The organism is Haloferax sp. Q22 (genome assembly GCF_001482285.1).
In the GTDB taxonomy this organism is placed as follows: Archaea; Halobacteriota; Halobacteria; order Halobacteriales; family Haloferacaceae; genus Haloferax.
In genome coordinates, this window is record NZ_LOEP01000014.1 from 56,065 (window position 1) to 171,407 (window position 115,343).

Annotated in this window: 87 protein-coding genes and 3 pseudogenes (2 of these 90 only partly in view); 47 read left to right on the forward strand and 43 right to left on the reverse strand. The window is 65.5% G+C overall.

Going from position 1 to position 115,343, the window contains the following annotated elements; genetic code table 11:
* A protein-coding gene (locus AM590_RS04640) for a glycosyltransferase family 4 protein (RefSeq protein WP_058826450.1) crosses the window boundary here: on the forward strand, positions 1-281 show its end. Its footprint begins 778 nt before the window's first position; only the last 281 of its 1,059 coding nucleotides appear in the window; its start codon lies off the left edge, out of view; it ends in the stop codon at positions 279-281.
* Positions 282-401: 120 nt separating this feature from the next.
* On the forward strand, positions 402-1,316 hold the full coding sequence (locus tag AM590_RS04645) for a DUF106 domain-containing protein (protein ID WP_058826451.1): 915 nt from the start codon (positions 402-404) through the stop codon (positions 1,314-1,316).
* A gap of 129 nt (positions 1,317-1,445) precedes the next feature.
* Here the strand turns inward: AM590_RS04645 and AM590_RS04650 are convergent, their stop codons facing one another.
* Positions 1,446-3,296 carry an asparagine synthase-related protein gene (locus tag AM590_RS04650; RefSeq protein ID WP_058826452.1) on the reverse strand — a complete coding sequence of 617 codons (1,851 nt, stop codon included), beginning with the start codon at positions 3,294-3,296 and terminating at the stop codon, positions 1,446-1,448.
* Positions 3,297-3,597: 301 nt separating this feature from the next.
* Between AM590_RS04650 and AM590_RS04655 the strand changes: the two genes are divergently transcribed.
* From AM590_RS04655 to AM590_RS04665, 3 genes are all read left to right on the forward strand, one after another.
* Complete coding sequence (locus AM590_RS04655; RefSeq protein WP_058826453.1) at positions 3,598-5,400, forward strand: hypothetical protein; 1,803 nt, start codon at positions 3,598-3,600, stop codon at positions 5,398-5,400.
* Between the two features lie 318 nt (positions 5,401-5,718).
* Positions 5,719-7,239, forward strand: coding sequence for a lipopolysaccharide biosynthesis protein (locus AM590_RS04660; RefSeq protein ID WP_058826454.1), 1,521 nt, complete (start codon positions 5,719-5,721; stop codon positions 7,237-7,239).
* Between the two features lie 455 nt (positions 7,240-7,694).
* Complete coding sequence (locus tag AM590_RS04665) at positions 7,695-10,415, forward strand: hypothetical protein (protein WP_058826455.1); 2,721 nt, start codon at positions 7,695-7,697, stop codon at positions 10,413-10,415.
* A gap of 177 nt (positions 10,416-10,592) precedes the next feature.
* Here the strand turns inward: AM590_RS04665 and AM590_RS04670 are convergent, their stop codons facing one another.
* The 3 genes from AM590_RS04670 to AM590_RS04680 all read right to left on the reverse strand — a co-directional run bounded on the left by AM590_RS04670 (position 10,593) and on the right by AM590_RS04680 (position 14,428).
* Entirely contained in the window at positions 10,593-11,576 is a 984-nt protein-coding gene (locus AM590_RS04670; RefSeq protein WP_058826456.1) for a DUF1616 domain-containing protein, read from the reverse strand.
* A gap of 136 nt (positions 11,577-11,712) precedes the next feature.
* Complete coding sequence (locus tag AM590_RS04675) at positions 11,713-12,849, reverse strand: glycosyltransferase family 2 protein (protein WP_058826457.1); 1,137 nt, start codon at positions 12,847-12,849, stop codon at positions 11,713-11,715.
* Between the two features lie 322 nt (positions 12,850-13,171).
* The gene (locus AM590_RS04680; RefSeq protein WP_058826525.1) at positions 13,172-14,428 is read right to left on the reverse strand and encodes a polysaccharide deacetylase family protein; all 1,257 of its coding nucleotides are present in this window, start codon (positions 14,426-14,428) and stop codon (positions 13,172-13,174) included.
* Between the two features lie 397 nt (positions 14,429-14,825).
* Here AM590_RS04680 and AM590_RS04685 point away from each other — a divergent pair, with 397 nt between their 5' ends.
* The 4 genes from AM590_RS04685 (at position 14,826) to AM590_RS04700 (ending at position 17,736) form a co-directional block, all read left to right on the forward strand.
* The gene (locus AM590_RS04685; protein WP_058826458.1) at positions 14,826-16,256 is read left to right on the forward strand and encodes a twin-arginine translocation signal domain-containing protein; all 1,431 of its coding nucleotides are present in this window, start codon (positions 14,826-14,828) and stop codon (positions 16,254-16,256) included.
* 141 nt (positions 16,257-16,397) lie between these two features.
* Entirely contained in the window at positions 16,398-16,673 is a 276-nt protein-coding gene (locus AM590_RS04690; RefSeq protein WP_042666593.1) for a hypothetical protein, read from the forward strand.
* Positions 16,670-17,101, forward strand: a complete 432-nt coding sequence (locus AM590_RS04695) for a type II toxin-antitoxin system VapC family toxin (RefSeq protein ID WP_058826459.1) — start codon at positions 16,670-16,672, stop codon at positions 17,099-17,101. The genes AM590_RS04690 and AM590_RS04695 overlap by 4 nt, the downstream gene beginning before the upstream one ends.
* A 191-nt stretch (positions 17,102-17,292) precedes the next feature.
* The gene (locus AM590_RS04700; RefSeq protein ID WP_058826526.1) at positions 17,293-17,736 is read left to right on the forward strand and encodes a hypothetical protein; all 444 of its coding nucleotides are present in this window, start codon (positions 17,293-17,295) and stop codon (positions 17,734-17,736) included.
* Between the two features lie 30 nt (positions 17,737-17,766).
* Here AM590_RS04700 and AM590_RS04705 read toward each other — a convergent pair whose 3' ends face one another.
* A complete protein-coding gene (locus AM590_RS04705) occupies positions 17,767-19,065 on the reverse strand; it encodes a carboxylate--amine ligase (protein WP_058826460.1) in 1,299 nt (432 codons plus the stop codon).
* Positions 19,066-19,341: 276 nt separating this feature from the next.
* Positions 19,342-19,581 (reverse strand): hypothetical protein, encoded by a 240-nt coding sequence (locus tag AM590_RS04710; protein WP_004978002.1) that lies wholly within the window; start codon positions 19,579-19,581, stop codon positions 19,342-19,344.
* Positions 19,582-19,774: 193 nt separating this feature from the next.
* Here AM590_RS04710 and AM590_RS04715 point away from each other — a divergent pair, with 193 nt between their 5' ends.
* A complete protein-coding gene (locus AM590_RS04715) occupies positions 19,775-20,386 on the forward strand; it encodes a hypothetical protein (protein WP_058826461.1) in 612 nt (203 codons plus the stop codon).
* A 58-nt stretch (positions 20,387-20,444) separates the two neighbouring features.
* Positions 20,445-21,149, forward strand: coding sequence for a hypothetical protein (locus AM590_RS04720; protein ID WP_058826462.1), 705 nt, complete (start codon positions 20,445-20,447; stop codon positions 21,147-21,149).
* A 55-nt stretch (positions 21,150-21,204) separates the two neighbouring features.
* On the opposite strand, the gene AM590_RS04725 is transcribed toward AM590_RS04720, so the two are convergent.
* From AM590_RS04725 to AM590_RS04750, 6 genes are all read right to left on the reverse strand, one after another.
* Positions 21,205-22,989, reverse strand: a complete 1,785-nt coding sequence (locus AM590_RS04725; RefSeq protein WP_058826463.1) for an archaea-specific SMC-related protein — start codon at positions 22,987-22,989, stop codon at positions 21,205-21,207.
* Positions 22,986-23,774 (reverse strand): rod-determining factor RdfA, encoded by a 789-nt coding sequence (gene rdfA, locus AM590_RS04730; RefSeq protein ID WP_058826464.1) that lies wholly within the window; start codon positions 23,772-23,774, stop codon positions 22,986-22,988. The genes AM590_RS04725 and rdfA overlap by 4 nt, the downstream gene beginning before the upstream one ends.
* A 68-nt stretch (positions 23,775-23,842) precedes the next feature.
* Complete coding sequence (locus tag AM590_RS04735) at positions 23,843-24,565, reverse strand: V-type ATP synthase subunit D (protein WP_058826465.1); 723 nt, start codon at positions 24,563-24,565, stop codon at positions 23,843-23,845.
* A 146-nt stretch (positions 24,566-24,711) separates the two neighbouring features.
* Positions 24,712-27,141, reverse strand: coding sequence for an amino acid permease (locus AM590_RS04740; protein ID WP_058826466.1), 2,430 nt, complete (start codon positions 27,139-27,141; stop codon positions 24,712-24,714).
* A gap of 123 nt (positions 27,142-27,264) precedes the next feature.
* Positions 27,265-28,731: a preprotein translocase subunit SecY gene (gene secY, locus AM590_RS04745; protein ID WP_058826527.1), complete on the reverse strand. Its 1,467-nt coding sequence runs from the start codon at positions 28,729-28,731 to the stop codon at positions 27,265-27,267.
* Positions 28,732-28,892: 161 nt separating this feature from the next.
* Positions 28,893-29,612 (reverse strand): hypothetical protein, encoded by a 720-nt coding sequence (locus tag AM590_RS04750; RefSeq protein WP_058826467.1) that lies wholly within the window; start codon positions 29,610-29,612, stop codon positions 28,893-28,895.
* A gap of 302 nt (positions 29,613-29,914) precedes the next feature.
* Between AM590_RS04750 and AM590_RS04755 the strand changes: the two genes are divergently transcribed.
* Positions 29,915-30,280, forward strand: a complete 366-nt coding sequence (locus tag AM590_RS04755) for a hypothetical protein (RefSeq protein WP_253805858.1) — start codon at positions 29,915-29,917, stop codon at positions 30,278-30,280.
* An 88-nt stretch (positions 30,281-30,368) separates the two neighbouring features.
* Entirely contained in the window at positions 30,369-32,318 is a 1,950-nt protein-coding gene (locus AM590_RS04760) for a chloride channel protein (protein WP_253805860.1), read from the forward strand.
* 14 nt (positions 32,319-32,332) lie between these two features.
* Here AM590_RS04760 and AM590_RS04765 read toward each other — a convergent pair whose 3' ends face one another.
* A complete protein-coding gene (locus tag AM590_RS04765; protein ID WP_058826470.1) occupies positions 32,333-32,761 on the reverse strand; it encodes a hypothetical protein in 429 nt (142 codons plus the stop codon).
* Positions 32,762-32,866: 105 nt separating this feature from the next.
* Positions 32,867-33,784 carry a DUF106 domain-containing protein gene (locus AM590_RS04770; RefSeq protein ID WP_058826471.1) on the reverse strand — a complete coding sequence of 306 codons (918 nt, stop codon included), beginning with the start codon at positions 33,782-33,784 and terminating at the stop codon, positions 32,867-32,869.
* A 241-nt stretch (positions 33,785-34,025) separates the two neighbouring features.
* On the opposite strand from AM590_RS04770, the gene AM590_RS04775 reads away from it, so the two are divergent.
* On the forward strand, positions 34,026-34,766 hold the full coding sequence (locus AM590_RS04775) for a helix-turn-helix domain-containing protein (protein WP_058826472.1): 741 nt from the start codon (positions 34,026-34,028) through the stop codon (positions 34,764-34,766).
* A 268-nt stretch (positions 34,767-35,034) separates the two neighbouring features.
* Here AM590_RS04775 and AM590_RS19775 read toward each other — a convergent pair whose 3' ends face one another.
* Complete coding sequence (locus tag AM590_RS19775; RefSeq protein WP_253805862.1) at positions 35,035-35,262, reverse strand: hypothetical protein; 228 nt, start codon at positions 35,260-35,262, stop codon at positions 35,035-35,037.
* A gap of 360 nt (positions 35,263-35,622) precedes the next feature.
* Between AM590_RS19775 and AM590_RS04780 the strand changes: the two genes are divergently transcribed.
* Genes AM590_RS04780 through AM590_RS04790 form a run of 3 tightly spaced genes read left to right on the forward strand, consistent with a single transcriptional unit; the run spans position 35,623 to position 38,481 of the window.
* Positions 35,623-37,089 carry a sodium-dependent transporter gene (locus AM590_RS04780; protein WP_082677666.1) on the forward strand — a complete coding sequence of 489 codons (1,467 nt, stop codon included), beginning with the start codon at positions 35,623-35,625 and terminating at the stop codon, positions 37,087-37,089.
* Position 37,090: 1 nt separating this feature from the next.
* Positions 37,091-37,414, forward strand: coding sequence for a hypothetical protein (locus tag AM590_RS04785; RefSeq protein WP_058826473.1), 324 nt, complete (start codon positions 37,091-37,093; stop codon positions 37,412-37,414).
* Positions 37,411-38,481 (forward strand): proline racemase family protein, encoded by a 1,071-nt coding sequence (locus AM590_RS04790; protein ID WP_058826474.1) that lies wholly within the window; start codon positions 37,411-37,413, stop codon positions 38,479-38,481. Before AM590_RS04785 ends, AM590_RS04790 begins: the two co-directional genes overlap by 4 nt.
* Positions 38,482-38,507: 26 nt before the next feature.
* Here AM590_RS04790 and AM590_RS04795 read toward each other — a convergent pair whose 3' ends face one another.
* Together AM590_RS04795 and AM590_RS04800 are read right to left on the reverse strand one after the other, a co-directional pair.
* Positions 38,508-39,974 carry an MATE family efflux transporter gene (locus AM590_RS04795; protein ID WP_058826475.1) on the reverse strand — a complete coding sequence of 489 codons (1,467 nt, stop codon included), beginning with the start codon at positions 39,972-39,974 and terminating at the stop codon, positions 38,508-38,510.
* Positions 39,971-40,561: a TetR/AcrR family transcriptional regulator gene (locus AM590_RS04800; protein ID WP_082677667.1), complete on the reverse strand. Its 591-nt coding sequence runs from the start codon at positions 40,559-40,561 to the stop codon at positions 39,971-39,973. Before AM590_RS04800 ends, AM590_RS04795 begins: the two co-directional genes overlap by 4 nt.
* 148 nt (positions 40,562-40,709) lie before the next feature.
* Here AM590_RS04800 and AM590_RS04805 point away from each other — a divergent pair, with 148 nt between their 5' ends.
* A complete protein-coding gene (locus tag AM590_RS04805; protein ID WP_058826530.1) occupies positions 40,710-42,728 on the forward strand; it encodes a histidine kinase N-terminal 7TM domain-containing protein in 2,019 nt (672 codons plus the stop codon).
* A gap of 47 nt (positions 42,729-42,775) precedes the next feature.
* On the opposite strand, the gene AM590_RS04810 is transcribed toward AM590_RS04805, so the two are convergent.
* Complete coding sequence (locus AM590_RS04810) at positions 42,776-43,939, reverse strand: pyridoxal phosphate-dependent aminotransferase (RefSeq protein WP_058826476.1); 1,164 nt, start codon at positions 43,937-43,939, stop codon at positions 42,776-42,778.
* 144 nt (positions 43,940-44,083) lie between these two features.
* Between AM590_RS04810 and acs (AM590_RS04815) the strand changes: the two genes are divergently transcribed.
* The 7 genes from acs (AM590_RS04815) (at position 44,084) to AM590_RS04845 (ending at position 53,017) form a co-directional block, all read left to right on the forward strand.
* Positions 44,084-46,000, forward strand: a complete 1,917-nt coding sequence (acs, locus tag AM590_RS04815) for an acetate--CoA ligase (protein ID WP_082677671.1) — start codon at positions 44,084-44,086, stop codon at positions 45,998-46,000.
* 143 nt (positions 46,001-46,143) lie between these two features.
* On the forward strand, positions 46,144-47,910 hold the full coding sequence (locus tag AM590_RS04820; RefSeq protein ID WP_058826478.1) for a bacterio-opsin activator domain-containing protein: 1,767 nt from the start codon (positions 46,144-46,146) through the stop codon (positions 47,908-47,910).
* A gap of 198 nt (positions 47,911-48,108) precedes the next feature.
* Complete coding sequence (gene acs / locus AM590_RS04825) at positions 48,109-50,103, forward strand: acetate--CoA ligase (protein ID WP_058826479.1); 1,995 nt, start codon at positions 48,109-48,111, stop codon at positions 50,101-50,103.
* A gap of 54 nt (positions 50,104-50,157) precedes the next feature.
* Positions 50,158-50,595: a DUF4212 domain-containing protein gene (locus tag AM590_RS04830; RefSeq protein WP_042662659.1), complete on the forward strand. Its 438-nt coding sequence runs from the start codon at positions 50,158-50,160 to the stop codon at positions 50,593-50,595.
* Complete coding sequence (locus AM590_RS04835; RefSeq protein WP_058826480.1) at positions 50,592-52,241, forward strand: VC_2705 family sodium/solute symporter; 1,650 nt, start codon at positions 50,592-50,594, stop codon at positions 52,239-52,241. The genes AM590_RS04830 and AM590_RS04835 overlap by 4 nt, the downstream gene beginning before the upstream one ends.
* Positions 52,242-52,244: 3 nt before the next feature.
* Positions 52,245-52,733, forward strand: coding sequence for a universal stress protein (locus AM590_RS04840; RefSeq protein ID WP_042662660.1), 489 nt, complete (start codon positions 52,245-52,247; stop codon positions 52,731-52,733).
* A 68-nt stretch (positions 52,734-52,801) separates the two neighbouring features.
* Positions 52,802-53,017 carry a hypothetical protein gene (locus tag AM590_RS04845; protein ID WP_058826481.1) on the forward strand — a complete coding sequence of 72 codons (216 nt, stop codon included), beginning with the start codon at positions 52,802-52,804 and terminating at the stop codon, positions 53,015-53,017.
* A gap of 72 nt (positions 53,018-53,089) precedes the next feature.
* Here the strand turns inward: AM590_RS04845 and AM590_RS04850 are convergent, their stop codons facing one another.
* Both AM590_RS04850 and AM590_RS04855 read right to left on the reverse strand, forming a co-directional pair.
* A complete protein-coding gene (locus AM590_RS04850; protein ID WP_058826482.1) occupies positions 53,090-53,533 on the reverse strand; it encodes a DUF5518 domain-containing protein in 444 nt (147 codons plus the stop codon).
* Between the two features lie 70 nt (positions 53,534-53,603).
* Complete coding sequence (locus AM590_RS04855; protein ID WP_058826483.1) at positions 53,604-57,737, reverse strand: PKD domain-containing protein; 4,134 nt, start codon at positions 57,735-57,737, stop codon at positions 53,604-53,606.
* Between the two features lie 478 nt (positions 57,738-58,215).
* Between AM590_RS04855 and AM590_RS04860 the strand changes: the two genes are divergently transcribed.
* Positions 58,216-60,801 (forward strand): PD-(D/E)XK nuclease family protein, encoded by a 2,586-nt coding sequence (locus AM590_RS04860; RefSeq protein WP_058826484.1) that lies wholly within the window; start codon positions 58,216-58,218, stop codon positions 60,799-60,801.
* The gene (locus AM590_RS04865) at positions 60,798-63,641 is read left to right on the forward strand and encodes an exodeoxyribonuclease V subunit beta (protein ID WP_058826485.1); all 2,844 of its coding nucleotides are present in this window, start codon (positions 60,798-60,800) and stop codon (positions 63,639-63,641) included. Before AM590_RS04860 ends, AM590_RS04865 begins: the two co-directional genes overlap by 4 nt.
* 23 nt (positions 63,642-63,664) lie before the next feature.
* On the opposite strand, the gene AM590_RS04870 is transcribed toward AM590_RS04865, so the two are convergent.
* The 5 genes and pseudogenes from AM590_RS04870 to AM590_RS04880 all read right to left on the reverse strand — a co-directional run bounded on the left by AM590_RS04870 (position 63,665) and on the right by AM590_RS04880 (position 69,631).
* Positions 63,665-65,338 carry an MFS transporter gene (locus AM590_RS04870; RefSeq protein ID WP_058826486.1) on the reverse strand — a complete coding sequence of 558 codons (1,674 nt, stop codon included), beginning with the start codon at positions 65,336-65,338 and terminating at the stop codon, positions 63,665-63,667.
* A gap of 477 nt (positions 65,339-65,815) precedes the next feature.
* Positions 65,816-65,926, reverse strand: a pseudogene (locus tag AM590_RS20395) (IS6 family transposase); the annotation flags it as partial.
* A gap of 538 nt (positions 65,927-66,464) precedes the next feature.
* Positions 66,465-66,641, reverse strand: a pseudogene (locus AM590_RS21230) (CopG family ribbon-helix-helix protein); the annotation flags it as partial.
* A gap of 167 nt (positions 66,642-66,808) precedes the next feature.
* The gene (locus tag AM590_RS04875) at positions 66,809-67,783 is read right to left on the reverse strand and encodes an ABC transporter substrate-binding protein (RefSeq protein WP_058826531.1); all 975 of its coding nucleotides are present in this window, start codon (positions 67,781-67,783) and stop codon (positions 66,809-66,811) included.
* A 597-nt stretch (positions 67,784-68,380) separates the two neighbouring features.
* Positions 68,381-69,631, reverse strand: coding sequence for a tyrosine-type recombinase/integrase (locus tag AM590_RS04880; RefSeq protein WP_058826487.1), 1,251 nt, complete (start codon positions 69,629-69,631; stop codon positions 68,381-68,383).
* 207 nt (positions 69,632-69,838) lie between these two features.
* On the opposite strand from AM590_RS04880, the pseudogene AM590_RS04885 reads away from it, so the two are divergent.
* Together AM590_RS04885 and AM590_RS04890 are read left to right on the forward strand one after the other, a co-directional pair.
* A pseudogene (locus AM590_RS04885) lies at positions 69,839-71,309 on the forward strand (APC family permease).
* Positions 71,302-72,078: a universal stress protein gene (locus tag AM590_RS04890; protein WP_058826488.1), complete on the forward strand. Its 777-nt coding sequence runs from the start codon at positions 71,302-71,304 to the stop codon at positions 72,076-72,078. The pseudogene AM590_RS04885 and the gene AM590_RS04890 overlap by 8 nt, the downstream one beginning before the upstream one ends.
* An 851-nt stretch (positions 72,079-72,929) precedes the next feature.
* Here the strand turns inward: AM590_RS04890 and AM590_RS04895 are convergent.
* Positions 72,930-73,745, reverse strand: a complete 816-nt coding sequence (locus tag AM590_RS04895) for an IclR family transcriptional regulator (protein ID WP_004043255.1) — start codon at positions 73,743-73,745, stop codon at positions 72,930-72,932.
* Between the two features lie 401 nt (positions 73,746-74,146).
* Complete coding sequence (locus tag AM590_RS04900; protein WP_058826489.1) at positions 74,147-75,394, reverse strand: Zn-dependent hydrolase; 1,248 nt, start codon at positions 75,392-75,394, stop codon at positions 74,147-74,149.
* Between the two features lie 404 nt (positions 75,395-75,798).
* Between AM590_RS04900 and AM590_RS04905 the strand changes: the two genes are divergently transcribed.
* The 4 genes from AM590_RS04905 to AM590_RS04920 are packed head-to-tail and all read left to right on the forward strand — an operon-like array spanning position 75,799 to position 81,496.
* On the forward strand, positions 75,799-77,472 hold the full coding sequence (locus AM590_RS04905; RefSeq protein ID WP_058826490.1) for an ABC transporter substrate-binding protein: 1,674 nt from the start codon (positions 75,799-75,801) through the stop codon (positions 77,470-77,472).
* A gap of 15 nt (positions 77,473-77,487) precedes the next feature.
* Entirely contained in the window at positions 77,488-78,447 is a 960-nt protein-coding gene (locus AM590_RS04910; protein ID WP_004977946.1) for an ABC transporter permease, read from the forward strand.
* Complete coding sequence (locus tag AM590_RS04915) at positions 78,447-79,346, forward strand: ABC transporter permease (protein ID WP_058826491.1); 900 nt, start codon at positions 78,447-78,449, stop codon at positions 79,344-79,346. The genes AM590_RS04910 and AM590_RS04915 overlap by 1 nt, the downstream gene beginning before the upstream one ends.
* Entirely contained in the window at positions 79,343-81,496 is a 2,154-nt protein-coding gene (locus AM590_RS04920; RefSeq protein WP_058826492.1) for an ABC transporter ATP-binding protein, read from the forward strand. The genes AM590_RS04915 and AM590_RS04920 overlap by 4 nt, the downstream gene beginning before the upstream one ends.
* A 45-nt stretch (positions 81,497-81,541) precedes the next feature.
* Here AM590_RS04920 and AM590_RS04925 read toward each other — a convergent pair whose 3' ends face one another.
* Positions 81,542-82,231, reverse strand: coding sequence for a DUF1028 domain-containing protein (locus AM590_RS04925; protein ID WP_058826532.1), 690 nt, complete (start codon positions 82,229-82,231; stop codon positions 81,542-81,544).
* Between the two features lie 405 nt (positions 82,232-82,636).
* Here AM590_RS04925 and AM590_RS04930 point away from each other — a divergent pair, with 405 nt between their 5' ends.
* On the forward strand, positions 82,637-82,831 hold the full coding sequence (locus AM590_RS04930; RefSeq protein ID WP_058566131.1) for a hypothetical protein: 195 nt from the start codon (positions 82,637-82,639) through the stop codon (positions 82,829-82,831).
* A gap of 32 nt (positions 82,832-82,863) precedes the next feature.
* Here the strand turns inward: AM590_RS04930 and AM590_RS04935 are convergent, their stop codons facing one another.
* The 4 genes from AM590_RS04935 to AM590_RS04950 form a co-directional block, all read right to left on the reverse strand.
* Complete coding sequence (locus AM590_RS04935) at positions 82,864-83,460, reverse strand: SprT-like domain-containing protein (RefSeq protein ID WP_058826493.1); 597 nt, start codon at positions 83,458-83,460, stop codon at positions 82,864-82,866.
* Between the two features lie 146 nt (positions 83,461-83,606).
* Complete coding sequence (locus tag AM590_RS04940) at positions 83,607-84,941, reverse strand: phosphoglucosamine mutase (protein WP_082677669.1); 1,335 nt, start codon at positions 84,939-84,941, stop codon at positions 83,607-83,609.
* 49 nt (positions 84,942-84,990) lie between these two features.
* Positions 84,991-86,727: a glycosyltransferase family 39 protein gene (locus AM590_RS04945; RefSeq protein WP_058826494.1), complete on the reverse strand. Its 1,737-nt coding sequence runs from the start codon at positions 86,725-86,727 to the stop codon at positions 84,991-84,993.
* 10 nt (positions 86,728-86,737) lie between these two features.
* Positions 86,738-88,090, reverse strand: a complete 1,353-nt coding sequence (locus AM590_RS04950; RefSeq protein WP_058826495.1) for an aryl-sulfate sulfotransferase — start codon at positions 88,088-88,090, stop codon at positions 86,738-86,740.
* Between the two features lie 139 nt (positions 88,091-88,229).
* Here AM590_RS04950 and AM590_RS04955 point away from each other — a divergent pair, with 139 nt between their 5' ends.
* The 5 genes from AM590_RS04955 to AM590_RS21090 all read left to right on the forward strand — a co-directional run bounded on the left by AM590_RS04955 (position 88,230) and on the right by AM590_RS21090 (position 94,043).
* A complete protein-coding gene (locus AM590_RS04955) occupies positions 88,230-89,696 on the forward strand; it encodes a hypothetical protein (RefSeq protein WP_058826496.1) in 1,467 nt (488 codons plus the stop codon).
* A 61-nt stretch (positions 89,697-89,757) separates the two neighbouring features.
* Positions 89,758-91,638, forward strand: coding sequence for an ABC transporter substrate-binding protein (locus tag AM590_RS04960; RefSeq protein WP_253805868.1), 1,881 nt, complete (start codon positions 89,758-89,760; stop codon positions 91,636-91,638).
* A complete protein-coding gene (locus AM590_RS04965; protein ID WP_058826498.1) occupies positions 91,635-92,468 on the forward strand; it encodes a phosphatase PAP2 family protein in 834 nt (277 codons plus the stop codon). Before AM590_RS04960 ends, AM590_RS04965 begins: the two co-directional genes overlap by 4 nt.
* Positions 92,469-92,515: 47 nt before the next feature.
* Positions 92,516-93,184: a helix-turn-helix domain-containing protein gene (locus tag AM590_RS04970; RefSeq protein WP_058826499.1), complete on the forward strand. Its 669-nt coding sequence runs from the start codon at positions 92,516-92,518 to the stop codon at positions 93,182-93,184.
* 379 nt (positions 93,185-93,563) lie between these two features.
* Positions 93,564-94,043, forward strand: a complete 480-nt coding sequence (locus AM590_RS21090; protein WP_253244127.1) for a hypothetical protein — start codon at positions 93,564-93,566, stop codon at positions 94,041-94,043.
* Positions 94,044-94,244: 201 nt separating this feature from the next.
* On the opposite strand, the gene AM590_RS20405 is transcribed toward AM590_RS21090, so the two are convergent.
* Together AM590_RS20405 and AM590_RS04980 are read right to left on the reverse strand one after the other, a co-directional pair.
* Positions 94,245-94,382, reverse strand: a complete 138-nt coding sequence (locus AM590_RS20405) for a hypothetical protein (protein ID WP_172795758.1) — start codon at positions 94,380-94,382, stop codon at positions 94,245-94,247.
* A gap of 292 nt (positions 94,383-94,674) precedes the next feature.
* Entirely contained in the window at positions 94,675-95,283 is a 609-nt protein-coding gene (locus AM590_RS04980) for a hypothetical protein (RefSeq protein ID WP_058826500.1), read from the reverse strand.
* 249 nt (positions 95,284-95,532) lie between these two features.
* Between AM590_RS04980 and AM590_RS04985 the strand changes: the two genes are divergently transcribed.
* From AM590_RS04985 to AM590_RS05000, 4 genes are all read left to right on the forward strand, one after another.
* Positions 95,533-96,675, forward strand: coding sequence for a DegT/DnrJ/EryC1/StrS aminotransferase family protein (locus tag AM590_RS04985; protein ID WP_058826501.1), 1,143 nt, complete (start codon positions 95,533-95,535; stop codon positions 96,673-96,675).
* Positions 96,668-97,657, forward strand: coding sequence for a Gfo/Idh/MocA family protein (locus AM590_RS04990; protein WP_058826502.1), 990 nt, complete (start codon positions 96,668-96,670; stop codon positions 97,655-97,657). The genes AM590_RS04985 and AM590_RS04990 overlap by 8 nt, the downstream gene beginning before the upstream one ends.
* Positions 97,658-97,919: 262 nt before the next feature.
* Positions 97,920-98,522 carry a hypothetical protein gene (locus tag AM590_RS04995; protein WP_058826503.1) on the forward strand — a complete coding sequence of 201 codons (603 nt, stop codon included), beginning with the start codon at positions 97,920-97,922 and terminating at the stop codon, positions 98,520-98,522.
* A 323-nt stretch (positions 98,523-98,845) separates the two neighbouring features.
* Entirely contained in the window at positions 98,846-100,150 is a 1,305-nt protein-coding gene (locus AM590_RS05000) for a helix-turn-helix domain-containing protein (protein ID WP_058826504.1), read from the forward strand.
* A gap of 34 nt (positions 100,151-100,184) precedes the next feature.
* On the opposite strand, the gene AM590_RS05005 is transcribed toward AM590_RS05000, so the two are convergent.
* Positions 100,185-101,099 (reverse strand): glycosyltransferase family 2 protein, encoded by a 915-nt coding sequence (locus AM590_RS05005; protein ID WP_058826505.1) that lies wholly within the window; start codon positions 101,097-101,099, stop codon positions 100,185-100,187.
* Positions 101,100-101,214: 115 nt separating this feature from the next.
* Between AM590_RS05005 and AM590_RS05010 the strand changes: the two genes are divergently transcribed.
* Positions 101,215-102,183, forward strand: a complete 969-nt coding sequence (locus AM590_RS05010; protein ID WP_058826506.1) for a MoxR family ATPase — start codon at positions 101,215-101,217, stop codon at positions 102,181-102,183.
* Here the strand turns inward: AM590_RS05010 and AM590_RS05015 are convergent.
* The 4 genes from AM590_RS05015 to AM590_RS05030 are packed head-to-tail and all read right to left on the reverse strand — an operon-like array spanning position 102,161 to position 105,505.
* Entirely contained in the window at positions 102,161-102,844 is a 684-nt protein-coding gene (locus AM590_RS05015) for a hypothetical protein (RefSeq protein ID WP_058826507.1), read from the reverse strand. The genes AM590_RS05010 and AM590_RS05015 overlap by 23 nt on opposite strands.
* Positions 102,841-104,103 (reverse strand): DUF58 domain-containing protein, encoded by a 1,263-nt coding sequence (locus AM590_RS05020; RefSeq protein ID WP_058826508.1) that lies wholly within the window; start codon positions 104,101-104,103, stop codon positions 102,841-102,843. Before AM590_RS05020 ends, AM590_RS05015 begins: the two co-directional genes overlap by 4 nt.
* On the reverse strand, positions 104,100-104,681 hold the full coding sequence (locus AM590_RS05025; RefSeq protein ID WP_058826509.1) for a hypothetical protein: 582 nt from the start codon (positions 104,679-104,681) through the stop codon (positions 104,100-104,102). The genes AM590_RS05020 and AM590_RS05025 overlap by 4 nt, the downstream gene beginning before the upstream one ends.
* On the reverse strand, positions 104,678-105,505 hold the full coding sequence (locus AM590_RS05030) for a DUF4129 domain-containing protein (RefSeq protein WP_058826510.1): 828 nt from the start codon (positions 105,503-105,505) through the stop codon (positions 104,678-104,680). Before AM590_RS05030 ends, AM590_RS05025 begins: the two co-directional genes overlap by 4 nt.
* 201 nt (positions 105,506-105,706) lie before the next feature.
* Here AM590_RS05030 and AM590_RS05035 point away from each other — a divergent pair, with 201 nt between their 5' ends.
* The gene (locus AM590_RS05035; RefSeq protein WP_253805870.1) at positions 105,707-106,669 is read left to right on the forward strand and encodes a hypothetical protein; all 963 of its coding nucleotides are present in this window, start codon (positions 105,707-105,709) and stop codon (positions 106,667-106,669) included.
* Positions 106,670-106,799: 130 nt separating this feature from the next.
* Positions 106,800-109,355, forward strand: coding sequence for an oligosaccharide flippase family protein (locus AM590_RS05040; protein ID WP_172795759.1), 2,556 nt, complete (start codon positions 106,800-106,802; stop codon positions 109,353-109,355).
* Between the two features lie 102 nt (positions 109,356-109,457).
* On the opposite strand, the gene AM590_RS05045 is transcribed toward AM590_RS05040, so the two are convergent.
* The 3 genes from AM590_RS05045 to AM590_RS05055 form a co-directional block, all read right to left on the reverse strand.
* Entirely contained in the window at positions 109,458-110,681 is a 1,224-nt protein-coding gene (locus AM590_RS05045; protein ID WP_058826512.1) for a glycosyltransferase, read from the reverse strand.
* Positions 110,682-110,741: 60 nt separating this feature from the next.
* A complete protein-coding gene (locus tag AM590_RS05050) occupies positions 110,742-112,370 on the reverse strand; it encodes a right-handed parallel beta-helix repeat-containing protein (RefSeq protein WP_058826513.1) in 1,629 nt (542 codons plus the stop codon).
* A gap of 105 nt (positions 112,371-112,475) precedes the next feature.
* On the reverse strand, positions 112,476-113,507 hold the full coding sequence (locus AM590_RS05055) for a glycosyltransferase family 2 protein (protein ID WP_058826514.1): 1,032 nt from the start codon (positions 113,505-113,507) through the stop codon (positions 112,476-112,478).
* Between the two features lie 163 nt (positions 113,508-113,670).
* Here AM590_RS05055 and AM590_RS05060 point away from each other — a divergent pair, with 163 nt between their 5' ends.
* Complete coding sequence (locus AM590_RS05060) at positions 113,671-114,342, forward strand: helix-turn-helix domain-containing protein (RefSeq protein ID WP_082677670.1); 672 nt, start codon at positions 113,671-113,673, stop codon at positions 114,340-114,342.
* A 61-nt stretch (positions 114,343-114,403) separates the two neighbouring features.
* On the opposite strand, the gene AM590_RS05065 is transcribed toward AM590_RS05060, so the two are convergent.
* On the reverse strand, positions 114,404-115,343 hold the 3' portion of the coding sequence (locus AM590_RS05065) for a twin-arginine translocation signal domain-containing protein (RefSeq protein WP_042664365.1). The gene runs 572 nt beyond the window's last position; only the last 940 of its 1,512 coding nucleotides appear in the window; its start codon lies beyond the right edge, outside the window; it ends in the stop codon at positions 114,404-114,406.

Below are 115,343 nucleotides of genomic sequence, written 5' to 3' on the forward strand. Positions count from 1 at the left end.
ACGCGGAGGGGCTTCCCATCGCCATGCTCGAAGGCATGGCCGGCGGCAACGCCATCGTGACCACGCCCGTCGGGAGCATCCCCGAGGTCATCACCGACGACCGCGGGATTCTCGTCGCGCCCGGCGACGCCGAGGAGCTGGCGCGGGCGCTCGCGCGACTCGTCTCCAACCCCGAGGAGGCCGTTCGCATGGGCCGGACGAACCGGGCGGTCATCGAGGAGCGCTACTCGTGGCAGTCGAACGCGGACGAGCTGGTGGCGATGTACGCCGACGCGGCGTAGCGTCGGGGCCAGTCTTTCTTTTCTCCGAAGCCCCCGCGGAGACGGCGCTCTTCTCGATGTTCGTTTTGGCGGCCGTCAACGGAGTCAGGTTTTTAATGTTAACTCATCTACAGTTACTGGATGGACGACACTGCACTCGACTCGTTGGTGCGGGACGACGTCGGTGGTCGGGCGCTCGCGAGCGTCCTCGCGCACGCAGAGCGCGGCGATGGAACTGTCACGTACGACGCTGTGAGCGATGCCGTCGACGCTGAGACGTGGGGTCGGCTGCTCAGGACTGGCGTGCTCGTGCCCGCCGACGACGTGTTCGTCGTCGACGACCCGCCAGCCGTTCGGGACGCACTCGCCGACGCGGGTATCGAGGTCGGCGCCGCGACCACTCAGCCCGCTCCGACGACTGACGAATCGGTGTGGAGACCGGTCGACAAACTCGCCGGAGCGGGCGCAATCACCCTCGTGGCCGGCTATCAGGTGCCAGCCATCAAAGCGGCGATTGTCGGTCCGATGGACCTCGTCCTCGGGCCGCTCGCCGGGGTGCTTCCGTTCCCGCTGCTCGTCGTCGTTCTCGCGACGGCGGTTGCGCTCGTCTCGACGGGCTTCCGTCGCCGGTTCCTCGACGAGGACGGAATGGACGCACAGAGAGAGCAGATGCAACGGATTCGAGAAAAACTCAGTACCGCGAAGCAGCGCGGGGACGATGCCGCCGTGGAACGTCTCACCGAGCGTCAGCAGGAGCTGATGCGAGATCAACTCGGGACGATGAAAAACAACCTCCGGCCGATCGTGTGGTCGATGCTCATCACGGTGCCCGTCTTCCTCTGGCTGTCGTGGTTCGTGATGAACCCCGCAGGAGCCATCGTCACGGCCGCACCGGTGATTCCGATAGCCGACCGCATCATCTGGAGCGCGCGGTTAGTCGGACCGATGCAAGTTTGGATGGTGTGGTACTTCGTGAGTTCACTCGCCTCCAACCTGTTAGTCAAGCGAACAGCTCGCCGGCTGTTCGACCAGAACACCGCCCAGACCCCCGCGTGAGGAACGCGGTCGGTGGTCTCCAGCACGCGTCGCGTCGTCCGCCTCCTGTCGTTCTGACGCGCTCCGTGTAACCGATAGTCCGACCGAAAAAAGAAAGCGTGCAAAGCGTGCTGAGTGGCTCGTCCGGCCTCAGTCGGCCGGTTGCGGCGCGTCTTCGGCTTCCGTCGCGCTCGCGGCACCCTCAGCGACGCCGCGGCCTTCGCGGTCGATGTACTTGCGGACCCAGAGTTCGCCGGTGATGATGCCGGAGATGGCGCTCATGTGCTCGGCCTCGCCCGTGAGCTCCTCGCGCTGGAGGCGACGAATCTCGTCGGCGTCGAAGTACGGGCGCTCGCAGGCGGAGTCGAGCAGGTCGTCGATGCGCTCGCGGAGCGCGCGGTTCGTCCGGTACCAGTCGCCGATGGTCGAGCGGCCGCCGTAGGTGTGCACGTCGCCGACGAGGCGCTCGCGGATGCGGTCGACGGAGGTGCCGACGACGAAGCCGGCGGCGTGTTGCCACATCGGGCGCGCCGGCGGGACCTTCGTCCGCTCGTAGGGGATGTCCGCGAGTCGGCTGTCGAGGCGGCGGACCAGTTCGACCTTCGGGTAGGCCGTCCCCGCGGGAATCTTCCCGTTGGTGAACGGAACCGAGCCGACGCGGTGCGAGAGGGGCATCTGGGTCACGGCCCGGAGGAACTCGGTGTCGCTGAAGGGGACCCGCGTGCCGGCCTGGCTCTCGGCGATGGGGTTGCTGGCGAAGTCGCACCGCGGGAAGTAGTTGCGGTAGTAGCAGTCCATCGCGGTGCTGTAGAGGTCCGGCTGGTCGCTCTTGCGCACCTCCTCGCGGTAGGTCGTCATCGGGTCGAATTCCGTCCGCAGGAGCCGCCGGGCATCGTCCACGTCGATGCGGTGCTTCGCGCGGTAGAGCGCCGCTTCGGGGGATTTACTTCCCTCGACGGCGGCCCGACCGATGCCGTCGCCCATCATCCCGCCCTGCCCGCAGCCCTCGATGAGCACGTCGGGCATGTCCTCGATGTTGAACACGTTCGCGAGGTTGACGAACGTCGAGAGGCCGACCATCCCGCTGGTCAGCTGGACCGATTTGTCGAGCGAGTCGACGAGCGCGTCCGATTCGACCGGGACGCGCCTGTTTTCGAGGCCGAGCACCTTGGAGACCTTCGCGGCGAGTTCGAGGTTACTCCCGTTCGCGGGGTTCGAGTCGTAGGTGTAGGTTGTGAGGTCGTGGTAGCGGCTGAGTTCGCCCGCCATCGAGCGACTGTCGAGGCCGCCGGAGAGCCACAAGCCGATATCGCCGTCTATCGTGTCGGCCATGTCGGCGATGACGTCCTGATAGGCCTCGGTGAGGTCGTCGAGGTAGGAGTCGTCGGCGCTCTGTTCGAACGTGTGGTGCCAGTACGACTCGATTTCGGGGCTCGCGCCGGCCCGGTAGTCGAGGACGGACCCCGAGGGGAGGAACTTCACGCCCTGCACGAGCGTCTTATCGCCCCAGACGTGCCCGATCATGAGCAGGTCGCTGATGGCGCGCTCGTCGACCTGCGGGTCGTCGAGGAGGGTCGTCAGCGCGCCGACCTCGGTCCCGAAGGCGAACGGCTCGCCCGCGACGTAGAAGCACTGTCGCGTCCCGAGTTTGTCGCTGGCGAGCACGACGCGTTCGTCGTCGCCGTCGACGCCGACGACGAGGAACGAGCCGTCGAGTTCGGGGAGGAGCGCGTGCGGGTCCTCGAACAGTCGGGCGAACAGCCCGTCGGCGTCGAGGTCGAGTTCGTCGAGGTTCGTCACCGCGCCGTATATCGCTCCCACGCGCGAGCCGTCCTCCCAGACGGTACAGCCCTTGGGGTCTCTCGCGCCGTGGTGGAGGACCGAGACACCGAAGCGGCCGGTCGACCGCGTCGCCGACTCGTACCAGTCTTCGTGGTGGAGTTCGGCCGCGCAGGCGTCGAGCGTCGCCGCGTCGAGGACGCCGCCGACGAAGCCGGTCATCGAAGACCCTCGCGTCCGGTTCGCTCGGCGGTCTGTGGCGTGACTACTGTGAGTAACATCGTTGCCCGATATCCGCGTGCGTCGGGTTTTGTTATCACGCGCCTATACGGCCGTGCGGCGGCGTCGAGCGTCGTCGAACCGACCGGAACCGAGGTTCGAACGGGTCTCTGCCTCGGATGGCCCCTCGACGCCCGACGCTTCGGTTGCTGACTCCCGAGACGCGGGGAAGAACGTCCATACCGTCCGCCGACACCGATTACATTCTCAATAACAAACTACGCTACTCGCCTTCTCTCACGGGATGAAGCAACGCGATTCGCGGCTCACGAGAACACTCCTCCTCGTCGGATTTCTCGCGCTAGCCGTCGGTATTCTCGTCGCTCGCGCGTCGCCGGCGCGCGCGTACGAGGTTTCAATCTACCAGTCGACTCCGGTGGTCTTCTGGGTCGGCGTGGCGGTGGCGGTACTGACCTCGTTGGTCGTGGTCGTTCGCGCCCCGAACAGTCGGTTCGCAGCCGGTGGCGTGGGTCTGGCGGCCCTCGCGATAGCCGCGGTCTCAGCCCTTCCGCTCGTCCGGGAGTACTACTTCTACGGGTTCAACGACTCGTTGACGCACCTCGGCTGGGCGAAGTCGCTCGCCTCGGAGACGCTGACGCCGCTCGAAATCGTCTACCCGAGCGGCCACATCTCCGCTGGGATATTCAGCGCCGCCCTCGGCGTCGAAATCACCACCGCGATGATGCTCGTGGTGTTTTTCGTCTCGGTCGTCTACCTCGTGTTCGTCCCGCTTCTCGTCTCGCTCATCGTCCCCGACCGTCGGGCGGTCCTCATCGCCGTGTTCTCGGCGCTGTTGTTCCTACCGGTGAACCTCAACGGGTTCAAGCTCATGTTCTTCCCGTACTCGCTGGCGTCGTTCCTCGGACTGGTGCTTCTGTACCTCTTCTTCAAGCACCAGTTCTCCGGCACCGACGCCGTCGAGAGCCGGTGGCGCGGTCACATCACGCCCGTCTCCGTCCTGTTCGCCATCGGGACGGTCGCGCTGGTGTCGTACCACCTGCAGGTCGCCGTCAACTACCTCGTGTTGTTCGTCGTCGCCGCGGGTATCCAACTCGTCCAGCGCTGGCGGACCCCGGACGCCGTCGCCGAACAGCGACCGGTGTACGGCCTGACCATCGTCTTCGCCGCGGCCTTCGTCTACTGGCTGACGCAGTACACCGTCGGCTTCTCGACGGGCGGTCTGTTCGTCGAGGGGTTGCTCGGGATTCTCTCGGGGAGTTCCGAGGCCGGAACGGCTATCTCCCAGCGCACCGGTTCCGTCACCGCCGTCGGCGGCGGCATCTTCGATGTGTTCGTGAAGCTGTTCCTCGTGAACGCGGTGTACGCCCTGATTACCTTCGGCGTCTTCCTCGGCGTCCTGTTCGGGCGGTTCCCGCAGCTGTCGGGTCAGGGACGGACCATCCTGCGGACGCTGACGTTCAGCCTCGTCGTGTTGGTGCCGTACTTCTTCGCGCACCTCCTCGGCGTCATCTCGGAGACGAACTTCTTCTTCCGCCACGTCGGCTTCGCGATGATTATCGCGACCGTCGTCGGGAGCGTCGGGCTGTTCTACGCGTTCGAGTGGCTCGCGGGGACGAGCTACTGGTCGAAGTACGGGCGGGCGGTCAAGGCCGGCACGCCCGTCGCGACGGCGCTCGTCATCGGGCTCACGCTCATGGTGATGTTCCCGTCGCCGTACATCTATCTCCCCTCGAACCACGTCCCCGCCCAGCAGATGGGGGCGTACGACACCGCGTTCGAGATGTCCGACGAGGACATTCGATACGTGGGTATCCGCGGGAACCCCGACCGCTTCGCCGAGGCGCTCCCCGAGCGAACCACGCCGGCGCTCGGCTTCACGACGCCCGACGAGGCGCTCACCGACCTGCCGAGCTACTACGACGGCCCGCGGTATCTGATGGTCTCGAAGACCGATTACGACCGCGAGGTGGTCGCGTACCGCGAACTCCGGTACTCCGCGGCGAATCTCACAGCCGTCCAGAACCAGCCCAACGTGAACCGCGTCATGTCGAACGGTGCGGCCGACCTCTACTACGTGTCCGGGTAGGGGTGTAGGGACGCGGGGTCCGATTTTCACGCCGATGCTAGAACCGCTACCGCCGGTGCCGCCGCTGTTCTCTTCCGACCGGCGGCCTGTGGGCCGATGGTCCCTGCCCCGCCGCACGGGTTCGGACACCACGGCGCTCGGCAGGTCGCTCTGCCTCGTCAAACAGCGCCTAATCCGCGCGACTACGGGAACCGCGGCCCCGCGGAATCCAGTAGCGAGTCAATAATTAATCGCCTCCTGAGCCGATGTGTATCCGAGTGTTACCGTTCGTGAATACGCCGGGTCTCCGCCGAAGCGACGACCCGCGAGGTGCGTTCGATGAGAGATAAGATTCGCTCGGTCGTCCGGACGATTCGCCGCCGGTTCGTTCCCGGCGACGACGACAGCGACCTCGCAGAGCGGACGGTGAAAAGCGGGATGTGGGTGTCGGCGATGAACGTCCTCGACCGGGTGCTGAAGGTCGTCATGTTCATCGTCCTCGCGCGGTTGCTCGGCCCCGAGGCTATCGGGCTGATGGGTATCGCGCTTCTCACGATCTCGGCGCTTCTGAGCCTGACGAACCTCGGTATCGACGCCGCGCTCATCCAGCGCGTCGACGACGACGTGGACGAGTACCTGAACACGACGTTCACGCTCGAACTCCTCCGCGGCCTGCTGATGAGTTCGGTTCTCTACTTCGCGGCCCCGTCGCTCGCCTCGCTGTTCGGCGAGCCCGCCGCGCGGGACCTCATCCGCGCCATCGCGCTGGTCCCGATTTTCCTCGCGCTGCGGAACCCCGCGATGGTCTACTTCAAGAAGGACCTCGCGTTCCACAAGGAGTTCGCCTACCGGGTCAGCGGGACGACGGCCTACGTCGTCGTCGCGCTCGGCTACGCCGCGGTCAGCCCGACGGTCTGGGCGCTCATCTTCGGCTACCTCGCCGACGCAAGCGTCCGCTCGGTCGTGACCTACTTCCTGCACCCGTACCGCCCGCGCCCCGCGCTGAACCGGGCGTATGCAGCCGAACTCATCGGATACGGGAAGTGGGTCACGGGGTCGTCCATCGTCGAGTTCCTCTACGGACAGGGCGACGACGCGGTCGTTGGCTGGCTCCTGACGGCGACCTCGCTCGGTTACTACCAACTCGCCTACCGCATCTCCAACGCGCCGGCGACCGAAATCGCCGTCGTCGTCTCCAGCGTGATGTTCTCGACCTACTCGAAGCTCCAGGAGGACCAACGCGCCCTCCGCGAGGCGTTCTTCAGCACCTTCCGGCTCACGGCGTTCGTCGCCTTGCCCATGTCGGTCGGCATCTACCTCGTCGCGCCCGCCTTCGTCGGCGCGTTCCTCGGCGAAGACTGGCTCCCGATGGTGCTCGCCATGCAGATTCTCGTCGCCTACGGGCTCTTTCGGACGCTCTTCGCGACGTTCAACCCCGTCTGGCGCGCCGTCGGCCGCCCCGATGTCCAGACCAAACTCGGCTTCCTCAGGGTCGCCCTGCTCGCGATAGCCATCGTCCCCGCGACGAGCGCCTACGGCATCGAAGGGACCGCCCTCGCGGTCACGGGTATCCTCGCGTTCCCGATGGTCCCGCTCTACGCGCGCGAAATGAAACGAACGCTCGGCACGACTTACCGCCGGTTCCTCCGAGAGCTCTCGTACCCCGTCGCTGCCAGCGGCGCGATGGCGCTGGCGGTCCTCGCGGCGCAGAACCGCGTCGGGTCGCCGCTCGTCGAGTTCGCGGTCCTCGTCGCTATCGGCGTCGTCGCCTACGCCGTCAGCGCCGCGTCGCTCATGACGCTCTTCGACTGGCGGGTCAAACAGAACCTCCGGGAACTCGTCTCCGTGATGTCCAAGTGAGGTCGGCGTTCGGCCGACTCGACGGGCCCGCTGAGTGGTCGATTCGACTGACTCTCATTGCTAGCTGAACCTTCGACGTGAATCAAACCTATCAAAACACCGTCAGAAAATGTGGGTGTGGTGAAACGAACGCCCTCGCAAGGTTCGGTGGGAGCGTAATTACCAGTTCATAGATTGATTATCTGGCGAGCAGAGACGTTTCACGGACTGATTTTGATTCGACACCGCATGTCGATTTGGCTCGTATAGTATCGATTAAGTGGTCGTTTTCGACCGCCAATATGGCGACATATACATATTTAGTTGATATTTTCTTGAGAGAATATAAGGTGTGTCTCTGGAATGCAACTGGTAACTAACTGGCCTCCATCCGAAGCAAACCCGCATGTAATCGTAGCTAACTAGATTATACCTCGCAATAATGATTATCACCTTAACGAGGGCTTTCCTCGGGTATGGCACGACTAACCGATGGAGATGACGACGAATCTGCGGCGGATTCAGACTCCATCCTCGAATCGCAACTCAACAGGCGGAACTACCTCAAACTCGGTGCGATGGCCGCATCGACTGCCCTCTCTGCCGGCGTCGCGTCGGCTGCGTCTGGACCAGAGGAGCGCTTCGGTATCCAATGGGACCGCGTCGTCAACGCGGTGGACGACCTTGGAATGGACCCCAACGGAAACGAACCGATAGACAACCAACTCGATTCCGCGTACGAAAGCGGGACGCTCATCGAATTCCCTCCGGGTGAGTATCTCGCCACCGAGACGCAGTACTGGAACGACGACGTCTCCCGCTTCGGGATGGTCGGCACCGGCAGCTCCCACAAGGACGTGCAGTTCGTCTTCCCGTCGGGCAACAACGGTGAGAAGTACCGGTTCCTCGAAATCACGAGCGGGGACCACCACGTCCTGAAGAACTTCTCCATCCAGCAGACCGACGACGACACTACCACGGCGGACATCTGGATGATAAACGACGACGGCGGCCTCATCGAGGACGTCGAGTGGCTCGGCCGCACCCCCACCGACAACAACGCTCGCCGCCAGCTCCTCGCGTACGACTGTTCCTCCGTCGACGGCGTCAACGTCGCCCGCCGCGTCTACATGCGTGAGGGTGCCGAGCTTCCGGGCTACCCCGACGGCGTCGCGGGTATCCGTGTACAGGGCGGTTCAGTCGGCGAGATTCGCCTCGTCGACTGCCACATCGAACAGCGCGGGTCGTCGTCGTTCCGCGCGACCCACACCCGTGGCGTCCTCCGCGTCGAGGGCGGCCTGTTCAAGAACAACGACAACACCAACATGCGCATCTCCGCGGGCGACCACCCCTCCAAGACCTCGTGGATCAAGGGCGCGACAGTCATCATGGACGCGGACAACCTCAACGAGCACGCCCGCGACGGCGACAGCCTCGACAGTCCCGAGGGCCTCCGCATCGACTCTACCGGCAACGGCTATGCCGGCGTCCTCATCGAGGACTGTGACTTCATCTTCAAGTCCTGTCCCACCTCGCGCGGCATCGTCTCGTCGCCGACGTGGGCCGGCCACGGCGGCTTCACCCTGCGCAACTGCCGCATCCAGAACGACACGTCGGTCCAGACGATTCACGCCGACTCCGTCGACACCGACACCGCGGACAAGCCGTGGGGCGTGAACCTCGAAAACGTCTCCATCACGGGCAGCACGCGGTCTCAGCCCGCCGGCGCGGCGGTCTGCATCGACAACGACCGCAACGGTTCGACCGTTCAGAACAGCTGTATCCACTTCCCGAACGGCGACGTGGACGGCGTCCTCGTCAACGATGCCACGAACTGTGAGATTCTGGACTCGAACATCAACGTCTCCGGGCAGGCGACGGTGTTCAGCGGGGCCGACGTGGACACGAGCAACATCACGAGCAGCGACTCCTGTCCGCTCCCGAGCGCCGACGGGAGCACTAGTGACGACTCGTCGACCACGGACGACTCGACAGATTCGACGACCGACGATTCGACGACGGATTCCACGACCGAACCCCTCCCGAACGAGATTCGCCTCGTCGGCACGGGCACGACGACCCAGTACGAGTTCACCGTGACGGACTCGCTGCAGGCGTCGGGCGACACCATCGAGGAATGGGACGACATCTCCGGCGGCACCGCGACCGGCTGGATTACGACCGAAGGCGTCGAGGACACCTACACGTTCTCCGGCGACATCGACTCGTTCTCGTTCCTCGAAGGCGAGTGTGAGATTTACGTCAACGGCGAGCAGGTAACCGAGAGTACAGTCACTGACGCCACGACGGACACCTCGACGGACGATTCCACGACGGACTCGACGGACGATTCCACGACGGATTCGACGAGCGACCTCTCGCACGAACTTCGCCTCGTCGGCACGGGTACCCAGACCCAGTACGAGTTCACCGTCAGCGACGCGCTCGAAGCCTCAGGCGACACTATCGAGTCGTGGGACACCATCGACGGCACCTCCGCCAGCGGCTGGATTACGACCGAGGGCGTCGAGGACACGTTCAACTTCGCGGGAAGCGTCACCTCCTTCGGCTTCGTCGAAGGCGAGGCCGAGATTTACGTCGACGGCGAGCAGGTGACAGAGAGCACGGTCACGGACGCGACGACGGACGACTCGACCGATTCGAGCACGGACGACTCGACGACCGACGACTCCACCGACAGCCAGAACGAACTGCGCCTCGTCGGCACCGGCGTCGAGACGCAGTACGAAGTCAGCGTCAGCGGCACGCTCGAAGCCTCGGGCGACACCATCGAAGAGTGGGACGACGTGTCCGAAAGCTCCGCGACGGGTTGGGTCACCACCGAGGGGGCCGAAGACACGTACAGCTTCACGGGCACGATTACGTCGCTGTCGTTCCTCCAGGGCGAGGCCGAGGTCTACGTCAACGGCACGCGGGTCGACCCTGCCGTGTTCTCCCTGCCGAACACCCTCGTCGTCGAGGGCGACGGCACGGAGACGACGTACGACTTCATGGTCTCGGGCGAAATCCTGAACGATCCGCTCGTCGGGCCGACCGAGAGCGACGACAGCGTCACCAACGGCAAGGTGAAAGGCTCCGTTACGGACAACGTCGACGCCTTCCGGTTCTCGGGTGACATCACGAAGATGAACCTGACCGGCGACGCGGCGCTGACCTTCGAAGACAACGACGGCTGAGACCGGGACGACGGAACAGCAGAACAGTAGACGGCGCGCCGCGCGCCCGCCCGCCGCGGTGACGCCGCAGACGACAGAGGCACCCACGTTCGCATTTCGACTCGGCTTTTTCGTTTTCCACCCGACAGCCGAGCGGCGGCCACGTTCAGGACGGATCGACGGCCGCGCGGGCGCGAGTTACGCCGCGTCGTCGCCGGCGTCAGCGCCGCCGGTCGGTTCATCGGTCACGGTGAGCCAGACGTACGCCGAGCGGTACGCCGTGTCGGTGCTCGGCTCCGCCGGCGCGTCGCCCTCGTACAGGAAGTAGGTGAGCCGGAGGTCTTCGCCGGTCAGCGCCGGGGCGAACGTGTGGCGGGTCCGCCACGTCTCGCCGTCCGCGACGGTCTCCGTCCGCGACCCGAGCACCTGTCGCTCGACGACCGTCGTCTCGCCGTTCGTCCGCTCGACGCGCTGGAGTTCGGCCACGAGCGTGTATCTCGTCGCCTCCCCCTCGGCGTTCGCGACGGAGACGAACAGTTCGGTCTGCTCACCCACCGTCAGTTCCTCGGGGTAGTCGGCGGCGACGAACTCGCCGCCGGCGTCCTGCGTGAGAAGCGACAGGCTCGAATACGACTCGCCCGTCCCCGGTGCGACGAGCGCGTAGCTCAGGCTCGCGACGGCCAAGAGGATGGCGAACGCGAGCGCGACGTTCAGGAGCGAATCGACCCGCGAAGACTGGTCGAACGACCGGACCACGTCGGCGTACCAGCGCCGAATCGGGACGTGGAAGCGCTCTCCCTCGGGGAGCCGACGCCGCCGTGCCTCGCCGACGGCGAGGCCGACGACGATGATCGCCGACAGCGCGAGGAGGACGGGCGCGGCGTTCAGTCCGACGCCAGCCCAGAGGAGCGCCAGTCCGACGACCGGCAAGAGCGCGACGCTCATCCCGAAAGCGAGCGCAAATCGCTCCGTGAGGCTGAGGTCCGGCTGCCACTCGAACCGGCCGAACGACGGTCCCTCGGCCGGGTTGCCCGACGACCCGGCGGGAAACAGTGCGAGCAGCAGCGCGTAACCGGGAAGAAACAGGAGAATCGGGAGTCCGACGAGGGCCTGTACGGTCGGAACGACATCGAGGACCGCGACGAGGCTACTCGAAACGACGACGAGCAGCGCGAAGGGCACGTCTAGAGAGAGCTCACCGAGTGCCCGATTTAATCGTTCTTTGCTGTGTGATGTAGACCCCATTACCGGCTAGATGACGCGACTAGGCTGTTGTTATTGAGCGCCTTACCCCACGGCTTTCGGCGGTACGAGGTGACTAACTCCCTCCTCCTGCTATCTCGCGGCCGTCAGCGACTCTGTCGGGCTCTTTTTCGTTTCTCTCGTCGCTCTCGTCGGCACCGTCGACGCGGGACGACGGCTGTGCCCCGTTCGACGCGCCCCCCCGCTCGAACGACGTGGACGGCTCCGCCGCGACTCGCAACCGTTTGTTCTCGCGGCTGTCGAGGACCATCGCGCCGCCGAGTGACCCGAGGCCGACGAGGACTCCGGTGAGAGACTGCCGACCCGGTCGGTCCTTCGACGCGACCCCGCCGACCAGTCGGAGCACGCCGGCGAGGACGCTCACGACGCCGAGCGCGTAGAGGACCGCCACCGGGTGAACGCCGCCGTCGAGGTACCGAACGCGGAGCCGCCAGAGGAAGTCCCTGAGCAGGAGGAACGACAGCCCGGGGATGAACGTCGAGTACCTGATGCCGCTTTCTTCGTCGCCGTAACGCGCGCGCATCGGCACGGTCGCGACGCGCTTTTCCGCAACGTTCAGGTTCACGAGCAGGTCGTTCAGGAAGCCGTACTGGTCGTACAGCCGGTCGAAATCCAGCTCCGAGAGCGCCTCCGCCGAGATGGCCGTGTAGCCGTTCTGCGGGTCGCGGATGTGCCAGTAGCCGCTGGCGATGCGCGTTAGCCCGGACAACAGGAGATTGCCGAACAGCCGCCACGGCGGCATTCCCCGGCGGGTGTCGCGCGCGGCGAGTCGGTCGCCGACGGCGTAGTCGGCGTCTCCGTCGACGACGGGGTCGATGATGGCGGGCATGATGTCCGGGTCCATCTGTCCGTCGCCGTCCATCACGACGACGATGTCCATCCCGTCGGCGAGAGCGCGTTCGTAGCCGGTCTTGACGGCCGCGCCGCGCCCGCGGTTGACTGGGTGTCGAATCGGGACGACGCGTCCGTCGAGCGACGCGCCACCGTCGGCCGCGGCGACGACCGGTTCGGCCGCTCGCTCGTTCGCGCGCGCCGCGTGCCGCCGAATCTCCTCCCACGTCCCGTCGGTCGAGCGGTCGTCGACAACATACGCGCGGTCGACGAACGCGGGGAGGGTGTCGACGACGCCGCCGACGAACCGCGCCTCGTTGTACGCGGGTACGACGACGCCGACGGCGTTACCGCGGTACATCGCCCCTCGCGTGCGACCCCTGTGTTGAACGCGGCGCGTCGACCGGTCCGCCGTCGTCGGGCGTGTCGCCCCGCGGCGGCGAATCGAATTGGAGAGTGCGTAGGAACATCGATACTTCGACCCGGTGATTGGGCCGTTCGGGTCTTTGTTAGTCGTCAGCAACACGTATGCAAAGCCGAATTTCAGCCGTTTAGGACGGTTAGAACGGCTGTCTAACGTTCACGAAACCGCGACTAATCGAATCCGTATCACGTTCATCGAGACTGTCTTGAAAAACAGCATGTCGCCGTACTCGGTCCGGCGTGCCGGGCGAATCGCCGCGTCAGATGGAGTTTCGGATCGAGTCCCAGTAGCTCGACGCGGTGACCACGTCCAGCCCGAGTTCGTCGACGTAGTCCATCGTCTCGGCGAACGCCGCCGGGCTGACGGAGCGCCCCTTCCCCGTCACGTCGTGGTACATGAGCACCGCGAGCTGGTTGTACTGGGCGGCGAAGTCGAGCGCCTTCTTCGCCTTCTGCACGTCGTCGCCGTCGGTCCGGCCGACGATTTGCGGGTCTGATATCGCACCGGTCGGCCCCCCGACGGTCACGAACCCGAGGTAGTGGTAGTCGCTCGCGGCATCGAGCGCCGACTCGTTGTACCGGCCGTACGGCCAGATGATGAAGTCGGCCCCGCGTTCGAACCCGTTTTCGACGAGCCACGCCTTCGACTCCCTGATGCTCGCGCGCTGGTCGGCCGGCGAGAGGACGCGGAACGAGTCCGACTGCTGGGGGTGGCTCACCATGTCCCAGCCGGATTCGACCATCTCGTCCATCCCCGACCGTGGGATGCGGTGGCTCGACCCGACGGTCCACGGGATGACGCCGACGACGCCGGGGAAGCCGTGAGACTCCAGTATCGGATACGCCGTGTCGTACTGGCTCCGGGTGTTGTCGTCGAACGTTATCATCACCGACCCCGCGCCGGCCCGCGGTTTGGCCCGGAGCGAGTCGACGTAGAAGCGCGCCGTCGTGCCGCCGCCGGTGTACAGCTGGATGCTTATCTCGGTGACGTTCGTCAGGTCCGGCGACCCCGTGACGCGCTGCGGTCCGAGGTCGAGGCGCTGCCAGCCGGCCTTCCAGATGTGCCGACCGAGAAGCAGCGTGTTGTCGTAGTCGGGCGCGGCGAGGCGAACCGTGATGCCCTCGGTGTCGGGCGTTTCGAGGTTGACTGCCAGCGAGAGGTCCGCCTCGGAGAGGTCGATACCGTCCTCGAACGTCCGGTAAATCCATACCCGCTCGTCGTCCGGCGCCGCTTCGAGGCGGAGCGACTGCGACCCGGAGTAGACGACCTCCTCCTCGACGGCGTACCGTCCCGCGAACGTCCCCCAGAGGCGCTCGTCCTCGAAGTCGTCGACGAGCCATCCGACGTCTCTGAACCGCTCTCGGCTGTTGAACGCGACCGCCAGCGGGTCGCCCCCCGCGTCGACGCTCGGGTCGTCGTACCTGAACCGCGGAGTCGGGACCGGTGGCTCGCTCGTCGCGGTCGCCTCGGGAGTTCCGGCCGATTCACCGCCCCTCGCGACGCAGCCGCTGAGCATGGCGGCGCTCAGTCCGAGATACGAACGCCGTGACAGATTCATGCAGACAACTGTCGCCACGAGTGGATAGTAATGCGACTCGTAATTTCCGTAGGCACGGACTGACGGCGTCGGGAACCACGAATGTCTCCGATTTTGACTCGTCGTTTCGAACAGTCTCTCACCCAATTTCGCCGCCGCCGACCCGCCTCGATTTCGCGGCTTTCGCCCCGCACCCCGCGGTTACACACCGTTTACCAATGACCTTCCCGGTCCAACTGACGGGAAACATGTGCAACCGACGTCGGTCCCTCTCTCTCCAACTCTCGTTTCGCCCTTCGAGACGATTCGATTCCGACGCTCGACGGACGCTGGACAGTCACCGGGGACGCCCCGAACGCACGGAGGTCCCCCGCCGGTGAAGCGTCGAACCTACCTGAAGACGCTCGGTGCGGTCGGCGTCGGTGCCGCGCTCGCCGGCTGTAACATGCCGGACGAGGAGACGCCGACCGAGACGCCGACGACCGAGGAGACGCCCACACCCGAACCGGACCTCACCGTCTTCCACGCGGTCGAGGACCTCGGGATGGACCCGACGGGCCAGGAGCCGGTCGACGACATCCTCGACGGGGCGTACGGCGACGACACGGCCGTCGAGTTCCCGCCGGGCGACTACCTCATCACCCGCGAGCACGACTGGGACCGCGGCGTCTCGAACTTCCAACTCGTCGGCCTCGGCGACTCCCACAAGGACGTGCAGTTCGTCTTCCCGCCGGCGGACCCCGGAGAGCGGTTCCGGATGCTCCGAATCACGAGCGGGGACCACCACGTCCTGAAGAACTTCTCCATCCAGCAGACCGACGACGACACCACGAGCGCCGACATCTGGCTCGCCAACGACGACGGCGCACTCATCGAGGACGTCGAGTGGCTCGGCCGCACCCCCACGGACAGCCACGCGCGCGACCAACTGCTCCTCTTCGACTGCACTTCGGTAGAGGGCGTCAACGTCATCCGCCGCGTCTACATGCGTGAGGGCGCGGCGCTCCCCGGCTACCCGAACGGCGTCGCCGGGATTCGCATCACCGAACGGTCGGTCGGCGAGATCAGGATGATAGACTGCCACATCGAACAGCGCGGGTCGTCGTCGTTCCGCGCGACCCACACCCGTGGCGTCCTCCGCGTCGAGGGCGGCCTGTTCAAGAACAACGACAACACCAACATGCGCATCTCCGCGGGCGACCACCCGACCAAGACTTCGTGGATCAAGGGCGCGACCGTCATCGTCGATGCCGACAATCTCAACGAGCACGCCCGTGAGGGGGACAGACTCGACAGCCCCGAGGGCCTCCGCATCGACTCGACGGGCCACGGCTACACGGGGGTTCTCATCGAGGACTGCGACTTCATCTTCCGGTCGAGTCCGTCCTCACCGGGCGTCATCACCGCTCCGACCTACGGAAGCCACGGCGGGTTCACGATGCGCAACTGTCGCATCGTCAACGACACGGGCGTCCAGACCATCTACGCGGGACCCGTTGACACCGACATCGCGCGGGAGCCGTGGGGGATGGTCCTCGACAACGTCACCATCTCGGGGGCGTGCGAGAGTCAGCCCTACGGCTCTGCGGTCGTCGTCGACGAGAACCGAAACGGCTCCCGCATCGTCGATAGCTGTATCTACCTGCCGAACGGCCGAGTCGGCGGCGTGCTCGTCAACCGCGCGTCGAACTGCGCCGTCGAGTCCACCAGCATCAACGTCAGCGGTCCGCCGACCCGGACCCGCGGCGTCGAACTCCTGCTCGATAACGTGACCTACACCGCGACCTGCGCGTTCCGCGACGAGTGAGCGGTCGGTGAAGGCATTGCCGGAGTCCTCAGTCGCCGTCAGCTTGTCGTGACCGCGCTGGATATCGCATGCGGACCGGTCCGTATCGCGCCGGTCAAAACAGTAGCAACCCTTACCCAGTAGTATGTTCTACCAGCGAACATGGCCACGTCGGTGAAGATGGACGACGACACGAAATCCCGTCTCGAACGGCTACAGGCCGAGATTCGGCTGAAGACCGGGAAGCGAGTGACGCAGCAGGAAGTCTTGGCGCGGCTCGTCGAGAACGCCGTCGAGTCCAAGGCTGATCTCATCGACTCGTTCCGCGAGAAGCGTGTTCCGCTTTCGGAGTCCGAGCGCGAGCAGTTCCACGACGGGATGGTCTCGTCCGGCGTCACGACGACCGAAGAAGATATCGACGACGTGCTGTACGGATGAGCGTCTTCGTCGACACCGGCGTGTTCTTTGCGCACCACGATACGGATGCCGGCCGGCACGACCAAGCCGTCAGCGCGTTCGACGAACTGTTCGACGGGGAGTTCGGACAGCCGTACACGAACGACTACGTTCTCGACGAGACGGTAACGCTCACGCGCGCCCGAACGGGTTCGTTCGAGGCGGCGGACACCGTCGCCAGTCGCATTCTCGGCGAGGAACCGTTCCCGAACGTGTTTGAGTTGCTTCACGTCGAACCGGACGACGTCCGGGCGTCGCTGGAGACGCTCCGTCGATACGAGGACCACGACCTCAGCTTCACCGACGCGACCATCGTCTCTCTGTGTGAGTCGCGTGGCATCGACGCCGTGTTGAGTTTTGACACGGATTTCGATGGACTCGTCGACCGCATCGAACCGGGGTACCGCTAGGTTTCAACAGCGCCACGGCGAGCGCCGACAGAGAAACTCCGGCTCGGTCCCACTGTAAACTTCCAAGTGTGTTCTCAATAACATTTATCGGGATGTGCGCCGCAGTTCGACCTATGGTTCGGCTCTGTTATCGGTACGGTCCCGGACGGCTCCCGTACGCCGGGCGAAACGACGTCGGCGGCGGGATAGCGATGGCTGCAACCGGGTTGTTGGCAATCACCCTCTGGTTCGGTGCTGCGGGGCTGCTGACTCTCGTCGGCGCGATGAACGGGACACTCGGGTTCGTCTTCGGTCTCGGACTGGTGGCCGTCCCGGTAGCGATACCGACCTCGTTTATCGTGGGCACGCTGCTCTGGCGACGGCTGCGAGCCAACGAAGACCGTCAGTGGTACGGCGCTGTTTTCGGCGGGTTGACTGCGTTTGGGAGCCTCGTTACCGGCGCGTTCGCCCCCGCTCTCCTCGTCGGCGTCTCGAACCTCGCCCGCGGTGAGATGGTCCTCCGAGAGGCAGCGGTCTTCATCGCCGTCACGCTGCCTGTGAGCGTGGTTTTCGCCGTTATCGTCGCCGGCTGGTTGGTCGTTCCACTCGGCGCGTTCGGCGGGTGGTATCACGAGCGTGCGAAGGCGTGCTCCTGACGAGCGCCGACCGAAAAAAGAGCGGTCCGCTCAGCGACCCCTGAAGTTGAGTCCCGGCGTCAGCGTGATACCGGTCCTCGGCTCTTCCGATTCGTCACCGCCACCGTCGCGGTCGGCGGTCGATTCCTCCGCGCCTTCGTCGTCGCCGCGGTTGAACAGCGCGTGGTGCACGTAGCGGGCGAAGGGGACCGGGTCGTCGAGGCGCGCGAGGTCGAATCTCGGCTCGCGGTAGATGGACGACGCGACCTCCCAGACGGTCTTGACGAACGACGGGCGCTCGACGAGCGGCGAGTCGTCGCGGCGGACGCTCATCACGTAGCCGAGTTCGCCCCAGAGGTAGTGGGTGCCGACGCCGAGTTCGTACCCCGGTTCGATACGGTGTTTCTGCCCGGTCGCCTGCAGCCAGTAGTAGTACGGGAAGTCGGCCCCGGCGCGGACGGTCGAGGGGAGCGACTGCCACATCCGGGGGTTGATTTCGATGAGTTTGAACTCGCCAGTCTCGGCGTCTTTGAGGTACTCGATGCACGCGAGGCCGTGCCAGTTGATGTGTCCGAGGAGCGTTCGCGCGACGGATTCGAGTTCGGGGTCGTACACCGAGGTCCGGTAGACGCCGCCGCCGCCGGTGTAGGAGTTTCCGCGAATCTGGAGGTGTTGGAACGTCGCGAGTGGCTCGCCGTGGTCGTACAGCGCCGCGAACATGTACTTGTCCTCGGTCGGGACGTAGTCCTGCACGATGGGGTCGTGTTTCATCTCGGCGTATATCTCGTCGGGGTCCGGGCGGTCGCCGGGGCGGACGTGGCGGACGCTCTTGACGATGTCGTACTCGTGGGGGTCGTAGCTGTCGACGTACTCGCCGGCGACGACGTTGTACCGCGGCTTGATAATCGAGGGCTCATCGAACGCCTCGACCTCGCTGAACAGGCGGGTCCGCGGCATGGGGACGCCGGCCTCGACGGCGGCCTCGTAGAGGAGCTTTCGGTCGTGGACCCGGCGGAGCGTCTCGAAGTCGGGGACGACGAGGTCGACGTACTGCTCGAACTCGTCGAGGTACTTCGAGAAGATGTAGCCGTCTTCCGGCCGCGTCGGGATGATGGTCTTCACGTCCGGGCGGGCGGCGATGCCGACGAGGGCGTCCTTGTAGGCGACGAGGTCGTCTTTCGGGGCGGGAATGCGGACGAGTTCGTCGCAGAACCGGGACGAGGCAGCCGGCGTGTCGTCGTGTTCTGAGGCCATCACGGTGTGGATTCCTCGCTCGCCGAGTGACCGGACGCAGGTGTAGTTGCCCGATGGAACGAGTACCGATTCCCGGGCGTTCGCGCGTTTGGACATGCCTGAACCGTCGCGCGGTGACGGAATTAGTATGGGTCGGCTAACGGATTCAGGGTCGGTGACGGGAGTCAGTTCTGACCGCTCGACTCGGCGGTCGGAGCGCGGGCGGCCGTCCGCGACGGGGTCAGACTGCGCCGTCGGGGGTGCGTCGCGGCGGCGGCCGAACTGTGGATTCGAACGCGCCCGACCGGATTCGATTCGTGAGAGTCGAGCAAACCGACGGTTCGGCGGTGGTTATCCACAGCATACCGGGGGCTCAGGCGGAGTGCCGCCGCCTCAGAGCACGTCGTCGTCGAGGCCACCGGGGTCGCCGGCGGTGTCGAAGAGGTTGTTCTGGGCGCTCTGGACGAAGTCGGACTGGACGCCGTCCTCGTCGTCGACGGGGGCACCGTAGGCGTCCATTCCCATCGAGAGGAGCTCCTCGACGGCCTGTTCTTCGCTGATGAATTCTTCGTCGACGAGCTGTTCGAACTCGACGAGCAGTTCGTCCGGGAGATTGACTTCTACGACGGGCATAGAAGCGCGTTCGTGCTGGACATACTTGAGCGACCGGGTGTGAGTAATCGCGGTTTCCGGTCGGCAACTGGTCATCGATGGTGACAGTCAGCGTCGCCTGGCAGTCGCAACCGCGTGTCTTATCAGCGCCCGGTCAGACCCTCCACGCGACGAACGGCGTCGATTTCCGACGCCCCTGACCCGAGGGACCGACGTGACACGCGACACAGACCCGGCGACTGAGGACGCCGCCCCCGCCGAGAGCGACGAGCTCGGCTGGCTCCCCGAGCGCGTCGAACTGCCGAGCGACGAGTGGGTCATCTACCCGCCCGGCGAGCCGCGGCCGGCGAACTTCGCGCTCCGCTTCGAGAAGTCCATCCCCGCGGTGCTCGTCGGTATCGACTCCGGCGACTCGCCGGGCGTGCACGTCCTCCCGCATCCGGGTGGACTCTCCGTCTCGGCCCGGTTTGGCGGCGTCGTCGACGACTCGCTCCGCGAGTTCGAGCCGCCGGCGTCGGACGACGAGCGCGAGGCGGTCGCCGCGTGGACGCGGACGTGGGTCGACCGCGTGGACGACCGGGCCGAGCGGGCGCGCATCCGGACGGCCTGCGCGCCGGTCCCGAACGCCGGAGACCGCGTCTCGCGGGCGCTCTTCGAGCACTTCGGGAGCGCGGACGCCGTCGCGGCCGCGGTGCTCGAACGGAACACCGCCGCGCTCAGGCGCGCGTCGGGGGTCGCCGAACAGACCGCGACCGACTTGGTCGTCCACTACGGCACCGACGCAGAGTGGGAGTACTACCGTCGCCACCGCGACGCCGCCCCGTGACTCAAATTGCGATTTGACTCTCGCGTAGGGTTATTCCCGTGCGCGACGACTACTGGGTATGTCCCTGACACGACGCACGTTCCTCGGTTCGACCGCCCTCCTCTCGTTCGGTCTCCTCGCCGGCTGTGTCGGCGACGGCGGGTCGGACGACGGCGCGACGACTGACGACGAACCGACTGATACGACGACTGATGAGCCGACGGACACGACAGACGACCTCCCGGACGGAAACGGCACCGACGACGGAACCGGCGGCACTCGCCCGTCCGGCGGCCCCGGCATCTCGCTCGTCGGCGTCGACGACGCCCCCGACGTACCCGTCGAACACGAAGTCGAGATAACGGAGGACCTCGCGAACGACGACCACCCGCCGCAGGTCCGCATCACGCTGACGAACACCAGCGACGAGGTCGTCGAGGTCGGCGAGGGGAGAACCGTCTTCTTCCAGTACGTTTCGGATACGACGAACGACCTCATCTTCCTCCCGGCGGACGGCGAATACCCCGCCGAGGCGGGCTGTTGGCGGCTCGAAGACCACATCGCCGTGACCGAGGAGTACCGGATTCTCTCGCTCGAACCCGGCGAGTCGCGGTCGGAACTGGTGAACCTCTACGGTGTCGCGCAGTCTGAGGACGAAGAGGCGAGCTGTCTCCCGGTCGGCGAGTTCCGCTTCGAGGCGGACTTCGCCACCGGCGGGCTCTCGGGGTCTTCTGACGACGAGCGGCAGGAGGCGACGTGGGGCTTCTCGCTCACGCTGGAGTGAGGGCCGTGGGTACCGAACACGACCGTCGACGCCGCCAACGCCGTCGACTCGGGGGCTACTCGGCTTCCTTTGTGGCGGTCGAGTCCGAGACGACCGACCACCCCGAAGGGTCGATGTCGTGTCCTTCGACCGCGCTGTGCTCCGGATACGCCGTCATGACCAGATACGTCGGCGTCCCCGAGAGGTAGTCGGTCAGCCGCCCGAGGTTCTCGTCGGCGATGCCGCCGAGGCGGTCCACGAGCATGACCGGAACGCGATCTGCCACGTCGAACGCCTCGTAGCCCGCGAGCGCCGTCGCCAATCCGAGGAGTTCGACCTCTCCCTCGCTGAGCGCGTCGAGGGACGCCTCGCGGCCGTCGCGGGCGACGACCAGTTCGAACTCGCTCGTCAGTCGCGCGCTTTCGAACCCCGTCTCGAACAGCGGAACTATCTCGCGAATCGCGTCGTCGAACGCGTCACGTGTCTCTTTCTTTACCTCTCGTTTCCGCCGCCGGAGACTGGTTATCTTCTCGGTGAGGGATTCGCGCTGTGAACGGAGTCTATCTCGATTCTCGGCCTTCGATTCGACCGATTCGAGCTCGCCCTTCGCATCATCGAGCCGCGCTTTCGCGTACTTCAGATTGCTCTCGATATCGGATACGTGTTCACTATCTGATTCGACTCGTTCGCGGAGTTTCTCGACTCGCTCGGCGAGCTCATCGTCCCGCTCGCGCGCGTCGCCGAGGCGGCGTTCGAGGTCCGACCGGCGCTCGCGTAGCTCCCGAACTTCGGTTCGAAGCTCCCGCTCGCGTTGGCGCCGCTTCTCGTGCGTCTCGACGCGCTCGGTCAGCCCCTCGACGCGTTCACGACTCGCTTCGGCCGCCGCGGTGCGCCGTTCGATTTTTTCGGCGAGCTCGTCGAGGCGCTCCGTCACCGACGAGGCGTCCGTCTCGGCGCCGCAGACCCAGCACGCGAGTTCGTCGTCGACGAGGCCGTGGGTCACGTCGGTCAGCAACTCGGTCCGTCCTTCGGCCACGACGCGGCGGTTCGCGTCGTAGACGCCCCGCAGGAGTTCGATATCGCGCTTCTGCTGGCGGAGCTCCCGCTTCGCCTCGTCGAGTTCGCGCTCCAGTTCCTCGTCGTCTCCCACGTCGAGTCCGTCGAGCTCTTCGCGGTTCGCTTCGAGTTGCTCGCGGACCCGCTCGGCGGTCGATTCAAGCCGCTCGATGCGACTCTGGACGCGGGAGCGCTCCGCGCGCGCGTCGCTGAGCGCCTCGCGCGTTTCGTCGTCACCGGCCGCGTCCGCGGACGCCTCGAGTTCCGCCTCTAACTCGTCGACTTCGGCTTCGAGTCCCGACACCCGTGAGACGAGCGTCGGCAGGCGCTCGGCCGCGTCCTTGGCCTCGGAGTGCGCCTCGTCGACGCGGTCGAGCTCGCGGCGGGCCTCGGCGATTTTCGCGTCGATGTCCTCGAAGTCGAGCGGGCGCGTCAGGAGCGGTTCGAGGTCGTCGCCCTCGCGGACGGCCCGGCGGACCTCGTTCTCCTCGCCGAGGAACGCGAACAGGTCGGCACAGACGCGGTCGACCTCGTCGGACAGATACGGCTCGCCGGACGTCCGGACGCGCCGCCCGTCGCGGGCCAATTCGACTGTGTACTCCCCGTCGCCCGTCGAAAGCGAGACGCGCCCCTCGGCCGTGCTCTCGGTCAGCGGCGACGCCGTCCCGAAAGCGGTCGCTATCGCGGCGAGGAAACTCGACTTCCCCTGCCAGTTGCTCGCGCGGACGGTGTTCAACCCCGGTTCGAGCGTCGCACTCCCGCGTCGAATCCCGGCGACGTTCTCCACGTCGAGCCGCCAGCTCATGCCATCCCGACGGTCGCGACGAATTCGAGCGTCGCGCCGGAGAACTCGCCGAACGCGAGGGTCACACTAGAGAGCGCGCCGATGGGGAGTACCGACCGGAGCCGGCCGGCAGAGTCGGCCCCGCCATCGGGCGCGACGCCGGTTTCGCGGACGGTCCTCTCCGCGGCCTCGTCGGTGTCGACGTGGTGTTCCTGACAGACGAACCCGCGGTCCAGCGCGTCTTCGAGCGGGACCCGCGTCGGACACTCCGAGCAGGACACCTTGACCTGCACGTCGACGCCGGCGTCCTCGGCCCCGGCGAGCCGCCCTTTCTTCCCCAGCGACGAGAGCGCCGACTCGGCCTTCTGTCTGGCCGTCTCGCGCGCGATGTCGACACTGTTTCGCTCCCAGTCGGAGGACGCCTCGACGGTCGGCTTCTCGCCGTCGAGACACTCGTTGAGGTGTCGACGCATCGTGCTCCACGAGGCCATCGCGCCCGTCACCTCGTCGGCGTCGATGTCGTCGGTGGCGAGGTCGGCGGCCACGTCCCCGTAGTCGAGGTCGTCATCGCCGACGAGCGCCTCGTACTCCGCTTCGAGGCGCACCTCGGTCACGTCCCGGTCGTTCCGCTCGTAGACGCGCGCGAGCAGTCGCTTGTTGAACCAGGTCGTGAGCGACTTGTACCCCTCGCTCTCGCCGCCGTCGGCCCCGGTCCACCGCGCCAGCAGGTAGTCGTCGACGGAGTCGTACCTGCCGGTCGGCGCGGCGAGCCCGTACCGTTCGATTGCCACGTCGACCTTGCACATTGTCTCGTTGCACGAGACTGGTAGCGCGACGGTAATAAGACTACGCTTGGCGGACGGACCGACTCGGTTCAGTCGCGGTCGCGGTCGTCCGCTCGCCGGTCGTTCTCTCGCTGTTCGGCCTCCTCTCGGTCGCTCTCCCGTTGTTCGGCCGCCCGCCGTTCGTTGCGCCGCTTGGTCCGGAACTGACGGTAGCGCTCTTCCTGCTCGCGCTCGTCGAGGTACCGCCGGATGTACCGTCTTTCCACCTCCAACTCCGGAATGAGTCGCCGGGTGAGGTAGTTGACGCGGACTCGAAGCCGCCGAACCTCAGCGAGGAGGCGCAGGAGGACAGCCCGCATCTCCGCCAGCCTGACGACGTCCTCCACGACCGACTCGTACGACCCGACGAGCTCGTCGTCCAGCGCGCTCGTGCCGAGGACGCCGTACCCCCGTCCGTCGAGCGACCGCCGCGCCGACGTGCTCAGGAAAAACGGGACGGTCAGGCCGACGAGCTTCGTCTCGGAGACGATGAGCCCCGTGTGGGAGTCCCGCGCCTCAGAGAGCGCGCGAAGCGCGATTTCGCCCTCTCGCTCGGCTCCCCAGACGTGGAGCTCCGCCGCGTCGCGGAACGCCTCGTCGGTCTCGCGCCGGAGGTCGGTCCACCGGTCCAAGAGGTCGAGGAGGACGAAGACGAGGCTGTCACGCCGCCGTTCGAGGATGTGTTCTCCCTTCCGCGCGAGCGTCAACTCGTCGGTCACCGAGAGGAGCTCGCGGTGCGTCGGGGTCGTCCGTCGGTGTCGCCGGTTCGTCATCGTCTACGCCCCCGTCACACCGACGACAGATATAGTTGCATGACCGACACGTGCCAGCTCAATTTGACAAGGACTAAGCCGTTGTCAAAATCGACTCGAAGTTCGCGCTCTCGGCGCGACTGCTCCCGTGGCGCGAGTGAGGTCGCTCACTCGTCGTTCCGGACGTGGTAGTCGCCGCGGCGGCGCTTGAACCACCGCGTCGCCCACGAGATGACGCCGAGGTCGCGCTTCGTCATGATGACCGCGCTCGCGGCGTCGCGGCCGACCGTCTCCGGAATCGCCCCGAAGACGAGCTGCTGGAGCAGTCCCTCTCTCGTCGCTCCGATGACCGTCAGGTCGAACTCCTCGGCCGCGGCGACGATGGCCGCCGCCACGTCCTCGCCCTCGCGGACCGAGGTCGTCACCCGAACGTCGTCGCCGACCGCCGCGGCCGTCGAATTAACCCGTCGACGGGCGTCCTCGCGGTCGCTCTCGTCGGCGTCGGGCGCGACGACGTTCAGCACGTGAACCGTTGCGTCGTTGGTCCGCGCGATGGCTCGGCACACCTCCGCGGCGAGCTCGGCGTGTGGGCCGCCCGCGGTCGGCAGGAGAATCGATTCCACCTCGCCGTCGGTCGGGCCGATGCGCTCGACGAGCACGTCGCAGGTCGCCTTGGTCACGACCTCGTCGACGTTGCTCCCGAGGATGTAGTCGCGGCGGCGTCCCCGGCCGCGCCAACCCATCAACACCGCGTCGCTGTCGTGTTCCTCGATGGTGTTGAGGATGGCCGTTCCGGCGTCGTGGCCCAGCCTGACGGTCCCGCTGACGGGCACGTCGGCGTCGGTCGCCAGCTCCATCACCGCCGAGATGGTCTCGCGCTTCTCCCCGACGAACCGCTCCCCCTCCGAAATCGGCGTCTGCGACGGCACTTCGACGGCGCTCATCACGAGAATCTCGGCGTCGCGGTCGCGCGCCACGTCGATGGCGGTGCGCATCAACTGCGCCGCGTTCTCCGGGTTAGCAATCGGGACGAGCACCTGCGACTCGCGCCGCTCGGGGGCACGTTCGGTCACGACGGTCGGGGTCTCCGCTTCGAGCTTTTCGGCCTCCTTGCCCTCGGAGTAGCCGTAGTACACCATCAGCCCGAGCGCCATCCAGACGGCCGTGGTCACGAGCGCGACGAAGCCCTCGGAACCCGCGCCGAGTCCCGGCGTCAGACCGAGTTCGAGGAGTAAAAACGGCGTCAGGATGAACTGGAGGACGATGCCGACGAGCGGGGGCCACGGCATGTACGGTACCTTGAACGTCCGCGGGAGGTCGGGGTGGGTCGCCCGCATCTTGACGACGGTCCAGTTCACCTGGATAAACAGGAAGATGAACATGATGTCGGCGGCGGCCGCGACGCTCTCGATGGGGAGTGATACGGCCATGAGACCGATGAGGACCGCCGAGAGGCCGATTGCCCAGTGGGGCGTCCGCTTGTCGTCGTGGATGCGCCCGAAGAAGCCCGGGAGGACGCGGTCGCGCCCCATGGCGAACGACACCCGCGACGAGGAGTAGATGGTCGCGTTGAGCGCGCTCATCGTCGCCGCCAGTCCGGCGAACAGGAGCAGCGGGACGCCGTAGGGGACGAACTGCCCGGCGGCCTCGATGATGCCCAGTTCGCCGAGGTTGCCGAGGACCTGCCACGTCGGCGCGGCGGTCGATAGCCCCGCTCGACCCGCGAGTTCGGCGGTCACGTCGATGCCGCCGATGGCGGCGAAGGCGACCAGGACGTAGATGGGGACCACGATGGCCATCGAGTAGAACACCGCCTTCGGGACGTTGGTGCCGGGGTCGACGACCTCCTCGCCCGACTGGACGATTATCTCGTACCCCTCGAAGGCGATGTAGGTAAAGCCCATCGCGCCGATGACGCCGACGAGGCCGTTGGGCGCGAACGACGGGCTGTCGAAGAACGTCGCCGTCCAGTTCGGCTCGCGCACCGTCGCGAGGATGCCGAAGACCACGAAGACGCCGAGGATGAGAATCTTGATGGTCGTGACGACGACGCCCGCTTTCCCCGTCTCCTCGGCCCCGCGGTAGTTGATGTACGCGAACGCCAGCACCATCACGACCGCGAGCAGTTTCTCGACGAGCAGGCGGTCGAACAGCCCGAACAGGACGAACCCGTCTGGCAGGCCGGCGAACACCACGAAGAACTCGGTGAGGAAGACGCCGAAGGTCACCGCGTAGAGCGCGCACGCGACGGCGTGGGCGAACCAGCTCATCCACCCGGCGTAGAAGCCGTTGGGGTCGGCGAGCGCCTCTTTCACCCAGAGGTAGCCGCCGCCCGCCTCGGGGAACGCCGCTCCGAGTTCGGCGTACGATACCGCGGTGAACATTGCCACCATCCCGTTGAGTACGAACGCCATCGTGAGCGCCGGGCCGGCGAGTCCGGCCGCGAATCCCGTCAGCGCGAAGACGCCCGCACCGATCATCGCGCCGACGCCGATGAACGTGATATCGGCGAGGCTCATGTCGCGCGAGAGCTGCGTTTCCACCGACTCATCTGGGGGAGCGTCGCCGCTCCCCGTGGTCGATTGCGTGTCGGCCATCAGTTGAACCCTCGAAGGGTGGACACAAAAACCCCGATGGGCGAGGGGGCGCGTTCGAGCCGCCGTCGCCGTGTTCTAACCCGCGAAATACGGGTGTTTTTCGACCGGGCGCGTCCCGGCGCACTACCCGCCGAACATCGTCCGCATCATGGGGTGCATCTCCATGAGCTGTTCCTCCGCGATTTCCTCGTACAGTTTGTACGTGATGGAGACCGTGAGGAGTAGCGAGGTTCCCGAGACGCCCCCGATGGTGCCGAGCATGTTCGCCATGACGGCGAGCAGGCCGACGAGGACGCCCCCGACAACCGTCACCTGCGGGATGTACCGCTCCATGACCCGCTCTATGACCTGCGGGTTGCGGCGGAACCCGGGTATCTGCATCCCGGAGTTCTGAATCTGCCGCGCGGTCGCCTCCGGGCCCATGTCGGCGGTCTCGACCCAGAAGATGGAGAAGATGGCCCCACCGACGAGCATCAGCGTCAGGTCGATGGCGACGCGGACAAGAAGCTGCCACGGCTCTTGGGACGCCGATCCGAGCCACCACATCCACTGGCTGGGCGCGTGAATCGGGTTCAGGTAGTAGAACAGACCGCCGGTGACCTGTCCGCTCGTGTACTGGCCGAGCCACGCGGGCATGCCGGCCCACTGACTGTTGAGAATCCGGCCGAGGAACTGGATGTTCGCCTGCACGGCGCGGACGAAAATCATCGGCAGGACGCTCGCGTAGATGAGCTTCACGGGGAAGCGACCGCGAGCGCCCTTCACGCGGGCGTGCGAGAGCGGGATTTCGACGCGAACGCTCTCGGCGTAGACGACGATGCCGAAGATGAGCACCGTCGTGATGAGCGGGACGACCCCGCCCACGCCGAACAGGAGCGCCTGTATCCCGCTCGCCGTCGCGAGCGACGGGACGGTCTCGGTCCCGGCGAGCACGTGGACCCACTCGGAGACGATGCCGGTCGTCGACGCGCCGAAGGCGGGGTCGGCGAAGAGGCCGCCGACGAGGCGCTGGCTGACGCCGGCGATGATGAACAGGCCGACCCCGGAGCCGACGCCCCACTTGCTGACGACCTCGTCCATGAACAACACGAGCGCGCCGCCGACGAATATCTGGGCGAAGATGAGCCACTTCACGCCGACCGTCCCGACGCCGAGGGCGCTCGCGACCGCTGGGTCGGCCGGGAGGTAGCCCCCGGCGAAGACGACCGGCAGGCCCTGCAGGGCGATCATCCCGAAGACGAGTAGTTTCTGGAGCCCCTGATAGAGGATTTGGTCGCGCGGGTCGTCCGTGTCGAGACCGAGCATGTCCCCGCCCTGCAGCAGTTGCAGGACGATGCTCGCGGTGACGATGGGACCGATACCCAACTGGAGGATGGTCCCCTGTCCCCCGCCGAGGATGGAGCGGAACTGCCCGAAGATGTCCTGGCTCCCCGTCCCGACGCCGAAGAGCGTGACGTTCGTCAGGAAGAAGTACAGGACGAGAATCCCGGCGGTCCAGCCGAGCTTTCGGCGGAACGGAACGTGTCCCTCCGGGCGGGAGACGGCGGGCATCCGGCTCAGGATCGGCGATACGGTGTCTTTCCAACTCATGGTCGATTGCGAGTGGCTGTTGGCGATTGCATGGTCTGTCGCGCCGACCGGCGTCGTCACTACGCGAGCGACGTCCGCACGGGACGCCGTCGCTGTGCTCGCGAATCGGCGGTTCAGTCAGTCGTGGCCAGTCGTCGCCAATAACTGTATCGATGCGGTGACTATCCGTCAGCCGGCGTCGTCGCCGGCGCCGAGGCCATGGGCTCGGCCACCGCCGCCACGTCGAGCGAATCGTGCGGTTCCGCGTCGACGACGCGGAGCGGGAGCCGCCGCCCCGCCCGGTCGAACGCGGCCACGCAGTCGTCGTCCCACGGCGGGACCGAGACGAGGACGACCTCGCGGAGCGTGTCGCGCTTCGTCGGCGCCAGCGGCCCCCACGGGTGCGAGACGAACTGCCCCGGCGTCCGGCCCGGCGCGGTCGAGAGGTCGACGCCGAAGATGCCCCGAACCGCCGCGCCGGCGCTCGGGTGGACGAAGTGGCTGAACACCGGCCGGGCCGCATCGAGGGCGTTCGCCCCGTCCAACTCGGCCGCGGCGGTCGTTCCGAGCGACAGCGACTCCCGACTCGGTTCGGCGCGAGCCGCCCGGTCCACCAGCGCGTCGAGCAGTCCGCGGGTGACGAAGACCGCGTCGCGTTCGGGGTCGCGTTCTGGGCCGACGCGTCGCCGAGCGCGCCGCGGTCCGACGAGCCGAGTTGCGACGGCGACCCACCAGAGACCGACGCCCAGCACCTCGGCGTCGCTCGCGGCTTGGAGCTCCCACGGGAGGTGCGGCAGTCCGAGTCTGAGCGTCGTGACCTGCACGGCGAGTCCGGCGAGGACGAGGACGGCTCCGAGCGCGGTGGCGAGACGAGTGAGACGGGAAACGGAATCGCGGTTCATCGGTGTGCTGTGTTCGGTCAGTCGCGGTGTCGTTTTCGGTTTGGCAATCGCTTAGTGGTTGTCGGTTGTTTCGAGAAGTTAGTACTTGAAAAAGACTATAAGCGTCCACGCGAAAGCCCTGATTGCCGTGTTCCACGGCGCACGAAGCGGCCAACCGCTACCCGTCGTCTTCGATTCGATAGCACCCTTCGGTGGCTTAGCCTGCCCGGTGTCGTCACCGTTGACCGCTTCGACAAGCGACACCCCATCCGACGCACCCCCCTTGTTTCGGCATCGCGTCGGCGGGTGCGCGCTCGACAACCATGACGAGTACACAGTCACGATTGCCGGTCGAACGCTCGCTTGCGCGAACGACGCTCGGCGTCGACCTCGCGTCGCCGGCGGCGCTCGCCGTCGCGGCCGTCGTGTTCCGCGGCCCCTCGGCGGAGGTCGGCGACGACGCCGTCGCCAGCGTCCTCCTACTGGGCGTCGCCTGTACCGGCCTGTTGCAGCTCGCGGCGCGTGGCGGCCTCTCCTACCCCACCAAGTCCGCGGGCGTCCTCGTCGGGCTGTGGCTTGTCGGCGTGTCATTCGACCTCGGCGCGGGTCATCTCCTGATGTTGGTCGGCGTCTTCGCGGGCGGCTGCGTCGTCGCGACGCACGCCGCGCTCGTGTGCGCCGCCCCCTGACCCGCTTCGCGGCCGCTCGCCGCCCGGGTGTTCGAAGCGAAACTGACTAACACCCTATCGCGCAAGATTGACTCGGATGCCCCACGACGTGAGTGACGAGTCTACCCTGCGAGCGCGGGCCCGCAGGGCGATACGGACGGCGGAGGTCAAACCGCGGTACGAAGACATCGCGATGAACGTGCTGCCGGTCGCCATCGGCGTCGTCGCCGGGCTGGGTGCCGTCGTCTTCCGGGTCGGTATCTGGGTCGTCCAGGAACTGCTCTACGGCACCTCGCTCAACCCGGGGAACGTCTCGTTCGCGCTCGTGCCCGTGACCAACGCCTTCGACCTCCTGTCCCCGCTCGGGTCGCTCCGATACGCGGCCATCCCCGCGCTGGGCGGCCTCCTCGTCGGCGTCGTCGTCCTGCTCACGACCGACGCGGTCAAGGGCCACGGCGTGCCGAGCGTCCTCGACGCGATGCTGAACCGCGGCGGCCGCATCAGCCCGAAAATCGCCCTGTACAAGACGCTCGCGTCGAGCGTCGCCATCGGAAGCGGGGCGTCGCTCGGCCGCGAGGGGCCCATCATCCAAATCGGGAGTGCCGCCGGGTCCTTCTTCGGCCGGTTCGTCCGGTCGCGGCACACCCGGACGCTCGTCGCGGCGGGGGCGGCCGCCGGCATCGCGGGCACGTTCAACACGCCCATCGGGGGCATCATGTTCGCGCTCGAAATCCTCCTCGCGGAGTACTACCTCGGCCACGTCATCACGGTCGTTCTCGCTGCGCTGACGGCGACGGCGGTCGCTCGCCCGATTCTGGAGTTCTCGCCGACGCCCGGCATCCGCGAGTTCCTCGTGCCGGCGTCCTACCAGTTGGTGACACCGGCGGTCGAACTCCCCATCTATCTGCTTTTGGGCGTCGTCGTCGGCCTTGTCGGCGCGGGCCTCGTGAAACTGCTTTACGGCGTCGAGCACGTCTTCGAGCGCCTCGATGCGCCGGGCTATCTCAAGCCCGCGCTGGGCGGGCTCCTGCTGGGCGTGAGCGTCCTCGTCGGCACCGTCGTCCTCGGCGTCGCCCCCGGGACGGCCGCCGGACTCCTGCTCGGCGTCGGCTACGGCGTCGTCCACCGGAGCATCGACGGCGGCTTCCTCTTCGGTGCGCTCGTCGCGCTGGCGGTCCTCAAGGCGGTCGGCTTCTCGCTGTCGGTCGGCAGTGGGAGTTCCGGCGGCGTGTTTTCGCCGTCGCTGTTCGTGGGTGCCACCGTCGGCGGCGCGTTCGGCCTCGCGGTCCACGCGCTCGTCCCCGGGACGGCTCCCTCGGGCGCGTACGCGTTGGTCGGGATGGGCGGCATCTTCGCCGCGACCGCCGGCGCGCCGCTCACCGCCATCATCATGATTTTCGAACTCACCGGCCAGTACACCATCATCCTCCCGCTCCTCATGGTCAGCGTCGTCGGGAGCGAAATCGCGAGCTACCTCCTCAACGGCAGTACCATCTACACGCAGAAGCTCCGCGACCTCGGCTACACGGTCCAAGAGCGCCGCATCGGGAGCATCGAAGACGTCCACGTCGCCGACGTGATGACGAGCGCCGTCGACACCGTCCGAGCGGGAACGCCGCTTTCGGAGGCCGTCAAACGGCTCTGCGACACCGACCACGGCGGGCTCCCCATCGTCGAGGCTGACGAGTCGCTCGCCGGTATCGTCGTCCAGAGCGACGCCCAGGAGTACCTGACCGAGAACATAGAGAGCGCCGACGGCGACGACGGCCCGGCGGCGGACCCGCCGGTTGAGGAGGTCGGCACGCGGCCCGTCGTCACGACGACGCCGAACAGCAACCTCCTCCACGTCGTGGACGCGATGGAGGCCGCCGACGTGGGTCGGGTCCCGGTCGTCGACGGCGCGGAGGTCGTCGGCATAATCACGCGGAGCGACGTGCTCGACGCCTACGACGATATCCCCATCGAGTCGGCGGTCGAACCGACTCGCTGTCGCCGGGGGGACGAGCGAGCGCAGTCAGACTCGCGGGCGACTCCCCCTGCCGCGGCGGGCGACCGCTGACCAGCGGCGGAAAATCAGTTCGCGCCGACCTCGGGACCGATGAGAATCCAATGGAGCCGGTTCTCTCCGCCGGGGTGGCGCTCCCACCGGACGTGGTAGACGGCAGGTCCGTGCGGGCACGACGCACAGCCCTCGGCGCACGGTGTCCGCTTGTGGACTTCGAGGTAGCCCGCGTGCGGCACGACTCTCGTGAGCACCTCGTCCGGGCCGCGGAAGCGCTCTATCGCCGCCTCACGGCCGGATACGCCGTCGGTGCGGTCGCCACCGCCGCCGATGTCATCGGCGTCGCGGGTCTCGCCCCTGCGGCGGTGTCCGCTGGGCGCCCCGCGGTCGCGCTCGTTTTCGACGTACTCGACGAGCGCTTCGATTTCCGCCTCGTCGAGTTCGGGTGTCGTCGCGGGCGAGTCGCTCGGCTCTCGCCGCTCGAATTCGTCGCGGTCCATGCCGGAGTCTCGTCGCGGCGTCGGTATATACGAACCGGTTTGAAATTCCCTAAGGGGTTGTCAAAGGTGGCGCGAGCTGAGGTTCGAGTGGGCAGTTCGCGTCGCTCAGGAAGAGCTCGTGGACTCCGGGTCCGAGCGGGCGGTCCCGGAGGGGTCGATACCGAGATACTTCTGACAGAGCTGTCTGGCGGCGAACGAGCAGAGGAAGTACCAGATGATCCACGCCGGCATGGGCCCGAAGACGGCGTCCTGCCAGCCGACCCGTCCGACGAGGGGAAGAATCACGTGTGCGGAGCCGGCGGCGATGTGGCCGCCGCGGACCTTCCAGCGCATCCAGAGGAACGCCGGGATGGTGACGAGCATTATCCAGACCATCGGCCTGAACTGCGCTTTCATGACGCTCCACTGGTCGCCCATCGCCTCCATCTGTTCTTTTTCGAGGCGTTCGAGGGCGTCGTCGTCGCCGCGCTCTTTCGCCGCCTCCCGGCGCGACTTCAAGTCGTCCATCCGGGCTTGGTGGCGTTCGAGGAGCGCCGTGTCCTTCAGTCGGTCCTGCATCACGGTTGAGTAGAGGCCGGTGGCCGCGGCGAGGACGATGACGACGGCGTAGAACGGTATCGAGTGCGCCAGCGGCCCGAGCACGACGTTGTCGATGCCGGCGACTGCGTTTCGGATGCCGGCGTTCGAGTAGCCGGCGAACAGGACGACGACGCCGAGCGCGCCGAGCTTGTCCCACCGAGACCACGATGACTCGGCGTCGTCGCTCTCGTCTTCAGTGCCGGAGTCGTGCGACTGCAGTTTCGAGGCGATTCGGTCGGAGTCGGACAGGACGAAGCCGCCGGCCGCGGCGTCGGTCAGGACGCCCCGCTCGATGAGGCGACCCCACTGACCGCTCGACAGCGCGTCGTTCACGTCACGCCAGCGGAGCTCTTCGGTCCCCTGTTTCGACCGTTCGACGACGACCGAGAGCGCCTCCCGCATCGCCGGATTGTCCAGTAACGTCTCTAGGGAGTCTGCGGGCATTCACTCGCCCCTATTCGAGCGGTCGTTATCAACGCTTCCCTCTGGCGGAACGCAGACTCGGCGACAGCCGTCGACTCGACGTCTTCCGAATCGATGGCCGCGGTCGCACCGACCGGTCTGTTCTCGATTTTGATACGCGGCCTCGGCTCGGAATCGTCGGTGAACACGAGCGGTCGCGCTCGACATATCGGCCTCCCATGGTCGGTTGAATATATACTTCGCGGGGCGTAATCGTCGTCATATGTCGAACGCTAGCGCACCGAATTCCGAACTCACGGGTCCGACCAGACTCACGCTCAAGGTCTGGCACCCGGACTGCTGGACGCTGGAAGTGACGGAAAACGTCGACGCCGGGGTCACCGCCCACACCGTGTACAACACGCCCGAAGAAACGGTCAAGGGACACTTCACGGTCTACGCCGACCGGGTCGAAGACATCGATAACTTCGTCCGCGCGACCGAGCGGTCGCGGTTGACTGACTCCGTCTCCGAGTTGAGTCCCCGCCACGAGTTCGACAACGGCGCGTCGAACGTCGGCAACACGACACGGGAGTTGATGGTCGAGTACGACCCCGAAAACAGCATGACCGACTCGCTTCTATCACACGGCTTCGTCCACGACGCGCCCGTCCGCGTCGACGACGGCTGGGAGTACTGGCCGGTCATCGACACCGCCGACCGGGCCGACCTCCGCGAACGCCTCGACTCGCTGGAGGCGGCGAATCAGGCCGAAATCATCGTCACCAAGGTCACTTCCGTCGCCGGCGCGAAAAACCACGTCTCGCACCAACTGGACAAACTCTCGAACCGCCAGCGCGAGGTGTTCGAACTGGCCTGTCGGCGCGACTACTACACGTGGCCGCGAGCGACGACGACGCGGGAACTGGCCGACGAACTCGACATCTCGAAAACCACGCTGCTCGAACATCTCCGGAAGGCCGAGGCGAAACTCCTCAACCAGTACGCGGAGTCAACTCCGTAACGCCGCCGCCGCTCGTTATTCAATTCGATAACTTTCTCTCTAGTTTACTCCGGACACGGTGGTGTCGGTTCGACGGGTCGCGTCTGCGGTACCGACAGCGTCTTTCCGTTCAGTCGGCCCCCTGTGGCGCCCGCCACGTACAGTCAGTACAGCGTTCGATTCCGTGTCTCGTCTGCGTCTCCGAACCGCACTCCGGGCACCGTTGGGCCGACAGTCGTCCCGTGACTGAGTTCGTCATGGCTGAGTCCTCGGTGGAGGGTGAGTTATACTAGTGTCTGTCCATGGGAGGGTTGTCCTCGTGAGAGGTCGCGCGAGCGTACACGCCGCAACTCCGGCTTCGGAGTTCGCCCGCCTGCTGGAGTCGGCTACAGGCGTGTTCTATCTCGATAGGATGTCCGTCCACTCCGGAGAGTATCTCGTCTATCGGCGTCGCCCCTCGGCGGTCGAGAAGCGCGAGTACCGCCCGTTCGAGTTCGTCCGTCTGCTCGTCTCTCACGCGCACCGACGTGTTTCCGACTCGTGGTTCGTCCCGCGCTCGTCTCCCGGCGTCCGGTTGCCTTCGGCCCGCTCGTCGCTGGTCGTGACCATGCCGGTGGTGTCCGCTTCGTGGTTATATATTCATCCCCGACTATGATACGGCCCGACCGATGATTCGGACCGAAATTTCCCAGACGTTGATGTTTGATACTGGATTCTCAATCTCATAATAGAGGTCCTGAAATGGCTTGCTATCCGGATATAGTTGAAATGCCAAATCCATTATAACAGCGTTCATATGAATTTTTCATTGACGACCCCGACCATAGTAGCACATCCGTATAACTACCTTCTGTTCAAGGGTCTGGGTAGGATTATCATGTCAGACTCAGAGGCGAGAACGGCGAGAGAGGAGTGGGGAAGCCGGTTCGGCTTCCTCATGGCGATGCTCGGCGCGATGGTGGGCGCGGGCAACATCTGGCGCATGCCGTTTACGACGGGCGAAAACGGCGGCGGCGCCTTCCTCGTGGCCTACATCCTCCTGTTGTACCTCATCGCGGTTCCCGGACTGATGGCCGAGACGATGATCGGCCGCTACACGAACAATGGGGTCATCGGGGCGTTCAAGCAGGTTCTCGGGAGCAAGCGGGCGCAGGGCCTCGGCCTCGTGGTCCTCATCGTCAACGTGGCGCTGATGTCGTACTACGCGCCCATCATCGGCTGGGCGCTCTACTACGCCGGTCACTCGGTGCTCATGACGTTCACCCAGCCGGGGTTCCAGCCGCAGGCGTTCTGGGACGGATTCATCAACAACCCGGCGCTCGTCGTGGGGATGCACACGGTAACGATGGCCGGTCTGGCCGGCGTTCTCGTGTTTGGCATCCGCCGCGGCATCGAGCGCGTCGTGAAGTGGATGATTCCGTTGCTCGTCGTCGCGCTCGTGGCCGTCTCGATTCGCGGCGTCACGCTCCCCGGCGGCATGGAGGGAGTCGCGTTCGTCTTTACGCCCGATTGGGGCTACCTCACCCGCGGCAGTACGTGGGTCGCGGCGCTCAGTCAGGCGCTGTTCTCGACGGGTCTCGGGTGGGGTATCGCGCTGACCTACGGGAGCTATCTCAGCCGGTACGACGACGTGCCGCTCGGCGGCGGCCTGTTCACCGCGATCGGGAACACGAGCATCGGTCTGCTCGCGGTGTTCGCCACGTTCCCCGTCGTCTTCGCGTTCGGACTCGAACCGAGCGCCGGGTCGAACCTGCTTTTCATCTCGATGGCGCAAGTGTTCCCCGAACTCCCCGGCGGGAGTCTGTGGGCCATCGTGTTCTTCGTCTCCTTCTTTTTCGCGACGTTCACCTCCGGCCTCGGCATCACCGAAGTCGCCGTCACCACGGTTTCCGAGGAGACGCGCCTCTCGCGGACGGGTGCCGTGCTCGCGTCCTGTGGCGCCATTTGGGTGCTCGGCCTCCCGAGTGCCTACTCCTCGGCGTTCCTCGGGCGGATGGACTTCATGTTCGGAAGCTTCGGCCTCCCGCTGGCGACGCTGTCTATCATCGCGCTCGTCGCGTGGAAGTTCGGCCCCGAGCGCGCCCGCGTGCTCGACCTCAACCGCAACGCCGGCATCTACGTCGGCTCGTGGTGGAACCCGGTCGTGAAGTACGTCATCCCCGTCGTGATGATGTTCATCCTCGGCTACGGCGTCTACTCCAGCATCGGAACCGCGAACCAGCGGTTGATGTTGCTCGGCGTCGCGTTCATGGGCGCACTCGTCGTCGTGAGCACGGTCGTGATGAGCGTCGTCGGCGACGAGCCACCGTCCGGTTCCGCGGCGGTCCCGGGAGGTGACGACTGACATGGCGCTGTCGACGCTCACGTGGGTCTCGATGCTCGTCTCGCTTCTCCTGTTGCCCGGCGTTGCGGCCGCGGTCCTCGTCAGGTCACTCCGCACCGAGGAGCGCAAACTCGCGCTCTTACGGGAACAGGGCGACGTCGATAGCTACTCCCCGCGGGCGCTTTCCGACCTCCGCGAGTGGATTCGCGCGAACCCCGACGACCCCTACGCGCCGATTGCCCGTCGCCGCTACAACGAATGTGTGCGGTCGCTTCGGGGGATAGATAAACCCCATTACGACTGGTCCGACGAACAAATCGCCCGGCTCGAACTGGTGGACGAATGAGCGGGCGCGACGCCGACACTGACACCGAGTCCGTCCGCGAGCGCGACGACCTCGCGTTCGACGACCTCACCACGGACGCGTCGTTTACGACCATCGACACGCACACCGAAGGCGAGCCGACTCGCATCGTCGTCGACGGCATCGACCGCTCGGCGCTCGTGGGTGACTCAGTTCGGGAGCGCCGGGACTCGTTCGCCGAGACCCACGACTGGGTGCGCGACCTGCTGATGCGAGAGCCCCGCGGCCACGACGACATGTTCGGGGCCGTCGTCGTCGATGCCAACCACCCCGACGCGGACGTGGGCGTCTTCTTCATGGACAGTCGAGGCTACCTCGACATGTGCGGCCACGGGACCATCGGCGTCGTCTCTGCGCTCCTCGAACTGGGCCGACTCGACCGACGCGAGACCGTCTGCGTCGAGACGCCGGCCGGACTCGTCGAGGCGACGCCCGAATACGCGTCCGACGGCGGCGTCGAGTGCGTCACGATAGAGAACGTCCGGTCGTTCGTTTACGACCGGGCGACCGTCCCGGTCTCGTTTCTCGACTCGCCGCTCTCCGTCGACGTCGTCTACGCGGGCAACTTCTTCGCGCTGGTCGACAGCGACCACCTCGACCTGCCCGTCGAACCACAGCACGCAGCGACGTTCGTCGATTGGGGCCTCGAAATCCGCGACGCCGTCAACGAGCGCCTCGATATCATCCATCCGCTCACCGGCGAGGAGGGCTCGGTCTCGATTACCGAGATATACGGCACGCCCGAGGACGTAGACCGGAGCATCGTCGTCTTCGGCGAGGGACAGGTCGACCGCTCTCCGTGCGGGACCGGGACGTGCGCGAAGATGGCGCTCCTCCACGACGCCGGCGCGCTCGACATCGGCGAGTCGTACCTCCACGAGAGCATCGTCGGCACGCGTTTCGAAGGCAGACTCGTCGCGGCCGACGAACGCGACGGCGTGACGCTGACGACGCCGCTCATCACCGGGTCGGCCCGCATCACGGGGAAACACACGTTCGTCAAGGACGCGAAAGACTCGCTTTCCGGGTTCAGTATCTCGGCGGAGTAGCGGGCTCCGACCGCTCTTTTTCCGGCTTAGTCCATCCCGCTCGATAGCTCCACGTCGTCGTTCTCTAACTCGCCGCCGGCCGGCGTCCCGCGGACGTCGCCCTCACGCCACGTTCCCCGGCGGAACCAGAGCCACGCGATGAGCGCGCCCACGACGTTCGAGACGAAGAACGCAATCCAGATGCCTCGCACGTCGGTGCTTCCGAGGAACCAGAAGTCGGTCGGCAGGAGCCCCTGCGACGCGACGAAGGCGACCGGAAGCCGGATACCGGCGAGCGCGACGACCGATATCACCGCGGCGATGAGCGTCTTGCCTGCGCCCCGGAAGCCGCCGGTGAACGCCCGCATGATGCCGATGAAGCCGAACGACAGCGAGACGTACCGCAGGAACTGCGCGCCCACGTCGAGGACCGCAGCATCGGTGGTGAACACCGAGACGATGGGCTCAGGAACGAGGAAGATGGCGAGTCCGAGCAGGCCGAGGACGAAGAACAATCCCTTGGCTGCGACGTAGTTCGCCTGCTCGGCGCGGTCGTACTTCCCCGCGCCGATGTTCTGGCCGGACATCGTCTCGACGCCGCGCGCGACGGCGATGGCCGGGAGAAAGATAACCGAGAACACCCGGGTGCCGATGCCGAACGCCGCGACGACGGAGGTCGAAAACAGGCCGACGACGATGAGAAGTGCGTTGATAGAGAGCGCGCGACCCGTCCCCTCGATGCTGGCCGGGATGCCGATGCGGAGAATCTTCCGCAGGTACCGGAAGTCCGGGCGCATGTCCGTGAGGTGAATCTGGATGCCTCTGGTGCCCGACACCATGATGGCGATGCCGACGACCATCGCGAGGACCCGCGAGATGACGGTGGCGATGGCCGCGCCCTGAATCCCAAGTTCGGGGAACTGGATCGGCCCCAGCGCCCAGCCGTTGATGAAAAACGGGTCGAGGACGACGTTGAGGACGACGGTCCCGAACATCACGAGCATCGGGGTGATGGTGTCGCCCGCCCCGCGCATCAGCGAGATGAACACGAAGAAGCCGAACATGAACGGCAGGCCGAGCGCGATGACCTGCATGTAGGCCGTCGCGCCCGGGAGTACGTCCGGCGAGGCCCCGAGGAAATCGAGGAACGGACGGACGAGGGGGTAGCCGACCGCGCCGAGCACCACGGACCCGAGAAACGCGAACGTGACGGTCTGGGAGGCCGCGTACTCGGCTTTGTCCGTCTCGTCGGCCCCAGTGTGTTGGGCGACGAGGACGCTCCCGGCGACGGACAGTCCCATCCCGAGCGAGATGAGGAGGAACACCATCGGGAAGGCGAACGAGATGGCCGCGAGAGCCTCCGTGGAGTACTGGCCGAGCCAGAACGTGTCCGCGAGGTTGTACGCCGTCTGGAGGAGGTTCGTGACGACGATGGGGAGCGACAGGTAGAGAAGCGGCCTGACGATGCCGCCCTCGGTGAGATTGAGTTCCTCTTGTCCCTTGAACAGGCTCATCGCTCCACCTCCGCGCCCGGCGTCCAGCCGAGGTGGAGTTCGAGGGCGTCCTCGACGACCCGCCGGGTCTCAGCGGGGTGTTCGCCGAGCGCGACGGCGCGGGCGTGTGCGCCGTTGCTCATGGTCGTGACGAGCCGCGCAATCTCCGCCGGGTCGGCCTCGTCGAACGCCCCGGATTCGACGCCGTCGCGGACGATGTCGGCGACGGTTCCGCGCATCACGTCGTCGAGGTCGAGGAAGCGCTCGCGGAACAGCTCGTGGTAGGGCGCTTGCGCCTTCAACTCCATGAGCGCCACGGGGAAGCCGTCGACGTCGGGCACCTCGGGGTTGAACACCGCGTCGAGAACCGCGTCGAGCCGCTTTCGCGGGTCGGACGCGCCGCACGACAACTTCGACTCGAATCGCTCGATTCGGTCGTCGAGGAAGGCGTTGAGGAGCTCCTCTTTCGTGTCGAAGTGGTAGTGAATCGCGGCGCTCGTCACCGACGACTCGTCCGCGATTCGCTGCATCGTCAGGCCGGCGTACCCGTGTTCGCAGAGCGCCCGGTTGGTCGCTTCGAGTATCTCGGCCCTGGTCTCTGCGTCCATCTTCTGTCCCGGCTTACTGACCGGTCAGTTAAGAGACTTTGGACCGCCAAACCCTTCGTTAGGGCGACTCACGGCCGGCCGTCTGCCAGAGTTTCTAAGTGGCTGACCCGGGTACTCGAGTGTAGTGCCTCTCTCACTGTCACCGTACGTGGGTGCGCTTCTGCTCGCGACCGTGATTTCCGCCTGGGTCGCGAGCTACGGCTGGCAGTACCACGACGAACCGACCGGGCGGTGGTTCGTCGCCCTCGCTCTGAGCGCCGGCGGTTGGTCGCTGTTCGAGGCGTTTTACCTCCTCGCCGACTCGGTGTCCGTCCGCCTCCTGTGGTTCGTTCTCGTCTTGATACCCGCGGAGGCGACGATCTTTTTCACCCTGCTTTTCGCCCTCGAAATCGCGGGCTACGAGCGGTTGGTCTCTCGCCGCACCGCCACGCTGTTCGCCGTGTGGCCCACGTTGACCGTCGTGGGGGCGGTAACGAACGCGCTCGGACTCCACGCGCTGCTGTGGGAGTCGCTGTCGTTTTCGACCACCGGTGGAATTACGACGGCCGATGTCGTCTATGGACCGCTGTTCTGGGTGGATATTGTCTACAGCTACGTCGCGGTCGGGGCCGCGCTCGTCGCCCTCGGAATTCACTGCCTGCGGAGCCGACAGATATACCGAAAGCAAGCGCTCCTCCTGTTCGTCGCGGTTCTCGTTCCCCCCATCGTCGGCGCGGTGTATCTCGTGGTACCGTTCTCGCCCGCGAACCCCATCGCCATCTCGTTCGCCGCCACGTCGTCGCTGCTCGCCGTCGGACTCTCGCGGTACCGAATCCTCGATATCAGCCCCATCGCGCGGGACCTCGTCATCGAGCGGATGGCCGACCCCGTCATCGTCGTCGACCGGAAGGGCCGGTTGGCCGACACTAACCCGTCGGCGAGGGCACTTTTCGACGTGGAGTCCTCGTCGCTGGGGGCCCCCGTGGCCGACGTGTTCGACGTGGAGGCCGCCGAGGCCCTCGAAATCGGAGGGGAGCTCCGGGTCGTCGACGACAACGGCGAGGCGCGCTACTTCGAGGTCGACAGGTCGGCCGTGACCGACGGCCGGGACGCGGTTCGCGGCCACCTGCACATCCTCCACGACATCACCGAGCGCCGCGTCCGCGAGCGGTGGTTCCGCGCGCTCACGGAGAACGCCTCCGACCTCATCTTCGTCCTCGACGCCGACGGCTCGGTCAGCTACCTGAGCGACTCGGCCGCCCAGACGCTCGGCACCGACGAGGACCCGAGCGAGGTGCAGACGCTCGCGCGGTTCCTCCACCCCGACGACGAGGACGCCGCCGTCGAGACGTTCCGGGAGGCGGTGGCGCGCCCCGACGAGGACGCCACCGCCGAACTCCGGTTCCGCAGTTCGACCCGCGGGTGGCGCGTCTTCAGCGTCCGGTGTCGGAACCTCCTCGACGACCCCGTTGTCGGCGGCGTCGTCGTCAACGCCCACGACGTGACCGACCGGCGAAAACACGAACAACAGCTCGAAACGTTCGCAAACGTTGTCTCGCACGACCTGCGCAACCCGCTGAACGTGGCGGAGGGCTACCTCGACTTGGTGAAGGAGGCAGAGCGCCCCGACCCGGACCACGTCGAGCGAATCGAGGCAGCCCACGAGCGCATGGGCGAGATTATCACCGACGTGCTCGCACTCGCTCGCGGCGGCACGGTCGACGAGCGCGAGACGGTCTCGCTCGACGCCGTCGCGACCGAGGCGTGGGCGAACGTCGACACCAAATCGGCCGCGCTCGAGGTGGCCGAAAGCGCGTCGTTCGCGGCGGACCGGACTCGGCTCCTCCAGCTTTTCGAGAACCTGTTTCGAAATTCCATCGAACACGTCGGCGACGGCGTGACCGTCACCGTCGGCCGACTCGACGACGACGCGGGCTTCTACGTCGAGGACGACGGCCCCGGCGTCCCGCCGGCGGACCGCCCGAAGCTCTTTGAATCCGGCTTCACGACCGCGGCCGACGGCACCGGCTTCGGTCTCGCAATCGTCCGCACCATCGCCGACGCTCACGACTGGTCGGTCGGATACGAGGACGCCGCGGACGCCGGCGCGCGGTTCGTGATTCGGGGCGTCGAACCCGCCGAGAACTCGGCGGCGGAGGCGGACGCGGCGTCGGCTGACGACGCCTGACTACAGTCCCGACCGGGTCGCCGCCGGGATACTACCAGGTCACCGGACTACCAGAAGCGGTTCTCGTCGAGCCGTCGCAGCGCCTCCTCGATGGTCGCCTCGTTGCGGGAGAAGGTAAACCGGACCCAGTCCGCGGACCCCTCGGTGTAGAAACTGCTCCCGGGGACAACCGCGACGCCGGCCTCGCGGACGAGTCGGTGCGCGAATTCGGTGTCGTCGCCGTCGCCCGGATAGCGCGTCAGCATGTAGTACGCGCCGTCCGGTTTCACGGGATCGAGGCCGACCTCTCGGAGCCCGTCGTACAGCAGTTCGCCGCGGCGCTCGTAGGAGTCCGAGAGGTCGTCGTAGTAGTCCGCCGGGAGCGACAGCGCTTCCACCCCGGCCCGCTGGAACGGCGTCGGCGCGCAGATGCTCGTGTAGTCGTGGACCTTCCGGAGTTCGGCCGACAGTGGCTCAGGTGCGAGCGCGAACCCGACGCGCCAGCCCGTCACGGAGTACGTCTTCGACATCCCCGTGCAGACGACGGTCCGGCCCGCGAGCCCGTCGATTTCGACGGGGCTGACGTAGTCGTCGTCGTAGACGATGTGCTCGTATATCTCGTCGGTGACGACGACGAGGTCTTCCTCGGCGGCGACCTCCGCGACGAGTTCGAGTTCGTCGGGCGAAAAGACGTTGCCCGTCGGGTTGTGCGGGTGGTTGAGAATCAGCATCGACGCGTCTTCGGCGGCGTCCCACAGCGCGTCGGCGTCGAGTTCGAGGCCGTCGGTGATGTCGAGCGGCATCGGCTCTCCCCCGGCGAACTGGACGGCCGGGATGTAGCTCTCGTAGGTCGGCTCGAAGTAGATGACGCCGTCGCCGGGGTCGCAGAGCGCGAGGAGCGTCGAGACCACCGCCTCGCTCGTCCCGGTGGTGATTGTGACCTCCGTTTCGGGGTCGTAACGGACGCCCTTCCACTCGGCGTAGCGTTCCGAGACCGCCTCGCGGAGTTCCGGCAGCCCCCACGTAATGGTGTACTGGCTCGACGTGTCGATTGCGCCTTTGGCCGCCTCCTTCACGCTTGCCGGCGTCTCGTCCTCGTCGGGGATGCCCTGCGAGAGGTTGATGGCATCGTGTTCGTGCGCCTCGCGGGTCATCTCTCGGATGACGGACTCGCGGGTTCCCGCGACGCGCTCGCTCCCGATGGGCCGGGAGAACGCGGTCGGATGTGGCATACGTGGGCTGGGACTGGCTGACACAAGAAGCTTGGCGGACGCCATCGGTAGCCCGAGTCACGCACACCGACGAACGTTTTAATGCGATGAGGCCGACGTAACTCCTGTATGTCGAACCGTCGTGGGCCGGACTTCGAAACGAGGATGGCCGAAGACGAGGAGATACCGCCTCCGGCGTCGTTCGTCGAACAGGCCACCGTCACCGACGGCACCGTCTACGACGAGTTCGAGGAGAACTGGCCCGGCTGCTGGGAGCGAGCGGCGGCGACGCTTGACTGGTTCGACTCCTACGAGTCGGTCCTTCCCGACGACGAACCCCCGTTCGAGTGGTTCGACGGGGGGACGCTGAACGCCTGCTACAACTGTCTCGACCGCCACGTCCAAACCGGGGCGAAGAACCGCGTCGCCATCAAGTGGGAGAGCCACCTCGGCGAGACGCGGACGTACACGTATCAGGACCTCTACCGCGAGGTCAACGAGTTCGCCGCCGCGCTCCGCGCGCAGGGCGTCGAGGAGGACGACGTGGTCACGCTCTACATGCCGATGATTCCGGAACTCCCCATCGCCATGCTGGCGTGCGCCCGCATCGGCGCGCCGCACAACGTCGTCTTCGCGGGACTGTCGGCGGACGCGTTGGCGACCCGACTGGAGAGCGCGGACTCGGCGTTCCTCGTCACCTGTGACGGCTACTACCGGAGAGGGAGCGCCATCTACCTGAAGAGCAAGGCCGACGACGCCCGTCTCAAGGCCGCCCACGACCTCGAGGAGATGGTCGTCGTCGAGCACCTCGGCGAGACCGAACATCTCGGAACGGGACAGCACACCTACGACGAACTGGTCGACGCCCACGCCGGTGCGGAGGTCGACCCGGTCGAACGGGCGGCCGACGACGTGCTGTTTCTCATCCACACGTCGGGGACCACCGGCGAACCGAAACGAGTCGAACACGTCACCGGCGGCTACCTCGCCCACGTCACGTGGACGTCGCAGACGGTGTTGGACCTCAAGCCCGAGGACACGTATCTCTCTACGGCGAACATCGGCTGGATTAGCGGCCACTCGTACGTCGTCTACGGGCCGCTGGCGCTCGGCACGACGACGGTGATGTACGAGGGTACGCCGAACTACCCGGAGAAAGACCGCATCTGGGACCTCATCGAAGAGAACGCCGTCGACGTGTTCTACACGGCTCCGACCGCGATTCGGTCGTTCATGAAGTGGGACACGTCGCTCCCGGCGTCGCGCGACCTGTCGAGTCTGCGCCTGCTCGGCACCGTTGGCGAACCCATCAACCCGCGCGCGTGGAAGTGGTACTACGAACACATCGGCGACGGGAACTGTCCCGTCGTGGACACGTGGTGGCAGACCGAGACCGGCGGTATGATGATAACCACTCTTCCGGGCGTCAAGAACATGAAACCCGGCACCGCCGGGCCGCCGCTGCCGGGCGTTGGCGCTCGGGTCGTGGACGGCCGCGGCGAGGAGGTTCCTGCGAACGAGGCCGGCTATCTCGTCCTTACGCGCCCGTGGCCCGGCATGCCGCTCGCGCTCCGACACGGCCACCGATGGGGTGAAGAGGCGGCGAAGCTCGACGTGGACGGCTGGCACTACTTCACCGGCGACGGCGCGAAAGTGGACGACGACGGCTATATCACCGTACTCGGGCGCGTTGACGACGTTATCAACGTCTCGGGTCACCGCCTCGGAACGATGGAAATCGAGTCGGCCATCGTCGGCGTCGAGGGTGTCGTCGAGGCCGCCGTCGTCAGCGTCGATGACGCCGACACGGGTGGTATCCACGCGTACGTCACGCTGGAGACGAGCGTTGCCGGGGACGACGACCTCCGCGAGCGAATCGGCTCGCACGTCCGCGAGCGCATCGGTCCGATTGCCACGCCGGACGCCGTCATCTTCACACCCGACCTCCCGAAGACGCGGTCCGGGAAGATCATGCGCCGGTTTCTCGAGAACATCACCAACGGCGAGGAGTTCGGCGACACGTCCGCGCTTCAGAACCCGGAAATCGTCGGCGAACTCGAATCCATCGTCCGAGACAGCTGACGACGTTTCGGATACTGCTACATACGCGAAATTTTGTTTCTGCCTCGGTGAGCGGTGCTCTTTCCTCTCCACTGGCTTCTCTGTGTGTCTACTTTCCTTTCACCGGAAGATTTAGTTCGCTCTTCGATATTATTCCGAAATGGATGCCGGGCGGAGACTCCGAACCGACGCCGTTGTCCGCGGGTGGGTACGAGCAACTGCGACGGTCGACCGAGACGTACCGCGAGGACCTCGTGCTTCGACTCGGCGCGGAAGTCGGACTCACGCCGGCCGAGATGAGTCAGTTCGAACCCTCCCACGTGACCCAGCGGCGACACCGGGGAACGGAACTCTACTTTCTCGCCGTTCCGACCGACGGCCGGGAGGCGTACCTGCCGACCGAGGTCGAACACGACGTTCGCAAGTACGTCACGACGACCGACATCGACGAGACTGAACGAGTGCTTCCGGTCACGCCGCGGCGTCTGCAGATGCTCGTGGCATCGGTCGGAACGCGGGCCGCCGAACGAACCGGTCGCGAGGGGTTGGCGGACGTTTCGACTCGCGACCTGCGTCGGCACTTCGCCCGAACGATGCTCGGTGATGGCGTCCCGCCGAGCGTCGTCATGCGAATCGGTGGATGGGACCGAATCGAGAGTCTCGCACCGCTCCTCGACGAACCGAGCGAAGACGAGGTGCTCGATGCGCTGTCGCCGGATGCCGTCGACAGTGGCGAGCGTCCCGCAGGCGGTGAATCCGACCGAGTGCGTCAGGTCGTCGAGACCGCCCGAAGCGTCGGGTCGGCACTCTCGGGGGTGAACACGCGAGGCGAGGTCGAACAGGCCGTCTGTGACGGACTCGCCGATTCGAGCCACTACCGTTTCGCTTGGATAGCGTCGGACGAAACCGATGCGCGAGCGTCGCTCACCGTCGCCGGACTCGACGAGGAATCGCTCGAAGCGGTCCGCCGGTCGCTCGCCAGTCGAGACACGGACTTCGCTCGACGCGCGTGCGATACCGGTGCCGTGCAGACCGTGCGTATCGACCTGCCGCCGAACTCCGAGAGCGGCCGCCTCGCTGTCGTCCCGCTGGTACACGGCGAAACCGCCTACGGCGCGCTCTACGTCGCGCTCGATGGCGAAGCGGTCCCCGACGCCGAGGCGGACGTGCTGGTGACGCTGGGTCGCCACGTCGGACAGGCAATCGCCGCCGCGGAGCGTCGGAAGCTACTCCTCGCCGACACCGTCGTTCAACTGGAGTTCGAATCATCGGACCAACAGGACGTGCTCGTCGGACTCTCCGCGGACCTCGGTTGTTCGGTTCGACTCCGCGGCGTCGTTCCTATCGAGGAGCGGTCGTTGCTGTGCTTTCTCACCGTTCGGGGGGCGACGACGGACGCGGTGTTTGACAAGTTACAAACGACACCAGCAGTCGAACACATCCGCCTCATCCGCGACCGGGGAACGGAGTCACTCCTCGAAGTCGCGCTCTCCACGGGGTCGACGATTACGACGCTCACGTCCTACGACGGAACCGTCTCGCGGTTCGTCGCGGAGGACGGCGTGGCCCGTCTCGTCGGCGAATTTTCGAACGAAGCGCCGCTCCGAGACGTGATGTCCGACCTGACCGACGCGTATCCCGCCACCGAACTCGTCTCGAAACAGGAGGTCGAACAGCCCACGCGAAACACCGCCGACTTTCGGGAGTCGCTCGTGGCGCGACTCACAGACAAGCAGCAGTCCGTCCTGCGAGCGGCCTATCTCGCCGGGTACTTCGAGTGGCCCCGCGGTAGTACCGCCGAAGACCTCGCGGATTCGATAGACATCTCGTCGCCGACGCTCCACCAGCATCTCCGAACCGCACAGCAGAAACTCATGACTGCGTTCTTCGACGACGACAGCGACGAACACACTTCGACCCTAAACCCTTAGGCGTGCGAGCGGTTGGCACACGAACGTTCATTATTGACTGAAATATTATCAATACATTCCGACAGTAGTTCATTTCGTCTGTATTCCTTTCTTGGGCCTATCGCACCGAGTTTCGACTGCTATTCATAATCATGATGTTAGCTTTCGATAATTAGTTATCCTACTTATGCCCCTTGTGGAGACTCGTTAACACGACATATGGCACAGGGTGACACCGAACTGGAGGCACGGCTGGAAGAACAAGACGAGTTCGAACCCTCCGAGGAGTTCGTCGCACAAGCGAACGTCTCGGACGCCGGCATCTACGACGAGTTCGAGGAGAATTGGCCCGAGTGCTGGGAGCGGGCCGCCGACTTGCTCGATTGGGACGAAGAGTACGACGAGGTGTTGGACGACTCGAACCCTCCGTTCTACGAGTGGTTCACCGGCGGCGAACTGAACGCCTGTCACAACTGCGTCGACCGGCACGTCGAAAACGGGGACAAGAACCGCGTCGCCATCAAGTGGGAGGGCGAACACGGCGAGACGCGAACGTACACCTATCAGGACCTCTACCGCGAGGTCAACGAGTTCGCGGCGGCGCTGCGCGACCTCGGCGTCGAGGAAGACGACGTGGTCACGCTCTACATGCCGATGGTTCCGGAACTCCCCATCGCCATGCTGGCCTGCGCCCGCATCGGCGCGCCACACAACGTCGTCTTCGCCGGTTTCTCCGCCGAGGCGCTGGCGACGCGGATGAACGCCGCGGACTCCCGGTTCCTCGTCACCTGCGACGGCTACTACCGCCGCGGCGACCCGCTCGACCACCTCGACAAAACCAACGAGGGACTCGACAGCGTCGACCACGGTGTGGACGCGACGGTCGTCGTCGACCGCCTCGGCGACGACGGCTTCGGTCACGACCTGAAGGGTAACCAGCACGACTGGGACGAACTCCTCGACGAACAGCGCGGCGAGCGCGTCGACCCCGTCGAACGCGACGCCGAAGACATGCTGTTCCTGATGTACACCTCGGGGACCACCGGCCAGCCGAAGGGCGTCAAACACACCACCGGTGGGTATCTCTCCTACGCGACGTGGACCTCCCACGCCGTCCTCGACATCGAGAAGGAAGACACCTACTGGTGTTCGGCCGACATCGGCTGGATTACGGGCCACTCCTACATCGTCTACGGGCCGCTCGCACTCGGTTCGACGACGGTGATGTACGAGGGGACGCCCGACTTCCCGAACCGCGACCGGATGTGGGACATCGTCGAGAAGTACGCCGTCGACGTGTTCTACACGGCCCCGACGGCGATTCGCGCGTTCATGAAATGGGGAAGCAAGTACCCCGAATCGCGCGACCTGTCGAGCCTCCGCCTGCTCGGTACCGTCGGCGAACCTATCAACCCGCGCGCGTGGAAGTGGTACTACGAGCACATCGGCAACGAGAACTGCCCGGTGGTAGACACGTGGTGGCAGACCGAGACCGGCGGCATGATGATAACGACCCTCCCGGGTGTCAAGAACATGAAACCCGGGTCGGCCGGGCCGCCGCTGCCGGGTATCGACGCCCAAATCGTCGACACCAACGGCGACGAAGTGGAACCCGGTCGCGCGGGCTATCTCACGGTGAACAAGCCGTGGCCGGGGATGCTCCGGACGCTCTACAAGAACGACGAGCGCTACATCTCCGAGTACTGGGAGGAGTACTCCGACACCGACAGCGACGACCCCGACGACTGGGTCTACTTCCCGGAGGACGGCGCGAAAGTGGACGACGACGGCTATATCACCGTGCTCGGCCGCGTTGACGACGTTATCAACGTCTCGGGTCACCGCCTCGGAACGATGGAAATCGAGTCGGCCATCGTCGGCGTCGAGGGCGTCGCCGAGGCGGCGGTCGTCGGCGGCAACCACGAGGTGAAAGGTGAGGCCGTCTACGCCTACGTCATCACCGAAGACGGGTACGAGGAGGGGGAAGACCTCCGCGCGCGCATTATTGAGGGCGTCGAGGACGCCATCGGGCCCATCGCCAGACCCGAACAGGTCGTGTTCACGCCGGAGCTACCAAAGACGCGCTCGGGCAAAATCATGCGTCGCCTGCTCGAAGATGTGGCGAACGGCGCGGAACTGGGCAACACCTCGACGCTCCGGAACCCCGATATCGTCGAACAGATAGAAGCGAAGGTCCACGCACAGAGCGACTGAGCGGCCGCCTTCGGCCGCCCGTATCGAGTGTAACTACGAGACGACCAACAATCTATGTCACGTGAATCAACCGAGTCAGAAATTGACTCACACGCCGCGAACACCGACCGGAGCACAGCTCCCGAACACGACGAGGTAGACTACCTGTCGAGGGAGGTGAACCTGCTGAAACCGAGTACCCCGTTCATGCGAGACCACCTGAAAATAATCTGGGCCGGATTCATCGCGTGGGCGCTCCTCACGTTCGGACCGCCGGTGCTCACCTACTTCGCACCGGCGACGATGACCGCGGAGCTTCCGGTCATCGGCTTCCCGGCGCACTACTTCCTCGTCGCCGTGTTGTCGCCGACCAGTTCGCTCGTCCTCGCGTTCGTCTACTCCCGCAAGCGCGACCAACTCGACAGGCGGTACGGCATCGACCACGCGGCCTCGAAGTCGCGCTCGAAGAGTGAGAGCGAGGCCGCCGTCACCGACGGAGGGAGCGTCGAATGACGCCGAGCGTGTTCCTCCAGTCGAGTGATCTGCTCCCCGAGGCGCTCAACATCTCGTTCAAACTCGTGCCGGCCATCATGGTCGTCGGGATGTTGGCCCTCTTTCTCGCCATCGGCTACGTGTTCAAAGTCGCCGACACGGAGGGGATGTGGGTCGCCGGCCGGTCCATCGGAAACGTCGAAAACGGGATGGCAATCGGCGCGAACTGGATGTCGGCGGCGTCGTACCTCGGATTGGCGGGACTGGTCGCCCTCGCGGGCTTCTACGGGCTCGCGTTCATCATCGGCTGGACGGCCGGCTACTTCGTCCTCCTCATCTTCCTGGCCGCGCAGATGCGTCGGTTCGGGAAGTACACGGCACCCGACTTCGTCGGCGACCGATTCAACTCCGATACGGCGCGGGCGATCGGCGCGCTGACGACCATCCTCATCGGGTTCGTCTACTCAGTCGGACAGGCCCGCGGGATGGGCCTCGTCGGACTGTACGTGTTCGGGACCGACTACGTCACGATGGTCGTCGTCATGATGGCGATTACGGTCGGCTACCTGACCATCTCCGGCATGATGGGCGCGACCAAGAACATGGCCGTCCAGTACGTCATCCTCATCGTCGCGTTCCTGACGGCCGTCTACGTCGTCGGGTTCACCGGCGGCTACTCGACCGTCCTCCCGCAAATCGAATACGGCCAGCTCATCGGCGAGCTGTCGGCCGAGTTCTCCGAACCGTTCGCCAACGCGGGGTTCTACCTCTGGATCGCCACGGCGTTCTCGCTCATCTTCGGGACCTGCGGCCTTCCACACGTGCTGGTGCGGTTCTACACCGTCGAAAACGAAAAGACGGCGCGGCAGTCGACCGTCTGGGGGCTGTTTTTCATCCTGCTCCTGTACTGGAGCGCCCCGGCGCTGGCGGCCTTCGGTGTCGACCTCTACGACGCCTCCCAGTACGGCCCGACGTTCGCGGCCAACGGCGGCATGAGCGGCGGTGAGGGCGACCTCATCGTGGTGCTCGCAGCGCAACTGTCGAACCTGCCGACGTGGTTCGTCGGCCTCGTCGCGGCCGGCGGTATCGCCGCCGCCATCGCGACGACGGCGGGGCTGTTCATCACCGCCTCGTCCGCCGTCTCCCACGACATCTACACGAACATCATCAACCCCGACGCGACCCAGCGCCAGCAGGTGTTCGTCGGTCGGGCGACGATCGTCGCGCTCGGTATCATCGTGACGATAACCGCGTTCGACCCGCCCGCGCTCGTCGGCGAACTGGTCGCGCTCGCGTTCTCGCTCGCGGCTATCGTGCTGTTCCCGATGTTCTTCCTCGGTCTCTGGTGGGAGAACACCAACCGTCAGGGCGCGCTCGCGGGTATGAGCGTCGGCCTCGTGCTCTGGATTGCCGCGGTGGTCAACGACCTCATCTTCCACTTCAGCGACCTCTTCGCCGAGTTCGTGCCGGCCATCGGCGCGGCACTCGTCGGCACGCCGCTGGTGTTCGTCATCACCATCGCCGTCTCGATGGCGACGGACGAACCGCCCGAGCGAATCAAGAAGATGGTTCGGCAGTGTCACAGCCCCGAACCGATGGGTCAGCAACAGTCCGCAGAAGACGTCGTCATGAATGCCGACGGGGGCCAGTCCCCCGCGGACGACTAACCAATGTACGAACATATCCTCATTCCGACTGACGGAAGCGACGCGGCGGAGTACGCCGTCGAACAGGCGGTCGACATCGCGTCGAAGTACGGGGCGACGGTTCACGCGCTGTACGTCGTCGACGTGGACGCCACCAGCTACTCGCTGGGAACGGAACAGGTCGACCGCATCCGACAGGGCCGCCTCGACGACATGCCCGAAGTGAAGGAGGCGGCCGACAAGGCGACGGGCTACGTCGCCGACGTCGCCGCCGAACACGGACTGGCCGTCCGCGAACACGTCGTCCCGGGCGAACCGGCGCGAGCCATCAGGAAGTTCGTCGAGGACAACGACATCGACCTCGTCGTGATGGGCTCGCACGGCCGTTCCGGGCTCTCCCGGGTCGTCCTCGGGAGCGTGACCGAACGCGTCCTGCGGCGGACCCGACTTCCGGTGCTCGTCGTCGACGTCCACGAAAAGGAAGCGGAAACGGAAGCGGAAGCGGAAGCGTAACGCATGTACGATACGACCCACGCGAGGATGACCACACCACCCGCGGCTCCCGACGGGGTGACCCGCCGATGAGCCTCGCGGAGATGATTCGAACCCACGTGCGCGAACACCGCTCGGGAATGCTGACCGACCTGCTGTTCGCCCTCGCGTGGGTAACTGTCGTTTCGGTCCTGTTCGACGTGGTCGACGGGCCGCAGTGGGCGTTCTACCTCTGTCTGGGTGCGGGCGTCGTCGCGTACTTCGGCTTCTTCGCGTCGGTCGAAGCCGCGCGCGAGCAGCGCTGACGCCGGATTCACTCCCGGACTATTTTCTCGTACGGACTCGGAGCGGTTGCGGGTTCGTGCTCGCCGGTGCGGTCACTCGTTGGTCGCCGTCGGTGACGGCGGGTCAGACGTCGTCAGCGCCGCACCGACTCTCGCGCCCGCTTCGCCAAGGAGCGCGGACAGACCGAACCCGAGCAGGCCGACCGTGGCGACTCCGCCGAGCACCATCAGCCAGCCCGCGACGACGAACCACGTCGGACCGGACAGTCCGGTCGCGAACGCGAGCACGTCGAACAGTACCCAGAGGATGGGAAGCCCGCCGACGAGGCCCGTCCGGACGCCGACACCGGTCGCCGTTCCGTGCCGTCGCTTCGCCACCGCGCCGACGACGAGTCCGGCGAAGAACACCGCGGTCAGCGACATCGCCGACCGCCCGTCGAGATAGCTCCACGAGACGAACACCGCCGCGACGAGGCCACCGACGAGGCTGTACCGCCGTCGCCACGAGAGTCCGCCTGGAGGGCTGTGGTCGTTCATACTCTCCATTCGTGTCTATCGTCTAATAGCTCTGTTCACGGACCGCCGAAAAATCGGGCCGATTCGGGGGCTACTCGTCGCGCTCTCGCCGCCGGTAGGCGATTCCCAGTCCGGCGGCGAGGAGACCACCGACGACGACGGCGAGCGCCCATCCGTTGTTGCCGCCAACGTCGTCAGTTCCGTCGGCGACGGAGTCCGCGCCGTCGGCGGACGCCGCCGTCTGGGTCCCCTGCGGTTCCTCGACGGTGACGCTGCCGACGACCTGCTCGCCGACCGCGAGTTCGTACGTCCCGGCCTCGTCGAACGCGTGGCTGAGCGTGGCCGTCCCGTTCTGGAACGCGCCGAGCTCCACGGTCCCACCGGCGACGCGCTCGCCGTCGACCAGCAAGTCGAGCGCGTGGGTTCCCCCCGCGCCGCCGAGGTTCGACACGTCGACCTCGACCGCGACTTTCTGTCCGACCGACACGCTCGTCTCGGTGACCTCGGCGGCGGTCGTCTCGAAGACGGGGACGGTCGAGCCGATGGTGAACAGCGACAGGCCGGGCGAGGTCGCCTCGAAGACGTAGTGCGTCTCGGACTCCTCGACGAGACTGGCGTCGAGCCTGCGCCACTGGGTGTGTTCGTCGCGGTAAAGCGCCACCGACTCCGGGCTGATGCCCGTCGCCTCGAAGTAGCGCTTTCGCACGCTGAAGGTGAACGTCACGTCCTCGATGTCGTCGTCGTGTATCGAGTGGTTGACCACGACGTAGCCCGCCGAGGTCGCGCCCGTCTCGCGTTGGAAGCGCTCGCCCGTGGCTTCGTCCTCGGCCGCCTCGTACGTCGTGACGTTCAGCGTGAAGTTGTCCCCGTTGCTCACGTTCATCGAGAGCCGTGCGACCGAGACGTTCTCGGCGACGGACGACGCCGACTCGTCGTCGGTTTCGGCGTCTCCGGCGGCTTCGTTGGTCTCGGTCGCGTCGGTTTCGGTGTCGTTCCCGGGCGATTCGAGCGAGATGACGACGGGGCGGCTCGTATCGATATTCCTGACCGACACGTTCGAGCGCTTGCTCGTGCCTTCGCTTTTCGTGTCGACGACGACGTCCGAGTCATCGCCCGTCTCCTCGCTCGATTCCGTCGTGGACGATGACGAAGAGGAGGACGACGAGGACGACGAGGAAGAGGACGATGACGACGATTCGGCGTTCACCGTCACCGTCGTCGTGTCCGAACCGACGTTGCCGGCGGCGTCGGTCACGTTCAGCGTGACGGTGTAGGTCCCGGCCAAGTCGTAGCTGTGCGTCTCGGAGGCGTTCGTCGAGTTCGCGCCGTCGCCGAAGTCCCACTCGTAGGAGTCGATGGCACCGTTGTCGGTCGAGGCGGAGGCGTTGAACTCGATCGCGTCGCCCCGCGTGACCGACGCGTTGTCGCCGGCGTCGGCGGTCGGCGCGGTCGTGTCGTTGACGGTCACGACTAGTGAATCCGAATCGGCGTTGTCGCCGCCGTCGGTCACGGTCAGAACCACGTCGTACGTTCCGGGGTCGGCGAAGGTGTGGCTCGGGGTCGCACCCGTCGCGTTCGCGGTGCCGTCGTCGAAGTCCCATTCGTAGGAGTCGATGGCACCATTGTCGGACGAGGTGGAGCCGTCGAAACTGACGGCGGTGTCCTCGTCGACGGTCTGATTACTCCCGGCGTCGGCGGTCGGTGCGGTCGTATCGTTGACGCTCGCGGTGAGCGTGTCGAACCCGCTGTTCCCGACGGTGTCGGTCACGTTCAGCGTGACGGTGTAGGTGCCGGGTTCGGCGTACGTGTGGGTCGCGTTCTCGCCGGTCGCGTTCGCGGAGCCGTCGCCGAAGTCCCATTCGTAGGAGGCGATTCCGGAGGCGTCGGTCGAGCCACTAGCGTTGAACTCGGCGGCGGCGTCCTCGTCAACGCTCTGGTCGGCACCCGCGTCGGCGGCCGGCGCGGTCGTGTCGTTCACCGTGACGACGAGCGTGTCGGCGTCGGCGTTCCCGGCGGTGTCGGTCACGCTCAGCGTGACGGTGTAGGTACCGGGGTCGGCGAACGCGTGATCTGCGGTCTCTCCGGTCGCGTTCGCGCCGTCGCCGAAGTCCCACTCGTAGGAGTCGATGGCTCCGTTGTCGGTCGAGGCGGAGGCGTCGAAGTCAACGGCGGTGTCCTCGCCGACGGTCTGATTACTCCCGGCGTCGGCCGCGGGCGCGGTCGTGTCGTTGACCGTCACGACCAGCGAGTCGGTGTCCTCGTTCCCCGCGGCATCGGCGGCGGTGAACGTCGCCGTGTAGGTGCCGGGGTCGGCGAAGGTGTGAGTGACGTCTTTGCCGGTCGCGTTCGCGGAGCCGTCGCCGAAGTCCCACGACGTGCTCGTGACGCCGACGGCGTCGGTCGCCGTCGCGTTGAAGTCGAGCGCGATGTTCTCGTCGACGGTCGCGTCCTCACCCGCGTCGACGGCGGGCGCGAGCGTGTCGATAGTGACGCTGTCGGACTCGTCTCCGGCCCCGTCCTGCCCGTCGGCGTTCTCGGCGGTCCCGACCGTGACGGTGTAGGTGCCGTCGCTTCCGGTCTCGTACGGCGACGCGAGCGTGTACGTGTACGGTCCGCTTCCCGTCTCGGTGAAGTCACCCTCGGTGAACGTCGTCGAACTCGGTCCGGCGACCGAGACGGAGATGTTCGTCAGGCGCTGCGACGAGTCGAACGACACCGAGAGGTTCTGTCCCGAGGGAGTCGTCGCGTTGACCGCGGAGACGGTCGGCGACGGTTCCGCGACCGCGTGGAACTGACTACCGCTGCCGTAGTAGAGGTAGCCGTTCCACGCGAGCGGCGTCGGGTAGAGAGTGCTCGTCGGCGAGCTGTACGACCACAGCTCTGTGCCGTCGGTCGCGTTGAACGCGTTGACGGTCGAGTCACCGTAATCGGAGACGTAGAGCACGTCGCCCGCGACGACCGGCGCGCCTCGGAAGTCGCTCCCGGACGCGTTCCAGCGTTCGCTCCCGTCGCTCTCGTTGAGCGCGACGAGCTCGCCGCCGCGGCTCGCGGCGTAGACGACGCCGTCGGCGTACACCTGACTCGAATCCACGTCGCCAGCCATCGAGTAGTTCCAGCGTTCGGTGCCGTCGGTCGCGTTTACGGCGTACACGCTTCCGTTCTCGCCTGTTGGCGTGGTGTCGCTTCCGACGAACACCGTGTCGTTTGCGACCGTCGGGCCCGACTGGCTTCCGTCGGCGAGCGCGAAGTTCCAGAGTCGCGCCCCGCTGGTGGCGTTCAGCGCGGTCAGGTTCTCGTCGTCGGCCGAGACGTAGACGACGCCGTCGACGACCGCGGGGTTCGACTCAACCAGCACCGGCTGGTGCATCGTGTAGTACCAGCGCTCTTCACCGGTGGCGGCGTCAACCGCGGTCAGGTTTCCGTCGTTGCTTCCGAAGTAGACGACGCTGTCGACGACCGCGGGGGCCGACCGGACGTTCGTCTGCGTCGTGTAGTTCCAGATTTCGGTGCCGTCGGTCGCGTTTATTGCGTGTAGCTTGTAGTCGTTGCTTCCGAGGTAGAGCACGCCGTTGGCGTACGCGGGCGTGGTCCACGTCGAACCCGAAGTGCCGCCGGGCGTCGCGTTCCACTTCTCCTCGCCCGTCTCGGGGTCTAACGCGTAGAGACTGCCACCGTCGTGGAAGGCGGTGTAAAGCGTGTCGCCCACGATGGTCGGCTGCATCACCTGCGGGGTTCCGTCGGTGATGTTCCATACCTCGACGGGTTCCGTGAGCGGACCCTCCTGATTCGGGTAGTATCCGTGGTTCTCCGGTCCGCCGTGGAACTTCGCGTTGGCCTCCTCGACGGTCACGGTCTGTGCAGCGAGCCCCCCGGCGGCAACGTCGTAAGTTCCCGCCCCCCAGAGCGTTTCCGTGAACGTGACCTGTTTGGTCGCGCCCGCGTTCAGCGTCCCGGTTCGGTACGCCACGACGTCGCCGTCGACGGTGAGCGTCGTGTTGTACGGCTGCTGTGTCCCGCCGGCGTTTTCGACGGTGACGTTGACGGTGACGGCGCTTCCCTCGTAGAGCGTCGTCGGCGTCACCGAGAGGCCCGTGTGCGAGATGTCCGCGCCGTTCGTGACCGCCGACGCACCGATCGGCACCCACGCGACGAGCGAAATCACCGTCACGAGCGTCAAAACGAGCGTGCTAACCTGCTGCCGCGTTATCCCGTGTCTGCGCGTCATCTGCCGTTCGCCTCCCTGTCCGCCGCAACCTTCTCCGTGTTTCCCTTCGATTTCATTTCCCTGCCGAATTCGGTTTCACCACCGATAATTAGGCGATTCAGACTGTCCGGATAGAAAAATAAAAACTCCGAATATAATCGAGGCCATTTATGAAAATATTATAACTCGGATCGAAGACTAAAATACCATTTTGATTAGAACTAGCAATACTAACTCGGGTTCTAAACCTCTGAATCACTCAAAAATCTCTGAACACCATGTCTTGGGGGTTTAAACAACTATTGACTATGAACTGACTTCTCAATCGAGTATTTTCTTTGCACTACTGGGATCTATAGATGTTATCAAACTGGATATCTTAGTGGACGTGGTATCTCGGATACACATCACATAACTTACCTGACTCGGACGGAGATGACTTCCGCGTCCTCGGGGCATCAACAGTACAGTTTTATCATGCACGTGAGTTGACCCGTCCATGTCTCTCTCGCGGGCGAAATCGATCGGCGCTCTCTACGAGGAGTGCAGGGATTTCGACCTCGTTCTCGTGCCCGACGCGCCCATGGCGAGCGCGCTGAACCGGCGTCTCGACCAACCGCACTTCGGGCCCTTTGCGATTACGCCCCGCCGACTCGCCGCCCGGCGTCGGGAACAGGCCGAGGACCGACTCGCGTTCCTCGAAGTCGTTCGGACGACCGACCTCGACTGGAAAGAGGCGTCCTACGCCGTCGGGAACATCCTCCAGTGTTGGGAGCACCGGGGGACGGCCGACGCCGTTCTCGACTACGACCAGTTCGCGACGACGGCGACGCGCGCCGCCGTCGACTGTATCGCCGAACTGGACACGACCTCCAAGCGCCTCACCGAGTTCACCATCGACGCGGACACGTCGGTCGCCGTCGTCGGCTTCGAACAGTTCACCGAACTCGAACGCTCGATTCTCCCGGCGGACTACGAGACGGTCGACCCGTTCACCGAGGCGTCGTTCGACCACCCGCCGTTCCGAATCCTCGACTCGCCGGCCGCAATCGTCGACGCCGTCCTCGACACGGTCACGCCGGCAAACGCCGACGACGTGGCGGTCGTTCTCGACGCCGCCAGTCAGTATTCCCCGCTCGTCGAGTCGGCGTTGGAAGCCGCGGACATCCCGTACTACGGCGGTCCGGGGTTCACCGACGACGCCCGTCACCGCGCGTTTCTGCAGTTCCTCCGAAGCGCACACGCCGGTCGGGATACGCGAGTCGGCGACGTTCGACCGCTCTTCACCCAACTCGGTATCTCTCTCGGCGTCGAGCACGACAAAAAACGCCTCTCGGACATCGAACGCTCGGAGATAGACCGGTTCCTCCGCTTCCGCGACGAAGTCCGCTCCGGCACGTTCGACGCGGCCGTCGACGCGTACGAGTCGCTCACCGACACGACTATCGACGCCTTCAGAGCGGAGCTCGCGACGCTCGGCCTCCTCGACGACGCCGTCACCGAGTCCGCGGTCGACCGCCTCGAATTCTATCTGCAGTCGTACGAGGTGCCCGTCGACCGGGAAAACGAGGGCGTCCTGCTGGCCGACGCGAAATCGGCCGCGCACGTCGACCGCGCGGTGGTGTTCTACCTCGGTCTCGACGAGGGCTGGACGCGCTCGTCCCCTCGGCGGCCGTGGGTCGACAGCGACCGCGAGTTCGAGCGGAACATCCGCCAGTTCCAACTCCTCCTGCAGAACGGCGTCGACCAGTACTACCTCGTCCAGGACACCGCCGGCGGGACACCGGTCACGCCGTGTCTGTACTTCGAAGACCTGTTCGACGAGGCGTTCGACCGATTCAGCGATGCGGCGTCGATACCGCATTCCCGGGCATTCCGAACGACCGAGGACGGCTTCGAAAGAGAGCCACTCGACGTTCCCGCCGAGGAGGTCACCGCACTCAGCCAGTCCAGCCTGAACACCTACGTCAACTCGCCCCGCGATTACTTCTTCAGCAGACTCGTCGACAACCCGGACGAGGACCACTTCAGGGAGGGGAACCTGTTTCACGACTTCGCCGAGTTCTACGTCTCTCACCCGGACGCCGTCCGCGACTCGCTCGACGAGGTCGCCGCGGTCATCCTCGACGAAGTCGAACCGTTCCTCCGGGGTGTCGACGAGGAGACCCGACTCACCAAGTACCGCATCGGCCTCCGGACCATCGCCGAATTCCTGGACGCGAACCCGCCACAGGGGGACGGCTTGGCGACGCCGGACAGCGGTCGGAGTGAGAACTTCTTCGCCGAGTACTACGACCGACCCGTCGATGCGGCGCACACCGAACGCTGGTTCGAGAACGCCGACCTCGGACTGAAGGGGAAAATCGACCTCGTTCACGGGCCCGCGCGACTGCTCGACTACAAGAGCGGCGCGAAGAAGTCCGCGTACTCCGTCGTCAAGCACTCGGCGCTCGACCCGCCGAGCGACAAACCGAACTTTCAGGCGTTGCTGTATCTCGCCCATCGGCGCACTGAACGACCGAACGAGGAACTGCGGTTCACGTTCTTCCACTTCCTCGAAACCCTCGACGACGTCGTGACCGGCGAGGGAGCGCTGGACGACTGTCTCACGACGGTGACGTACTACCCCGCGACCTACGAGGAACACACTTCGAGCCGAGCCGTCTTCACCGAACTTCGGGAAGACGCCGCGAACGACTGCACCAAGACGTTCTCGAAGTCGACGTACGAGGTCTATCGGGGCGTGCTGGACACACACGAGATTCCGGACACCCGCGACAGCGACGAACTCATCGAATCCGAGTTCGGGGAGGCGCTCACCGAGCGCCTGGTCGCCGACGTCGGGAACTACAAGTACGTGAAAAACGGCTGTAAGCAGGCGTTACGACACCTGCTCCGAATCCGAAAGCGGAACTACTTCGCCGACGACGTGGACGCGTTCGAGGCGTTCGTCCGCGAACGACGCTCGGAGTTGAACGCTCGCCGACGCGGCGACGAGCGCTTTCCCGTTCGGGGGCTCGGCGGCGACCCGAACTACCGGTACGTGGACAACCGAGACTGCATCCTGGAGGGTGAATCCCGATGACGTCGCCGAACGACCAACAGCAGGACCTCATCGACAGCAAACGGGGTATCCACGTCGTCGACGCCGGCGCGGGGACCGGAAAGACGTTCACCGTCACTCGTCGCTACGCCGAAATCGTCGATCAGGAGGGCGTGGAACCGGAAGACGTCCTCCTCGTGACGTTCACCAACAACGCGGCGACGGAGATGAGAGACCGAATCGTCGCCAACTGCGACTACGGGATGCGCGAACTCTCCGACGCGCCCATCCAGACGTTCCACAGCCTCTGTCACGACATCCTCATGGAACACGGCTTCGAGGCACCGACGCTCCTCGGCATCGACGACCGGATTTCGGAGTCCACGCGGGTCCTCGAAGACGAGAACGTCGAGAAGGCGCAGTTCCGCGAGTTCGTCCGCCGGTTCAGCGACGACCACCCCGAGTACGACGACTTCTTCCGCGCCGTCGCGGAACCGGTCGAACTCCTCGGGTTGGTTACTCAACTCGCCGCGAAGGGCGTCTTCCCGACGGCGGACGGCTGGTACCGAAACGGCGAGCGGTATCTGGACGGCGACTTCGAGGCGTTCCGCGAGACGTTCGAGGAACTGAACCGCCCCCGAAACGACGGGAACAAGCAGTCCAAACTCCGCTCGAAACTCGGGGGCTACGGGGACGACAAGTGCTATCTCCCCGACGCTCCCGAGAAGGACGACATCCGCGGCGGGTGGGGTGCAAAGCGGGTTCCGGACGAGGTCGCGCGACTGGCGTTCGACGAACCGCGAGAGGGCCTCAAGAACTTCGTCCACGACCTCTATCACGAGTACCTTGGATTCGCGCTCAGTCGCAACTACCTGAACTTCGGCTTTCTTCAGCTCTTTGCGTTCGTCCTGCTCTGCGACGACCACCGACTCCGCGACGAGGTCGCCTTCGAGTACGTGATGGTCGACGAGTTCCAGGACTCCAGCGAGATACAGTTCAAGCTCGCGCTCCTGATCGCGGACACGAACAACGTCTGCGTCGTCGGCGACTGGAAGCAGAGCATCTACTCGTTTCAGTACGCCGCCGTCGAGAACATCACCGACTTCGAGTCCCGACTGGACCGCTTCGTCGACGAACTCAACGAGGACCGCGAGCGCGTGTCGTGGTCGACGCGGCCGATCACCGAACTGGAACTCGTCGAGAACTACCGGTCGACGCAGGCGATTCTCGACTTCTCCGAGCACAGTCTGGTGACGCCCGCCGCGAGGTCGGACGACATCGACGAGGCGGCCGTCCGGGACCGAATCGTGTCGCTGTCGTCCAACGCCGCCCACGAGAACTCCCGCATCGAGGCGATTCGGCACGAGGACGAACACGAGGCGGTGCTGACCAAGATTCAGGAAATCGTCGGGAACGACGCGTATCGGGTCGAGGAGGACGGCGAACTCCGCGCCCCGGAGTACGGCGACATCGCCGTCCTCACGCGGACCCGCGACTTCGGTCGGGAACTCCTCTCTGTCGCCGAGGAGTTCGGGTTGCCGATGGCCTACGAGGGGGGTATCGAGCTGTTCCGCTCCGACCCGGCGAAACTCCTCCTGGCGTGGTTGCGGATTCTCGAATCCGACTCGGAGCGGGGGTGGGCGGTCGTCCTCGAAGCGGCCGGTTACACGCTCGACGAGGTCGAACACGTCCTCGACGGCGGGGCGTACCCGTCTGACATGCAGGCGTTCGCGTCGGCGCTCGACTCGCTGGAGACGGTCGGCGGCGTCGCCCAGCGCGTGTTCTCTCGGTACGGCTACGACGGGGCCTACGCCGACGTGCTCCTGACGACGATTCAGTCGGTCCACGGCGCGACGACGCTGACCCGAGGGGGTCTCGTTCGGTTCATCGAACGCGGCATCGAAGACGGGAGCACCCACGACGTGCACGCGAGCGCCGGCACGAACTCGGTGACCGTGCAGACCATCCACGCGGCTAAGGGACTCGAACATCCCATCGTCGTGCTTGCGAACATGAACAACCACCGCTTCCCACCGTCGGGCGGGAATAGCGACGCCATCACCTTCGACGATTCGGTTGGCCTGCGTCAGCGGAAAGTTTACGCCGACGACCACGGCTATCCCCACGTTCACGACAACTGGCGGACCGACGTCCTCCGAGCGTGCCTGCCGCGCGGCTACGACGAGGAGCGGCGCTTGCTCTACGTCGCCATGACGCGGGCCGAGAGCCACCTCGTGTTCGCCGCGGGCGAGTCGCCGAACGCGTTCCTCGAAGCCCTCCCCGTCGAAAGCACGGAACTGATCCCCGACGTTCGGGAAGGCGACGCCGGCGGGCCGTCGCAGGCGCACTTACAGATTACCGTCCCGACGCCGGAGGGGCCGGTCGGCCACTCGCCGCACACGCTCATGCGCGACGACGTGTTCGAAGACGTCGCCGACGGGAGAGGGTCGGCGTTCGGAACGCGGACCCACGAGTTCGCCGAGCGGTACGTGCTGGAAGGTGATGTCGAACCGTCGAACGACGACGAGCGCCGTATCAAGTCGTTCATCGACTCCCTCGACGGGGACCTGCGAGTCGAGGAGGACGCGTATCTGCCGCTCACCGTCGGCGGCGAGCGGGTCACTATCTCCGGAATCATCGACCTCGTTCACGTCCGCCCCGATTCCGTCGAGGTCATCGACTTCAAGACCGACCTCGGGCGGCACGCCGAGTCCGAGTACCGAAAGCAACTCAGCGTCTACTACCACGTGTTGAACGAGTGGTTCTCTGAGCGCGACGTGTCCGCGGGGATATTCTACACCGCCACCGGCGAGTGGGTCGACGTCGAACCCCTGTCGCGGTCCGCGCTCGTCGCGCTCGTGGAGGACGTTCGAAACGGCTGAGCGGGGGCTGGAGGCCGGTACGCTCACGCGTCGCCGCCGCGCCCGCCGTTCGGGAGGAGCGTCGAAACGAGGAGCACGAGCAACACGAGAAGCGCGAGGAGCAACAGCGTCTCCCGTTGTGCCTGCACTATCGCGGCGTCGAACGCGCCGGCCAGCAGTTCCCGCTGTGCCGGCGTGAGGCCGTCGAGGACCGCCTGTTGGGTCTCTTTGGTCGCGGTCTCCGCGGCGCGTTCCAGCGCGGCGGCGAGCGCCTCCCGGTCGCTCACCGACGCTCCCTCGCCCGCGCCAGCGACGGCCAGCACGCCCTCCACGACGCCGCCGTAGAACCGCCGGAGCAGGTACGTGCCCACGATAGCGGTCCCGAACGAGTAGCCGAGCATCATCGTCGCGTTCAGCAGGCCGGACGCCGCCGCCGAGTCCCGTGGTTCGACCGACGAGAGCGTCATGTCGATGAGCTGTGCCATCACGAGGCCGAGGCCGAGGCCGACGAGCGCCATCGGCACGGCGAGTTGCGTGACCGTCGCGTCCAGCGCCGTCTGCGACACGAGCGCGAGCACGCCGAGCCCCATGAGGACGACGCCGCCCTGAATCAGTAGTTTCGGCGCGACGAACCGCCGCCAGCCGGTCGTGAAGATGGACGCGACGAACGTCGCGACGGAGAACGGAAGCATCGCGACCCCGGTCTCGAACGCGGTGTAGCCGGCCCCGGACTGGAGGAAGACCGGAACGACGAAGATGAACCCCGCGAGGACCAGCGACCGCGCGGCGTTCGTGACGATACCGGCCGTGAACGGCGCGTTCGACAGGAGACGGACCGGGACGAGCGGCGACCCGCCCTCGCGCTCGACGCGACGCTCGTACTGGACGAAGGCCGCGAAGACGACGATTCCGAAGCCGACGAGCCAGACGGTCGGCGACGCGCCGAACAGATCCAGTCGAACGCCACCGACGGCGAACGGCCGGCGGGCCGATATCCAGCCGTACCGCCCGGCCAAGAGGACGCCGGCGACGAGGGCGGTCGTCCCCGCTATCGAGAGGACCGTCCCGCCGACGTCCAGTTTCGTCCGCGTCTCGCTCAGGGACTCCTCAGGGAGATACCGGACGAACGCGAGCGCGACGAGAACGATGAGTACCTCGACGCCGAACCCCCACCGCCAGCTGGCGAACGTCGTGACTGCGCCGCCCAAAAGCGGCCCGAACGCGGCCCCGGCCGCGTTCACCCCGGCGAGGATACCGAGGGCTTTCGCCCGGTCTGCGCCCTCGTAGCTGACGAGGAGGACCGTGAACGTCAGCGGGAGCAACACGGCTGCGGCGGCCCCCTCGATGACCGACCAACCGACGTAGAGCACGGCGACGTTCCAACTCAGCGCCGCCAGCGTCGTCCCGACGCCGTACACGAGTAGGGTCGCGGTCATCAGCCGGCAAATCCCGTACATCGACGACAACTTGCCGCCCGGAAGAATCAGCGCCGCCATGACCATCGCGTAGAACGAAATCGCGCCCTGTACGACCGTGACGGTGGTATCGAGGTCGGTGACGATGGACGGAATCGCGACGTTCATCAGCGTCGAATCGATGACGCCGATGAACATCGCGAGACTCACCGCCACCGCGGGGCCCCAGTACGCCAACCCTCCCGCCGAACCGGTCGTCGCCGCTCTTCTTTCGGGAACGTGAGCGTTCGCGTCTGCGTCCATTGGCCTTCGATAGCACGCCTCACTCAATAAATCTCTCTGACAGAGCGGAGCGGCGTTGGTCTCTCGGTCGGCTCGGTTCAGCCGTGAGACGCCTCCGAGCCAAGCGACTCGCCACAGTACGGGCACCACTCGAACCTCGGTCTCTCTCTTGGTTGTGTCTGTTCGCCCGGCTGCGCCCGCTCTTCCGTTCGCTCTGGGAAAAAGCCCGCGGCCAAGATACTCGACGGGAGCGCAAAGAAGGCGACACCGCCCGGCCGCTTTCGCGCCCGACGAATTACGGGATGTGAGTCAATCAGCACCTCGATAAATGCAGTTTATTATGGTTTCCTGCATACGTGTAGTCGGGTTGAAAAGATGAGTTCACTGGCACTGTCTAGTTAGGCCAGTTTGAGAAGCGAGCAGTTCGTAGATCTAGTGCTTTGCTCAACCTAGAACTGCTCACAGAGTCGTTGGAAACGGCGAATTATGAATGTTGGCAGCATGGAGCCGAACAGCGAACGCCCTGACGGGCGTTGCCGTCCGCTCGCGCTGCCAACATTCAAGCGTAGCTGTGTCCAAACTCTCGCCGAGCAGGTCTTTGAGCAGCATAGGAAACTAGCTCTTCGACCTGTTCATCCCTTAACTAGACGGTGCCCCTCAGACGGACGTTTCGGCGCTCGCAAGTATCTTACTCCCCAGAACGAGATTCACTATACTTTACAAAGGTAGTTGTGTAACAAAAACGTCGGTGAGACATCATTATCGGGGGTTGACGGGTGCTTGATGGCGGCGTAGTCTGCCACCGATTCGGTGGAGAGGGCCATCCTCTGGTCTGAAATAGGCGTTCTCAGTGAACAGTCGGTGCGTTCCGAACGCTGGTTGGCTTTTCAGTACAGAAACGCGTCTCCACGACCTCGGAGGATAATTTTGATGCGTGCCTTTGTTTCACCAAAGTCAGATCTATATCACTGATCATCGCACAGGAACCGGCTAGCGAGGCTGACCGGCGCAGTGCTCTCGACTCGATCGTCCTGCTGACCATTCCAGTCGGCATCGAACCGTATCATAGTCACTTTCCGGAACGCTATCTGTCTCCGCGGAAACGCTCCGACAGTACGTCTATGGTATTCTTAACTCATTGTCTGATTCAAGCGTAGAGACGGCCGTGTTCGTCAAAATCACGGAGTTGATACACCAATTCACGAATCTGCGATACTTCACCGTGACAGAATATGGTCTCTAAGCACCATTCGCATTGGTGCATATGGCCAGTAGTTTCGATTATCTCCTGAAAATCGTGTTGAATGCTATGGAGGTCACCAATACTCGGCTCGGTCGATGAACTGAGCGAGCAAGAGCGTGAAGAACTAGTCGAAGAACACAGTGTGGAAGAGCTCCGCACTGAGCACACCGAGGACGAACTCACGAAGCTCGGCGTCACTGCCTGAAACAGAAGTTGTCCCTCGGCGAGTGATTTATTTATAAACCGTCTCAGATATTCCCTTTGACAATTTCTGCGATGCGTTCACGGTCGAACAGCGTCACGTCCTCAAACGAATCTGGGTAGATGTCTTTCGCCGCCCGGTCGGTATGGTAGAAGTTGATAATTGGGCCTTGGTCAAGATAGCCAGCGCTGTAGATGGCACCGTCTTGAACTGCTTGTACACTGTTCGATCCACCTTCTTCTTGCAGTGGCTCGACAACTTCTGTTTGGAACTCAGATTCGGACGCTCCTCCGTAATTCCGCACTAGTAGTACCTCGGGGTCGATTTCGATCAAGGCTTCTAGATCAAGCGTTCCCCTGTCAGAGAAACTGTAGTGTCCCACATCTGTCGCGGCAAGTGCATCGGTCAGACCGAGTTCGCGCCACTGCTTGGTGCTGACTCCTCCATCATCAAACCGAAACGGATAGAATTGGAACCCTGATCCGTCAGCCGGATACACCAGTAAGGCAGTTGGTCGCTGGTCGGCCGGTGGCAAGTGCTCATCAATGGACTCGAGCATCTCCTCGTGGAGTTCGACGTACGCTTGGTAGCGCTCCTGTGCCTGAAAAACCTCAGCCATCAATTCGAAGGCCTCATAGAGGCTGTAGTAGCGGTAATCGTGCCAGTCGTCACTATGACGACGGATAAAATTGCCAAAGAACGGGCCGAGGTTCTCCGAAACCTCATCGACGTCAGCCTGGTCCCAGTCGTACCAGAGTCGCAGGATATGTTGGTCAACGAAATGGACGTCGGCATTCATTTCATAGAACAGTTCCTTACTCACGCCGCCTGCAACGAGTTCCACGATGTCATCTGCGTTAAATTCTATTCCGGGGAGTTCCTCGAAGGCCTCGTTCGCAAACCGGTTGTGGTTCTGAATGCCGAGTGTCTGCCCACCGCCGAGTGCAAACGCCATATCGGCGAACGTCGGTAGCAATGCTGTCCACCGCTCGGGCGGGCTATCGAACTCAACCGCACCCATCGGCTCGATTTCGACAGTGTACGAATTATTCGTTTCCGTCCCAGCATCCGTTTCAGAGACGGCTTCCTGTGTCGATGATGTGCTTGATTCTGTCGACGAACTCGTTGACTGGGAGTTGCTCGAGCAGCCCGCAAACAGACCGCCACCGATGATTGCCCCGCCGTACCTCAGGTAGTCACGCCGCGTCGGCGCCTCGTGGTCGCTGGAATCGCTTGACATATATTTTAGGCCTACCTAAATACTCAAAAACGTTCCGAATTTTAGGCCTGCCAAAATATCAGCGAGGCGCACCGCAGCGCGGACACATCGGCGGGCCGCTCTCGGGCAGCGAGCCCGCAGTGTGGACACGCGCTGCCGTCAAGTGTGGTGATCTCTTCGACCACCTCATCCGTGGCTTCCCGACTCGACTCGCTCGTCCCGACTCCGTCTGGTGCTTCGCCGGTCAGTGGGATGCAGGGCGAAGAAGAGCGGGCGTTCAAGTTCGCGATCCGAAACTGTGGCGTCTCGCCACGGCTAGTTGCATATCGCGATATACAATTTATGGCGGCCACCACTCCACCTCGTGCCTTACGCAGAGACCCGTGACAAGCCCAACAGCTACTGCAGCACGTGCTCTTCGACGGTCACGGACTCGTCGGTAGATTCGAACACGTCGGCCAGCGTCTCGCGCATCGCCTGCCGGCGGAAGGACCGCCGGCGCTCCTCAGAGAGGTAGTTCGACATGACGATGTCGGCGCTCTTCGACCCCTGGTCGGCGGCGACCCCCTCCAGTTGGGCGAGCATCTCGTCGACCGCCGCCTGATAGGCTGTGTACCAGAAGCGCCGACAGAGCTTCGCGGTCGGGACCTCACCGTCGACGGTCACGCCCGCCTCGTCGGCGAGGCGTTTGAACCGCCGGTTGACCGTCTCGCGGGCGATGTGCCCCGAGGCGGCCCGCGAGGAGGGAAACAGCGCGCCGTTCCAGTCGTCGTCCTCGGCGAGCGCGTCGATTCGGGCGGCGACGGCGTCGACGCCGTAGAGGAGCGCGACGGTCCCCGGGCCGTTCTTCCGCGCTTCGAACTCGATGTGCGGGTCGTCGCCGGAGAGAACGAGTTGCGACGCGCGGAGCGACGCGAGTTCGTTCGGGCGGAGCCCCCACCCGGCGAGACCGAGGACGAGAAGCCGGTCTTCGAGGTCGTCGGCGACGGCGTACACGTCGCTCACTTGGTCCGCGGTCATCGTGCGGTTGTCGGGTTGCCCCTGCTCCCAGCGGAACTGCTTCGCCGCGTTCTCGACGGGATTGTACCGCGCGCGCCGGAAGTCCACGAGGTACTCGTAGAACGACCGGACCGTCTGGAGGTATTTGAGCTTCGTCCCGTCGGTGGCGAGTTCGGCGTCGAACTCGTCGAGGACCGCGAGACAGCGGTCTATCTCGTCGGGTTCGGCGTCGCGGTCGTCAAGTCGTGAGAGCAGGTCGGCCGACTCGTGGCGGTCCCGGTAGACTCGGGCGAACCGCGCGAGGTGCGTCCGGCGGGTCGGCAGCGTCGAGTCCGCGAGGCCGCGCCGCGATTCGAGCATGTCGAGGTAGGACTCGAACGCCTCGACGGTCCGGTCGTCGTCGATGCCCCAGTCGTAGCCCTCGTCGGCGTCCTCGTCGCCGAGGCCGACGACGCCGACGAAGAACTCCCGCGGCGTGAGGTCGTGTTTCTCGCGGAGCGCGTAGGCGATGCCCGACCAGCCGCGTTCGGTCAGCCACGCGTAGGTCGGCACGTCCCGCGTCGGGTCCATCCCGTCGCGGTCCATCGCGGGCGCTATCGTCTCCCAGTAGAACGCTTCGAGTTCGTCGAGTGACTTTCGCGACCAGTTCACCGCGGCTCACCCCGCTCGAACCGGCCGCCGCGTCGCGTTCCGTGCGCCATCGTTCTGCATGCAGGGCGTGCCGCGGACGGATTAACACTTTCTCTCGTCGCGGGCGACGACGCGTCGGCGGTGGCGTTGCACCCACCGGCCGACCCGACCACCCTATATATGACGGGTATTAGATATATTGGGGAGCCGTGATAACAGGAACCCACAATGTCCGATGGAAACGACGGCGGTTCGGTACTTGGGGCGGACCCGCCCGACGACGGGCCGGGGGTCGGTGACGCGGACCCAGCGGTCGACGTCGGGGCCGCGGCCGACGAGGTGGGTCCTCGAAAGCGGGACCGAGTTGGAGCGAACGATCGGTCTTCGCGGCGGGTTGGCAATCGGTATCGGGACGATGGTCGGCGCGGGTATCTTCGTCTTTCCCGGCCTCGCCGCCGGGCAGGCGGGTCCCGCGGCCGCGCTCTCGTTCGCGCTCGGGGCGGTCATCGCGCTGTTGGTCGCGCTCCCGACCTCCGAGTTGGCCACGGCGATGCCGAAAAGCGGCGGCGCGTACTACTTCATCTCCCGCGGGATGGGCTCGGCGTTCGGCGCGGTCGTCGGTATCGGTCTCTGGCTGGGACTCGTCTTCGCCTCGGCGTTCTACCTCGTCGGCTTCGCACAGTACGCTATCGCCGTGCTGGCGGAGCTGGGGATGATGTCGATGATTTCCGACTCCCAACTGCTCGTGGCAGTGCTCGGCGTCAGCTTCGGGGTCGTCCTGACAGCCCTCAGTATGTTCGGGACCGAGAACGCGACGAAGCTCCAGAACGGTATCGTGAGCCTGCTCCTCGGCATCCTCCTCGTGTTCCTCGTCTACGGCTCGCTCGACACTCTCGGGTTATTCGGCCGCCAGACCGTCCCCGAGAGGTTCATGCCCTACGGGACGCTCAGCATCTTCACCACGGCGGCGCTCGTGTTCACCTCGTACCTCGGATTCGCGCAGGTGGCGACGGTCGCGGGCGAGATAACGAAGCCCGGCCGGAACCTCCCGCTTGCGATGGTCGGCTCCGTGGTCGTCGTCGGGGTGCTGTACGTCGTGACCATCCTCGTCTCGACCGGCGCGTTCGGGAGCGCCAGACTCGCCGCCTTCGGCGAGACGGCCATCGTCGAGGTCGCCCGCTCGTATCTCGGGTTCCCCGGCGCGGTCGCCATCCTCCTCGCCGGGCTTTTGGCGACGGTATCGAGCGCGAACGCCTCGATTCTCAGTTCGTCACGCGCCCTCTACGCGCTTAGCCGCGACGCGCTGGTCCCGCCGCAACTCGCGCGAATCAACCTCCGGTACGGGACGCCCCACATCGCGCTCGCGCTGGTCGGCGGACCGACGGTCGTCCTCGTCACCGTCGGCCGGACGGAGGTGCTCGCCGAGGTCGCGTCGTTCCTGCACCTCGTCACCTACGGGCTCATCTGTGTGGCGCTCGTCGCCCTCCGTCGGTCGAACCCCGCGTGGTACGACCCGTCGTTCCGCGTCCCCGGTTACCCCGTCGTCCCGGTCCTCGGGGCGCTCGCGAGTTTCAGCCTCGTCGCGTTCATGCAACCGCTCTCGCAGGCGGTGGGCGTCGTCGTCGCGCTCGCCGCGCTGGTGTGGTACTTCGCCTACGCCCGCGACGTGCGCCTGAAGGGGGTGAGCACCGATGCGTGACTCCCCCGACGTTCGCGTGCTCGTCCCCGTCGCGGTGCTGGAGGGGCAGGTGATTCCCGACCAACTGGTTCACCTCCTCTCGGAGACGACGGTCGTCCTGCTCGCGTACCACGAGATACCCGAGCAGACGGCCCCCGAACAGGCCAGAGAGCAGTTCGAGCCGAAGGCTCGCGAGGAACTCGACGAACTCGTCTCGGTATTCGAATCCGCCGGTGCGACCGTCGAGACGCGGCTCGTGTTCACTCACGACCTGGACCAGACGACAGAGCGCATCGCCACGGAGGCGGAGTGCGACGCGGTGTTGCTCTCGAACCCCGCTCCGACCATCGACCGCATCATCGTTCCGATAAAGGAGGCTATCAACCTCGACACGATTACCAAAGTCGCCGCGGCCGTCGGAAAACGCGGAGACGTCGACCTCACCCTGTTCCAAGCCGTCCAGGACGACGGCGCGGTTCCGGACGGCGAAGCCCTCCTCGGCGAGGTCGCGAACGACCTGGCCGTTCTCGGCGTCAACCGCGAGCATGTCTCGCGCGTCGTCGTCGTCGCACAGAACCCGATCCAGGCGCTTATCGAGGGCGCGGATGACCACGACGTGGTCGTGATGGGCGAGGAGAAACCCACGCTCCGCGGCCGACTGTTCGGCGAGACCTCCGAGCGAGTCGCCGAGCAGACAGTCGGTCCGGTGCTGGTGGTACGGCGGCCCCTTGAGCCTGAGCCTGATGCCGACGACGCCGACGGTCCCGCTAACCCTGACGGTCCGACGTGAGGCAAACTCACCTCGGACCGCGTTGGCTCCCCAATGTATTCTTGTGTATATAAAACATTTCTGTTGGTACTCCCCCGACTGCCTGAGCACAACCGTCAAATCTGAAAATTATACAATTTTTACAATTTCTACAAATTGTAAATTGTTCGGGTGGATAGAGGCGTCTGAATCGGTTTCCACCGAACCTCAGTCGCTCTTTGATTATCTGGCGAATCCTGACCACTCTCGAAGCTCTGTTTGATAGCTCATATTATTGCTAAACAAATACATTTCTCTGTTGGTCAGAACACCGTGCTCGGTCCGGTTCGGCCGTCCGCGCACGACAGCCAAACCGCGTCGGCGTGCGTATTTGCATTACACTCTTAATTGTGTCATGGATGTCGAGCCATCGTCCAACGGGTGGTGGCCGTCGCCCGCCCCGCCGGTGCGGCCTCTCGATTTCCACAGAAATCTTTGGAGACTTGCTTGAATGTGGCGTATCATTGAATCTTCTCACACCAATTCCTGGTTCGTGTTCTTATATGGTCAATACGACCGGATATTCGTTTTCCTGTGTCGCTTCTTCGATGTTCCGTTCTCGCAACTTTTCGGGGCGCGTTGACCGTCCGACGTTCGAAACCGTCACTCTCGGCCGACGGACGACATCGACGAGCCGAGTGCGGCGTTGCCGGCGGCGACGCCGAGATTCGAGGATAGAGAAGCCGTTCGGGCCGCCGCGCCGGTATCGTCGGTAGCCGCTGACCCGGCCGCGACTCGGCTGAGACGTCGGTTCTCCGTTTGTGAACCGTGCCGGGCAGTCGGCGACGGGAGGACGATACCGTCGCGGAGGCGTTGGGGGTGACGCGGCCCGACTAACTGAACGTCGGGAAGTCGTCGTCGGACTCCTCCATGTTGACGTTGACCTCGATGACGTTGGCGGTGTTGACGACGCTCTCGATGAGCTGTTCGTGGTACTCCGGCTGTTTCATCCGGCGGACGGGGCCGGAGACGCTGATTGAGCCGAGGACGCGCCCGTGGCGGTTCGTCACCGGCGCGCCGATGGCCTGCAGGCCCTTTATCTCCTCTTCGTCGTTGAGGGAGTAACCCCGGTCGCGAATCGTCTCCAACTCCTCGAAGAGTTCCTCGCGGGTCGTGATGGTCGCCTCGGTCTTGCCCGGCAGGCCGTACTGGTCGATAATCCACTCGACGCGCTCTTTCGGGAGGTGCGCGAGAATCGCTTTTCCCGTCGCCGAGAAGTGGAGGTAGTCGGCGCGCTGGAGTTTGTTCACCTGGTAGTCGCTCCCCACGGCCTTCTCGCCGCTCACCTTGTAGAGGTTGACGCCGAGTCCGTGCTGTTCGGTCGCCAGATGCGCGTACTCGCCGGTCTTCTCCGCGAGTTCCTCGATTTCGGGCTTGCCGATGCGGTAGAGGATGTTCTGGTACCGGACGTACTCGCCCACGAGGAGGAACTGCAGGGACAGCCGGTAGGTGTCTTCTTCCTTCACGACGAACTTCTCGGCTCGAAGCGTGCTCAGGTAGTTGTAGACGACGCTCTTCGAGAGGTCCAGATGGTTTGCTAACTCCGTCACTCGCGCGCCGTCCAACTCCTCGAGCGCCCGAACGACATCGAACGCACGAGACACCGTCTTCAGGGTCCGCGGCGAACCGGTCGTGTGTTCGTCTGCCATAGTCCAGTTCGAAGCCCCGATGCCATATGTGTTTGTATTTGACGAACGATCACTTCTGTACGAGCGCGAACTTCGCAGATATTGCCTAGAAGTGGCGTAATTCGGAGGGTTCTAACTACGCATACTATCTATACAGGCGCTGAAACAGTTAAAAACGACTACTTAGGTCTCGTGTTCTCATTGTACAAACATCGCGGTATTTTGAGCAGGTCACCTCGCGTCGAATCGCGAGTAAAGACGGGCGTCGATGGCTCTAACGAGTGATTCCTACTTCGCCTTGGCGGGCGTTTCGACGACGCAGTCGTCGCGGAGTAACGGGTGGCAGTCGATTTGAACTAACCGATAGCGCGGGTCCGCGAAGGGCGGAACCGAGAACAGCAGTCGTCGAGCGGGCGGTCTCGTCACTCGGTCGCGAGGTCGGCGAGCGCGCCGGCGAGCACGCGGGTCGCGTCGGCGCAGTCCTCCCAGTCGGTCCACTCGCGGGGGTTGTGCGAGATGCCGTCGCGGGAGGGGGCAAAGAGCAGCGCGGCGTCGGTGACGGCCGCGACGTGCATGGTGTCGTGACCGGCCCCGGAGTGGAGGTCGAGGGTTTCGAGGTCGGCGTCGATCCCGGCGTCGTGGAGCGCGGCGCGGCAGCGCTCACTCATCTCGACGGGCTTGCGGTCCCACGGGTGCGAGAGCGCGGCCTCGACCGGGCGCTCGGCCTCGATGCGGTCGAGGCTCGCCTCTGCCTCGTCGATGACGTACTCGATGGAGTCGTACGCCACGTCGCGGATGTCGACGGTCAGGTCCACTTTCCCGGCGATAACGTTGGGCGCGTTCGGCGAGACTTCGAGTTTGCCGACGGTCCCGACTGCGGTCTCGGAGACCTCGTTTCGTTCGTTCGTCGCGCGCTCCACGTCGAGGACGAACTCGCTGGCGGCGGCGAGCGCGTCCGACCGGTCGTCCATGAGCGTCGACCCGGCGTGGTCGGCCTCGCCCGTGATTTCGACGGCACAGCGCGAGAGGCCGACGATGCTCGTGACGACGCCGGCGGGGACCGCCGCGTCTTCGAGGCGTTCGGACTGCTCGATGTGAAGTTCTATCCACGCGTCCCAGTCGGCGGCGTCGACGCGCCCTTCGCCCCGGTAGCCGATGTCAGCGAGGGCGTCGCCGAGCGGAATCCCGTCGGCGTCCTCGATGTCGAGGGCCTCTTCGACGCCCAACTCGCCGACGGCGACCGCCGACCCGATGAGGCCGCCGCCGAACCGCTGGCCTTCCTCCTCGGTGAAGTTGACGACCTCGACGGGTCGGACGGGTTCGATTCCGGCGTCCTGCATCGCGCGGACGCTCTCCAACCCCGCGTAGACGCCGAGCGGACCGTCGAAAATGCCGCCCTCGGGGACCGAATCGAGGTGACTTCCCGTGGCGACGGGTGCCGCGTCGGGGTCCGCGCTCTCTGGCTCCCACCGACCGACGATGTTGCCGACTTCGTCGATGGTGATGGAGAGACCGGCGTCCCGGAGGCGCTCGCAGAAGAACTCTCTCGCCCGCCGGTCCGCCTCGCTGCCGCTCAGGACCGTCCGCCCCCGTCCCTCGTCCGTCGGGACGGCCCCGAACTCCGCGTTCGACTCGATGTCGCTGCGGAGTCGCTGCTGATTGACTCGCATGGTTCCCGGATTCGTGACTAACCCTATTTTACTGTTTGGAATTGAGTCACATGCGTGACAGTACCGGGCGGCCGCGAACTCCCCGAAATCAGCAGGCATGATGCGCTGGATGTGGGTTCTGCGACTCTGCCCACCACCATGTCGTTCGAGGACGCGCGTCGGCGACGGTTCGGTCGCCCACGAGTGACCTGCGGGACGCCGATGTGGGCCGTCGTTTGCGACGAGGTGGGTTGACATTTGTGGAGCAATCCCGGATAGAGACGAGACGAAATTGGTCATTCTACAGTTTACTCGCGTTCGGCGCTCGAAGTGGTATCTGTTATTACATCTCTCTCGTCGCGATATGGTGATTGTACCCACACAACCACAATTTTTATCACACAGTAGCGGATTTGAGCGACTGTATGCAAGAGAATGGCAAGGGGAGCGACTCCTCCGACAGCACCGGCGACGGCACGCGTCGCAGTCGGTTCGACCGCCGTACCTTCCTCGGGGCGGCGGCGACGACCGGCGCGGTGGCGCTCGCCGGATGTACGGGCGGCGGTTCGGACGACGGCACGACCGAAGACTCGGGTTCCACGGACGAGGGCGGCGACACCGAAAACACCGACACGACCGCCGCGAGCGGCGGGAAGCAGGGCGGCACGCTCCAGTGGGGCGGCGCGGTGCCGGTGCAGGGGCTCGACCCACACATCGACACTTCGGCGGCCTCGAAGCGCGTTCTGGAGAACATCTACGAGGAAGTCGTCGCGCTGCAGGACGACTACTCTATCCAGCCGCACCTCGCGGAGTCGATGGAGCAGTCCGACGACAACACGCTCCTGACGTTCAACCTCCGGCAGGGCGTCACCTTCCACAACGGCAAGGAGATGACCTCCGAGGACGTGCTGGCGAGCTACGAGCGCGTCCAGAACGGCGACTACCTCGCCACCGGCTTCTTCGACTACGTCGAGGAGCTTCGCGCTCCCGACGACTACACCTTCGAAGTCCAACTCACCGAACCCTTCGCGCCGTTCCTCGCGAAGATGGCGACGGCGGAGCTGTCGGTCATGCCCGCCGAGAACGCCGAGAAGGACATGGTCGAAGAACCCATCGGGACCGGCCCGTACGTGTTCGAGAGCCGCGAAATCGAGACCTCGTTCACGATGTCGCGGAACGAGGACTACTGGGGCGCGTCCGACGAGGACGGCCCGTTCATCGACACCATCGTCAAGAGCGAGGTTCCGGACCCGAGCGTCCGCCTCCAGTCGTTCCTCGCCGGCGAGTACGACTTCATCAACGGTATCGCGCCGAAGGACGTCTCCCGCGTCGAGCAGGCCCCCGACGTTCGATTCGAGAAGCAGTTCCCGAAATCGCTCGTCTACCTCGGCTTGAACTGCGACGTGGCTCCGTTCGACAACAAGGACGCCCGCCTCGCGCTCGACTACACCATCGACAAGGAGAAGGTCGCCGAGGCGGCCCTCTACGGCACCGGTCAGACCACCGCGTCCCCGGCGACGCCCGGCAGTCCGTGGGTCAACCCGGACATCGAACCGCGCCCACGTGACCTCGACAAGGCACAGGAACACCTCGACGCCGCCGGCATGTCCGACGGCTTCACGGCGACGTTCAAGATTCCGCAGTCCTACCCGACGCAGGTGCAGGCCGCGGAGGTCATCGCCGCCGACGCCGCCGAGGTCGGAATTAACCTCGAAATCCAGCAGATCACGTGGAGTACGTGGCTCTCCGACGTCTACTCCAACCGCGACTTCCAGGCGACGACGAGTTCCTACCTCGCGCTCTGGTACCCCGACGTGTCGTTCTACAAGTTCCTGCACCCCAATGGGGCGTTCTTCTTCACCAACTGGGTGAACGAGGACTACAACGCGCTCGTCGAGGAGGCGCGCACCATCTACGACGAACAGGAGCGCGCCGACCTCTACCACCAGGCGACGGAGATTCTCCACGAGGAGCGCGCCGGCCACCTCTTCCTGTGGTGGCAGCCGAGTCTCTACGGGGCCGCCTCGCAGTACAAAGGCGACATCGGCGCACCCGACGGGTCGACGCTGCAGTTCGGCGACAACTGGCTCGACCGCTAACAGAGATTCCACACAATGTCGATGTACAACTACGTCTTTCGGCGCGTCGGGTTCATGGCGGTGACGCTGTTCTTCGTCACGCTCATCGCCTTCGCCGTCACCAACATCCTGCCCGGTGACGTGGCCCTGCTCATCTTGGGCCCCAACGCGACCGAACAATCGCTCGAAGCGCTCCAAACCCAACTGGGACTCAACCGCCCGCTGTACGTACAGTACATCGACTGGGTCGTCGGGCTCCTTCAGGGGAACATGGGCGAATCGCTCCGGTTCGGTGAACCCGTGGCGCAGCTCATCGCCGAGCGCCTGCCCCGGTCGATGATGCTCGCGGTCGCCGCGACGCTCGTCGCCGTCGTGTTGTCGGTCCCGCTCGGCGTCTACGCCGCCGTCAACCAGAACGAAGCGCCCGACGTGAGCGCCTCGATGTTCGCCTTCGTCGGCATCTCGATGCCGATTTTCCTGTGGGGATTGGTGTTCATCCTGGTGTTCGCCGTCTGGCTGAACCTCTTTCCGACCGGGGGGTACGTCTCCCCGAGCGAGGACCTCGTCGGGTCGCTCACGCGACTCGTCCTCCCCGCGGGGGCGATGGGCTTCGCGCTCACCGCCTACATCATGCGGATGACCCGGTCGTCGATGCTGGAGGTGCTCAGCGAGGAGTACATCAATCTCGCGCGTGCGAAGGGGATGAGCCAACGGGTCATCGTCCTCAGACACGCGCTCAAGAACGCAATCATCCCCGTCATCACGGTCATCGCGTTCCAGTTCAGCTACGCGTTCGGCGGGGTCGTCGTGCTCGAAGAGGTGTTCTTCTGGCCCGGCATCGGTCGGCTGACGCTGACCGCGATTCAGAGCCGCGACATCCCCCTGATTCAGGGGTGCATCCTCGTGGTCGCACTCATCTACATGTTCTCGAACTTCGCCGCAGACCTGCTGTACGCGTACTTCGACCCGCGCATCCGCTACGGGGGTGACGACTGATGGCGACCGAACAAGAGACCGAACGCGGTCGGTTCACCATCACGCAGTCACAGCGCGACCGTATCGCCCGGTTCGTCCGGAAGTTCCGGAGCAACACGAAGGCGATGCTGGGCTTCTCCATCGTGGTGCTGCTCGTGCTCGTCGCCATCTTCGCGCCGATTATCGCGCCGTATCCCATCGACGCGACGAACATCGAAGACCGCTCGCAGGCCCCGTCGGTCGAACACCCGTTCGGCACCGACGACCTCGGCCGCGACATCTTCAGCCGCGTCGTCATGGGGAGTCGTATCTCGCTGTACGTCGGCTTCGGCGCTATCTCCGGCGCGCTCGCGGTCGGAGCGGTCGTCGGCGTCGTCGCCGGTTACGCCGGCGGGTTAACCGACGAGATACTGATGCGCGTCATGGACGCCGCGATGGCGTTCCCACCGGTGTTGCTCGCGCTCACCCTGCTCGTCGTCCTCGGCCCGGAGTTGAGTAACGTCGTCATCGCCTTGGCGTTCGTCTACACGCCGTACATCGCCCGCGTCTCGCGGAGCGCGGCGTTAGCCGAGCGCAACGAGGCGTACGTCGAGGCCGCCGTCGCCCGCGGCGAGAGCGACTCGCGCATCGTCTTCAGCGAGGTGTTCCCGAACTGCATGGCTCCCATGCTGGTGCAGGGATCGCTGAACGTCTCGTTCGCCATCCTCGCGGAGGCGAGCCTGTCGTTCCTCGGCCTCGGTGCACAGCCGCCGCGGCCCTCGTGGGGGCTGATGATTAACACCGGTCGCGGCTTCATGGAGACCGCGCCGTGGATGTTGCTGTTCCCCGCGCTGGCTATCGGCATCGCCGTCGTCGGATTCAACATGCTCGGCGACGGACTGCGTGACGTGCTCGACCCCAAAGTGGAGGCGATAGAATGAGCGCTCCCACCACTGCAACCGACGCCGAGGCCGACGACGGCCCGCTGCTCGACGTGCGCGGACTCAGAACCGAGTTCCGCACCGAGGGCGGCCCCATCGTCGCCTCCAACGAAGTGTCGTTCTCGCTCGACCGCGGCGAGACCATGGGGCTCGTCGGCGAGTCGGGCGCGGGCAAGTCCGTGACCGCCCGGTCGCTCATGCGCCTCATCGACTCGCCCGGCGAAATCACGGGCGGGCAGGTCGTCTTCAACGGGGAAGACCTCCTGCAGAAGACGGAAGCCGAGATGCGCGACATCCGCGGCAACCGAATCGCGATGATTCCGCAGGACCCGATGTCGTCGCTCAACCCGGTGATGACCGTCGGTGAGCAGATTACGGAGACGATTCGCCGCCACCAGGTCGTCTCGAAGTCGGAGGCGCGCCGCCTCGCCATCGAGTCGATGGACGACGTCGGCATCCCAGACGCCGAAGAGCGCATCGACGACTACCCCCACGAGTTCTCCGGGGGGATGCGCCAGCGCGTCCTCGTTGCCATCGGCTTCTCCTGCGAGCCGGACCTCATCATCGCCGACGAGCCAACGACCGCGCTCGACGTGACGACGCAGGCGAAGATTCTCGACCTGCTCAACGAGATGCAGGAGCGCGAGGGGACGGCCGTGCTGATGATCACCCACAACCTCGGCGTCGTCGCCCAGACGTGTGACCACGTCGGTGTCATGTACGCCGGGAACCTCGTGGAGACTGCCGAACTCGGCGACCTGTTCGACCGGCCGCGGCACCCCTACACCCGCGCGCTCATCGACTCCATCCCGGAGGTCGATACGGACTACGACGAACTGCCGACGCTCGACGGTGCGATGCCCGACCTCGGGAATCTTCCGAGCGGGTGTAACTTCGCTCCGCGGTGTCCCCACGCCACCGAGGCGTGTCGGACCGGCGGCGACCCGTCGCTCGACGCCGTCGGTGACGACTCGTCGCGCGCGGCGTGTCTCCACGCCGCCGACCTCGACCTCTCAGAGAGCACGGTCCCCGAAGCCGGGACCGGCCGCCGCGATATCGACCGCAGCGGCCAGCCGCTGTTCGAGGTGCGGAACCTGAAGAAGTACTTCAACGCCGGCGAGGGCGTCTTCGGCAACGTCCACCTCTCGTGGGAGGGCGGCGGCCTGCCGACCGTCGAGCGGCGGCACGTCAAGGCCGTCGACGACGTGAGCTTCGACGTCTACCCCGGCGAGACCGTCGGGCTCGTCGGCGAGTCCGGCTGTGGCAAGTCCACGGTCGCTCGCACCGCGCTCCGACTCCTCGAACCGACCGACGGCGAGGTGTATTTCGAGGGACAGCCGCTCCACGAACTCGGCTCCTCGGAGATTCGGAGTCTGCGCCGCGAGATGCAGATGATATTCCAGGACCCCCAGAGTTCGCTCAACCCACGGAAGACCGTCGGCCAAATCGTCGGGCGCGCGATGGAGAAACACGGCATCGCCACCGGCGAGGAAAAGCGCGAACGCGTGGGCGGCCTGCTCGAACGCGTCGGCCTCTCGCGGGCCGCCGCGAGCAAGTACCCCCACGAGTTCTCCGGGGGCCAACAACAGCGCGTCGCCATCGCGCACGCGCTCGCGGTCGAACCGAAGCTCATCGTCTGCGACGAGCCCGTCTCGGCGCTCGACGTGAGCGTGCAGGCGCAGATTCTCAACCTCCTGAACGAAATTCAGGAAGACGAGAACATCTCGTTCCTGTTCATCTCGCACAACATCGGCGTCATCCGGCACATCTGCGACCGCGTGGCCGTGATGTACCTCGGGAAGATCGCGGAGTTCGGGAGCATCGAGCAGGTGTTCTCGCCGCCGTTCCACCCCTACACGGAGAGCCTCCTGTCAGCGGTCCCCCACGCGAACCCGGACCGTGAGACGGACCGCATCTTGCTTGAGGGGAGCGTCCCGAGTCCCATCAACCCGCCGTCGGGGTGCCCGTTCCAGACGCGCTGTCCGAAGAAAATCGGCGACGTCTGCGAGCAGGACCTTCCGGAACTCGAAGCGGTCGACGGCGGCGACCACTACATCTCCTGTCACCTCTCCGAGGAGGAAATGAGCCAGCGTGATTCCTTTATCACGCCGTCGAAGCGCGCGGAGACCAGTCCGGCCGACTCGGACTGACGCCGCCCGCGCGGTCTCTTCTCAGTATTTGACGCCGAAGTCGGGTCAGTACTTGACGCCGAAGTCGAGAATTTCGTCGGGGTAGTCGCCGAACTGTGCGTCCGTCTCCCGTCGAATCTGGGCTTTCGCGCGCCGCGCCTCCGCGAGCAGGTCCCGGAGGTCGGACACCGGTTCGTCGGCGAGGTCGACCCGGAGGTTGTGGTAGAACTCCGGCGTCGGCGCGTGAACGAGCAGTGCGGCGCTCATCTCGCCGCGGTCGTCGCCGCCCGCCGCCTCGCCGGCTTCGAGCGCCGAGACGAGTCGCTCGGCCATGTCGCCGTCGGCGGACTCGTAGGCCTCGGCGGTCGTCTCGACGACCGCCTCGCTGGCGAGCATGTTGCCCGCGACGGTGTAGTCGTCGCCGACGCGGTGGCCGGCCCACGAGACGCACTCGCCGCCGGTGAAGGCGAACTCCTCGCCCGCGCCGACGCCGTGGACCTGTCGGTACGCGGCGTGGTTGTCGTGGTCGAGGAGAGCTTCGAAGGCGTCGTCGATGCGCTCGCCGGCTTCCGCGCGGGCGACCGCGTCGCGGCCGTGTTCGGTCTTCGTGTACGACTGCGTGACCGCCGCGCCGCCGGCGCTCACGTAGGGGCAGGTCGCGCCGACGGCGACGGTGCCAGTCGTCACCGCCGCGCCGAAGACGTTCGCCTCGGGGTCGCGCGCCGCTATCGAGAAGGTTCCTGGGACGTGTCGCATGGTTCGGTACTGCGCTTCGGTCACGCTCGCGCGGTAAATACTCTCCCTCTCGCGGGGCGGACCGGTGACGCGGGTGGTATCCGAGCGCAGCGTAACAGTTAGTTCCCTGTCAAACCCCGCCCCGGGTCCCGTGTCCTGTTTCTATTCTCGACTGCCACAATAGAATTCCCAATAAAATACATTATTGCTCAGCGCAATATCTTATTTATCGGAGTTTCTTATCCGGATGTTTTTGAAATAGACGTGAATAATTGCATTGTCATCCCAGATTCGAGCTGAGCGGAAAAGCTAATCTGGGGGCCGTTCTGCGGTGGCGTAGTATTTGTGTTGACGGGCAATACCACGTGTCTCTCGGGCTGGCGGTCGTCTCCAACGCTTATGTTGTCGCGGTGGCAAGACCGACGTATGAGACTGGGTATCGGTCGAACCGGCGTGGCGATTCTCGTCGCGCTGTTCGTCATCCTCGGTGCGGAGGACGTGTACGTCTGGGCCGTCGCCGGAACCGTTCCCGGAGTCGAGTTCTTCCTGGCGCTCGTGTTCGTTCTCGCCGTCGCATTCGTGGCGATTCGGGAGGCACGGGCGCACCCGCCGAGTCGGTAGTCGTTGGGCGGTCGGAACGTGGTTTTCGCCCGCTAGTCCTGCCGCTCCCGGCAGTCGAGCGGCGCTTCACAGCAGGCGGATCGATAGGCGGACGACTCGCGGACCAGTTTGCACTCGCGGTAGCGGTAGGCGACGTCCGCGCCGCAGGCCTCGCAGGTGAGGGTGTACTTCGGTTCCGCGAACCGGCGGACGCGGACCGGCGCGTCGACCGCCTCGGCGCGGCGCTTGAACGCCGGGCCGTGGTCGGTCGCGCCGAACGCCTGAAACTGCTCGACGTGAACCAGTTCGTGTCGGAGCGTCGCGGTCCACTCCCCGCGGTCGAACGACTCGAACGCCCGCCACGACAGCGACATGGTACACGTGGGTGCGATGTCGAGTTCGACCGACTGCGAGGACGTGCCGGTCCACCGCCTCGGCTCCCCGACCTCCGCGTCGTCAACGTTCGGTGTCTTCACCGCCGCCGCCCGCCGCTTCGCGCGGGTAGACACTTCCCACTGGACCCGGTGTAAGTCCACGTCGAAATCGTATTGGCTCGCCGCGTGGCGGCAGTACGTCCGTGACCAGCTCACCAACTCGTCGCCGGTTTCGATAGCGTCGTACCCGCCGGGGCTCCCATCTTCGTGTCCCACGATTCCGAGCCGTGGTTCGGAGCGAGCCGATATGTGTGTTGTGCCCACCCGCAACGGTCACCGACGAGCGGTGTTGATTCGGGTGTGGGTGTGGATTAGTGCGGGTATGGATGTTGGTTCGGGTGTGGGTGCAGGTGTGGACGCGGTCAGGCGGTGAGCGTCGTTTTCTCGTCGGACACGAGCGCCCGCACCGCGTCGAACAGCCGCTTCGCGCTGTCTCGGGACGTTCCTTCGACGGTCGCGCGAAGCACGCGCTCGGTTCGGCTCGCCCTGACGACAAACCACGCGTCGTCGCGCTCGACGAAGATTCCGTCGTCGGTCCGAACGTCGTCGAAGCGTTCTTGGCACTCGGTCGCCAGTCGCGTCATCTCGCGGGCGCAGTTGTCGACCGCGAACGAGTCGAAAAACAGTGGGTACGCCGCCACGTCGCCCGCCTGCTCGGAGAGCGCGTCTCCCTCGTCGACGAGCCGCGCGAGGCGAATCGCCGAGAGCGTCGCGTCCGGGCAGGGCGACTCGGCCGGCCACTGGTAGACGCCGGTCGGCTCGCCGCCGAAGACGACGTCCGCGTCCGCAGCCGGTCCGGACCCCGGAATCCCGTCCATCTCGACCCGGACGATGCTCCCGCCCGCGTCGGAGACGACCTCTCCGATGCGACGGCTCGCCTCCAGCGGCACGGCGACGCGGGCGTCTCCGTCCGCATCGCGGACTGCCTCGCGTGCGAACAGCCCCAACAGCGCGTCTCCGCCGACGACCTCGCCGGTCTCGTCGACGGCCACGAGGCGGTCCGCGTCGGCGTCGTGAGCCAGACCGATATCGGCGTTCGAGGCCGCGACCGCTCGGCGGAGCGTCCCGCACGCATCGTCGCCCGCGGCGACCCGACGGCGCGGAAACGAGTCGTCTGCGGTTCCGTCGAGGCGCTCGACGTCGCAGCCGAGACGTTCGAGCGCCTCGGCCATGATGTCGTCGTCCCGCTCGCCAACGTCAACCACGACGCGCGTGTCGGAAACCGAAGTTCGTCCCTCGCAGAGATGGTCGAGGTGATGCGCCGTGGCGTCGTCCCAGCGACGTTCCTCGCCGATTTCGTCCCACGGGGCGACCTCGGCCGACGAGCCGTTGACCCGGCGGACGACCCTACTCTGTCGCTCCCACGAGAGGCGCGAGCCGTCGTCGTCGAACAGTTTCAGCCCGGTGTCCTCGGCGGGGTCGCTGACGGTCGTCACCGCCACGCCGGCGTCGCCGCCGAGTCGCCTCACGCCGTGAGAGACGGTTGGGCTCGCAACCGGTCCGAGTCGATGGACGGTGCCACCGCACTCGCAGACGCCGGTTGCGACCGCATCCGCGAGGAGACGAGCGCTGTCGCTCGGGTCGTGACCCACGACGATTTCGTCACCCATTCCGGCGAGGGCGCGACCGGCTTTGAGGGCGAGTTTCGCGGTCACCTGCGTCCCGTACGAACCGCGAATGCGTGATGGTGCGAACATACCCCACTGTCCGTCCAAGGGATGTTTACTATCGGTCGGATAATGTCGGTTAGCGTCGCTTAGCGTCTGACAAACCGGCGGCTTCGGTCGTCGAGGCGTCGGTATTGGTCTCGATGCCAGTGTCGGCGTTGGCATCAATGCTCGCGTCGGCGTCGGTATGGTCCGACATGATTTCGTACACCACGACCCCGTCGTTACCGTAGACTCGTCGATACCGGGGACTGTCGGCGAGCGAGGCGCGAAGCCGCTCGGTCCCGTCTTCTTCGAGCCCCCGGACGGTGTACGTCCCGCGGGGGACGTACAGGTAGTCGGGCGAGACGCCGACGGACTCCATCGACGCGGTCACGCAGGTCGCGTTCTCGCAGGTGCTCGCCGTTTTGAACGCCGAAATCTGGTCGTAGTACCTGTCGGGGCTCTTCCATTCGACGCCCCACGGCCCCACGAGCATCGTCCGCTTCGCGTAGTGCGGGAACAACTCGGCCGCGTCCGAGAGCACGACGAACGACGCGTTCGCATCGGTGTTGTTTCTCGCCCACTCCATGGCCTCCCGGTCGTCGTCGTCCATGAACGATGGGAGACTCGGACTGCCGTGGTGTGCCGCGCCGAGACCGCTCGCGGCGTAGAACCCGCCGAGGCTCGTCGCGACGACGAGAACCACGACCAGCGACGAGGCCATCAGCTGCCGGTTGTCGAGCGACCCGCGAACGCTGTCGGTCAGCCGCGGCACGACGACGCCGAACAGCACTGTCGAAATCATCATCGCGCCGGCGACGAACTGGAAGCGCTCCTTTCCGATGACGTACGCGCAGACGAAGAGCCAAAGCGGTAGCGTGAACTTCTTCCGAGAGCCGAGCACGGCTGTGGCGGCGAAGCTCGCGAGGAAGAACACCGTGACGACGGTCGGGTCCAGCGGATAGACGAACTGGTCGAGGAGCCGACCGATGCCGCCGGCGATACCGCTGTGACTGCCCGCCGCGCCCGCGAAGGCCCCGATGCCGTGAGTGGTGACGACGTTGACCCACCATGGTGCGGCGAGGACAAGTCCCCCGAGGGCCACCGCGGCACCGCTGACGAGGCCGGGGAGTGTCCGGTCGAGCATCGCGTAGAGGACGAGCCAACTGACGCCGAAGAAGACGGTGTACGTCGGGTGCGAGAGGACGGTCAGCCCGAAGCAGATGATACCGGAGCCGACCCACAGCGGCCGCCGAGTGCCGCGGCGGAACAGCCTCGCCCCGACGTAAACCCCGCAGAGAGACAGGAAGAACGCGGACACGCGGACGATACCGCCGGCAGAGAGGTGCCACTGGAGAACCGGCGGCGTGACCGCGAGAATCGCCGTCGCGACCCCTGCCTGCCGCGGCGTCGGGAGGAGTTCGAGCGCGATGCCGTAGTACGGCACGAGATAGAGAACCGTGACGACGGTCGGGAGGACGAGGCTGAGCGTCGTCCCCGAGGCGCCGAGGTCGGTCAGGAACGCGACCACGTAGAACTGGAGCGGTGGGTACGCGAACGGAATCCCACCGTCGTAGTACGGTATTGTCGTCGGGAGCGCGTAGCCGTTGGCTCGAATCTGCTCGGCGATTTCGAGGTACAGCCCGGACCCGTAGGCCGGGTAGTCGTGGGTCACCACGTACGTCACCGAGACGACGAATCCGGCGATGAGGGCGAGTGCGAACCACGCGTGGCTCTCGCGGCCGAGGCCGGGAACGCCGTTGGTGAACGCGTTCGCGCGGCCCGGTGCCGCGGGGTCGAGACCGTTCGCCGTGTCGTCGGTCGTTGAGTTCATGGAGTAGCTCTCACTTTCGTTTTCGAAGCGAGACGGGGTTCGTGAGCGAGACGCGGTACGGGAGCCACCGCAGTTCGGCGGCGGCCCACGCGAGTCCGACAGCGAGGGCGAGACAGGACACCAGCAGCTCTGTGACGCCCATCCACTGCGGGAGGACGTAGTAGACGGCGTTCACGACCGGTCCGGGGAGTACCGACGACTGAGACGGGCTGCCGTCTCCGAGCGGCGAGCCACCGGCCGTCTGGTTCTGGAGGTCGAGTTCGTGTGCCGGCGGACCGCCGGCGCTCTCGTCGCCGGTCCCGAGCCGCTCGGCCTCGTAGGGGAACGCGACGGGGACGCTCCAGACGACCTCACCGGTCTCGTCCAGTTCGAACACGCGGTTGCCGTTCGAGTCAGTCACGAGCGTGTGCCCGTTCGGGAGTCTGTCCGCGTCGCGCGCCCACTGGAGTCGCTTGTCCTGCCAGACCCACGAGCGAACCCACTCGCCGTCGTCGTCGCGGTATTCGACGAGACGGTTGTTCTCAGAGTCGGCGACGAGGACGGCGTCGTCGCCGTCCGGGTTCTCGATGTAATCGGGATTGTGCTGTTCGTAGAGGACGTCGTGAGACCCGTTTCCGAGCGTCCGGTTCTCGACGAGACCGGTCTCGCGGTCGAGGTACACCACTCTGTCGTGGTTGCGGAGGCTGACCTGAATGAGCCCGCTTTCGAGCACCTCCACGTCGTTGAGGTGGGTCCAATCGGACGGATACGGCCCGCCGGTCGTCGCGGGGTCGAACGCCGCCTGCGCGTCCCATGACCACTCGACGATGCCCGTCGTCGTGTTCACGACGAACACGCGGTCAGCGGCGATATCGGCGACGACGTACGTCGAATCGCTCAGCCTGTCGCCGTCGTGCCACCGCGTCGAGTGTTTCCCGACGGTCACGCGACTGTAAATATCCTCGACGTTCCCGGTGGTGAGGTTCACGCGCTCGATACCGTTTCGCGTGCACACGCTCTCGCCGCCGCACTCCTCGGGGGTCAGGTGGTCCGCGTAGAGGTACTCGACTGTCGCGTTCGTCCCCTCGACGGGGTCGACATCCCAGTAGCGAGTGTGGGAATCGTCGTAGTATCGCCGCTCACCGTCGGCTCCGAAGGCGACGAGTTCGGCGTTCGCTCGCGGCCCGTCGCTTTCCCGTCCGAGCCACGTGTTCGAATCGGTCGCGATGACGGTCGTCCCGTTCGCGGGCGCGACCCGTGCGCTCTCGCCGGTCGCGTCCGTCACCGCCGCGGTCGGCCGGCTCAGGTACGCAGCTCCGACGATACCCGTGCAGACGAGGAGGGCGACTGCCGCGGCGACTCGTAGATGCGTCCGCTCGACCATTGCGTAGTCGTGGGTGGGTGGACGGTCTTACTATCTGGATGCTAAACCGCGGATGCGCCCGTGCCCACCGACGTGGAATCCGTCCACTCGGACCTTACGCACGGAATAATTAGGGTCCCGAGGGCGGGAATACGACACAATGGCGTCTCGTCTCGGGGCGGCCGAGAGCCTCGTCGTCCTCGGTGTCGTCCTCCTGTTGGCGACGGCAGCGGTGCCGACCGCGAGCGTCGTCGACTTCGGCGCGAACGGGGGTGTTTCGACGGCCGCGACGACCGAACCGGCACCGAACGGTCCGAAATCGGCCGCCGACGTTCGGCTGGTCTCGGTCGGCGACCGGGGTGACAGGCTCTGGCCGTTCACCAGCCGTGACCGGTCGTTCGAGACGCTGACGCTCCCGGTGAACGTCGTCGTCGAGGGGAACCCCGCCCGGGTCCGCTCGCTGCTCATGTACTCGCGCGACGCGACGTGGGACGAGACGAACGAGTCGTGGCAACAGGCGTCCACCGAACAGCCCCCCACCGCCGAGGCGGGCACTCCGTGGGGGTCGGCCACGGGCGCAGACCGGTTTACCTTCGTCGGCACCGCGGACTCGGGCGGGCTGTGGATTGCGGAGTCGATGCAGCTCCACGACGGGACGTACTTCGGGAGCCGCATCCACCTCCGCCTGTACGGCGGCGGGACGCCGGACGACTCGTGGACGGCGATTCAGGCCCACCGTGACTACTGGGACTGGTTCCGGCTTCGGCACACGGTGACGAGCCTGTCCGGCCCGCAACACGTCGTCGAGCGGGACCTGATGCGGCAGTCGACTGTCGTCGACGTCCGTCGCGAGCGGTTCGCCAACGGCGGCATCATCGACGCTGACGGCTGGGTGTCGGTTGTCGAACTCGGTCCGCCACAACTCTCGACGCTCCCGAGAGACGACGTGCGCCGCTCCATGCCCGTCGAGTCGGCGACCAGTTGGAGTGAGGCCGCAGAGCGCGCCGGCTCCGAACGCGGCGGCACCCCCTCGGTACTCGATACGCCCACGAGGGCGGCGGGCGTCGGAACCGTCCTGTCCGTGCTCGCCATCGGCTTCGTCGGCGTCGGCGGCCTCGCCGCGCTCGCCACTCGCCGAGACGAACTCGGCGCGCTCGTCGAGCGTCTCCGCTGGTCGCGCCTCGCCGACGACCGATTCCAGCGCGTCGTCGCGCTCGCGGTCGCTCTCGTTGCGCTCCCGGTTTTGGTCCGCTCGGCCGCTCTCGGACTCGAACGCGTCGTTCCGAACCATCCGAAGGTTATCGCCGGACTGCTCTTTCCGGTGTTCGCGTTCACGCCGGCCGTCCTCGCCGCTCACCTGCCGCGGGGGTACTCCTCGGAACTGTGGTTCGGCACCGCGTTCGTCGGCTACGGGACGGGTCTCGTCGCCGACTTCGCGATGATAGGAGTCGCCGTCGTCCCGGTCGAAGTCGTCCTCCACCGGTTCGCCGTGCTCGTCGCGCTCGGCTGTCTCGCCGTCGCCGGCCACCGTCGATTCGAGGCGTCGGAGCCCCACCGAGCGCCGCTTTGGGCGGCCGTTTGCCTGTGGTTGCTACTGTTCGCGTGGCCGCTTTTCTTGGGCACCTAGGCGCTTAGCCCCCGGATAATAACGACACCGCGCCCCAAGACAGTTACCTGCCCTCCCGTACATGTCATCAACACGGCTCTCTAGACGGTCGGTTTTGGCGCTCGCAGGCGCGAGCCTGACCAGCGGGTGCGTCCGGCAGCTCGAATCGACGGTCTCGCGCGACGAGCGGACGCCGCTTTCGCTCTCCATCAAGACCGTCCCCGCGGACGCCGACGCGGCGGCGACGAAGCTCGCCCGCTACCTCGCCACTCGCCTCCAGGCGGTCGGCGTCGCGGCGACCGTGGTTCCGATGAGCCGGGAGGAACTCCTCCGCGACGTGCTCTCGAACCACGACTTCGATATCTACGTCTCCCGGCTGCTGCTCCGGCGCGACCCGGATTTCCTCCGTCCCCTGCTCCACTCTCGCTACGGCCCGGGACGCGGCTGGCAAAACCCGTTCGGATACGGCGACCTGTCGTTGGACTCGCTTCTGGAGCGACAGCGGACCGAGACCGGCTCCGTCCGCGCCGCGACGCTCGCTGAGATTCAACGGCGCATCGTGGAGGCCCAACCGTTCACGCCCGTCGCGGCCCCGCGCCCGGCTCAGGCGACGCGGCCGGTGCGGGTCGACTGGCCGGACGGCGTTGGAATCCACAGCCTCACGGGATATCTCGGTGCTAGAGCTGTCACCACCACGTCGACCGCCTCGCGGACCGAGTCGACAGCCACGTCGTCGGCGACGCCCGCACCGGCCGAGCAGTCGACGCCCGCCCCGACCTCGACGCCTGCGACGACGACCGACGAACCGACCGCTGAAAACGAACTCCGAATGACGCTGGGCGACTCGCGCCCGACGGAGAATCTCAACCCGCTTTCGACGCCGTTTCGGTCGGACGGGACGCTCCTCGACCTCGTCTACGACTCGTTGGGTCGTCCGGTCTACGACCGGATGCGGCCGTGGATGGCCGCGTCGTGGGAGTGGGCCGACGGGGACGAGACGACGCTTTCAGTCCGGCTCCGCGACGACCTCGCGTGGCACGACGGCGAGCCGATAACGGCGGCGGACGTGTCGTTCACCTTCCGGTTCATCTCCGACACGGCGCTCGGCTCGCTCGACCAGCCGGTCCCGTCGCCGCGGTACCGCGGCCGCGCCTCGCTCGTCGAGTCGGTCGACGCCGCGTCCGACCGCGAGGTGACGATTCGGTTCGGCGACGTGAGCGAACCGGTCGCGGCGCGCGCGCTGACGATCCCGGTGCTCCCCGCACACGTCTGGGAGCCGTTCGCCCGCCCGACGAGCGTCTCGTGGCTCGACGGCGGCAACGTCACCGAGGCGCTCGTCCGGAACAACCTCGAACCGGTCGGAAGCGGACCGCTCCGCGTGACGGAAACGGCGGCCAGGGAGTCGGTTTCGATGGAACCGTTCGAGGACCACTTCCTCGCCGCCGACGCGCTCGACGGCCGACTGTCCCGGTTTGACGGCGGTTTCTCGTTCGACTCGCTGCGGTTCGATGTCGTTCCCTCCGACGGCGCTGCCGTCGAACTGCTCGCGACCGACGCCGTCGACGCGACGGCGAACTCGCTGTCGGCCGATTCGAGGGCGGCCGCGGCGGACGAACCCGGAATCTCCGTTCGCACCAGCCGTCCCGAGTGGTGTTATCACATCGGCTACAACCACCGACGGCCGCCCTTCATGAACCCCAGGTTCCGGCGGGCGGTCGCCCGGCTCGTCGACCGCGAGTTCCTCGTGGACTCGGTGTTCGGCGGCGAGACCGAACCGGCGTCGTCACCGCTGGTCGCGACGACGTACGTCCCATCGGGTGATGCGTGGGACGAGGCCGTGTCCGACCTCGAGTTCGTCGGCGACTCGGGGACCGGCACGCTCGACGCGGAGCGAGCGCGGTCGGTGTTCGAAGACGCGGGATACGCCTACTCGGGCGACGGCGACCTCCTCATTCAAGAATGATCGCCGCTCAGTCTTCGATAGGCGTCTCACCGCTCGTCGCGGTTCTCGCCCGCGTGCTCGGCGGTGCGGCTGTCGCGTTGGCGCTCGCAACGCTCACTATTATCGGGCCGTCGCGTCTCGCGACGGCGTACGGGTCGGGGAGCGACCGCTTGCGCGAGGCCGCGCCGTACCTCTGCCTGCTGGCGGTCGTTCTCCTCGTGAACAAGGTCGCCCGCGGCGTCGGCCCGGAAGTGTCGTGGGCGCTGGGCTGGAACGCCACCGGCGTCATCTACGCTATCGAGGGGAACTTCGTTCAGCACGTTCAGTCGCTCGCGACGCCGATGCTCACCGCCGTCCTCTCGCGGGTGTATCTTTCGGGATACGTCTTTCTGCTCACGTTTCCGTTCGTCGCGTACTTCGCGGCGGCCGACGAGCGGCCGCTGAAACTCACCGCGGTCACGTACGCGGTGAACTACGCCATCGGCCTGACCTGCTACGTCCTGTTTATCTCCTACGGTCCCCGTAACCTCCTGCCGGGACAGGTCGAGTCGCTCCTGTACAGCACCTACCCGCAGACGCAGATACTCACCGGCGAGGTGAACGTGAACACGAACGTGTTCCCGTCGCTTCATACGTCGCTTTCGGTCTCAGCGGCGGCGATTGCGATTCGGACGCGGGAGACGTACCCCGCGTGGGCCGTCGTCGCGTCGGTGCTCGCCGCCGCGGTCGCGTTCTCGACGATGTACCTCGGGATTCACTGGGGGACCGACGTAGTCGCCGGCGTCGTCCTCGGGGTCGGCAGCGTCGCGTTCGGCGATTGGCTCGTCGGCCGCCGGTCCGCGGACGCGTGACCCTTACCGCCCGGATAATAAGGTTCGGCCGATTCCTGCGGTCGGTCGTGAGCGCCATCATTACACTTCGAATCCCGGCGTCCGCGTTCGTTCTCGATGATGTCCTCTCACGCAGTTCCATCACCGAGGCGCGTCTGGTTCGCTCCGTGCAACTCGATGGGCCCACGCTCTCGCCACTGCTGTGGGTCCGGAGCGACGACCCAGCGCAGATCGCGTCGTCGCTTCGTGACGACCCGAGCGTTGGTTCGGTCGCGCCGTTCGCCTCGTCAACCGGCGGCGGCGTCTACCGCCTGAGCCTCAGACCGCTCGCCGACGAGTTCATGCGACTGTTCGCCGACGGCGGTCTCAGCGTTCTCGACGCCCACGGCCGAGACGGTGAGTGGGTGGTCCGCGTCTTCGCCCGCGACCGCGACTCGATCGGGTCACTCGGTGACGGATGGCGACGCACCGGGCCGGAGTTCGATGTCGAACGAGTTCGGTCGCCCGAGAACCTCGGAGACCCGACGCGGTTCGGACTGACCGACCGGCAGCACCACACCCTCGTCACCGCGTTCCGACAGGGGTACTACAGCGTCCCCCGCGATTCGGGTATAAGGGAGCTCTCGAACACGCTCGGTGTCACCCATCAGGCGACCTCGCAGCGGCTCCGACGCGGTCACGAACGGCTGATTCGGCGGGCGCTCGTTGAGCAGCCGTCACCGAGTCTCCCTTATTAGGCGCTTGCACTTGCAACCGATAAGACGAGAGGTCTAGTCGATATACCAACTGTTGGAATGAGTACTCGGTGCGAACGACAGAGCCGTACGCTGTGACCTCTCACTGAGCAGTCGGTCCGAGGGACCGACTGCGCGCTCTGTTCTGTCGGTTCCGGGACCCTACGCGTCCCATCGATCGCGTACCCCGCCCCGACGGTTCTACCGTCGTCGAACGCTCGGCTCGGCGGGTACTCGTTCCCGCCCCGATATCGACATCGACGAGCCGTCGGCTATCCGGCGACCGAACCAGCAGAGGACCGTTACCGAAATCTATGACACAGAACGCATCCCTAATCACGTTGGTAACACGTACAAAAAGATGAGGAACAGATAGTGAGCTATGGCGGACCGCAGTAACGACGACACCCACTTGGCCGGGACCGTGGCAGGCATCGCCGGAGCCGGGGGTAGTGCGCTCGGGTATCGACGAGCCATTGCCTCGCGTTTCGCGGCCTGCTGGCACGCGTTCGTCCGTCTCGTTGCGTCCCTCTCGAATCGGTCCGGCCGCAGAGACGGTGGGCCACCGACCACCGATTCGGCGGGCACGTCCCCGTGTTCCGAGGGACACGCATCGTCCGACCCCGACGCGAACCGCGGGCTTCTCGGCATCGACCCCGAACTGCTCAACTCCGAGCGCCGAATCCTTCAACTGCTCATCGTCGAGGGCGGGCGACTGCCGCAGTCGCAGCTGGTCGAGCGGACGCGGTGGTCCGACTCGACTATCAGTCGAACGCTGTGTCGGATGGAGACGCAGGGACGAATCGAGCGCTTCCAACTCGGGTCGGGGAAGTGCGTCGTTCTCCCGCAGGACGACGAGTAGCCGAGTCGACCATTCGGTCGCCTCACCGTGACTCCGCTTGGACCTCCGACCGCGTTTGGGATCGAGTCGTATCGCCTCCCGGCGGCGCCACCGACGACACTCGACCGAGCGTGCCGTGAGAGAACGTCTCCGCGCACCGACGCGACGAGGACGCCGGCGTGAGACTCGATGGCGGGCCGGGTGACGCTCCTCTGTCGCGATTCACAGCGCGAGCGTGACCGTCCCGAACAGCATGAACAGGAACACGAGCTGGCGCGCTCGGACGTACGACGGTCCGACGCGGTTCACGTGCCCAAGCCCTGACGTGACGACCGCGAGGCCGACGAACAGTGCGCTCACTGCGACGAATTGTCCCGTGAGCATTGGTTACCGGACCTCCACAGCGGCAGCGATTGGCGTCTCAATCCCGCTTGTTACGTGTCCACGAGGCATGGACGTGAGTTGTGTGCATTGGCATATCCTTATTCAGGCTGTAACTGACACGGAAAAGACGGCGCATTCATAATATCATGTTGTCACTTTCTCGGGTTTTCTGCGTTCGACTCGGCGTCGGCCGGCATTACAGCCCCGGTAAACTGAGCGAAATAGTGCCGCGAGACGAACCGTTCGACTTCCCAAGGATTCGCTGGCGTCACTCCTCGGTGAGGGCGCGGTAGCCGAAGAAGAGGACGACGAGCGCGGCGGGGACGAGGGCGAAAGACGTGTCGAATGGGCTCACGCTCGATGCGGTGACGGCGACGCCGGCGACGCCAACCAAGATGACGCCGACGTTCACTAACCGCTTTCGCGAGACCGTCACTCGGTCGTCAGTCGACTCGGTCGCGACCGAACCTCGGTCCGTGCCTCTCGCGTTATCGAGGGTCGAACCCGGGTCTATCTCGGTCGACGTGCGAGTCGCGTGGGCCGCCTCGTGGGTCGGCGAAAAGACGCGCCCGCTCTCGCGGTGGAAGACGAGACGACCGTCGTCGTCGAGCCGCGGCAAGTCGAAGTCGAAGAGCACGCTGTGTATCTCCTCGTCCGTCGGGACCATCCCGTCCGTCTCGTCTTGGAACCACTCCGAGAGCGCGACGGTCAGCTCGCCGACGGTGTACGGCGTCTCGGAACGCTCGTTCACGAGCGAAACGATGGTGTCTCGTCGTCGAGATTCGGTGACGCCGCCGAGGCCGGGTCTGTCGTCGAGTGAGGGTCCAGATTCCTCTCCGGTGTCGTCGGGGCCGCCCGGTGCCCACGCTGGAGCCATTGACGTTTCCGGCTATGTAATCTATAAAAATAAAACCACGGTGTCCGGCCCCGATGAATCGGTGGAATCGACGCTTCAGTGGCGCTGTGTGCTTATCTAAACCATAATAATGGGTTCCTGGTGTCTGGCACTCGACAGCGGTCGCAGGACCGCAGGACATGCTATGAGACGCACACACCCAAGCGATTATCGACGCGACTGTTCGGCGCTTCACGGCGCGGCGGCTCCGACGCACGGAGGACGACGCCGATGACTGGAGACATCAGTATCGCCTCCCCGGTTCTCGGAGACGAAGAACTCGACCGCATCGAATCCGTCGTCGAGTCGGGGATGATCGCGGACGGCCCCGAGGTACGAACGTTCGAGTCCGAGTTCGCGGACTACTGCGACGCCGACCACGGCGTCGCCACGTCGAACGGGACCACCGCGCTGCACACGGCGCTCGAAGCGGTCGGCGTCGGCCCCGGCGACCGCGTTCTGACGACGCCCTTTTCGTTCGTCGCGACGGCGAACGCGATTCGATTCGCCGGTGCCGAGCCGGTGTTCGCTGACATCGACCCCGAGACGTTCAACCTCGACCCCGAGCGGGTCGAAGCGACCCTCGAATCGCTCGAGTCGGACGTGCAGGCGATGGTCGTCGTCCACCTCTACGGCCTCCCCGCGCCGATGGACGAACTCCGTGACATCGCCGACGACTACGACGTGGCCCTCGTCGAAGACGCGGCGCAAGCCCACGGTGCCGAGTACTTCGGCACGCCGGTCGGGTCGCTCGGCGACGCCGCGAGCTTCTCGTTTTACCCGACGAAGAACATGACCACCGGCGAAGGTGGGATGGTCGTCACCGACGACGAGACCGTCGCACAGAACGCCGCGAGCTTCGTCAATCACGGCCGGGAGACCGACGGCTACCGGCACGTCTCGCTCGGTCACAACTTCCGGATGACGAGCGTCGCGGCCGCGATGGGACGCGCCCAACTCGAACGCCTCTCCGGCTTCATCGAGGACCGTCGCTCGAACGCGGCGCGACTCGACGAGCTGTTGGCCGACACGGACGCGGCGACGCCGACGGTCCCCGATGGGTTCGACCACTCGTACCACCAGTACACGATTCGGGTCGGCAACCGCGACTCGGTCGTCGAACAGTTGGACGAACGCGGCATCGGGTGCGGGATTTACTACCCACGGTGCATCCACGACCAGCCCGCCTACGACTTCCTCGACGTGCGTGCGCCCGGCGCCGAGCGGGTCGCAGAGCAGGCCCTCTCCATCCCGGTCCATCCGAGTCTCACCGAAGCGGAGGTCGAGCGAGTCGGGACCGTCCTCCGAGACGAGGTCTCTATCGAGCCTCCGTCCGGCACTCGCGCGTCTACCGTGGGGGCGTCCGATGACTGACGGCACCGTCGCGGCCGGGGTCATCGGCGTCGGGAGTATGGGGCAGAACCACGCCCGGGTGTACGATGAACTGGGCGACACGGAGCTCGTCGGCGTCTTCGACGTCGACGACGACCGGGCCGAGTCCGTCGCGGACGACTACGGGACGACCGCGCGGTCGATGGACGACCTCCTCGACGCGGCGGACATCGTCTCCGTCGTCGTGCCGACGCAGTTCCACTACGAGAACGCGAAGCGCGCCCTCGAATCGGACGTTCACGTCCTCGTCGAGAAACCGTTCGTCGAAGACCCGGACAACGGCCGGGAGCTCATCGACATCGCCGACGAGCGAGACCTCGCGTTACAGGTTGGTCACATCGAGCGGTTCAACCCGGCGGTTCGCGCTCTCCGCGACCTCGTCGACGACCTCGACATCCACGCGGTCTCGACCGAGCGACTCGGGCCGCCCGTCGACCGCGCCATCGACGACACGGTCGTGATGGACCTGATGATTCACGACCTCGACATCGTCCTCGACATCGTCGACGGCGCGGTCGACTCGTACGACGCCGTTGGAACGCCGGACTGCAGCCACGCGAACGCGAACCTCGCGTTCGACTCCGGGGTGACGGCGTCGCTCACGACGAGTCGCGTCACCCAAGAGAAAGTTCGGGGTCTCACTATCTCGGCGGCCGACTGCCGCGTGAAGGTCGACTACATCGACCAGAACATCGAGATTCACCGCTCGTCGGTCCCCTCGTACATCGACGACGAGTCGCTTGTCCGCCACCGCCACGAGAACTTCGTGGAGACGCTCGCGGTCGAGCAGGTCGAACCCCTCCAGAGCGAGCTGCGGTCGTTCGCGAACGCCGCTTCGACCGGTACGGAGCCCGTCGTGGACGGCGAGCAGGGGCTTCGGGTGTTGAAGCTGACGAAGAAGCTCGACGAGACCGCGCGGGAAACACTCGATGACGGGGCTCCACTGACCTCCACGGTCGACTGAAACACGGGCTTTACCGGGTTTATCACGTGCCTTTGGTGGAACAACAATCCGACTTTCGCTGAATCGCTATCGGGCGCTTCTCGACTGCTGTCAAACGTTCAACAAAGCCGCTGTCTTGCGATTACGCACCGATGAAACAGTCTGAAACAGTCACTAAACTGCTGCAATACGTCTTGATTCCGGTCGGGTTTTCACAACAGTTCGGAAAATCCGGGACGGTGTTGACGCTTTATTGGGGGTCACAGTAACGGTTGGAGCGAGCATGACCACTCAAGTGAACGGTACCGAAAGCGCGCTGATCGACCAGCATACGAATGCGGCCGAGCAGAACACGGAACTTGGGAAGGACGAAATATACCACCTGCTCCAGAACGAGCGCCGTCGGAAAGTTCTCGAATACCTGCGCGACCGCGAGGGACCGGTTCAGATGCGGGACATCGCGGAGCAGGTCGCCGCGTGGGAGCACGATACGACCGTTCAGGCGTTGATGTCCGACCAGCGCCAGCGCGTCTACATCGCCCTCTACCAAGCGCACCTCCCGAAACTCGACGAAGAGGGCGTCATCGACTACAATCAGAGCAGGGGTATCGTCGAGAAGACACCCCTCGCAAACGAACTCGCCGCTCACCTCGAACTCCCCGGCGATGACGACGACGAGATGGACGGCGAGTCCGAGCGACCGTGGGGGGCATACTACCTCTCCGTCTCGGGGCTGAGTACGCTGGCCATCGGTGCATCCGGACTCGGGCTCTTCGGGCTCGGCTCCGTTCCTCACCTCCTCGTCGCGCTCGCGGTCATGAGCGTCTACACGGCCCTCACGTTCTGGCAGGTCCTCGACAACTTCGAGACCGGCGACGAGGACTAACGCTTTTCGAGTTCTACCGCGCAGCGCACGCCGTTCGTCTGGTTCCGACATAAATACCCGCTATATCATGGGGGTTCATCCGTCTCTCGACCCGAACTCTCCAGGCCACCAGATGAAGGTCTCTTGTCATCTGAAGCCGTGAGATTCATATTGCTGAACTAGAATCATCGATACAGCGCAAAATTGGCCCCAATGATTTCAGACGCGCGCCCACCCCGTTCGCGAGCACCCGGTAGAGTCTCTCAATGGCCTACCGCGAGCCAAGCGAACGTCGCGTCACCGCCGAGCCGACGCGCCCGAGCCGAGGTAACTCTTCGATAACCATGTCGTACGCTCGAGCGACATTCGTTCTGGTTCTGCTCGTTCTCTCCGGCGCAGTCGTCCCCGCGCCGGTGCTGGCGATGGACGACGAGACGACCAACGAAACGTCCATCGAAGGGACGTTCACGAACACGGTTCCGGTCGACCAGTCGAGGGAGTCGACGTTCCTCTGGGCGTCCGAACGCAACACGCTCTCGGTCGAGTTCGACGCCCCGAACGAGTCGAACATCTACGAGGTGTGCGTGAGAAACGGGAGCGGCGACCGGGTCGAATGCACCGATAAGAGCGTCTCGTCTGGCACGCAGACCGTCGAGTTCACGTACGAATCCCTCTCGGAGTTCGAGGGCTCGAGCAACGTCTCCGTCGTCCTTTGGAACAGCTTCCCGGGGCAGTCGGAGCAGATTGCCACCGACACGGTCAACGTCACGATACTCCAGAAAGACGGCGACATCGACGGCGACAAACTCAGCAACGCGAACGAACTGTCCAACAACACCTCGATGTTCCTCATGGACACCGACAAGGATAGTCTCCAAGACGGGGCCGAGGTGAAAAATTACGGGACGTCCCCGACGACGCCCGACACGGACGGCGACGGGCTGAACGATGCGGCCGAACTGTCGAACTCGCTGGATCCGACAGACCCCGACACGGACGGCGACGGCATCCCCGACGGCGTCGAGATGCGACTCGGAACGCCCCCGAACGACAGCACTGCCGACACGGACGGCGACGGACTGGACGACGGGTACGAGTACGAACACGGGACCGACCCCGTCGACCCCGACACGGACGGCGACGGGCTGAACGACGGGCTCGAGCGGAAGCTCGGAACGGACGCCACCGACGGCAGCACGACCCCGATGCTCGTGTTCACCGGCGGGACGCTGCTCGGCGTCGTCGCCGTCGGCGGCCGCTGGTTCATCGCCTCGTCGGAGTACCAGCTCGAAGCACCGGTGTCCGCGCCGCAACTGTTCAAGCCGGACGGGATCGACGCGGACGCGGAAGACGACGCATCGGAGTCGCCACCGATGCCGCCGGAGTTCGACCGAGACGAACTCCAGCAGTCGTCACAACCCGTCTTGACCGATGAGGACAAAGTCATCCAACTGCTCCGCGACAACGGCGGCTGGGTCTACCAGAGTAAAATCGTCGAGCAGACGGGCTGGTCGAAATCGAAGGTCAGCCGACTGCTTTCGAGCATGGACGAGTTCGGAACGGTAGAGAAGATCTCTGTCGGCCGGCAGAACATCGTCGCCGAAGAGGGGTCGATGCCCGAGGGTGCGGGGTCACCGTTCGACGAGTGACCCGCGCGGTCGCGGCCGCGTCCCTTTCCCCGCGTTACGCGCCCACTCTGTTCTGAACGCCTCTGACGACGCTGTAGACGAGCCCGGGGAGCTGCGCCGGGCCGGGTGTCGAGCCCGCGCGTAGGTACGCCAGTCCCGCGTCGAACCGCCCCTCGCGGAGGTACTGCGCGGCGAGCGCGTACTGGTGAGTGCCGGTGACGTCGTAGCCGCGGGTCTCTAGCTCGACGACCTCCTCGGCGAACGTCTTGAGGAAGTGCGCGTTGGCCCGCCGGACGGCGTCCGCGCTCGGTCCGCCGGAGGGATACCGCCGCAACAGGGGTTCGTCGACGTAGGCGAGCTTTCCTTCCTTCAGGACGCGAATGAGGAACTCGGTGTCCTGGTAGCGGTCGAACGACTCGTCGAACCCGCCGATTCGCTCGACGACCTCGGACTCGACGACAAGCGTCGAGCCCGCGCTGGTGTGGAGGTTCTCCATGAGAATCTCCTTGATGAGTTCCTCGCCGCCTTCCGCCCCCTCTCGGGAGTCGTGTGTTCCAAGGACGGACTTGACGCGTTCCACGAGCGGGTTGGCGTCTGCGTCGTCGAGAATCACCGTTCCGCAGTAGGCGGCGACCCAGTCGTCGGATCGCCGTTCGAGCGTCTCGACCTGCCGTTCGAGCTTCGTCGGTGCCCACTCGTCGTCGGAGTCGAGGAGCGCGACGTAGTCGCCGGTCGCGACCTCGATTCCGGTGTTCCGGGCGGCGCTTCCACCCTGATTCGTCTCGTGGACGAGGTAGTTCACTCTCGGGTCGTCGTAGGCGGTGACGACCGACGCTGTGTCGTCCGTGGAGGCGTCGTCGACGACGATGACCTCAACGTCCGACAGCGTCTGGTCAAGCGCGCTGTCGATGGCACGCGGGATATCGTCCGCGCGGTTGTACGTGGGAATGATGACGCTCACTGTCGGCATCGGGTATCTCCTGTTACTCTCCGTCGGGGGCGCATTATTATCGAGCAGGTAACGCGCGGGTCAGTGGCGCGCTTACCGATGGCATAATAATGGCCGGCTGGGCTGACTCCGGAGTATGGACGTCCGCGAACTCCACGACCACAGCACGCGTGTTCTCGACGAGATAGCTCGGTCAGTCGTCGTGGACCGAGCCGTCCTTCGGCGCATCCTCACCGGGGTGCTCTCGCAGGGACACGTTCTCCTCGAAGACGTTCCCGGCACGGGAAAGACGCTGACTGCACAGAGCTTCGCCACGGCGCTCGGCCTTTCGTTTAGCCGAATCCAGTTCACGCCCGATCTCCTCCCCGCCGACGTGACCGGGACGTACGTGTTCGACGAGCGAGACCGGTCGTTCGAGTTCAGCGAGGGCCCGCTGTTCGCGAACGTCGTCCTCGCCGACGAGATCAACCGCGCCTCGCCGAAGACGCAGGCCGCGCTCCTCGAAGCGATGGCCGAGGGGCAGGTGACCGTCGACGGCGAGACGCACCCGCTTCCGGACCCGTTTTTCGTCATCGCCACCCAGAATCCGGTCGAACAGGGGGAGGGAACGTTCCCCCTGCCCGAAGCGCAGAAAGACCGGTTCCTCGTCAAAGACAGTCTCGGCTACCCGGACGAGGAGGGCGAACTGGAACTGCTCGACCGCCGCGACGCGCGCGACGCGCCCACGCCGACGGTCTCTTCGGTCCTCTCGACGGACCGCGTCCGCGAGATGCAGCGCGTCCCGGAGACGGTCCGCGTCGACGGCGAGATAAAACAGTACATCGTCGACATCGTCCGCGCGACGCGGGAGAACCCCCGCGTCGCGGTCGGCGTCTCGCCGCGCGGCTGTCAGCGACTGTTCGAGGTCGTCCGCGCGACGGCCGCAGTCCAGGGCCGGAGCTTCGTCATTCCGGACGACGTGAAAGCCGTCGTCCACGCGACGGTTGCCCACCGAATCGTTCCGACCGCCGAGGCGACGGTCGACAACGTCGAGCGGAGCCAACTCGTCGACGACGTGCTCGCCGAGGTCTCGGTCCCGACGGTCAGTCGTGCAGAGCGAGCGTGAGGAAGACCAAGGCGACGAGCATGAACGCGACCGCGTGAAGCGGCAGACCTGGCGTTCCGAGGTCGCGGACCACGAGCCCGGCACCGACCGCGACGCCTCCGACGAGCGTCGTCCCGCCGAAATGGGCCGCTTCGACGGTCCACGTCGTCGCCTCCCGGCCGAGTTGCTCGCCCACTGTTATCGAGTTCTCCGCAGCGTCCCACGAGACAACGAGCGCCGCGCACGCAACGAGCAGGGCCACGGCGTCGGCCGTCTGGAACAGCCCGCCGGCGACGACAGTCAAGAGGAGCGCCGCGCAGCCGAGTTTACTCAGTCCGCGCGACCCGGACCCGCGAAGGGGAAGCACGCCGAGGCCGAGACAGAACACGCCGAAGAGTCCGAGTCCGGCCTCGATGAGCTGTGACTGGCCGGTGGCGCTCGTTACGGCGAGGCCCGCACCACCCGTCGCGACGAGGACACCGACGAGTAGCCCGACAGTCCCGAGCAGTCGCTGCCCCGTTCGGAACCGGTGTGCGCCCTCGATAGCGAGGACGAGGCCGGCGACGGCGACGAACGTCCCGACCGACGCCCCGGTGTTCACGAGCGAGACGGACAGCGCGGCGGCGAACAACGACAGCGCCGCGCTGAGCCGCGCCGGCCGTCTGGTTATCTCTGCGCTCACGTCCGAACCCCCCGCTGTGCGTCGATTGCGAGCGCGAGCGGGTCGCCGAGGGGCCAGTCGATGACGGGGATACCGACCTGCCGGAGCGCCCGCAATCGGTTCCGGCGCTCTGCGGCCGCCAAGCGCTCGCCGGGTGTCTCGTTCGCCGTCGCGTCCGGGGAGACGACCGTGACCGCGTGGCCGTGCCCGTCGAACCGGTGCGCAACTTCGACGGCGGTGTCGTCACAGAGCGGCGAGACGAAGAGGATCTGCGTCTGTTCGCCGAGCCGTCCGAGGTACGATTCGACCTGTTCGTCGACCGGGTCGTCCGTGTCTGTCGGACTCGCGGCGAACGCCGAGTGCCTCGAAAGCAGTTTCCGCAACCGGAGCCGGTGTTCTCGCCCCGCGCCCGGCGCTCGGAAGCAGTCTTCGGCCGAGAGCGCGGCGAGGCCGACGTGGTTCCGGCCGTTCAGCAGGGCAGTCGTCAACTGGGCCGCGGCGGACGCCCCGGCGTCGACGGCGTGTGTCTCCCCGGGCGGGCCCCTGTAGGCGATCGCTCGCGCGTCGACGAGGACGAGGATTGACGCCGCTTGCTCTTCCCTGAAGTCGACGGTCGTCAACTCACCCGAAGCGGCGTAGCGCTTCCAGTCGATTTGGCTGACCGGGTCGCCGCGGCGGTACGACCGCGTCTGTTGGAACTCGATGCCCGAGCCCGTCCCGTTCGCGGCGACGCTGCCGACGGTGTCGAGCGTCTGTGACCGACGCGGCGGCTTCGTAATCTCGATCGTGCAGTCGAGTTCCGTCTCGTCCGCGGCGCGAACGTCGAGTTCGACCTCCCTGTCACCGCTGGGGTCGCGGACGATGGCGGTCGCGTCGTCGAACGCGTGCCGCCCGCGTTCGGCTTCGACGGCGTACGAGAACGTCCGCGTCTCGCCGGGGCGGAGCACCATTCCGCGCCTCGCCGGGTCGTCCGTGACGGTGAGCGCCGGGGGGACGCCGTCGACGATTTGGCAGTCGTACAGCGTCTCGTCGCCCTCGTTCGTCACCGCGACTTCGATTTCGACCTCGTCGCCGCTCGCCGGTGAGGCGGTGTCGACCCGGCGGTTGAGGGACAGATTCGGCGTCGGCATCGGGACGGCTCGATGGTACGCCGCGAAGACGACGCCGACCGTCGAGAGCAAGAGGAGCTCCTGTCGCTTCGCCAGTAGCCCGGCGGCCGCGACGACGAGCGCGACGGCGATGACGCCCCGCCAGCGGTTCGTCTGTTGTGGCGTCGTCACCGTCTCGTCCCCCCATCGACCGCGTAGACGGCCTCGGCGGTCCGCCGGGCGCGGAACTCAGCGGGCGTCTGTCGTCGCCGAAGCGCGCTGAATGCGGTGGCGAGCGTCGACCGGTTCGGACTCCCGAGGAACGACGCCGCCTCGGCGTCGTCGGTCCACTCGCCGCGTCGAACGAGTTGACGCGCGCGGCTCCGACCGCAGTTCCGCTCGCGCATCACCGCCTCGACGGCCGCCGTTCGGAGCCGCGTTTTCACTCGCGCTCGGGTACTGTCGCCGAGAACGGGGGTTCGATAGTCCCATCCCCGAACCGTCTCGTCGAACTCGCGGCCCGCGGGCGGGACCCGAACAGGGACCTCCGGGTCCGACGTTTCGACCTGTTGCAGTTCGCTCTCCCGGCCGGAAGCGATGACTGGGAGCGCCGCGAGTAGCGCGACTCCCGAGAGCGCGGCTACGAGGACGTAGTCACCACCAACCCCGGAGACGAGCGCCGTCACCGGGAAGGCCGTCTCGCGTGCGACCGTTCCGGCGGCGAGACAGCCGAGTCCGAGCAGTCCGAACAGTAGCTTTCGGCGGTTCACGACTGGTCTCGCCCCCCGGATGACCCGAGTCGTTCGAGACACTCTCGCGCGCGCCGGCGTCGGTCCTCGGTCACCGGCGCACCGCCGTATCTGACTTCTTCGAATAGCTCCGTGAGCGACCACACCGAGTTCGCGTCGGCCCCGTTTTCGCGGGCGATTGCCGCCCGCTCTCGCGGCGTGAGCAACTGACGGTCGTCGAGTCGGAGGCGTTCGACCATCTCGTACCACGCTTCGGTGACCTCGTTCTCCGGTTCGGGCGGCGCATCGAACCCGCCTTCGGCGCGTTCTTCCGCCGGAGACTCGTCCCCGCGGAAGCGGGGGATCATCGGCGACAGTCGCGCCGCGATGCGGTCTCGATACCGAGCGACGAGCGCGACGGCGACTACCGCGATGATTCCGACGACCAGTTCGACGAGACGCGAGAGCAGCGCGAGCAGGGCGTCGATGAGCGCCTCTAGCCTGTCTTGCTCGCCCGGTGTTTCTTTCGACCCCTCCGACTGGTCACGCTGTGAGTCCGAACTGTCGGTCGAACTGTCGGACGTGGAATCGTCGTTCCCGTCGTCCGGACCGCTCGCGCTAGACTGTCCCGACTGTGACGACTGTTCGCCGCCGTGTTCCTGCTGACTCGGGTTGTCCGTCAGCGTCTGGTATTCGCGCTTGATGTCGTTGGCGTCGCCCTTGTCGAGCGGCAGCGAGGAGTAGTCGAGGTCAATCGCCTCGCTCGGCGAGGAGTCGACGGCCGATTCGAGCGAGCCGGCCGCCGAACCGACGACGAACAGACACACGAGAGCCAGTCCGAGCGTGACGAGCACGTCACTGTCCATCCGACCGACCTCCGTGGGTGTCGAGGCGTATCACGATGGGTGTAGACCCGCCCCCGCTCATACTAATTATCCGCCCGATAAGCCGCCGCTACGTAGTCGATAATAACGGTGGGTGACCGTGATGTCTCGTTTGAGTTCGAGATGGAAATCCCATCCAATACACTGAAACGTGCGAGTATCGCCCTCCTCGTCGCGCTCTTGATGACGACAGCCGGTTGTTCGTCATTCGCTGGCGGCGACGCAGGAGACACGGCAGCGGCGAACGAAACCGCCGAAACGACGGAGATGACGACTTCTGACGTTGAGACGACCGCCAACGACACGGCGTCTTCGGACGACGTGACGAACGAGTCGTCGGATTCCGGCTCCGATTCCGACTCTGACTCCGACTCCGACCACGACTCACACAGCCACGACTCGACGACGAACGCCAGTAATGAGTCGTCCGTCGACGCGGCGTACACCGGTCAGATGGCCGTTGTGGTCGCCGGCGAGCGCGTGAGCCTCACGGAGGACCTCGACGAGGACGCGCCGATTCACATGAGCGACGTCGACTCGTGGCACACCAACGAGAGCACGACGCTCGCGGCGGCGCTCGACGCGGCCGATGTCAACGCCACCGAGTCGTCGCTGACCTACGACGGCGAGACCTACGAGGAGTCCGAAAACGGGACGAAGCTCATCTACCGCGTGGACAGCCACGAGGTCGACCCCGAGGAGTACACGCTCGAATCGGACGACAAGGTGTGGGTGCTCGCCGTGACCGACGACTCGAACGTCACCACCCCCGGCGAGTACATCCCGCCGGAACAGCTCCACGTCCACGGGACCATCGACTTCACCGTCGACGGCGAACGGCTCGACTTTAGCCGCGACAAGTACCAGCGGGCGGGTCACAACGACCACTTCCACTTCGAGGGCGGTCACGCGAACCCGTGGCACGCGCACTCCGCGCACGTCACGCTCGCCTACGGCATGTCGACGCTCGACGGCATCAACATGACCGACGAGGGCGTCACCTACAACGGGACGACCTACGCGTACGACGGTGACGGTGACAACGCGACTGCGAACGTCACCGTGAACGGCGAGTCCGTCGACCCCACCGACTACTACCTCAAGAACGGCGACTCGGTCTCTATCGAGATAGCGTCTTCCGACTAATCTCCCGCGTTCGTTTATTTATGTACACGAATCACCGAACAGCAGGCGGTCTACGACTGATACGACGTTCGTCTCCGCGCGTCGCACCGGCGCGGACCCCCGACGAGAGCGGCGCAGACGGGTGGTGTGAATGAAGCGGAACATGGTCACCGCGTTCCTCTCTATCTTCGGGGGGCGCATCTTCATCGTGCTGTCTTCGGTGGTCCTCACGCCGCTTCTCATCACGACACTCGGGTTCGAACTGTACGGTCGCTACGGCACCCTCACCGCCGTCTTCGGTATCTCGACTATCTTGATGAGTTCCGGCATCAACAGCGGTGCCCGGAAGTTCCTCGCCGAAGACCGCTCGATCTCCGACTGGCAGACCCACGTGTTCGGCTACTACTTCCGCCTCGGGACGGTCCTCGCGGTACTGACCGCGCTCGCGTTCGCCGCCGCCGCGCGATTCGGCGTCGTCACCCGATTCCTCGGTCCGGAGTACGTCGTCGGCTTCTACGGCCTCGCCGGACTCACCATCGCGACGCAGTTCCGCGAGTACGCCCGCCGGTCCCTGATGGGACTCAAACAGGAGCACCTCTCGGAGCCGCTTCGGGTGCTCAACAAGGTCGGAACCCGGCTCGCGCTCATCGGTATCGCCTACCTCGGATACGAAATCGGGGGGCTGATGGTCGGCCTCATCGTCGTCAACAGCCTCGTCGCGCTCCTCGCGCTGTGGTGGGTCCGCAAGAACGTCTCGCTTCGCGGCATCTTCAGCACGACGCCGCGGGAGTTCCCGACGAAGGAGCTGTTCAGTTTCAACCACCTCTCGGTGGTCTACATGCTATTTCTCACGTCGATGTACCACGTCGACGTGCTGATGCTGGCGTCCCACGTCACGGAGACGCGCGTCGGTTACTACAAGTCCGCACTGGTCATCAGCCAGTTCCTCTGGGTCATCCCCCGCTCGATTCAGTCGATGCTCGTGCAGTCCGTCTCGGACCTGTGGGCGGACGAACGAATCGACCAGATAAACGAAATCGCCTCTCGCGTCACCCGCTACGGGATGCTCGTCATCGTCCTCCTCTCGCTCGGGCTGGCGGCGCTCGCGAAGGACTTCGTCCCGCTGTACCTCGGTTCGGGGTCGATGCCCGTCGTCACGCCGCTTCTCATCCTGCTCCCGGGGACCATCGGCTTCGCGGTCGTTCGCCCCATCCTCGCCATCAGCCACGCGAAGGCCGACATGAAGCCGCTCATCGCGGCGACCGGTGCCGCGGCGGTTCTGAACATCGTCTTGAACGTGGTTCTCATCCCGCGTCACGGCATTCTCGGGGCCGCCGTGGCGACGACCATCGGCTACTCCTCGCTCCCGGTGTTCAACCTCGCCAGCGCGCGCTACCTCGGGTTCAAGCCGTTTTCCGACGCTCGACTCGTGCGAGTGCTCGCGACGGGGTTCATCTCCGGAGTCCCCATCTTCCTGCTCTCGATGACCATCGAGAGCAGTCTCCTCGCGTTGGTCGTCGTCCCCATTATCGGCCTCCTCGTCTTCGTGACGGTGGCGTTCGTGGTCGGGGCCGTGGACGCCGACGAGGCGCTGGACCTGCTGAGTTCGCTTCCCGACCCGGTTGGTTCCCGCGCCACCGCGATTCGCGTCCGTCGCGGCGGCGGTAGCGCCAACGCCGGGACTCCCGCGTGGGGCAACGAACCCTGGGCCGACCGGCACAAAAACACGCTGCAACGCGTCCTGCTCGTCGCCGGCGTCCTGCTCTCGCTCTCCGGTGTCGCGCTCGCCGTCGGCGTCCCCAGCGTCGGCATCGCCCCCTCGGTCGACGGCGACTCGCCGGTACCGCAGGTGAACAACACCACCCCGGTCACCGACACGCCGATGCCGACGACCGATACGCCGGTGACGACGACGCCGCCGACCGAGACGGATACGGGGACGACCGACACGGCGACATCGACGAACACCACCAGTCCGCCGTCGAATACGACGACGACCGAGTCGGACGACGGCGGCGGCTGGCTCTGGGGCGGTGACGACGACGATGACGACGACGGCGATGATAGCGACGACCAGACGACAACCGCGTCACCAACAGCGACGGAGACGCCATCGAACAACACGACGACAGCGACGACGACCGCGTCACCGACGACGACGGACACACCGTCGAACAACACGACGACAACGACCACTTCGTCGCCGACGACGACGGACACACCGTCGAACAACACGACGACAACGACGACGACCTCGTCACCAACGACGACAGATACGACCACCACAACGACCGACACAGCTACGACAACGACCGACACAGCCACGACAACGACCGACACCGCCACAGACACGACGACTACGACCACAGAGACGACGACAGCGACGAATACAACCACGACTGAGACGACGACCACGGATACGACGACCGACACGACGACGACCACAGATACCACGACAACGTCCACGGACACCGACACCACGACGACGGATACGTCCACGACCGACACCGCGACGACAGACACGACAGCGACCGATACCACCACGACATCGAATACGACCGACAGCGGGTCGACGCTCCTGATGACGCAACCGCTTTCGGCGGTCGAGTGGCTCGATTTGCAGTCGTCTCCGCTCGGCGGGTCGCCGTGGTTCCACTCGGTTCTGTTCGTGGGAATCGTGGCGCTCGCCGGTCGAAGCGCGCGCTAACGGGCCGTCTGGATTTTTTGACGCCGACCGTCGGACCCGAGTGCTACGCGGACCGCCTCCCGACAGAAACAGATAGCGCGGTTCTGGTGCCGTTCCGGAGCCTTACTGCGCGGCGACGGCTTGCCGCTCGCTCCCGGTCTCGTCGAGGACTTCGACGTAGAGGTCGGCGATGTCCTCGCAGACGTTCTCCCACGTGCACTCGTTCGCGTACGCCTGAATCGCGTCCGCGTCCCACCGCTTGTGAAGGGCATCGATGACGGCGTCGGCGAGTTCGTCGTGCGACTCCGGCCCCTCGACGAGGAAGCCGTAGTCGTCGCTCGTGACGACCTCTTCGCTCCCGCCGTTTTTCGTCGCGACGACCGGCGTCCCGCAGGCCATCGCTTCCAGTTGGACGACGCCGAAGCTCTCGCTGTAGCTGGGGAGGACGAACACGTCGGCCGCGTTCATCCAGTCGTTGAGCGTCCCCGACTCGACGTAGCCGAGCAGGTCGGTCCGGTCGTCGATACCGAGTTCCGCGGCGAGCGATTCGAGTTCGTCGCGCATGCCGCCCTGCCCGCCGATGACGAGTCTCGCTTCGGGTTCGGAGTCGCGGACTCGCGTCATCGCTCGCATCAGGTGCTGGAAGCCCTTCCGCGGTTTCAGCGTCCCGAGCGCGAAGACGATGGGTTCGTCGTCGCCGATGCCGAGTCGCTCGCGGGCCGCGGCGGTGGAGATGCGCTCGAACACGTCGGTGTCGTAGCCGTTGGGGATGTGGACCACGTCGTCGTTGTAGGCCTCCAGTTTCGAGCGGTCGCGCCGGTTGACGCGAACGAGCCGGTCGGCGTCGGTCCACGCTCGCTTCAGCCGGGCGTTGTCGGAGTCGAGTTGTGTTTGGAACCAGTTGCGGTTGGCGTGGACGGTGAGGACGTACGGGATGCCGAGTTCCTCCTTCAGGCGCGCGCCGACGTACCCGGAGGTCCACGTCATGTGGCAGTGAATCAGGTCGAACGAGACAGGATGGTCCGCCAGTTTCTTGCGGACTTTCCGGGCGTGTTGCTGTCCGAGGATGTGCTCGCGCTGCGCGTCCACCGGGAGGTACATAAGCGGGGTCTCGATGACGTGTACGTTGTCGGGCACGTCCGTCGTGGCGATTTTGGCGTCTCTTCCGAACCCCTCGCCGCCGCCCACGGGGAGCCGAGATGCCACGTCGGCGAACCAGTTGTACCTGACGCAGACGGTAACGGAATCGAAGTACTCCGCGAGCACGTCGACCTGCGACTTGACGAAGTGTTTGTAGCCGTGTGAGACGACGAGGAGGTCCTTATCGGCCAGTCGGTCGTGGTCCATGCGTTACCCGCAGTTGCGTACCGACCCCCATGATTATCGGGTCGGTAAGATCCGTTCGTCTCAGACGGGTGGCAGTTCGGTGTTGTCGACGACGAACCCCTCCGCGCCGCCGTCGATGTAGCCGCCGTAGAGCACCGAGTCCATGACGACCACGTCGGTCCCCTGCGAGTACAGCTTCATGGCTTGTCGCCCGCCGAGGGACCGCGCGGTGATGCCGTCGAAGCGCGTCCGGTTGCCCTTGTTGATGAAGGGGTGGTGCGTCGCCTCGTAGGTCCCGCCGACGAACAGGGCGTCGTCCGCGAGAATCTCGGCGCAGCGCCGGTAGCTCTCGCCGGGTTGGTGGACGGTCAGGTTCTCGAACCGGGCGTTCGCGCGCTCGACGCGAATCGCCTCGCGCTGGCCGTCGCCGGGTGCAGAGCCGGTGATGGTGACGTTCTTGACGAGCACCATCGGGTCCTCCGGAAGGTTTTGTCCCTGAAGGTAGATAGCGAAGTTCGACCCGTGGATGTCGATGGTCGTGTCGAGGACTTCGAGGCGACCCGCCCCGGGAGTCACCTGAATGCCGCGCGCACAGCCCTCGTCGTCGTTGAGGACGATGCTGCAGTTCTTGATGACCGAGGTCTGCGCGTCGTCGAGGACGCGAATGGCGTTCTCCGCGGAACCGGTGACTTCGACGGTGGTGTCTTCGATGCGGAGGTCAGCCCCGTCGTCGAGGCGGATACCGCGCTGGCTGATGCCGGGGACGAGTTCGTCGATGACGACCGTCGCGCCGCGGACGCTGCTGCCGTACCCCTTGAGCCGAATCGAGGAGACGGTGCTGTTCTTGTACGTCCCGCCCTCGACGTGGACGACGCCCTTCGAACCCGAGACGTACAGCCCGTTGTCCGGGAACCGACCGAGTTCGCAGTCGACGAAGCGGAGCGTCCCCGCGCTGTTCGGGTCGATGAGTATCCCGGTGGGGCCGAGGTTGATGTCGCCGATGGTGTCTTTCGTGAACGCCGCGCCGTCGGGCGCGCTGAATCGCTCGACGGTGCCGGTCCCGCCGGCCGTGGTCACGCTGAACAGCGCCGGACCGAGGGTTCCGGTGTCGTGTTCGCCCGCGATGGTGATGTCGCGGACTTCGAGCCCGTCCGTGACGTAGGCCTCGATGGCCCGAATCCCGGTCTGCGGGGCGGTGAAATCGAACGTGAACCCCTCGAAGAGGAGGTCTCTGCCTGGGGCGTAGATGACGCCGAGCCGGAAGAACCGGGCCGCGCCGGTGAACTCGCCCTCGGTGACGACGTTGCTGTCGATGGCGTCGATTCGGCCGTGCGTGAGCGTCGCGTTCGGCCCGTAGAACCCGAGGTTCTCGAATCCGGTCTTTCGGAGTTGCCTGTGCATCAGGTATCGCCCCTCCGGGAAGACCAGGAGCGTGTCGTCCGCGACGTGCCGCGAGAGCACGTCGTCGATGGGTTCGACGCCCTTCGGGTCGGCTCCCGCGTCGACGACGTTGACGACGTTCGAGAACCGGTCGAGGTACGCCTGCGGAACGTCGACGCTCATCGTGTTCGCCTCGACGCTGTTGACGGGGTGCGACAGATAGCTTCCGACCGCGAGGGTGCCGACGGCTCCGAGGAGATACGAGCGCCGCGTAAGCTTCGGGCCCCGGGAGTCATTCGCGTCGGTATCGTCAGATTGCGTGAATCTCATACAACCGAGAACGTCGTATACTCACGAACGTTCCCGGCTTCACATGTTCAGCCTTTAAGTATGTCTGCGGATTTCGGCGGCCTTCGGCCCCCGATTCGACTCGGGTTACTCGCTCGGAACCTCGGTCTCGTAGGTGTCGTCGTCGACCCGGATTTCGAGCGCTTCGTTGTCGTTGTGGTCGAGGACCGTGCCGAAAAGCAGGAACGTGATACCGAAGAGAAGACCGATTGCCCAACTGCCGAGGCTGGGTGAGTCGTCGTCGCCGTCGCCACCCGTCAGTCCCGAGCCGATGAGGCCGATGGCCGCGACGCCCGCGATGACAGTTCCGAGGTAGTAGAACGCCGCGAGCGGGTGGAAGTCGCGGAGCATGTACTTGTTTTTCAGCCGCCAGAAGTAGTTCCGGAGCAGCATGCTCGAGACGCGGGGGACGTACTCGCTGTAGTTGATGTGGCTCTTCCAGTCGTCGTCGTACAGGTACTCCGCGGAGCAGGCGATGTCCGCGACCCGAAGGTTCTCGGCGTTGAGTTTGACGAGCAGGTCGTTGCAGTAGCCGTAGTACTCGTACATGTTCTCGATGTCGGCCTGCCGAAGCGCCTCGTGGGAAATCGCGGTGTAGCCGTTCTGCGGGTCCATCGTCTTCCAGTAGCCGCTGGCGAACTTCGTCAGGTACGAGAGGATGGAGTTACCGACGAGTCGATAGCCCGGCATGGCGTCGAGGTCCGACTGCTCCATGAATCGGTTGCCCTTCGCGTAGTCGGCGTCGCCCTCCGCGATGGGGTCGAGATACTTCGCCAGTTCGTTGGGGTTCATCTGCCCGTCGCCGCCGAGGACGGCCGTGATATCGACTTCGTCTTCCAGCGCGTGGAGGTAACCGGTCTTAAGCGCGCCGCCGACCCCGCGGTTCTCCTCGTGTTGAATCGGGACGACCACGTCGTCGTACGCCGTCGCTTCGGGGGTGTGGTCCTCGTTGAACGCGTCGGCGTGCGTCACGATTTCGTCCCACGTCCCGTCTGTCGACCCGTCGTCGACGACGTAGGCCAGGTCGACGAACGAGGGGAGAGTGTCGATGACGTCCCCGACGTAACCCGCTTCGTTGTAGGCCGGCACGACGACGGCGATTGAGTTGTCTTTGTACATTGTAGTCGGAGTCCTACCGAACTGTGGACGTTTCGGTGTCGTTATTATGGGTATCGTAGTTGCTCACAGCCCGCCGACAGGTTCGGGAGCGACCCCGCGGAGACGCGGCTACAGACGCTTATCACCCGCATAATAACCCGTACCGATTATCGAACAACAGGCGATGCACGAGGACCGAAGGGGGGACGACGCTCGACCGATATACTTGGAGATAACGCTTGAGGACCCGAGGCTGATTCTCTCGTCGTTCGTCACGGGACACCGGGGGCCGGTCGAACTCGAATTCCAACCGACCGAGGGATTTGGCTGGGACTGCGCGTTCGTCGTTGTCGAACAGGGTCCCGTCGATTCAGTCGGGGCGTCCCTCGTCGTCGACCCGACCGTGATAGAGGCGGATTTCCTCGGTTCCGTCGGCTCCGACCACCGGTTTCGCGTCCTCTTCGGGAGCGGCGTCCGCCTGATTCCCCCGTCCTCGACGGAGATGGGCGTTCGGGTCATCTCCGTTCGACACAAAGACGGCAGGTGGTCCATCCAGATGCACCTCCCCGCTCACTCGACGCTGCACCGCGTCCAAGAACACTACCACGACAACGATATCTCATTCCGGGTAAAGCGCCTCCACGTCGCCCGCGACACCGACGTGGGGACCGAGACGGCGCTCCTCCCGGGGCAGCGCAAGGCGCTTCTCGTCGCCCACGAACACGGTTATTTCGAGGTCCCACGGCGGTCCTCGCAGGGCGAACTCGCGGCCATCCTCGGCATCTCCAAGTCGGGGGTCTCACAGCGGATTCGCCGGGCCATCTCGCGACTCATCGAGGCGACGCTGTCGCCGTGACTCCAGCCGGCCGCAGAGAGAGGTGAGTCGCGGCGGGGACTCGGGGCCAAACCGTCGTGGCTCAGAACCAGTTTCCGTCGTACGTGACGTCGACGTCGCCGTACTCCCAGACGCCGTTGTGAATCACAGATTCGGTTACTTCGACGCCGCTCGACCCGTCGATGACTTTCATTCCTTCGTAGCCGTCGTGCGACTCGGCGGTGATGCCGCGGAACGTCGTCCCGTCAGCGTCGTTGACCAGCGGGATGTGGCCCGTGTCGTAGTCGCCCCAGACGAACGTGCTGCCGTCGCCGAGTACCTTGACCGCGCGTCGATAGTCGCCACCAGTCTGCTCGACGTCGAAGCGGTCGAGCGTGCAGTTCCCTCGTTCGAGCCGGACCGCGTGCCGACCGTTCGACCCGTCGCCGGAGCCGCCGACGCTCGACTTGAGAATGTAGACCGGGTCCGCGTCGGCGCTGCTCGGCCCGCCCACGACGAGCGCGTGGCCGCTGGTGTTGAACTCGATGTCCGTGTTGATGATATCGATTTTTCCGGCGCCCGGCGAGACGGTGACGGCCTTCGTCGACACGTCTCCGTTGACGATGACGCTCGAGTTCTGAATCCGCGCCCACTCGACGTCGTTCTGGACGCTGATGGCGCGCCCGTTCGGCTCGTCGATTCGGACGACGGTGTCGTCTATCCAGTTGTACGCACCGCCGTCGAGTCGGATGCCCCGCTGGTTCGTGTCGTCAGTGCGGCGTTCGTCCACGATGACGGTCGCGCCGTGAATCGAGCTGTAATCGCCCGAGAGCCGGATGTTGGCGATATTACTGTTCTTGAACACACCGCCGTCGACGACGACGCGGCCGCCCTCGGTCGAACAGTAGAGACCGTTGTCGGGCCACGCGCCGACCTCACAGTCGCGGACCCAAAGCTTGCCGTCGTGGTACGGCGACACGATGATTCCCGTGGGCCCCACGTCGATGTCGCCCGGCGTGTTGTCCGAGAACTCGCCGCCGTCG

Coding starts and splice junctions, on each gene's coding strand:
- AM590_RS04645 (WP_058826451.1), top strand. CDS start 402: ATGGACGACACTGCACTCGACTCGTTGGTGCGGGACGACGTCGGTGGT.
- AM590_RS04650 (WP_058826452.1), bottom strand. CDS start 3,296: ATGACCGGCTTCGTCGGCGGCGTCCTCGACGCGGCGACGCTCGACGCC.
- AM590_RS04655 (WP_058826453.1), top strand. CDS start 3,598: ATGAAGCAACGCGATTCGCGGCTCACGAGAACACTCCTCCTCGTCGGA.
- AM590_RS04660 (WP_058826454.1), top strand. CDS start 5,719: ATGAGAGATAAGATTCGCTCGGTCGTCCGGACGATTCGCCGCCGGTTC.
- AM590_RS04665 (WP_058826455.1), top strand. CDS start 7,695: ATGGCACGACTAACCGATGGAGATGACGACGAATCTGCGGCGGATTCA.
- AM590_RS04675 (WP_058826457.1), bottom strand. CDS start 12,849: ATGTACCGCGGTAACGCCGTCGGCGTCGTCGTACCCGCGTACAACGAG.
- AM590_RS04680 (WP_058826525.1), bottom strand. CDS start 14,428: ATGCTCAGCGGCTGCGTCGCGAGGGGCGGTGAATCGGCCGGAACTCCC.
- AM590_RS04690 (WP_042666593.1), top strand. CDS start 16,398: ATGGCCACGTCGGTGAAGATGGACGACGACACGAAATCCCGTCTCGAA.
- AM590_RS04695 (WP_058826459.1), top strand. CDS start 16,670: ATGAGCGTCTTCGTCGACACCGGCGTGTTCTTTGCGCACCACGATACG.
- AM590_RS04700 (WP_058826526.1), top strand. CDS start 17,293: ATGGCTGCAACCGGGTTGTTGGCAATCACCCTCTGGTTCGGTGCTGCG.
- AM590_RS04705 (WP_058826460.1), bottom strand. CDS start 19,065: ATGTCCAAACGCGCGAACGCCCGGGAATCGGTACTCGTTCCATCGGGC.
- AM590_RS04710 (WP_004978002.1), bottom strand. CDS start 19,581: ATGCCCGTCGTAGAAGTCAATCTCCCGGACGAACTGCTCGTCGAGTTC.
- AM590_RS04720 (WP_058826462.1), top strand. CDS start 20,445: ATGTCCCTGACACGACGCACGTTCCTCGGTTCGACCGCCCTCCTCTCG.
- AM590_RS04725 (WP_058826463.1), bottom strand. CDS start 22,989: ATGAGCTGGCGGCTCGACGTGGAGAACGTCGCCGGGATTCGACGCGGG.
- rdfA (WP_058826464.1), bottom strand. CDS start 23,774: ATGTGCAAGGTCGACGTGGCAATCGAACGGTACGGGCTCGCCGCGCCG.
- AM590_RS04735 (WP_058826465.1), bottom strand. CDS start 24,565: ATGACGAACCGGCGACACCGACGGACGACCCCGACGCACCGCGAGCTC.
- AM590_RS04740 (WP_058826466.1), bottom strand. CDS start 27,141: ATGGCCGACACGCAATCGACCACGGGGAGCGGCGACGCTCCCCCAGAT.
- secY (WP_058826527.1), bottom strand. CDS start 28,731: ATGAGTTGGAAAGACACCGTATCGCCGATCCTGAGCCGGATGCCCGCC.
- AM590_RS04750 (WP_058826467.1), bottom strand. CDS start 29,612: ATGAACCGCGATTCCGTTTCCCGTCTCACTCGTCTCGCCACCGCGCTC.
- AM590_RS04755 (WP_253805858.1), top strand. CDS start 29,915: ATGACGAGTACACAGTCACGATTGCCGGTCGAACGCTCGCTTGCGCGA.
- AM590_RS04765 (WP_058826470.1), bottom strand. CDS start 32,761: ATGGACCGCGACGAATTCGAGCGGCGAGAGCCGAGCGACTCGCCCGCG.
- AM590_RS04770 (WP_058826471.1), bottom strand. CDS start 33,784: ATGCCCGCAGACTCCCTAGAGACGTTACTGGACAATCCGGCGATGCGG.
- AM590_RS04775 (WP_058826472.1), top strand. CDS start 34,026: ATGTCGAACGCTAGCGCACCGAATTCCGAACTCACGGGTCCGACCAGA.
- AM590_RS04780 (WP_082677666.1), top strand. CDS start 35,623: ATGTCAGACTCAGAGGCGAGAACGGCGAGAGAGGAGTGGGGAAGCCGG.
- AM590_RS04785 (WP_058826473.1), top strand. CDS start 37,091: ATGGCGCTGTCGACGCTCACGTGGGTCTCGATGCTCGTCTCGCTTCTC.
- AM590_RS04790 (WP_058826474.1), top strand. CDS start 37,411: ATGAGCGGGCGCGACGCCGACACTGACACCGAGTCCGTCCGCGAGCGC.
- AM590_RS04795 (WP_058826475.1), bottom strand. CDS start 39,974: ATGAGCCTGTTCAAGGGACAAGAGGAACTCAATCTCACCGAGGGCGGC.
- AM590_RS04800 (WP_082677667.1), bottom strand. CDS start 40,561: ATGGACGCAGAGACCAGGGCCGAGATACTCGAAGCGACCAACCGGGCG.
- AM590_RS04810 (WP_058826476.1), bottom strand. CDS start 43,939: ATGCCACATCCGACCGCGTTCTCCCGGCCCATCGGGAGCGAGCGCGTC.
- acs (WP_082677671.1), top strand. CDS start 44,084: ATGGCCGAAGACGAGGAGATACCGCCTCCGGCGTCGTTCGTCGAACAG.
- AM590_RS04820 (WP_058826478.1), top strand. CDS start 46,144: ATGCCGGGCGGAGACTCCGAACCGACGCCGTTGTCCGCGGGTGGGTAC.
- acs (WP_058826479.1), top strand. CDS start 48,109: ATGGCACAGGGTGACACCGAACTGGAGGCACGGCTGGAAGAACAAGAC.
- AM590_RS04830 (WP_042662659.1), top strand. CDS start 50,158: ATGTCACGTGAATCAACCGAGTCAGAAATTGACTCACACGCCGCGAAC.
- AM590_RS04835 (WP_058826480.1), top strand. CDS start 50,592: ATGACGCCGAGCGTGTTCCTCCAGTCGAGTGATCTGCTCCCCGAGGCG.
- AM590_RS04840 (WP_042662660.1), top strand. CDS start 52,245: ATGTACGAACATATCCTCATTCCGACTGACGGAAGCGACGCGGCGGAG.
- AM590_RS04845 (WP_058826481.1), top strand. CDS start 52,802: ATGAGCCTCGCGGAGATGATTCGAACCCACGTGCGCGAACACCGCTCG.
- AM590_RS04850 (WP_058826482.1), bottom strand. CDS start 53,533: ATGAACGACCACAGCCCTCCAGGCGGACTCTCGTGGCGACGGCGGTAC.
- AM590_RS04855 (WP_058826483.1), bottom strand. CDS start 57,737: ATGACGCGCAGACACGGGATAACGCGGCAGCAGGTTAGCACGCTCGTT.
- AM590_RS04860 (WP_058826484.1), top strand. CDS start 58,216: ATGTCTCTCTCGCGGGCGAAATCGATCGGCGCTCTCTACGAGGAGTGC.
- AM590_RS04865 (WP_058826485.1), top strand. CDS start 60,798: ATGACGTCGCCGAACGACCAACAGCAGGACCTCATCGACAGCAAACGG.
- AM590_RS04870 (WP_058826486.1), bottom strand. CDS start 65,338: ATGGACGCAGACGCGAACGCTCACGTTCCCGAAAGAAGAGCGGCGACG.
- AM590_RS04875 (WP_058826531.1), bottom strand. CDS start 67,783: ATGGGTGCGGTTGAGTTCGATAGCCCGCCCGAGCGGTGGACAGCATTG.
- AM590_RS04890 (WP_058826488.1), top strand. CDS start 71,302: ATGCGTGACTCCCCCGACGTTCGCGTGCTCGTCCCCGTCGCGGTGCTG.
- AM590_RS04895 (WP_004043255.1), bottom strand. CDS start 73,745: ATGGCAGACGAACACACGACCGGTTCGCCGCGGACCCTGAAGACGGTG.
- AM590_RS04900 (WP_058826489.1), bottom strand. CDS start 75,394: ATGCGAGTCAATCAGCAGCGACTCCGCAGCGACATCGAGTCGAACGCG.
- AM590_RS04905 (WP_058826490.1), top strand. CDS start 75,799: ATGCAAGAGAATGGCAAGGGGAGCGACTCCTCCGACAGCACCGGCGAC.
- AM590_RS04910 (WP_004977946.1), top strand. CDS start 77,488: ATGTCGATGTACAACTACGTCTTTCGGCGCGTCGGGTTCATGGCGGTG.
- AM590_RS04915 (WP_058826491.1), top strand. CDS start 78,447: ATGGCGACCGAACAAGAGACCGAACGCGGTCGGTTCACCATCACGCAG.
- AM590_RS04920 (WP_058826492.1), top strand. CDS start 79,343: ATGAGCGCTCCCACCACTGCAACCGACGCCGAGGCCGACGACGGCCCG.
- AM590_RS04925 (WP_058826532.1), bottom strand. CDS start 82,231: ATGCGACACGTCCCAGGAACCTTCTCGATAGCGGCGCGCGACCCCGAG.
- AM590_RS04930 (WP_058566131.1), top strand. CDS start 82,637: ATGAGACTGGGTATCGGTCGAACCGGCGTGGCGATTCTCGTCGCGCTG.
- AM590_RS04940 (WP_082677669.1), bottom strand. CDS start 84,941: ATGTTCGCACCATCACGCATTCGCGGTTCGTACGGGACGCAGGTGACC.
- AM590_RS04945 (WP_058826494.1), bottom strand. CDS start 86,727: ATGAACTCAACGACCGACGACACGGCGAACGGTCTCGACCCCGCGGCA.
- AM590_RS04950 (WP_058826495.1), bottom strand. CDS start 88,090: ATGGTCGAGCGGACGCATCTACGAGTCGCCGCGGCAGTCGCCCTCCTC.
- AM590_RS04955 (WP_058826496.1), top strand. CDS start 88,230: ATGGCGTCTCGTCTCGGGGCGGCCGAGAGCCTCGTCGTCCTCGGTGTC.
- AM590_RS04960 (WP_253805868.1), top strand. CDS start 89,758: ATGTCATCAACACGGCTCTCTAGACGGTCGGTTTTGGCGCTCGCAGGC.
- AM590_RS04965 (WP_058826498.1), top strand. CDS start 91,635: ATGATCGCCGCTCAGTCTTCGATAGGCGTCTCACCGCTCGTCGCGGTT.
- AM590_RS21090 (WP_253244127.1), top strand. CDS start 93,564: ATGGCGGACCGCAGTAACGACGACACCCACTTGGCCGGGACCGTGGCA.
- AM590_RS04980 (WP_058826500.1), bottom strand. CDS start 95,283: ATGGCTCCAGCGTGGGCACCGGGCGGCCCCGACGACACCGGAGAGGAA.
- AM590_RS04985 (WP_058826501.1), top strand. CDS start 95,533: ATGACTGGAGACATCAGTATCGCCTCCCCGGTTCTCGGAGACGAAGAA.
- AM590_RS04990 (WP_058826502.1), top strand. CDS start 96,668: ATGACTGACGGCACCGTCGCGGCCGGGGTCATCGGCGTCGGGAGTATG.
- AM590_RS04995 (WP_058826503.1), top strand. CDS start 97,920: ATGACCACTCAAGTGAACGGTACCGAAAGCGCGCTGATCGACCAGCAT.
- AM590_RS05000 (WP_058826504.1), top strand. CDS start 98,846: ATGTCGTACGCTCGAGCGACATTCGTTCTGGTTCTGCTCGTTCTCTCC.
- AM590_RS05005 (WP_058826505.1), bottom strand. CDS start 101,099: ATGCCGACAGTGAGCGTCATCATTCCCACGTACAACCGCGCGGACGAT.
- AM590_RS05010 (WP_058826506.1), top strand. CDS start 101,215: ATGGACGTCCGCGAACTCCACGACCACAGCACGCGTGTTCTCGACGAG.
- AM590_RS05030 (WP_058826510.1), bottom strand. CDS start 105,505: ATGGACAGTGACGTGCTCGTCACGCTCGGACTGGCTCTCGTGTGTCTG.
- AM590_RS05035 (WP_253805870.1), top strand. CDS start 105,707: ATGACGACAGCCGGTTGTTCGTCATTCGCTGGCGGCGACGCAGGAGAC.
- AM590_RS05040 (WP_172795759.1), top strand. CDS start 106,800: ATGAAGCGGAACATGGTCACCGCGTTCCTCTCTATCTTCGGGGGGCGC.
- AM590_RS05045 (WP_058826512.1), bottom strand. CDS start 110,681: ATGGACCACGACCGACTGGCCGATAAGGACCTCCTCGTCGTCTCACAC.
- AM590_RS05050 (WP_058826513.1), bottom strand. CDS start 112,370: ATGAGATTCACGCAATCTGACGATACCGACGCGAATGACTCCCGGGGC.
- AM590_RS05055 (WP_058826514.1), bottom strand. CDS start 113,507: ATGTACAAAGACAACTCAATCGCCGTCGTCGTGCCGGCCTACAACGAA.
- AM590_RS05060 (WP_082677670.1), top strand. CDS start 113,671: ATGCACGAGGACCGAAGGGGGGACGACGCTCGACCGATATACTTGGAG.